The sequence below is a fragment of the Streptomyces tagetis genome (assembly GCF_018069565.1).
Classification (GTDB): Bacteria; Actinomycetota; Actinomycetes; order Streptomycetales; family Streptomycetaceae; genus Streptomyces; species Streptomyces tagetis.
In genome coordinates, this window is record NZ_JAGPNL010000001.1 from 1651765 (window position 1) to 1763025 (window position 111261).

Consider the following 111261-nt stretch of genomic DNA (forward strand, 5'->3'; position numbering starts at 1 on the left):
TGGAGCCTGAGGTCCCGCGGCATCACGGTGAGCCGTTCCGTCACGCTCAGTTGGTAGCCCTCCTCGGGCCGCAGCTCGTAGCGGCGCAGCAGCAGCCCGAGGACGAGGGTGGCCTCGTGCAGCGCGAACTGCCGCCCGATGCACGCCCGCGAGCCCGTCCCGAACGGCTTGAAGACGTGGGCCGGCCGGGACCGTACGGCCTTCGGCTCGAAGCGGTCCGGGTCGAACCGCTCGGCGTCCGGCCCCCACACCCCCGGGTCCCGGTGCAGCATCGGGGTGAGCACCAGGGTCCAGGCCCCGCGCCGCATGGGGTGGGTGCCGGCCAGCACCGTGTCGGCGCGGGCCTCCCGGGCGAAGGCGGGCGCGGTCGGCCACAGGCGCAGGGACTCGTCCAGCACCCGGCGCACGTAGCGCAGCTTGGCCACCTGCTCGTAGCCCGGGGTCGCGGTGGGGCCCCACACGCGGTCCACCTCGGCGCGGGCGCGGGCCGCCACCCCGGGGTGCCGGGAGAGGTAGTGCAGGGCGAAGGAGAGCGCGCCCGAGGTGGTCTCGTGACCGGCCACCAGGAAGGTGATGACCTGCCGGCGCACGTTCCGCGCCGACAGCCGCTCCCCGGTCTCCGGGTGGGCGGTCTCCAGCATCCGGCCGAGCAGGTCGGCCGGACCTTTGCCGGGGGCCTCGCGGCGGGCGCGGACCAGGTCGTCGACGGTGCGGTTGAGGTGGGCGATGTCGGCGGCGTTGCGGCGGCTCGCCCCGCGCAGCAGCCAGGGGGCGAGCGGCGCGGGCACGGTGTTCAGCCGCTGGGCGTGGGCGAGGGCGCCCACCATCGCCGTCACGAAGGGGTGCGGGCGGGCGCGCTCGAAGGAGCCGAAGTCGTGGCCGAACCCGGTGCGGGCGATGGTCTCCAGCGTCAGCCGGGTCATGTCGCCGGGCACGTCCACCGCCCGCCCCGCCGCCGCGGCCCGGTCCCAGCGGTCCGTCAGCCGCTCGGCCACGTCGAGCATCATCGGGTGGTAGCCGGCCATCGCGTCCCGGCCGAAGGCGGGCGCGAGCACGTCGTGCGCCGTCTGCCAGTTCGGCTCGTCGTTGTACGCCGTGAACAGCCCGTCCCCGGCGAGCGGCCGCAGGTTGGCCACCCCGAGCCCCACGTGTTTGGCGAAGCGCGCCTCGTCGGCCAGGTCGGCGACGAGACCGGCCCCCCACACGAGCACGAACTCCTTGCCGAAGGCCCGCCGCCGGAAGATCGGCCCCAGCTTCCGGGCCAGGGCCAGCGAGTCCTGGAGCGGTGTGTGCCGGCTCGCCCCCACCACGTCCCCGAGCAGAGGCACCCGGTACGGCGGGCGGGGGATGCGGTGCAACTCCGGCCAGCCCTGTTCGGCTCCGCGGAACCCGCGGGGCAGGCTCGGCCCCGCCGGTCGGTCCGTCGTCTCCGTCATGACGTGATCTCCCTTGACGCGGCGGCGTGTTGGAGCATGTTGTACGTCGGTTCAACAACGCGTCCAGTCTCGCCCCGGTGCTGAACCGGCGTCAAGTAAGGTCCGGTGCATGACCGTGGACGAGCGCGGGCGCACACGGCGCCGGATGAGCACCGAGGAGCGCCGGGAGCAGTTGCTCTCGGTGGGCGCGCGGCTGTTCTCCGAGAGCCCCTACGACGAGGTGTGGATCGAGCGGGTCGCGGAGATCGCGGGTGTCTCGCGCGGGCTGCTGTACCACTACTTCCCGGGCAAGCGGGAGTTCTTCGCGGCCGTCGTCGAGCGCGAGAGCGAGCACATGCTGCGCCTGACGGCCGCGGTGCCCGGCCTCCCGGTGCGCGAGCAACTGACCTCCGTGCTCGACGCGTTCCTGGAGTACGTCCGCACGAACGCGGACGGCTTCGGCGCCTTCCACCGCGCCGAGGCGGCGGGGGACCAGGCCGTGCGCCGGGTCTACCGCGCGGCGCTGGCCGCACAGGAACGGCAGATCCTCGCCGTGCTCGCCGCCGACCCCGAGTTCGGTCCCGGCGTCGCGGCGCGGGCCGGTGTGCGGCTCGCGGTGCGCGGCTGGCTGGCCTTCACCACCGCGGTCTGCCTGGAGTGGCTGAGCGAGGGGGAGCCAGGCCGCGAGCAGGTGCGCGACCTGTGCGCCCGCGCCCTGCTGGGCGCCCTGACCCCCTGAGCGGGGACCGCCCCTCGTCCGCGCGCTTCCCCGTGGCCGCGGCCCCGGTCACGGGACGGGAGAAGTCCGCGTGAACGCGGACGACCCGCCCGGAAAGGTCTCGCAAAGATCACGCGTCCCGGTTGGCGCGCACCCCGATCTCCTATAGGTTAGGCAAGCCTTACCTAATGAACTGATGACGGAGGTTGGGGATGGGTGACAGCCACACCTGGACGGCCGCGCCTGCCGCGGCGGAGCAGGCCCGCTCCGTGCTCGCCGCCGCGTGGTCCTGCGCGGTGACCGCGGAAGGCGGACGCGAGGAGTACGTCGGCGCGCACACCGTGTCCGACGACGGCCGGGTGCGCCTGTGCGTGCCCGAGGACAGCGTCCTGTCCGCGGTGGTGGTCTGCGCGCCCCGCGGGGAGCCGTCCGGCGTGCTGGAGTTCGCCGACGTCGCCCCCGTCCCCGTACGGGGACGCGTCCGCGCCCGGCTCTGGCTCGCCGGCCGGTTCACCCCCGGGGAGGACCACCTCTTCTTCGAGCCGACGAGGGTGGTGCTGCGCAGGCCCTCCGGCGCCGTGGTGGTCGACCCCGACGAGTTCGCCGCCGCCCGCCCCGACCCGCTCGCCACCGCCGAGGCCCGGCTGCTGACCCACCTCGCCGACTGCCACGGCGACGCGGTGGAGCGCCTCACCCGCCTCGTCGACGCCGACAGCCTGCACGGCGCGGTCCGGGTCCGCCCGCTCGCCGTGGACCGGCACGGACTGACCCTGCGTATCGAACGCCTCCGCTCCCACGGTGACGTCCGGCTGCCCTTCCACACCCCCGCCGACGACCTCGCCCAGCTCACCGAGCGCATGCACGTCCTGCTGGCCCAGGCGAGCGCGGCTTCCTGCCCCCGCGCCCTACAGCGGCAGCGCACAGACCGCGACCGGTGAGGCGAACGGCGCACCGGCCGGACGCAGTCGGCCACCGGCGCGGTCGACGTGGAAGACGCTCACCGTGCCGGACCGCTGGTTCGCCGCGAACAGCAGCGCGCCGTCCGGGGAGAAGGCGATCTGGCGCGGGAACTCCCCGCCCGCCGGCACCTCGTCCACCAGCCTGAGCCGCGCGCCGCCGTCCTCCACCGCGTACCGCGTGAGGGTGTCCCGCCCCCGGTTGGCGAGGTAGGCGTGGGACTCGTCCGCGGTGACGAGGAGCTGCGCCGGATGATTGGTGCCCGTCGCCGCGCCCGCCGCCGCGTCCGCCGCCGTGCCCGTGGACTGCGGGGTGCCCGGGTCGAGTCGGCCGGTCTGTGGGTCGTAGCCGCAGACGGTGACCGTGTCGTCCAGTTCGCCGACGAGGTAGGCGTGCCGTCCCCCGGGGTGGAAGGCGAGGTGGCGCGGTCCGGTGCCGGGCCGTACCCGGGCCCGCGAGGTCTCCGTGAGCGTGCCGCGCTCGCCGTCGAGACGGTACGTGTACACGGTGTCCGTGCCCAGGTCCACGGCGAGCACATGGCCGCCGGGGCCGGTGACGACCTGGTGGGCGTGGGGCCCGGCCTGTCCCGGACCGGGCGGGGGAGAGGTGTGCCGGACCAGTGCGGCGCGCTCGCCGAGGGCGCCCGAGGCGTCGATGGGGTGCACGGCGACGCTGCCCGAACCGTAGTGCGCGCTCAGCAGCCAGCGCCCGTCGGGATGGACCGAGAGGTGGCACGGGGCCGACCCGCCCGCGCTCCGGCTGCCCAGCACCCGGGGACCGTCCGCCCGGAAGGCGGTCACCGTACCCTCCTCCCGCTCGCCGACGGCGTAGACCGTGCGCCCGTCGGGATGGACGGCCAGGAACGAGGGGTCGGCGACGCCGGTGAGGGTCCCGGTGGCGGTGATCTCGCCCGTGGCGGGGTCGTACGCGGCCAGGCCGACCCCCTCGCCGCCGTCCTGTGCCGAGGTGTAGGTGCCGAGGAAGAGCGGGCGCGGACCGGAGGGCGCCGCGTCCCGGCCCGCCGCCCCGCCGCTCGCCCGGGGCGCCGGAGTGCCGGACCCGGACGCCTCGGGGTCCCGGGCCTCGCCGCAGCCCGCCGCCGGGAGCACCGCCGCCACGGCGGCCGTCCGCCACGCCAGCCCCACGAACCGGCGCCTGCTCCAGCCCTCACCGCTCATGCCCCGCGCGCTCCCGTCGCCCACCGCTCTCCGTCCGCCCCGTGTCTACCAGTCCGCCGCCGTACGCGCCGCCCGTACCCGCCACCCGGTGACGCCTGGCCGGCCGACGGCGGCGCCCCTCACCGCCGGCCGCGCTCGCGCAGCCGGCGGGGGCGCTTCGGCAGGTGCGGCCAGATCCGGTCCCGCAGCCCGGTCAGCCGGGGCCGGCGTTCGCGCTGCTCGCGCGTGTGCCGGTCCAGCTCCTCCAGCAGCCGGCGCGAACGGTGCTCGGTGTCCAGCTCGTCGAGGATGCGGTCCACCTCGGTCAGCACCGCGCCCTGCAACTGCCACTGCCGGGGGTCCCGCCGTACGTCCTCCAGCAGCAGTTCGGCCAGTCGGTCCCGGGTGAGCGCGGCCTGCCGCAGCTCGGCGGTGAGCCGTTCCTCCGCGGACTCGGCGTTCTCGCTGGCGCTCGTGGTGACCAGCACCGAGAAGCTGACCACCGCGTCCGCCACCTCCGACAGCAGCCGCTCCAGCGCCTCCCCGGACCGGGCGGGGAAGAGCGGGTCCGGCTCGCGTACCTTCGCCAGGTCGGTGAGGCTGCGGGCGAGCACGCGCAGCACCACCGTGCTGATCTCCAGGGTGTCCAGCCCGGTGCGCAGCACCACCCGGTGCAGCAGCCCCTCGCGCACCCGCGGGTTCAGCCGCAGGCTGTCCTCGGCCTGCCGCAGGTCCTCGTCGACCGCGGCGATGTCGTGGTCCAGTTGCCGGGCCTCGTGCAGCCGGGCCGCCGCCTCGTGGTACCGGGTGTGCCCGGCCGCCTGCTCACCCAGGCGCAGCAGGAGCTGCCGCACGCGGCGGGCCAGGCCCTCGATCGACTCGCCGGCCTGCTCCACCCAGACCGGAGGGGCCAGCACCAGGTTGAAGGTGAGCCCGACGACGGCGCCGATGAGGGTCTCCACCACCCGCGCCCAGGCCAGCGTCTCGTGCGAGGTGACGCCGAGGACGAGCATGGCGCTGATCGCCACCTCGGCCACGAACTCCTCGGCCCGCACCAGATGCCCGACGCCCAGCGCCGCCACGATCACCAGGGCCAGGCTCCACCAGGACAGGCCGACCAACTGGCTGAAGGCGATGGCGACCAGCACGCCCGCGACCACCGCGTTGACCCGGCGGAAGCTCATCTTGAGCGTCGCGTACAGGGTGACCTGGACGACCAGCAGCGCGGTCAGGGGAGCGGTGAGCGGGGCCGCCTCGGGGCTCAGCCGCAGGGCGATGACATAGGCGATCGACGCCGCGGCAGCCGAGCGCAGCGCCTGCACCACCATGGGGTCCCGGTGCCACTTCGCCAGGCGTGCCATCCACGCCGCGGTCTCCCGTACATCCAGCATCCTCGGTCCGTTCCCCTTCCCCGGGGCCTCGAACGTGTCCGGACAGGACGGTAACCGGACACGGGCGGACCACACGTCTGCACGCGCCGCACACCGCCGGACGGGTCCGGCACCACCCGCCGGGAAGCCGGGGGCGCGGAGACGGGCGGTGAGAAGGAGGGGGCGGGCGCAGGGGGAGGGGCGGGAGAAGGGGAAGGCGCGGTCCGTCAGGCCGTCAGGCCGTCAGTTTGGCGAGGAAGGCGGCGAGGTGGTCCGTCGTCCGGGCTATCTGCTGCTCCAGGGTCAGGCTCTCCTCGAACCGGGCCCCGGACTGCGACACCCGCAGCCCGCGCAGGTAGAGGGAGCACGCCAGGTCGGCGCAGATGTACAGCCCCACCGAGTTGCCCTCGCGGCCGGCCGGGCCCGCCTTGCGCGCGGTCATCAGCGCGACGCCGCCCCGCGGGTGGGTGGTCAGACACAGCGAGCACATGCTGCGGTGCAGGAACCCGCGCCGGGCGGGCGGCACCCGCAGGGCCACGCCGACCAGGCGCCCGCCGTGCTCGGTGACCAGATGGGCCCGCTCGGGCGCCCCCGGATCGCGCCAGCCCAGGAAGTCGAGCGACTCCCAGGGGTGTTCGGCGAGGTCGCGGGGGAGCGACAGCCGCTTCGTCTCACCCTTGGAGCAGTTGACGAAGGACGCGCGGATGTCGGGCTCGGTGAGTGGTCTCATGGTGGGGTGTCTCCGGATGCGACGGCGCCCGGGGTCCCGGGGCGGTCGCCCAGCCTAAGGAGGCGGCGGAGGGCCGGGCGACCGGTTTTCCGCCCGGCGATCAGGGCACCGGGAGTTTCAGAGCATGAATTAAGGGCGGAGGAAAGTCGCGGCCGGTCCGGGGGCAGAGGTATGTTGCCAGCCGGACCCGGTTCGGGAGGAGCCATATGGCGGGGCGCAACGGACGTACGGTACGCGACCTCAGGAGGGCCAACCGCACGGCCGTACTCCAGCGGCTCTACTTCGAAGGACCGCTCAGCCGCTTCGAACTGGGCCCGGCGACCGGGCTGAGTTCCGGCTCGGTCAGCAACGTCGTCGCCGACCTGGTCGCCGACGGCCTGGTCCAGGAGGCCGGCAGCGTCGACTCCGACGGCGGGCGGCCCCGCACCCTGCTCAAGGTGGTGCCCGGCAGCGGCCACATGATCGGCGTCGACGTCGGCGAGACCCGGGTGCGCATCGAGCTGTTCGACCTCACCCTCACCGAACTCGCCCGCGCGGAACGCCCGCTGACCCGGCGCGGCCACGAGGTCGAGGCCATCGTCGGCCACATCCGCGACGGCGTGGCCGAGGTGCTCGCCGCCGCCGGACTCGCCCCCGAGCGGCTGCTCGGCGTCGGGATCGGCGTCCCCGGCATCGTCGAGCACACCCCCGAGGACGGGGCCGTCGTGCACGGCCAGACCATCGGCTGGGACGCGGTGCCGCTGGAGCGGCTGCTGCGCGCCGGCTCCCCGCTGCCCGAGACCGTCCCCTGCTTCATCGACAACGGCGCCCGCACCCTCGGCCAGGCCGAGATGTGGTTCGGCGCCGGCCGCGGAGCCGACAACGCGGTCGTGGTCCTCTTCGGCTCCGGCGTCGGCGCCAGCCTGGTCACCCCCGAGGTCGAGCAGGGCCGGGCGGTCGAGTGGGGACACCTGACCGTACGGGTCCGCGGACGCCGCTGCCGCTGCGGGGCGCTCGGCTGCCTGGAGGCGTACGCGGGCGCGGAATCGCTGCTGGCCCGCTGGCGCGAGGCGGGCGGCGTGGTGCCGCGGGACACCGACGAGGAGACCGCGCTGACCGGGATGCTCGCCGCCGCCTATCCGCCCGAGGGGACCGCCGCCGACCCGGTCGCGCTCTCCGTGCTGGAGGAGACCGCCGAGTACCTGGGCGCCGGGCTCTCCGACCTGATCAACCTCTTCCAGCCCGAGCGCATCCTCATCGGCGGCTGGGCCGGACTCCAGCTCGGCACCCGCTTCCTGCCCGCCGTCCGCCGCCACGCCGTCTCCTACGCCCTGCGCCACCCCGCCGAGAAGGTCACCGTCGACCTCGGGCGGCTCGGCCCCGACGCGGTCACCGTCGGCGCCGCGATCCTGCCGCTGGCCGACTTCTTCGCCCGGGGCGGCCGGCGTCCCGACCCGGAGCCGAGGAACCCGCCCCCGGCCTGGAGCACAGCCCTGAAGGAACGGGCCCCGCGCTGATGTTTGGCCGGACCGGGTCCCGGTTACCCGGTACCGCTGGACCAACGCGGGGATGCCGACGGAAGGGAGACCGCCGTGACCGATCACCGCCTCGAAGGACCCGGCGAGAACGGCTCCCCCGTCCCCCGGGACATGCAGGACCAGCAGGCCGGCAGCGGCGAGGACCCGTGGGAGGCCGCCCCGAAGCGCGCGGCGCCCACCCGGCGCGCGCGGACGGAGGAGAGCGAGCCGCACCCCGACGAGCAGGGCGAACGGGAGGAGCGGGGCGAGCCCGGTGAGCCCGGTGTGACGGACGAGTCCGAGGGGGCGGACGAGTCCCCTACGGCCGGTGGACCCGGTGATCCCGATCCCGATCCCGGGAGCGATACCGGTCCCGGTCCTGCTCCTGGTCCCCCTGTTCCCGATGGGCCGGATGTCCCCGACACGGACGAGGCGGGGACCGGCCGCCAGGGCGCCCCGCACTCCGGCGCCGTACACCCCGAACACCCGGTGCCGGACGAGTCCCCGGGCTGACGGCCCCCGCGGCCTCCGGCACCCGCCTGCGGCCCGGCTTCCGAGCACCGCCCGCGGCCCGGCGGAGTACCCCTCCGGCCGGGTCGCGGGCGTGCCGCTCGTGCCGCTCGGCTCAGCTCGCCCTGCGGCCCCGCAGCGGCGCCGTCTCCGCGCCCGCGCCCCGGCGCAGTCCCTCCAGGAACTCCTCCAGCACCTGCGGGGCCGTACGCTCCGACCGCCAGCCCAGTTCCTCCCGCGCCCGGGTGCAGTCCAGCAGCGGCAGCCGCAGCACCGCGTCGAACAGGTGCGGGGAGGCGGGCAGCAGCCGCAGCCCCCACGCGGCGGCCATCGCCGTACGGGCCGCCGCGCGCGGCAGCCGCACCGGCCGCCCGCCGGTCATCGCGGCCAGCGTCCCCGCGTCCACCGGCGGCTCCGTCGCCAGGTTGAACGGACCCCGCGCGTTCGCCGAGCGCACCGCGAGCCGGTACGCGTGGGCCGCGTCGTCGGTGTGCAGCACCTGCACCCGCAGCCCCGGCACGTCCGGCAGGACGGGGAGCAGGTCGGGGCGGGCCATCGGGCCCGGCAGGAACCGGCCGGCGAAGATCCGGCGCTGCTCGCTCGCCGACTCCCGCTTGAAGAGGAAGGCCGGCCGCATCCGCACCACGCGCATGCCGGGATGGTCGTGCTCGTAGGTGTCCAGGACGCGTTCCAGGTACGCCTTCTCCCGGCAGTAGGCCGCGTCCGGCCAGCCGTGCGTCGGCCACGACTCGTCCACGGCGTGGTCCTTCGGGCCCGGTGAGTACGCGCCGACCGAGGAGGCGTGCACGAGCGCCGTCACCCCGGCCGAGGCCGCCGCCTCGAAGACGCGCAGCGAGCCGAGCACGTTGGTCCGCCACGTCGTGGCCGGATCGTGCGTCGGCTGGAAGGCCCAGGCGAGGTGGATCACCGCGTCGGCGCCCGCGAAGTGCCCGGCGAGGTCGTCGTGCTCGGCGGCCAGGTCGACCGAGGCCCACTCCGTCCTCGGCGGCGCCCGGTCCGGCAGCCGCCGGGCCAGCCCCAGCACCGATGCCACCTCGGGGTCCTCCGCCAGCAGCCGCACCACGCTGGTGCCGACGTTGCCGGTGGCGCCCGTGACCACGATCCGTCCGCCCGTCGTGCCGCTCACCGTGCGCTCCTCTCGCCGGGTGCTCCTCGCGGGCCACCGGGTACCCCGTCCGGCTCCGGGCAAAGAAGAGCCCCGACCGGATGGGGGGATCACGGCCGGGGCGGTCCGGGGTGGATACGGATGGCGGTCGCCTCCCGGCGAAGGGCTCCACGGGGCTTCAGCCGGACGATCGTCCCCGTGGGCGGAAAGGTGAGGCCCGAGGACACTGCTCCATCCGCACCCACATCCCTTTCAACGGACCGGCGGCCGTGGGTGTTCCCTGTCTGCGGGGATCTGCGGTGATCCGTCTCACTCGCACACCGATTGCCGGGTTTCCCGTCCCTTGCGCCGTCCTCAGGGCGCCGTCACTCCGGGCGGTGTGCGTCCCTCCCGGGTCCAGGCCAGCAGGTCGGGCAGCGGCCAGGTCGTCACCACCCGCTCCGGGGGCACCCCGCACTCCTCCGCCCGCGCACAGCCGTGGATCTGCCAGTCGAGCTGGCCCGGGGCGTGCGCGTCGGTGTCGACGGAGAACAGCACCCCCGCCGACACCGCCCGGCGCAGCAGCCGGCGCGGCGGGTCCAGCCGCTCCGGGCGGCTGTTGATCTCCAGGGCGGTGCCGGACTCCGCGCAGGCCGCGAAGACCTCGTCCGCGTCGAACTCCGACGGGGGCCTGCCCCTCCCGGTCAGCAGCCGCCCCGTGCAGTGCCCGAGCACGTCGGCACGGGGATGGCGGACGGCGGCCACCATCCGCCGGGTCATCGCACGGGCGTCCATGCGCAGCTTGGAGTGGACCGAGACCACGACCACGTCGAGCCGGTCCAGCAGTTCCGGCTCCTGGTCGAGGGAGCCGTCCTCCAGGATGTCGCACTCGATGCCGGTCAGCAGGCGGAACGGGGCCCACGTCTCGTTGAGCCGGGCCACCACGTCCAGTTGCTCGCGCAGCCGGGCCGGGGAGAGCCCGCGCGCCACCGTGAGCCGGGGCGAATGGTCGGTCAGCGCCGCCCACTCGTGCCCGAGCGCCGCCGCGGTCCGGCCCATCTCCTCGATCGGGCTGCCGCCGTCGGACCACTCCGAGTGCAGGTGGCAGTCGCCGCGCAGCAGGGACCGCAGCCGCTCCCCGCCCCGGGCGAGCGGGGCGGTCGCCTCGCCCTCCAGCCGCTCCAGATAGCCGGGCACCCGCCCGTCCAGCGCCTCCCGCACCACTTGGGCCGTCTTCGGGCCGACGCCCTTGAGGGTCTCCAGCGCCCCGGTGCGCGCCCGCTCGGCCACCTCGCCGTCGGGCAGCGCGCCCAGCACCCGGGCCGCGGTGCGGAAGGCCCGGACGCGGTAGGTGGGCTCCTGGGAGCGCTCCAGCAGGAAGGCGATCCGCTCCAGCGCCTCGACGGGGTCCATCGCCACCTCCTCGCTCGGCACCTCCAGCGTTGCCCAGCACCCGGCGGACCGCACGACGACCGGACCGCCACCGCCGGGGACCCGCCACCGTCCGGGGACCCGCCACCGCCGGGGACCCGCCACCGTCCGGGGACCGCCACCGCCGAGGACCCGCCACCGTCCGGGGACCCGCCACCGTTCGGGGACCCGGTGCGCCCCGAGGGCCCGCGGCCTCGTGGACATGCCGAGGGGCCGGAGCGTGCGTCCCGGCCCCTGGTTCGAACTGTTCGAATGCGGGGGTGCCGTTCCCCGCCGCCGGACCGCTCACGAGGCCGTCGCGGCCGGTTGCGGCCTACCCTCTAGGCATGACCGAAATCGCGAGCCCGCACATCGGCAGTCCGCGGATTCTCGTGCTCGGGGTGCAGCCCGGCACGCCGCCGTTCCGGATCATGGAGATCGACGGACAGGTGGTCGGCGAGGCGCGGACCGTCGTCGACGTACTGGAGACCGCCGCCGCCTTCGGCATCGTGGTCCACGACCTCGACGACCCGGACGTGGTGCGCTGGGTGGGCGGGGACAAGTTCACCTGGACCCCGCGCTAGGCGAGGCCGGTCCGGGCCCCGGTCACCACCCAGCGCTGGGCGGCCGACCCGTTGCAGTCCCACAACTGGACCGGGGTGCCGTCGGCCGTGCCGCCGCTCGCCACGTCCAGGCACTTGCCGAGCGCCCGGATCGTGCCGTCCGAACCCACCGCCCACTGCTGGGCCGCGGTGCCGTTGCAGTCGTAGAGCTGGACGGGCGTGCCGTTCGCGGAGTTCGCGGCGGCCACGTCCACGCACTTGCCCGCCAGGCCCCGGATCGCCCCGCCGGCGGGCGAGTCGCCCGTCGTCACGGAGACGTGGTCCACGACCAGGGTCTGCGGGAAGGAGGTGGAGCCGTCCGGGTCGCCGGGCCAGTAGCCGCCGACCGCCAGGTTGAGGATGAGGAAGAACGGCTTGTTGAACGCCCACTGCCGGCCGCCCAGGTCGGCGGGGGTGCGGCGCTGGTAGACGTTCCCGTCCACCGACCACGTGATCGAGTCCGGCGCCCAGTCGACGGCGAAGGTGTGGAAGCCGTCCGCGAACGCCTGACCGCCCGGCAGGGTGTAGCCCGCGCCGATCCCGTCCGCGCCGGAGTACCCCGGGCCGTGGATCGTGCCGTGCACGGTGGACGGTTCGAAGCCGACGTTCTCCATCACGTCGATCTCACCGGAGTTCGGCCAGCCGACCTGGCCCAGGTCGTTGCCGAGCATCCAGAACGCCGGCCACATGCCCTGCCCGCGCGGCACCTTCATCCGGGCCTCCACGTGCCCGTACTGCGCGGTGAACTTGCCGGCCGTGTTCAGCCGGGCCGAGGTGTACTGGCAGGTGCCGTACCAGCACTGGTAGTTGGACGGGTTCTCGCGGCGGGCCGTGATGACCAGGTGGCCCTGGCCGTCCAGGGCGGCGTTCTTGTTGCCGGAGGTGTAGTACTGCCGCTCGTGGTTGTTGACGTTGTCGCCGGTCTCCAACTGCCACTTGGAGGAGTCCACGGCGGCACCGGCCGGACCGTCGAAGGTGTCGGAGAACGTCACCGCGGCGGGCGCGGCGGCGGCCTGGGTCTCCGGCCGGGTCTCCGCCTGGGCGGGACCGGTCACGACGGAGGCGGCCAGCCCGGCGGACAGGGCGGCGAGGAGACATCTGCGGAGCAGGCGTGGACGGGCCACGGCTCTCCCTTCCGTACGGCGCCCCGCTGTCCGGGGGCGCCGACCGAGGTGGGGGGTAAGGGTGACGCCCTTGATTTAAGAAGTGAGATAAGGGCCCGTCAATACCTTGGTCCATACCACCTGTCATTCCGTTACGTACGGCGCCGCCGCGCGTGCACCGCCCGGCTCATCCGCCGGCCCAGGAGCAGGTAACCGGCCAGCGCGCCCGTGCTGTTGAGGATGACGTCGTCGATGTCGAAGGCCCGCCCGGTGACCAGCGCGCCCTGCGCGAACTCCACCAGCAGCATCACGGCGGCCGTCAGCAGCAGTAGGCGCAGCGCGCCGCGCGCCCCCGGGGCGACCAGCGGGACCAGCACGCCGAAGGGCACCCCCAGCAGCAGGTTGCCGCCGACCTGCTTGGCCGCGTCGCGCAGCGCGGGCTGGTCCAGGTAGGCGCGCAGCGAACGGCCCGGCCGCAGGTTCGTGTGGACCAGCGCCTCCGAGGCGGGGGAGGGGTGCAGGGTCAGCCGGGCCAGGACGACGGCGAACGCCACCATCACCACGAAGGCGCAGGCCGTCACCAGCAGCCGTAACGCGAGGGCGGCGGGCCGCCGTTCGGGCCGGACGGCCTCCTCGCCCGCGCGGGCGTCGCGGGAGCGGGAGAGGAGGCGCGGACGTGGAACGGTACGCATGGATCGGCCCTCCGGTCGTCGACTCCCCCGCGTGGTAAAGCGGTTACCCGGCGAAGCCGCGGGGATGCCGGCCCGGTACCGGCTCAGGAACCGTAGGTCACCCGTACCTCCTCGAAGCCGAGGGAACGCAGCAGTCCCTGGAGCATCGCCGTGGTGTTGCTCTCGGCGCGGGTCTTCAGCTCGCTCTCGGCCGCCGCCTCGGCGATGTGTCGTGCCGCGAGCTTCTGCACCGCCTGCTCGCCGTTGGGGTTGTCGGAGAACAGGTCGCCGAGCCGGTCCAGCAGTCCGCGCTGCTTGGAGACGGCGTAGGAGTGGTCGGGGTCGAGGGCGGGCTTGCCGAGTGTCGCGTGCGGCAGGCGGAGCGTGGCCGAGGTGCGCTCGGCGTCGACGCTCACGTCGTCCTCCCCGACCGCGCCGAGGTCGACGTAGGCGTCGACGGTGCCCGCCCCGACGTACAGGGTGCGGGTGCCGCGGAGCGCGTCGGGCAGGAACCGGGCGTCCTTCTCCAGGTCGACGACGACCTGGAAGGTGCCGGAGGCCGCCTCGTACCGGGAGATGTCCCGGACGGACTGGAGCAGCGCCGGGCCGGAGCGGTCGTGGCTCTCGCTGCCGAACAGGTCCTTCAGTCCCGGTACGACGCTGAGCCGGAGCCCCGCGAAGAGCACGGCGAGCACCAGCACGACGGCGCTGACCGCCTTGACCCAGCCGGGCACGCGGCGAGGGAGGCGCTTGATCGGAGACGTCATGGCGACGGCCCTCCTTCCTCCTGACCGAATGCCCGTCATCTCCCGTCCCAGGCAAGCCGGTTGAAGCCTCGGGGGGAGGAGCGGGGGCACGAGGGGGCGCGCGCGGGGGCGAGTCGGTCAGCGCTCCGTCCGGTCCGCCTGCGGCCGGCCGGGGCCGAGCGCCGTCTCCAGGTCCGGCCGCGGCGGCAGCACCGAGGACAGACCGGTGATCCGCAGCATCCGCAGCGTCAGCGGGTGGGCGCACACCAGGTGCACCTGCCCGCCGCCGGCGAGCACCCGTCTGCGGGCCCGGTGCAGCAGCCGCAGCCCTGAACAGTCGAAGAACTCGACACGGCCGAGGTCGAGCACGACCAGGGCGCCGGGCCGTCCCGTCTCCCGGTCCAGGAGCGGGCCGATCTCCGCGGCGGAGGCGATGTCGATCTCGCCGCGGAACTCCAGCACGGTGTGACCCCGGTCCTGGTGGACCCGCAGGTGTTGGGTGAGCGACACGGATTCCCGCCGCACGACGCCACCGCCTCCAGCATGCTCCACGGATGGGCTCCGTGGGGGCGGGACTGCCCCAACGGTCTTTGCTGTTCAGCAAGTTACCCTTGTTGAGGAAAATTTGAGCATGTTCGGCCGACATATGTCGCCGGATTTTCACATCGTGGGGAGTCCGTCAAGAACGGTCATCCCATGAGAACGGTCATCCCATGGGCACGGTCAGCACGGTCACTCCATGGCCACGGTCACTCCATGACGAGGACCAGCTTGCCCCGCGTCCGGCCGGTCTCGCCCCGCCGGTGAGCCTCGGCCGCCTCGGCGAGGGGGAAGGTCCCCGCGATCGTGGCCCGCAGCCGCCCCGACTCGACCAGGCCGGTGATCTCCCGCAGTCCGGCGCGGTCGGAGTCGACCAGCATCCGCACCGCCCGCACGCCGAGCCGGTCGGCCTCCTCCAGGAAGGCGTCCGGGCCGACGGGCAGGATCGACACCACGATCCCGCCGGGGCGCAGCACCCGCAGCGAGCGCATGCCGGTGTCGCCGCCGATGGTGTCCAGGACCACGTCGACGTCCTTCACCACCTCGGCGAAGTCGCTCTCGCGGTAGTCGAGCGGTTCGTCCACGCCGAGGGAGCGCAGGAAGTCGTGGTTGGCGGCGCTCGCCGTGCCGATCACGTGGGCGCCGCGCGCCTTCGCGATCTGCGCCGCCACGTGACCGACCCCGCCGGCCGCCGCGTGGATCAGCACCCGCTGCCCCGGCTCCAGCCCCGCCCGCTCGACCAGGGCCTGCCAGGCGGTGAGCGAGACCAGCGGCAGCGCGCCCGCCTGGACGTGGTCGATCCCCGCCGGCCTCGGCGCGAACACCCGCGCCGGCGCGGTCACGTACTCCGCGTGGGAGCCGTGGCCGTACGGGTAGGACAGCATGCCGAACACCTCGTCGCCCGGCCGGAAGGCGGCGACGCCGATCCCCACCGCCTCCACCGTGCCCGCGACGTCCCAGCCCAGCACGTAGGGCGGCTCGCCCAGGAAGCCCCCGGTCGCCCGGTGCTTCCAGTCGGTCGGGTTCACCCCGGCGGCGCGCACCCGCACCAGCACCTCGTTGGCGCGCGGTTCGGACCGTTCCAGCCGGATTTCCCGCAGCACCTCGGGTCCGCCGAGGGTGTCCTGACTGATGGCGCGCATCGTGTTCATCCAGGGCCTCCGAAACGCCCCCGGCCGCGGCCGGGGGGAAGGGGAACGCCTCCCGCGGGCAGGGGAGACGCCGGGAGCGCGACCCCGGCGCGAAGCGCCGGCGACGCACCGGCCGGGGTCGGCCCGGCCGGTCCCCAGAGCCTAGAACTCTCTCGCCCGGCGAGCGAACGAACGCTCCCGGTGGGCTGATGTAACCGACTTTCCGGTCTTGCGCCCCATGGCGGAGCGTGACGGAATCCTCACATCCCATGATCTGCGGAATTGATCTTTTCCGCTTCGCAACCGATAAGCTCCGGACCGGCGCCGCGAGTTGACACGTCGTATGACGGGTCGATCCGTGGTGCGTACTCATGAGTGCGGTGCCCTTGCCACAACCCCCTTGTTCGACTGGTTTGCTTCGAAGGACGCAGATGGAACTCGCCACTCCGCCACCGGCGGCGCGGGCCCCTGTCGCCTGGCACAGCTGGTGGCTCATGCCACTGGGTCTGGGCGGCGGAACGGTGGCCGCTACATTCATGAGCTCGGAGCGAATATCCACCGCCGTGGCCGGCGCGGTGGCGACGGCTGCCGGCACCGCGTGCGTACGGCTCCTGCTGCGCACCCGTGCCCAGCTCGGCCGGGCCGAGGCGGCCCACCGCGCCGCGCAGACCGAGCACTCCCAGCAGTGGCAGCAGCACGTGGCCGGCCTGGAACGGAAGTTCGCGGCCGAACGCGCCTCCCAGGAGGAGCTGCTCGCCGAGCGGACGCAGGGGTACGAGACCCAGCTCACCGAGGTCTCCCGGGCCTACGAGGCACGGCTGGCCGAACAGGCCGCCGCCTACGAGACCCGGGGCGCCGAGCAGGTCGAGGCGTGGCGGGAGCAGGTCGAGCGGCAGCTCGCCGCGGTCGCCCGGCTCGCCGACGAGCAGCTTCCCGGCGCGATGCGCCGGCTGCGGGCCGGCGACGCCATCGACGACATCCTGCCCGACATCGAGCGGGGTGCGGAGATCGGCGCCGAGCTCCAGACCGAACTGCGCAAAGTCCTGCGGACGGCGCTCATCGGCCTGGAGGCGGAGTTCGACCGCTCCACGTCGGCCGAGCAGGCGGTCATCAGCGTGGGCAACCGTATCCACGTTCTGACCAGCAAACTCCGCGGCCGGCTGCACGAGATGCAGGGCGAGCACGGGCGTCTGCCCGCGGTCGCCCGCGGCCTCATGGAGCTGGACCAGGCGATCGGCCCCGCCGACTGTCTCGCCGCCAGCATCGGCGTGCTCGGCGGCTCCGACCGCCCCGGCCGCCAGTGGCAGGAGCCGCAGCGCCTGCTCAGCGTGGTGCGCGGCGGCATCGGCCGGATCAAGGACTTCCACCGCGTCCAACTCAGCCACCTGCCCGAACTGGGCGTCGACGGCGGCCTGGTGGACCACCTCACGCTGATCTTCGCGCACCTGCTGGACAACGCGGCGCGCTACTCGCCGCCCACCGAACCCGTGGTGATCTCCGGCAAGGAGGTCCCCAACGGCGTCGGCATCGAGATCCAGGACTCCGGCAAGGGCCTCAACGAGGAGAAGAAGCGCGAGGCCGAGCACGCCCTCGCGGGCACCGCCCCCGGAGCGGGTCTCGGCGGCATCTCCGAGGACGCCAACATCGGCCTCCGGGTCGTCGGCACCCTCGCCCGCCGCTACGGCATCCGCGTCACCTTCGCCGACTCGCCCTGGCTGGGCACCTCGGTCGTGGTGGTCGTACCGCACAAGTACTTCAGCCCGCTGCCCACGGCGGCCACCCCGCCCGCCGCCCCCGCCGCGCCGAGCGCCCCCGCCGTCCCCGCGGCCCCGCCGGCCCCGGCCGGTCTCGGCGGCCTCGCCGACGCCGGTGCCTTCGGCGGCCCGGCGGACACCCCGCACCCCGACCCCGCCGAGGAGGCCGTCGACACGACGCCCGGGGGCCTGCCCCGCCGGCGCAGCCGGAGCGCACCGGCGCCCGGCGCGCGGCCGGAGCGCTCCGGGAGCCCCGACCGTACCGGCCGGACCGAGGGGACAGCCGTCTCCGCGGTGCCGCCGGACGCATCCTTCTCCGGTCTCGCCGCCTTCGCCACCGCCGGACGTGACTCCGGCGCGGCGGGCGGTACGTCCCCCACGCCCGAGACCGTGGAAGACCGCGAACCGAACCCCGGTGGCGCGTCCACCGAGCACCGCACTGAAGAGAGCGACTAGTCCCCATGACGCACCAGGGAACAGACGTGAGCTGGGCGCTCCGCGACCTTGTGGAGAGCATCCAGGAGATCCGCTTCGCGCTCGTGGCCTCCAGCGACGGCAAGGCCATCACCTCCTACGGCGCCGAAGACCCCGACGACGTGGACCGGTTCGCCGCCGTGGTGGCCGGCCTCCAGGCACTGGCCCAACCGGTCGCCGAGCAGTTCCCGCAGCACGCGGGGCAGCTCCGGCTGGCGATGATCGAGGTGGACGGCGGGCACCTCTTCGTGGTCCGCGCCGGTATGGAGACGTACCTCGGCGTCCTTGCCCGCGAGGGCCTCGACCAGGGGCTGCTCGGCCATCAGATGCGGGACCTGGCACGCCGGATGGGTGAACTCCTCGGCACCACGCCGCGTCTGGAGGAGCACTCTGGATGAGTGCTCCCCGCCGACCGTCCGATCCGTCCGGGCTCGAGCGCTACTACGTCCTCACTGGTGGGCGCAGCGGGCCGGGCGGATCGGCGTCGACCCTCGACGTGGCGACCCTCGTCGTCGCCCGTGCCGTTCCCTTACCGGGCATGCAGCACGAACACACGGAGATCCTCCGCCGCTGCCGTGACCCGCTGTCGGTGGCCGAGCTCGGCGCCCACCTCCACCTGCCCTTCAACATTCTCGCGGTGCTGCTGTCGGACCTCTTGCAGGCCGGCCGCGTCGAAGCCCGTGATCCCATCCCGGCACACGACGCCGGTCGCGGGCCCGACCTCGCGCTCCTTGAGGAGGTACTCAGTGGACTTCAAAGGCTTTGACCGATCCGGGCGGCCGGAGGCCGGGGACACCCGCTCGGTGAAAGTGATGATCGCCGGAGGGTTCGGTACGGGCAAGACCACCATGGTGCGCTCGGTCAGCGACATCAAGCCGCTGACCACCGAGGAGACGCTCACCCAGGCCAGCGCCGACGTCGACCACCTGATCGGGGTCGCCGACAAGACGCAGACCACGGTCAGCCTGGACTTCGGCAAGATCAGCCTCAACGACACACTGATGCTGTACCTGTTCGGAACGCCGGGCCAGGAACGCTTCTGGTTCCTGTGGAACGGCCTCTTCAAGGGCGCGCTCGGCGCGGTCGTCCTGGTGGACACCCGGCGGCTGGCCTCCAGCTTCCGGGCGATCGAGGAGATGGAACGGCAGAACGTGCCCTTCGTCATCGCCCTCAACGTCTTCCCGGACTCCGAGGAGTACCCGGTGGACGAGATCCGGGACGCCCTGGACATTCCCCCGCACACCCCGGTGGTCGCCTTCGACGCCCGTGACCGGTCGGCGAGCCGCGATGTGCTCGTCACCCTCATCCGGCACCTGAAGGACCGGTCGGCCGCCGCACTGGAGTCCCGATGAACGACCAGACCCCGCCCGAGCCCTCCGGCGGCCGGTGCCCCGTCGCCCACGGCGACGGAGCCACCCGGCTCTACGGCCCGGAGGCGTCGACCGACCCCCACGGCATCTACGCGCGGCTGCGCAAGGAGCACGGCACGGTCGCCCCCGTGCTGCTGGAGGGCGACGTCCCCGCCTGGCTGGTCCTCGGCTACCGGGAGAACCGGCGGGTGCTGGACAACCCGCTCCAGTTCAGCCGGGACTCGCGGATCTGGCGGGACTTCGCCGAAGGACGGGTGGAGCCGACGTCCCCGCTCATGCAGATGGTGGGCTGGCGGCCGGACTGCGTCTCGCAGGACGGCGAACCGCACCGCCGGCTGCGCGGGGCCGTCACCGACAACATCTACGCGGTCGCCGGGCGGGGCATCCGCCGCCACGCCACCCACTTCGCCAACAAGCTGATCGACGCGTTCGCCGTCTCCGGCCGCGCCGACCTGGTCGAGGACTTCGCCGAGTACCTGCCGATGCTGGTGCTCACCCGGGTCTTCGGCCTGGCCGAGCGGGAGGGCCGCAGCCTGGCCGAGTCCAGCAGCCTGGTCCTCAAGGGCGGGGCGGACGCCCTCACGCACAACGACCGCATCATGGCGATCCTCGGCGAACTCGCCGCCCGCAAGCGGGACGAGCCCGGTTCGGACTTCACCACCGGGCTCATCGAGCACCAGGCCGGGCTCGACGAGGACGAGATCGTCAACCACCTGCGGCTGGTGCTGATCACCGCCCACACCATGACCAGCAACGTGCTGGCGCGGGTGCTGCAAATGGTCCTCACCGACACCTCGTGGCTCTCCGGGCTGGTCAGCGGCCAGCTCACGCTGGCCAGCGTGGTCGAGGAGGTGATGTGGAACCAGCCGCCGCTCACCGTGCTGCCGGGGCGGTTCGCCACCGCCGACCTGGAGCTGGGCGGCTGCCCGGTCAAGGAGGGGGACCTGCTGGTGCTGGGCCTCGCGGCCGGCAACCACGACCCCGAGATCCGCCCGGACCCGGAGGTCTCGGTCCAGGGCAACGCCTCGCACCTGGCCTTCAGCGCGGGCCCGCACGAGTGCCCCGCGCAGAACATCGGCCAGGCCATCATCGAGACGGCGGTGGACGTCCTGATCCACCGTCTGCCGGGACTGCGGCTCGCCGTCCCGCCGGCCGAACTCACGTCCACCGCCTCCACCTGGGAGTCGAAGCTGGACCACCTTCCGGTCGAGTTCGCCGTCTGATACCGCCGCCCGGCCGGTCCCCCGGCCGGGCGGCGCGCGTCTCACACCGTCAGCAGGTCGTCCACCGACCCCCGCCCGGCCTGTTCGGCCGTGGCCACCGGGCCCTCCTTCGCCGCCGCGTACCGGCCGCTGGTCAGGGCCCATTCGTAGTTGCCGTTGATCCAGTGCCGGATGGCCTCCACGCCCATCCGCACCAGCTCCCGCTCCTCGGCGCCGAGCCCCAGCTCGTCGCACATCCGCGGGACCTCGGCCTCCCGCGCGAGGTACTCGTCCAGGGCCGTCCTGGTCATCCGGTACGCCTCGTCGGCCGCCTCCTCCCAGGAGCAGTCGCGCTCCCGGTGCAGCACGGCGATGAGGTTGTGGCCGTCGCCGCGGCGCCGCTCGCGCTCGAAGGAGTGGATGTCGTTCATGAAGCCGATGGTGTCGGCGGCCAGGTCCCGCATCCGCTCCATCAGGGGGTGGCCCATCACCGCGGGCGGCACCTCGAAGCGGCGGCTGCGCTCGCCCGCGTCGATGCTGTGGTGGATGCCGACCGTGCGGCGGCGGAAGACGGCGTACTCGTCGAGGCCGAGCTTGCCCTCCAGCCCCTGGGCGGCCAGGTCCACCTCCTCGCAGTGGGCCACGAGGAACCGGCCCCAGGAGGCCGCGAACCGGGTCTGCCAAGTCAGGGACATGCCATCCGAGAGCTGTTCCCAGACCTCAGCCCAGGCCAGGGTGATGGGGCAGACCACGCGGGGCGCGGTGCCCGCGGGGCGCAGCGGGGTCGCGATCAGCTCGCGGGCCACCTCGGCTATGCGCTCGGCGCGGTCCGGCCGGCTCGCGTCGAACTGGTCGTCGAAGAGGAAGGCGAGGGAGAACCAGTTCATCAGGACGACCATGTCGTCCGCCGAGGCGTGCGGATAGGTGCGGGCCGCCGCCTCGGAGAGGTCCCAGGATTGGTATTCCTCGAATCCGGCCCGGCTGCGTACCAGCCCTGTCTCGCGCACCCAGCGCAGATGGCGCTCGCGGGCGGTCGCCAGATGCGGGCTGACAGGGGTGTCGAAGGGCATGTCGAAGCGGACGTCCTGAGGCATGGGTTTCCTTTCGGGAGACGATTGGCGCAGAGTCCCCCCGCCCTGCGAGCGGGCGGCCCGGGGACCGCACGCACACTCGAACTGGGCTTCGCGGTCGATAAGTTGAACCGCGAAGCGGTAGCAGGCTGCCCCCACCGTAAATGATCTACACAACTCTCGGTGGTGATCTTCGTTACTGTGTGCTCCCGACGTGGCCGCTAGGCTTCGGGCCTTTTGCCCGACGGCCGGGCCGTTTCCGCCGGTTGGGGATGTCCGCACGGACGGCCGAGCCGGCCCCGCCCGGAGGACTCCCTCCTGGCCCACCCGGACGTCCGCGCGGAGCATCTCGACGCGGCGGAGCGTCAGGTGGTGGCGCCGGGCGGACGCCCGGCGGAGGCGGGGGACGCGTACGGCCCGCGGGAGGAGCGCGGTTCCAGCGGTCCGGCGGCCCGCTCCGTCGCGCTGCGCGCCGGGGCACCCCGCCGACGGCGCCCCGGCGGGGCCGAGCCGACGTCGGCGGGGGCGGGCTCACTGTGCCTTGACGGCGCCCTTCTCCTCGGCGGACTTCTTCTGGCTCACCGGCCAGGTGCCCGTGGAGCGGGCGATGGCCTTGGCGCCGGTCCGGTCCACGGCGCTGCGCACCACCGCGAAGATGGCGCCCTGCACCGCCGCGGCGAGCAGGATCTCGCCCCAGCTCCGGTCCGGGTCCAGGGGCTCGGGGGCGTCGTCCTCGTGCCGGATCAGCTTCCAGGTCCGCTGGAACGCCAGCCCGGCCAGGGCGCCGCCCACCCAGCCCAGCACCAGGCCGGCGGGCTGGTAGGCGAGGGGCAGCTTCTGCTTCTTCTTCTTGCCCACGTCGGTCTCCTTCGGTAGTGCCGGTGGTGCCGGTGGTGCCGCGGTGCGGTGGCCCGCCCGGGAGCGGCCGGGCCGGGGGCCGGGCGGCGCCCCGGGTCAGGGCCGGCCGGCGGCCGGCACCTCCTCGCCGGCCGGGACCGGCCCCGGCGGCGTCCCGTCGCCGAACGGACGGCCGCCCAGCTCCTCGCGGTGGTGCGGGGTGAGCCAGCCGCCCAGGTCCGGGCCGAGCGGCACGATGCCGCTCGGGTTGATGCCGGTGTGCACCTGGTAGTAGTGCCGTTTGATGTGGTCGAAGTCGACGGTGTCGCCGAAGCCCGGCGTCTGGAACAGGTCCCGGACGTACGCCCACAGCACCGGGTTCTCCGCCAGCTTCCAGCGGTTGCACTTGAAATGGCCGTGGTAGACGGCGTCGAAGCGGACCAGCGTGGTGAAGAGCCGGATGTCGGCCTCGGTGATCGTGTCGCCGACCAGGTAGCGCTGCCGCTCCAGCCGGGGCACCAGCAGCTCCAGACGCCGGAAGACGTCCGTGCAGGCGGCCTCGTACTCCTCCTGGCCGGTGGCGAAGCCCGCCCGGTACACCCCGTTGTTGACGTCCTGGTAGACGCCCGCCATCACCTCGTCGATCTCCTCGCGCCGCCGTGACGGGTACAGGTCGGGCGCCCCGGGCCGGTGCAGCGCGCTCCACTCGGTGGCGAGGTCGAGGGTGATCTGCTGGAAGTCGTTGGTGACCAGTCGCCCGCTGGGCACGTCCACCACCGCGGGGACGCTCACCCCGCCCGGGTAGCCGGTCTCCCGCCGGTCGTACGCCTCGCTGAGGTAGCGGATGCCGAGGACCGGGTCGCGCCCGCCCGGGTCCAGGGTGAAGCGCCAGCTCCGGTCGTCCTGGACCGGGTCGGCGACCGCCAGGGACAGCGCGTCCTCCAGCCCGAGCAGCCGCCGTGAGACCAGGGCCCGGCTCGCCCAGGGACAGGCCCGGCTCACCACCAGCCGGTAACGGCCGGCCTCCACGGGCCAGCCGTCCCGGCCGTCCGCCGTGATCCGGTCGGCGAAGTGGCTCCGGGACCGTTTGAAGGACTTCCTGCCGTACGCGCTGTTGCCGGGCGTGCCGCCGTCGCCGCTCATCGGTGCTGCCTCCCTGTGGTGGTGCCTGGTGGACACGTTCCCCTTTTTCGCCGCCCGGCACGGACGGACCGCGACCAGGGGAGAGAAGGGGGCGTCCCGAGGGGGGCGGGTGTGCCGGGGCGGGCGGAGGCGGCGGACGGCCCCGCCGCGACGGGGGAACGCGGCGGGGCCTGACCCACGTCTGCCCGCCCCGGCCCGGGTCCATTCCCGGCCCGTTCCCGCGAGGGGGCGCCCGCCGCCCCGCCGGGTCCGAGGGTCAGATCTGCCCGGCCGGCTCCAGGACGAAGACCGGGATCTCCCGCTCCGTCTTGCGCTGGTAGTCGGCGTACGACGGGAAGGCCGCGACCGCCCGCTCCCACCACTCGGCCTTCTCCGCGCCGGTGACCTCACGGGCCGTCATGTCCTGCCGGACGGGGCCGTCCCGCAGTTCCACGTGGGGATCGGCCTTCACGTTGAAGTACCAGACCGGGTGCTTCGGCGCCCCGCCCAGGGAGGCGACCACCGCGTACCGGCCGTCGTGCTCGACGCGCATCAGCGGCGTCTTGCGGAGCTTCCCGCTGCGGGCGCCCCGGGTGGTCAGCAGGATCACGGGCAGCCCCGTGTCCCGCAGAGTCGTCCCCCGCGTACCGCCGGAACTCTCGTACAGCTCGACCTGCTCGCGCACCCACTGCGTCGGGCTGGGCTCGTACTCGCCCTCAAGAGGCATGGCATCCGTCCCCTCGTCGTCTCCTACGGCTGACCGGCACCGCCGCCCCCGTCCCGCGGTGCCCGTTCCATCCCTACCGCACCCGTCCCGTCCGCGAACCCCACCGGCACCGGGAACCGCCGCAGGAGCACGGGGAACACGGGGGAGCGCCGCCCTCCGCCACCACGGCGGCGCGCGCCGGGGAGCCGCGCGCCCCGGCGAGATCCGGCGGAGCGGGGCCGCCGGCGGGCGAACCGATCAGGCCACGCCCCGCGCGGCCGGGAGCGCCGCCCCGTCCGCCGTACGGGCGAGGCGACCGCCGCGCCGACCGGCCCCCGCGTCGTACGGGCGCCCTGGGCCGCCGCCGGTGACGGCGATCCCCGGCCAGTTCGCTCCCGCAACGCATCTGGCCGAACTTCGCGTCGCCGCTTGGATGCCCAAGGCATCTAATGGCGGGCGTCACGACGCACCCTTCGTCTGCGAGGTCATCCATGACGGACACGGCGCAGCCCGTCGCCTTCCCCCAGGACCGGACCTGCCCCTACCAGCCGCCCCCCGGATACCGGCCCCTGCGCGAGGCCCGGCCGCTGGCCCGCGTCACCCTCTTCGACGGCAGCCCCGCCTGGCTGGTCAGCGGCCACGGCACCGCCCGGCGCCTGCTCGCCGACCGGCGGCTCTCCACCGACCGCACCCGCGACGGCTTCCCGGTCACCACCGCACGCCTGGCCGGCCTGGTCCGCCGCACCACCGCCCTGCTCGGTGTCGACGACCCCGAACACCGCGCCCAGCGCAAACTGGTCCTTCCCGAGTTCACCCTCAAACGCGCCGCCGCCCTGCGCCCGCGCATCCAGGAGATCGTCGACGCCCGGCTCGACGCCATGATCGCCGGCGGCTCGCCCGCCGAGCTGGTGAGCGCCTTCGCGCTGCCGGTGCCCTCCATGGTGATCTGCGCCCTGCTCGGCGTCCCCTACGCCGACCACGACTTCTTCGAGGAGCAGTCCCGCCGGCTGCTGCGCGGCCCCGACTCCGCCGACGTCGCCGATGCCCGGGACCGGCTGGAGGACTACCTCGGCGACCTCGTCGACCGCAAACGGGAACACCCCGGCCACGGCCTGCTCGACGACCTCGTCTGCCAGGGCGTCGACCGCGAGCAGACCGTCGCCCTCGCGGTCATCCTCCTGATCGCCGGCCACGAGACCACCGCCAACATGATCTCGCTCGGCACCTACACCCTGCTCTGCCACCCCGAGCGCCTGGCCGAACTCCGCGCGGACCCCTCGCTGCTGCCGGGCGCCGTCGAGGAACTGATGCGCGTCCTGTCCATCGCGGACGGACTGCTCCGGCTCGCCACCGAGGACATCGAGGTCGACGGCGAGACCATCCGGGCCGGCGAGGGCGTCGTCTTCGCCGGCTCCGTCATCAACCGCGACGAGAGCGTCTACCCCGACCCGGACGCCCTCGACTGGCACCGCCCGGCCCGCCACCACGTCTCCTTCGGCTTCGGCATCCACCAGTGCCTCGGCCAGAACCTGGCCCGCGCCGAACTGGAGATCGCCCTGCGCGCCCTCTTCACGCGGCTGCCCGGACTGCGCCTGGCCGTCCCGGCCGAGGAGATCCCCTTCAAGCCCGGCGACACGATCCAGGGGATGCTGGAACTCCCCGTGGCCTGGTAGGAGGGGCCCGACCATGCGGCACGACATCGGCATCGACCACGACCTGTGCATCGGCGCGGGCCAGTGCGCGCTGACCGCCCCCGCCGTCTTCACCCAGGACGACGACGGGGTCAGCGCCCTGGTGCCCGGCCGTGAGGACGGCGGCGGGAGCCCCCTGGTGCGGGAGGCGGCACGCGCCTGCCCGGTGGGCGCCATCACCGTCACGCCCCGCGCCGGCTGACCCCCACAGGGCTGCTCCCGCCCTCGCCGGAGGACCACGGCGTACCCTCCCTGGAAGTGATCCCGAGGGCAGGAGCAGCAACGTGGAGTATGTGAAGCTCGGTTCGACGGGCCTGGACGTGTCGCGTATCTGTCTGGGCTGCATGACCTACGGCGTCCCCGGCCGCGGCCCGCACGAGTGGACCCTCGACGAGGACGCCTCGCGCCCGCTGATCCGGCAGGCGCTGGAGGCGGGCGTCACCTTCTTCGACACGGCCAACGTCTACTCCGACGGCACCAGCGAGGAGATCGTCGGCCGGGCGCTGCGCGACTTCGCCCGCCGCGACGAGATCGTCCTCGCCACCAAGGTGCACGGCCGGATGCGCCCCGGACCCAACGGCGCGGGGCTCTCCCGCAAGGCGATCATGACCGAGATCGACCACAGCCTCCGGCGGCTGGGCACCGACTACGTCGACCTCTACCAGATCCACCGCTACGACCCGGACACCCCCGTCGAGGAGACGATGGAGGCCCTGCACGACGTGGTGAAGGCGGGCAAGGCCCGCTACATCGGGGCCAGTTCGATGTACGCCTGGCAGTTCTCCAAGGCCCAGTACACCGCCGAGCGGCACGGCTGGACCCGCTTCGTGTCCATGCAGAACCACTACAACCTGATCTACCGCGAGGAGGAGCGCGAGATGCTGCCGCTCTGCGCGGACCAGGGCGTCGGCGTCCTGCCCTGGAGCCCGCTGGCACGCGGACGCCTCACCCGGGACTGGGACACCGCCACCCCGCGCAGCGCCACCGACACCTTCGGGGAGACCCTCTACCAGGAGGGCGACCGCGCCGTCGTCGAGACCGTCGGCCGCATCGCCGCCCGGCGCGGTGTGCCGCGCGCCCAGGTGGCCCTGGCCTGGCTCCTGCACCAGGACGTGGTGACGGCACCCCTCGTCGGCGCCTCCCGGCCGGGGCACCTGGAGGACGCCGTGGCCGCGGTCGGCCTCGCCCTGGACGCCGAGGAGATCGGGGAACTGGAGCGGCCCTACCACCCGCACCCCGTCGCCGGTCACTGAACGGGCACGCCCCCGGGACGGCCCGCGCCGCCCCGGGGGCCCGAGGGTGCCCGGTCTCAGGGCCGTACGAGAACCGGCTCACGACCGCGCCTCAGGGTCCCGTGCCCGCCTCCAGCGGGCCCAGCCGCACCGCCGAGGCGTTGCCGCCCACCGGGACCTCACCGCCCGTCCACCGCACCGTGAGCGAGTCCCGCTCGTCCGGCGGGGTGACCAGCAGCGACGCCGGGATGGCCGTCCGGGCCCCGCTGATCCGCGGGCTGGAGAACGACAGCCCCGACCAGGCGCTCGCGCCCGGCGCCAGGGTCAGCGTCACCGGCGAGGCGGGCGTCCGCACCGGGTCCGGGCCGAGCTGCCTGCCGGAGGCGTCCACGAAGGCGGCGCCCGGGTAGCCGTGCACCGTGCAGGCGCGCTGCGAGACGTTGGTCAGCACGACCGGGAAGTTGCGCTGTCCGGCGCCCGGGTCGTCGCGGCCGACCGAGGCCCGCAACTGCGCCGTGTGACAGCGGTCGCCGGTCCGCCCGGAGGCGGAGGCCGACGCCGCGGTGTCACCGGGCACCGCACCGGCCGGCGGGGCGCTCCGGCCCGCTGAGGTACCGGCGGTGCCGGACGGGCGTCCGGCCGTACCGGACGGTGCCGCGCTCGCCGTGCCGCCGGCCGCGCCGCAGGCGGTCAGCGCGCCCAGCACGGCGACGGCGCTCGCGATCAACGCCGTCCGGCGGGCGGACGGGGACGTCTTCGCCATGGCTCCTCCACACTGTCGTGGGTCGGTCGGGTACGGTCCCGGCACCGGCGCTCCCCGGGCAGCCGCGCTCCCGGGTACCTGTGCGCAGGGCGTACACCCGTTCCCTTCGGGTGTCCCGCGACACGGCGGGGAAACGGCGGTCAGGTCTCGCCGAGCAGGTCCAGCTCCGCCCAGATGGTCTTGCCCTCCGGGGTGTGCCGGCTGCCCCAGCGCTGGGTGAGCTGGGCGACCAGCAGCAGACCGCGCCCGCCCTCGTCCCAGGTCCGGGCCCGGCGCAGGTGCGGGGCGGTGTGGCTGGCGTCGGAGACCTCGCAGATCAGCGTGACCGCGTCGTGGATCAGCCGCAGCCTGATCGGCGGAGAGCCGTACCGGATGGCGTTGGTGACCAGTTCGCTCACCACCAGCTCCGCGGTGAACGACGTCTCCACCAGCGCCCAGGCGGCAAGCTGCTCGACGACCTGCTTGCGGATCGGGGCCACCAGCGCCGGATCGGCCGGGACGTCCCAGGTCGCCACCTGGGACGCGGTCAGCCCGCGGGTGCGGGCCAGCAGCAGGGCCACGTCGTCCTCGATGCCGCCCGGCGGCAGCAGCGTGTCCAGCACCCGGTCGCAGGCGGCCTCCAGCGAGCCGCCGGGCCGCGCCAGCGCCTCGCGCAGCCGCGTCAGGCCGTCCGACGCGCCGGTGCCGCCGGCGGGCAGTCCGGCGTAGCCGCTCTCGCCGCCGCCTGTCAGCCCGTCGGTGTAGAAGGCGAGCACACTGCCCTCGCGCAGCTCCAGCTCGGCCGACTCGTACGGTAGCCCGCCCACGCCCAGCGGCGGTCCCGAGGCCATCTCGACCAGCTCGGGCGGGCCGTCCGGCGGCACCAGGACCGGCGGCGGATGTCCGGCCCGCGCCAGCGCGCAGCGCCGCGACACCGGGTCGTAGACCGCGTACAGACAGGTGGCGCCGGTCTCGCCCGCGCCGTCGTCGCCGCTCTCCTCGGAGAGCCGGACCACCAGATCGTCGAGGTGGGTGAGCAACTCGTCGGGAGTGAGGTCGATGTCGGCGAGGGTACGGACGGCGGTGCGCAGCCGGCCCATGGTCGCGGATGCCTGGATGCCGTGGCCGACGACGTCCCCGACGACCATGGCGACCCGCATCCCGGAGAGCGGGATGACGTCGAACCAGTCGCCGCCGACCCCGGAGCGGGCCGCCGGCAGGTAGCGGGAGGCGGTCTCGACGGCGGGGCTGGCGGGCAGCGTCCGGGGGAGCAGGCTGCGCTGGAGGGTCAGCGTCGTCTCCCGCTCGCGGGAGTAGCGGCGGGCGTTGTCGATGCAGACGGCGGCGCGGGCGGTGACCTCCTCGGCCAGCAGGGCGTCGTCGTGGGTGAAGGCGCAGGGGTGGCGGTAGCGGGCGAAGACGGCGATGCCGAGGGTGGTGCCGCGGGCCTGGAGCGGTACGGACATCGTCGAGTGGATGCCGTACTCCTCGATGCGGGAGACCCGGATCGGGTCCCAGGCCCGCCACCGGTCGAGGTCGCCGGAGGGCACCGCGGAGACGACGGTACGGCCGGTGAGCAGCGACTCGGCCTGCGGGGAGCCGGCCGGATAGTGGTCCAGGCGGCCCGGCCGCGCCACCGCCTCGGGACAGCCCGGGGTGATGGACCGGTGGGCGGCGCGGCGCAGCGGGACCGGCGGTCCGGGCAGCCCGGCCGACTCGCCGTGCTCCAGGGCGTCGAGGAGGTCGACGCTGACGAAGTCGGCGAGCGTGGGCACGCAGACGTCGGCCAGCTCCTGTGCCGTGCGGGTGACGTCGAGGGTGCTGCCGATGCGCACGCTGGCCTGGTTGACCAGTTGCAGCCGCTCGCGGGCGAGGTGCTGCTCGGTGAAGTCGTGGGCGCTCACGCAGACCCCGCGCACCCGGCCGGCGGAGTCGGTGAGCGGGGAGATCTGGGCCTGCCAGGCGTGGGCGCGGGTCTCGCCGGGCGCCTGGTAGTACGTCTGGAGGTCGGCCGCGCGGCCGGAGGCGAGGACCTCCCGCATCCGCTTCTCCAGCTCGGCGTTCTGCGGCCGGCCGCCGATGTCGGTGGGGCGCAGCCCGCGCAGGCGGTCCGGCGGCAGCTCGGTCAGCCGGGCCATCGCGTCGTTGATGCCGCGCAGCCGCAGCGACTCGTCGAAGATCATGGTGGCGCAGGGCGACTGCGTCAGCGCCGCCCGCACGAGCGGGTCGTCGGGCTGTTGGGGGCCGTGGTCCAGCGGGGAGACGACGAGCCAGTCGCCCGCCTCGCCCTGCTCGGCCGGTCTGCGGTGGGCCAGCACCCACACCGGCACCCGGTGTCCGTCGCGGTGGCGCAGCTCCAGCGTGCCGCTCCAGCGGTCCTCGCCGGGGGGCGGGGGAGCGGCGGCGGGTCCGTCGGCCAGCAGGGCGGCGGCGGGGCCCGCGACGACCTCGGCGGCGGTGTGGCCCAGCAGCAGCCGGGCGCCCTCGTTCCACGCGCGCAGGGTGCCGGAGGCGTCGACGACGGCACGGGCCGCGGTGGCATCGTCGAACGGGTTGACCGGGCTCATCCTCGCCACTCCATTGCGCACACTCACAGTGAACAGGCGCGTCACTTGGGTTTCCAGACTAGTGTCTCCGGGCCTCGCGCGGGCCCGGACCGGCCCCCGCGAAAGGCCCCCGGAAGCCGTCGACCGGGCCCCGTACAGGGCGGAAACCGGCCGCCACGGGAGGGTGACAAGTCCGGTCCGCACCGTTGACGCGGTGTCATGTCTGCTACAAGCATGGGGCTCCCCCTGTCTTTGGGAGCGCTCCCATGGAGCCCTGTGGAGTTCCGTGACGTCCCGTGGAGTTCCGTGAGGTCCCCTGGAGTGCCGCCCGCCCCTCCACCCGAGGAGCCCGGACGTGAAACGACGCAGAACCGCGCTCGTCTGCCTGACGGCCCTGCTGGCCGCGGCCGTCACCGCGCTGCCCGCCGCCCCGGCCGGCGCCGACGAGACCGAGCAGATCAGGAACGGCACCTTCGACGGCGGCACGGACCCCTGGTGGTCCACGCCCAACGTCACCGCGGGCCCGGACGGCGGCCGGCTCTGCGCCGACGTCCCCGGCGGCACCGGCCAGCGCTGGGACGCCGCCGTCGGCCAGAACGACCTCACCCTCGTCGCGGGGGAGTCCTACCGCCTCTCCTTCACCGCCGACGGCACCCCCGCAGGCCACGTGGTGCGCGCCGTCGTGGGGCTGTCCGTGGAGCCGTACGACACCTACCACGAGGTCAGCCCGCAGCTCAGCGTCTCCGGCGACACCTACGCCTACACCTTCACCGCGCCCGTGGACACCACCCGCGGCCAGGTCGCCTTCCAGCTCGGCGGCAGCGCCGAGCCCTGGCGGTTCTGCCTCGACGACGTCTCCCTGCTGGGCGGGGTGGCCCCCGAGCCCTACGTCCCCGACACCGGCCCCCGGGTCCGCGTCAACCAGGTCGGCTACCTGCCCACCGGACCGAAGAACGCCACCCTGGTCACCGACGCCACCGGCCCGCTGCGCTGGCGGCTGCGGGACGCCCGGGGGCGGTCGGTCGCCGAGGGCCGCAGCGTGCCGCGCGGCATGGACGCCTCCTCCGGACAGAAGGTGCACTCCATCGACTTCGGCTCCTTCACCCGCCGCGGCGAGGGGTACACCCTGGTCGCCGACGGGGAGACCAGCCACCCCTTCGCCATCGGCACCGCCGCCTACGAGCGGCTGCGCCTCGACGCGGCGAAGTACTACTACACGCAGCGCAGCGGCACCGCCATCCGCGACGACCTGCGGCCCGGCTACGGCCGCCCCGCCGGCCACGTCGGCGTCGCCCCCAACCAGGGCGACACCAAGGTGCCCTGCCGGCCCGGCGAGTGCGCCTACACCCTCGACGTCTCCGGCGGCTGGTACGACGCCGGCGACCACGGCAAGTACGTCGTCAACGGCGGCATCTCCACCTGGGAGCTGCTGAGCACCTACGAGCGCGCGCTGCACGCCCGCACCGGCCGCCCGGCGAAGCTCGGCGACGGCACCCTCGCCATCCCCGAGAGCGGCAACAAGGTGCCCGACCTCCTCGACGAGGCCCGCTGGGAGCTGGAGTTCCTGCTGAAGATGCAGGTTCCCGCCGGACAGCCGCTGGCCGGCATGGCCCACCACAAGATCCACGACGAGCAGTGGACCGGACTGCCGCTGCTGCCCAGCGCCGACCCGCAGCGCAGGCAGCTCCACCCGCCGACCACCGCCGCCACCCTCAACCTGGCCGCCACCGCGGCCCAGGCGGCCCGCCTCTACCGCCCCCACGACCGGGCCTTCGCCGCGAAGGCCCTGGCGGCGGCCCGCACCGCCTGGTCGGCCGCGCTCGCCCACCCGGACCTGCTCGCCGACGAGAGCGACGGCATCGGCGGCGGCGCCTACCCCGACGACCGGGTCGAGGACGAGTTCTACTGGGCCGCGGCCGAGCTGTACCTGACCACCGGCGAGAAGAGCTTCGAGACGTACCTCCTGCGCTCCCCGGTGCACACGGCGGACATCTTCGGCCCGCTCGGCTTCGACTGGGCCCGCACCGCCGCCGCCGGACGCCTGGACCTCGCCACCGTGCCCAGCGCCCTGCCCGGCCGGGACGCCGTGCGCCGCTCCGTCGTCCAGGGCGCCGACCGCTACCTGGCCACCCTGAAGGCCCACCCCTACGGCCTGCCCTACGCACCCGACCGCAACGTCTACGACTGGGGCTCCAGCGCGCAGGTCCTCAACAACGCGGTCGTCCTCGCCACCGCCCACGACCTCACCGGCAAGACCGCCTACCGCGACGGCGCACTCCAGACCATGGACTACATCCTCGGCCGCAACGCGCTGAACATCTCCTACGTCACCGGCTACGGAGAGGTGAACGCCCACAACCAGCACAGCCGCTGGTACGCCCACCAGCTCGACCCCTCCCTGCCCGCCCCGCCCGACGGCACCCTCGCCGGCGGACCCAACTCGAGCATCCAGGACCCGGTGGCGCAGAGCCTCCTGCAAGGCTGCGTCGGCCAGTTCTGCTACATCGACGACATCGAGTCCTGGGCGACCAACGAACACACCGTCAACTGGAACGCCGCGCTGACCCGCCTGGCCTCCTTCGTGGCGGACCAGGGCTGATCGCGAACGCCCCCGCGGTACCGTCGTACCAGCGCTGTGATCTGCGCGTATTTACGGTCCAGTACCCAGGCGGTACCGTGGGGGCATGCCAGCCCTGAACGTGGAGTTCAGCGACCGCGAACTCGAAGACCTGCGGCAGATCGCCAAGGAGCGGGGTACGTCCATGAAGGCCCTGGTGCGGGAGGCCGCCGCCGCCGACATAGCCCGCCACCGGGCGCTCCAGGAGGGCGCGGAGGAGTTCCGCCGGTTCTTCTCCGCGCACGCCGAGGAGTTCGCCGCCGCCTTCCCCGACGACGAACCTCCCCCCGCCCGGGGCGAGGGACGGGCCGCCTGACCCATGCCGCCCGACCTCCACATCGACGTCCCCTGGCTGCTCCAGCGGCACGAGGAGGTGCTGCCGGAGCAGCCGGCGATCAACGACTTCTCGGCGCTGGTCGCCGCCGTCGCCCGGCACCGCGTCGACCCGCCCCGGCTCGGCGTCGACTCCGACCCGGCCTGGCGGGCCGCCGCCCTGCTGCACACCCTCGCCCTGCTGCGGCCCCTGCCCGCGGCCAACGCCCGCTTCGCCTGCGCCACGGCCGTCGCCTACATGTACGCCAGCGGCGTCGGTATCGACCCGCCCTACGGCGCCCTGGTCGACCTCGCGCGGGATCTGATGGCGGCCGACGCCGACGTGTACGCGGCGGCCGACCGGCTGCGCTCCTGGCAGATCTGACCCCGCGCCGGTCCCGCGCACCCCTGCTCACGCGGCGCCCCGGGCCAACTCCCGCGCGGCGCCCGCGCGCAGCGCCCGCACGGCACGGACCGCCCGGCGCGGCGTCACATCGGCTCCCTTGTCCGGACACGGATTCTGACCTTCTTTCAAAGCCTGGGCCGGGCCACCTGGTCACCTTGTTGACCAGGAGTGGTTTGTGCGAGAGTGAAGCTCTCGTGCGGGGGGGATGAAGAACGGGTCTCGCACGGGCCCCCATGGACCGGGTCCGGTGCCGCCGCGGCGCACGCGCCCTCCCCTCACCACGCCAGAACGTGAAACCGATCCGGACGCCCCGCGTGGCGCACCGGACTCTCCGTGCCCCCGCGCGTGGGAAGGAAATCGCTCAGTGCCCACCCCTCAGCCCCCTCGTCCCGCCGGACCGCCCCCGGGCGTGCTCCCCGGCGAATCCGACGAGTTCCTGGCCGCCCTGCTCCGGGACGGTCCGGAGAGCGAGGCCGCCCGTGCCGCCGCGCTGCTGATGGCGCGGCACTGGCAGCCGGCCCACGACTACGCCGCCGTCTGCCTCGCCACCTCCGGGCGCGTCACCGCCATGGTCACCGCCGCCGCCTGGCACGGCGTCCTGGACACCCTCGCCCGCGACGAGACGGCCACCGCGCTGCGCCCGCGGCTGCTGGTGGCGGTGCGGGACACGGTCCGTCAGTGGGCCGCCGACGACCGGACCACCGCGGTCCTGCCGCAGGTGCTCAAGCCCGCCGGGGGGCGCGGCATGCGCGCGGCCACCACCCTCACCCCGGACAACCGCCTGCTCGCCGCCCGCGCCTTCGCCGCCCTGCCCGGCGCCGCCCGCACCCTGCTCTGGCACACCGAGGTCGAGGGCGAACCCCTCGGCGTCCCGGCCCAACTGCTCGGCACGGACGCCGACACGGCGGCGGCCACCCTGGAGCAGGCGCGGGAGAAGTTCCGCGAGGCGTGCGTCCAGGCCCATCTGCACCACGCGCCCACCCGCGACTGCCGCTACCACAACCGCCTCCTCGACGTCTCCATCCGCCGCGGCGGCACCCTCCTGCCCGAGGTGCGCGAACACCTCGCGGAGTGCCCCCACTGCCGCCACGCCGCCGACCAGCTCGGCCACTTCGACGGCCGGCTGGGCACGCTGATCGCCGAGTCGGTGCTCGGCTGGGGCGCCCGCCGCTACCTCGACTCCCGCCCCGGCCGGACGGGCCAGTCCACCGCCAAGGGCGGCGGACGCTCCCGGGGCCGCCGCGCCGGTCTGCTGGCCCGCGTCCCCCTGCCGCTGTCGCGCGTCGCGTCGGGACCGCGCTCCGTGCGGTCGGCGCTGCGCGGGGTCGGCGCCGCCTCGGCCGGGGTGCTGGCGATCGTGCTCGTGGTCACCGTCTGGTCGTACGACGGCGGCGCCGCCGACCCGGCCGCCTCCACCAGCGCCGTCGGCGGCAGCGGCACCACCTCGGCGACGAGCCGGCCCAAGCCGCCCGGCGCCGCCAAGCTGCCCGCCGCCGCCGACCGCAGCCGCCTGCGCAACGTCGCCGCCGGCCTCTGCCTCGACCTGCGGGGCGAGCCCGAGGCCGGTGCGGGCGCCCGGCTGGCCCCCTGCTCCGAGGCGTGGACCCAGCAGTGGACGTACGAGGAGGACGGGCTGCTGCGCAGCGTCGCCGACCCCGGACTCTGCCTCGACTCGAAGGCCGACGCCGGGGTCGTCATCCTCGGCGCCTGCGTCGAGCCGGGCGGCGAACGCGGCGACGACGTGCGCTACGACGTCTCCGCCCAGGGCGAGTTCGTGCCGCGCCGCCGGAGCGGACTGGCCCTCGCCGCGAGCGCGCCGACCGCGGAGGCGGACGTCGTCGTCGGCGTCCGGGACGGCGGCGACGGACAGCTCTGGCGGATCGAGCCCGCGCCGGCGGGGGAGGGGCCGCTCTCCTTCTCCGAGCACGTCGTCCCGGCCGGCCGCTCCGCCGACCAGCCGGTCGCCTGACACCCGGCCCTCCGGGGGCGGGCCGCTCCGCCAGGTGCTCCGGGCCGAGGCCGTGGCCGTCGTCCCGGCCGAGCGCCACCGCTCCGCGCCGGGCGCGGGCGCCCTGGTGACGTCGTCCCCGGGCGTCCCCGGTACGCGCCCCGCCGTCGAACGGCACCGTGAGCCGCTCCCGCCGCCACGGCCTCCGGCGGCGCGTCGGCCCGGTGACCGCGCCCGGCCACCCGGCGCCCGCCGTGGCACGGCCCCCGATCGCGGGGTGTTTCCGGTCGATCGGCGAACGCGCCGATCACGCCATCCGGCCGCCCCGCGTGATCAAGAACCCCACCGTTGCGGTCCCGGGGCGGCCACTGTTGGTGACTTCACGCCACTGATTCAATACGCAAGGTTACCGAAACCCGTGGGGTCGGGATGAGTTCCGGCGGCGGACTCGGCAGACTCGCGCTCGCCGCCCCGGCACCCGACCGGGCCGGGCCGGCACACCCCTGTGACGAGCGGAAGGAAGCACACCATGCGGAAGACCGCGCGCTGGGCAGCGACTCTGGGCCTGACGGCCACCGCCGTCTGCGGGCCCCTCGCCGGGGCGGCACCCGCCTCCCCGGACCCCGCCCCCGCGTCGCTCCACGCCCCCTCGGCCCTCGTACTGACCGTCGGGCACGGAGAGAGCGCTGCCACCACCGCCCCGGTCCGCGCGGTCACCCTGGCCTGCGCCCCGGGGCCCTCCGGAAACCACCCGGACGCCGCCCGCGCCTGTGCCGAACTGCGGGGCGCGGGCGGCGACGTCGACGCCCTCGGGGACGGCGGCGCCGCCTTCTGCACCCAGCAGTACGCACCCGTCGTCGTCACCCTCGACGGCGTCTGGGAGGGGCGCCGCGTCTCCGTCGAGCGGACCTTCCCCAACGACTGCGTCAAGGACGCCCGCGGCGCGGGAGTCCTCGCCTTCTAGCGGCACGAGCACCCCCGCCGGGCGCGCGCGGTCGCGCCCCGCCACGGACCGGGACCGTACGCACCGCGCCGCACGACCGGCCGCTCGCCGCTGGGGAGGGCGAGCGCAGCGGCGCGTGGGCGCGGTCCCGCACCGGGGGCGGCGGACGGAGTGGGGCCGTCCGCCGCCCCCGGAACCCCGCCGGGCCCCCGGCGCTCAGTCCCTGGGCTCCCGGGGGCCCGGTCCGTGCCCGGTCCGGGCGCGGTGGCTGGTGTCGCACCACGGGAAGCGGCGGCTGCGCCGGCAGGTGCACAGCGCGACCCGGAAGCGGTCGGAGGAGACGGTCGTCCCGTCCTCCAGCTCGACCTCCACCGGGCCCTCCACCAGCAGGGGGCCCCGGCGCTGGACGGTGACGCGGCGCGGCGGGCCGTCAGACGGGGAGTTCGGCACGGACCACCACCAGCTCTTCCTCGTTCTCGCCCAGGGGCAGCAGACCCCGCTGCCGCAGCCAGTGCGCCCGGCCGTTGACCACGGGCCCGAACGCGATCCGGCGCCGCCGGGTCACCGCCGCCTTCAGCCCCGCCTCGCGCAGGTGATCCACGGTCCGCCCGGGATGGCTCAGCCCCGACTGCACCAGCAGCAGCACGCCCCCGGGGAGCAGCAGCTCCGGCGCCTGCCGGCAGATCCGGTCCAGGACCAGCCGGCCGTCGTGCCCGGCGTCCCAGGCCCGCGCGGCGCCGCGCGGCGGGCGGGCGCCGCCCGGGGCGGGGACGTAGGGCGGGTTGGTGAGGACGAGGTCGAAGCGCTCGCCGCGCACCGGGGTGAAGAGGTTGCCGTGGCGGACCCGGACGCGGTGCCCGGAGCGGGCCGCGTTGAGCCGCGTCACGCACACCGCGCGCCAGGACACGTCCACCGCCGTCACCCGGGCGCCGCGCCGCGCGGCGGCCAGCGCGAGGGCGCCGGAGCCGGTGCCCACGTCGAGGACGGCCGCGCCGGGCGGCAGCGGTTCGTCGGACAGGGCCCGTTCCAGCAGGGCGGTGTCGTCCTGGGGGGCGTAGACGCCCCAAGCCGTCGTGAAGTGCACGGGGCACCAAGTACCCACGTCGCCGCGTCTCATGGGAGCCGATGTAAGGAGGCTCACGGGACGGCGCGCTCCGGGGCGGGCGGCAGCGGGGTCCGCAGGGAGGAGCGGCCGGCCCGCCAGTCGGCCAGCGTCCGGGCGGAGAAGAGGTCCTCGACGTGGCCGGTGGCGTCGACACCGAAGGCCACGTCGGCCGCGAGCCACGGTTCCTCCTCCAGCAGCCCGCCGATCACCTCGTGCCGCACGATCTGCTCGTGGACCGCGTCGGCCTCCACGTGCTCGTCGTAGAAGTGCTCGGCGGCCGGGCCCGCGCCGGTGCGGCGCATCGCCTCGGCGAGCCGCCGCGAACCGGGCGAGGAGGTGATCTCGACCGCCGCGAAATGGCCCACCAGGGCGCCGCGCAGGGCCCGGTGCAGGCCGAACAGGGACATCAGGTTCACCGTGGCCAGGCACTGTGCCGAGGCGGCGTCCAGGTGGCGTCCGTACGCGGTGTCCAGGCCCAGGTCCGCCATCAGGCCGGCGAACAGGCGCGCGTGCACCCGGTCGGCCCGGCCGCCGCCGTACTCGTCGAACTCCACCGCCGCCATCGCCGCCTTCGCCCGCCCCCACAGCCGGGGCAGCACCCAGGCGTGGGGGTCCGCCTCCTTGAGGTGGTACAGGGACCGCTGGGCCGCGTACTCGCGCAGGTGCCACAGCTCGCCCTCGTCCCGCAGGAAGTGGCTCACGCCCCGGCCGTCCACGGGCTCCACGAGGAGTTCCCCGACGGCCCCGGCCACGTCGTCGCGGGCCGGGACACCGGCGCGCAGCGCGGCCAGGAAACGCCGCTCCAGCCCCGCGCGGGCGCGCAGCAGCTCCGGGTCCCACTCGCGCTCGGCGGGGACCCCGGCGAACCCCCGGTAGTGCGGCTCGTAGCAGAGGTACAGGGCGAGCTGGAGGTCGTCGCCGTACGGATCGGCGGCGTCGGCGGCGCCGGGCGGGGGCGGCGGGCCGGTCCCGCGCAGGCGGGAGGCGACGGCCGCGGAGAGCGGTCCCCGGGCCGGGGGCAGGTGCGGTCCTGCGCGCTCGTGGTCCATGGGACCGCGAGTACCCGGCCCCCGCGGCGGGTACCCCCCGGCCCCCGCGGCCGGTACCCCCGCGCGCCGCTCAGGCGAGCTGGCGCCGCACCAGTTCGCGCAGGCGGCCACCGGCCTCCGCGAGCAGGCGGTCCGGCGGGCCCTGCTGGACGATCCGGCCCTCCTCCAGCACGATGACCCGGTCGGCGTCCGTCACGGTCGACAGCCGGTGCGCGATGACGATCCGGGTGGCGTCGAGCGCCTTCGTCGACTCGATCACCGTGCGCTGCGTCGCGTTGTCCAGGGCGCTGGTCGCCTCGTCGAAGAAGAGCACCCGGGGCCTGCGGATCAGCGCCTGCGCGATCATCAGCCGCTGCCGCTGGCCCCCGGAGACCGCCCCGCCGCCCGAGACGATGGTGTGCAGCCCCATCGGCATCCGCGCGATGTCCTCCGCGAGCCCCGCCATCTCGGCCGCCGCCATCACCTCCTCCGGCGTGTACGGCTCGGTGCCGCGGATGACGTCCAGGATCGAGCCGGTGAACGGCTGGGCGTGCTGGAGCACCACCCCGCACTGCCGGCGCACCGCCGAGGCGTCGAGCGCGGCCAGGTCCTGGCCGTCGTACAGGACGCTGCCCGACAGCGGCCGGTCGAAGCCGATCAGCAGCCGCAGCAGCGTCGACTTGCCGCAGCCGCTCGGCCCGACCACGGCGACGAACTCGCCGGGCCGCACCGTGAACGACACGTCGTCCAGGACCAGCGGCCCGTCGTCGGTGTACCGGAACGACAGCCGCCGCGCCTCGACGGCGCCCGACAGCGGCCCCGGCGGGGTGCTCCCCGCCCGTACCTCCGGCGTGGCGTCCAGCACCGGGCGGATCTCCTCCAGCAGCGGCAGCGCCGCCACCGCCGACACGAACGCGCCGGTCACCTGTGTCACGGAGGTGAGCAGCATCGTCACCGAGGTGTTGAACGCGAGGAACGCCGGCGCCGACATCGTGCCGCGCGCCGGACCGGCCAGCAGCATGAACATCAGCAGCGTGCACAGCGGCAGGTAGACCGCGCCCAGTACCGCGTTGAGGTTCTTCACCCGGCCCACCCGCTGCTGGAGCGAGCGGCTGTGCGCGAACCGCTCCGCCCAGGCCGCGTACGCGTAGTTCTCGGCGGCGGCGACCCGCAGCTTGGGCAGCCCGCGCAGGGTCTGGAACGCCTGGTTGTTCAGCTTGTTGGTGAGCTTCACCAGCCGGCGCTGCCGGCGCACCTGCCACAGGCCCAGCGCGAGGAACACCCCCGCGACCACCCCGAGCATCGCCAGGGCCGCCAGCGCCATCGGCACGCTCAACCAGAGCAGCAGCCCCAGGTTCACCCCGGCCACCGTCACCGACTGCGCCACCGTCGGGCCGACGCCGGCCAGCAGCCGCCGGATCGCGCTGACGCCCATCGCCGCGCTCGCCAGCTCGCCGGTGGAGCGCTCGGTGAAGAACCGTGTCGGCAGCCGCAGCAGCCGGTCCCACACCGCCGGCTGGAGGGCCGCCTCGATCCGGCCCTCCAGCCGCAGGACGGAGAGGTTCTGCAAGAGCGTGAAGGCCGCCGCGACCACACCGCTCACCATGACCGCCAGGCACACCCGGGCGATCGGCCCGGTCTCGGCCCGCGGCACGAACTCGCCCAGCACCCGGCCGGTCGCCAGCGGCACCAGCGCGCCGACCGCCACCGTCACCAGGCCGCTGAGCAACAGCCGGGTCAGGTCCGGGCGGGTGCCCCGCAGACAGAACCGCAGCAGCCCCAGCGGACCGAGCCCCCGCTCGGGCAGCGGACGGTAGAACATCACCCCGCGCGGCGCGAACTCCCCGGCGTTCGCCTTCCCCACCGGCGTCTCCCGGCCGGTCGCCGGATGCACGGCCACGTAGCCGCCGCGCCGCCACAGCAGTGCCACCGGCGCCCCCGACCGGGCCCGGTGCCCGACCAGCGGCCCGACGTCCTCCCGCCACCAGCGGCCCTCCAGCCGCACCGTGCGGGTCCGCACCCGGGCGGCCAGGGCGACGCGCTCCACCGCATCGAGCCGCCCGCCCTCCGGGCCCCGCCGGGCCGGCTCCGCCGGCGCGATCCCGGCCGCGCGGGCCACCAGCGCACAGGCCGCGTGGGTGGCGTCGGCGTCGGCCGCCGTCGCCCCCCGGCCCGGACGCCGCCCGATGGACGCCAGCAGCGCCCGGTCGGCCCGTACGCGCACCGCCTCCCCGGCCTCGATACCGGCCGCGGTCCGCGTCTCGTGGGCGCGCTCCAGGTGCTCGATCCACCGGTCCAGCGTGGTCAGCAGCCGGTACTGCTGGTCGACCAGGCTCCGCCACAGCTCGGGGTCCATCAGCAGGCCGGCCGCCGCCTCCTCGCCGTACGGCGCCCCGTACCCGACGCTGCCGGGCGGGACCCGCATCCAGAACACGTCGTCGTCGGCCGGCGCCCCGGCCCGTTCCCCGGCCGTAGGCGCCTGGACCAGCACGGAGAGCCCGCGGCCGACGCCCAGCGCGAGCGCGTACTCCAGCGCGCCGGTCTCCGGCGGCAGGTAGCGCGGGGTGCCGTGCTCGTCGTACGACCACGTCGTGTTCCCCGGCCGGTGCAGCTCGCCCAGCCCGATCCGGCGCACCACCGCGTCCCGCAGCGGCCGGGCGAGAAGCGTGTGGCGGGGGCCGGAGACCGGCCCGAGCAGCGCCGCGCCCGCCTCCAGCCGGCCCAGATGGTGCCAGAGCCCCCGCTCGGCGGCGTCGACCGCGAAGAGGTCCACCGCGCCGGAGACCACCAGCCACAGCACCTGCGGCCCCTCCAGCTCCAATGGCCCGGACCCGGTGCCCGCGACCCGCGAGCCCAGCGCGGCGAGCGCCCCGAGGACGAGGTCGCCCTGCCCTTCGCGCACGTCGGCCGTCATCTCACCCCTCCCCGACCAGCGCCGCGTAGGCTCCGCCGCGCGCCACCAGTTCCTCGTGCCGTCCCCGCTCCACGACCGTGCCGTGCCGCAGGACGACGATCTCGTCGCTGTCGCGCACGGTGCTCAGCCGGTGCGCGATCACCACGCAGGCACAGCCGCGCCGGCGCAGGTTGTCCATCACCACCTGCTCGGTCTCCGCGTCCAGGGCACTGGTGACCTCGTCGAGGACGAGGACGCTCGGCCGGCGCACCAGGGCCCGCGCGATCTCCAGCCGCTGGCGCTGCCCGCCGGAGAAGTTGCGGCCGTCCTGCTCGACCCGGCCGTGGATGCCGCCCGGCCGGCGCGTCACCACGTCGTGCAGCGCCGCGTCCCGCAGCGCCTCCACCACGGCCTCGTCCGGGATCGAGGGGTCCCACAGCGCCACGTTGTCGCGGACGGTGCCCTCGAAGAGGAAGACGTCCTGGTCGACGAAGGAGACGGAGGCCGCCAGCGCCCCGCGCGGGATGTCCTCCAGCCGCCGCCCGTCGATGCGGATCACGCCCTCCCATGGCGTGTACAGCCCGGCGATCAGCCGTGACACCGTGGACTTGCCGCTGCCCGACCCGCCCACCAGCGCCACCTGCCGGCCCGGCCCGACGGTCAGGTCGAAGCCGGTCAGCAGCGGCCGGTCGAGCGGGCTGTAGCCGAAGGAGACGTCCTCCAGCTCGACGTGGCCGCGCAGACGGCGGGTGGAGTCGCCCTCGCGCCGGTCGTAGAGCGGGTCCGCGCGGAAGCTCTCCACGTCCTTGAGCCGGGCCACGTCCGCCGCGAAGTCCTGGATGCGTCCCGCGACGCCGTTCAGCCGGGTCAGCGGGGCGGTGAAGCGGGTCACCAGCGCCTGGAAGGCGACCAGCAGCCCCACCGACAGATGCCCCTCGATCGCGCGCAGGCCGCCGATCCACAGGATGAGCGCGCTGTTGACGGTGGCGAGCGCCGGGGCGACCACGCCGAGCCAGGCGCCCGGCACCCCGAGCCGCTGCTGCTCCTCCAGCGTGGTGGCGTGCTGCCCGGCCCAGGTGCGGAAGTAGCCGTCCTCGCCGCCGGTCGCCTTCAGCGTCTCGATCGACTGGAGGCCCGTGTACGCCGTGTTGGTCAGCCGGGCGGTGTCCGCGCGCAGCTTCGCCGTGCGGGTCGCCCGCAGCCGGATCACCACCCGCACCGCCACGATGTTCAGCAGCGCCACGCCGACACCGACGAAGGTGAGCTGGGGGTCGTACGTGTACAGCAGCACCGCGTACACCACGACGACCACCGCGTCGACCCCCGCGGCGGCGAGGTCGCGGGCGAGGGTCTCGGCGACGGCGTCGTTGGACTGGAGCCGCTGCACCAGATCGGCCGGGCCGCGCTGGGAGAAGAAGGTCACCGGCAGCCGCAGCAGGTGGCGCAGGAAGCGGGCGCTGGAGAGGGTGGAGGAGATGATCCGCCCGTGCAGCAGGTTGGCCTGCTGGAGCCAGGTCAGCACCAGCGTCAGCAGGACGCACGCCGCCATCGCCGCGAACACCACGCCGAGCAGCGAACTCTGGCCGCCGATCAGGAAGGTGTCGATGTAGGCGCGGCTGAGCGCGGGCACCGCCGCGCCGACCGCCACCAGCAGCAGGCTCGCCAGCACCGCCGCGGGCAGCGCGCCCGCGGTGCCGCGCAGCCGGGCCGGCATCGCCCCGAGCACGCCGGGCCGGCGCCCGCCCCGGGTGAAGTCCTCGCCGGGTTCCATGGTGAGCACGACCCCGGTGAAGCTGCCGTCGAACTCCTCCAGGGAGACGAAACGGCGCCCCTTGCCGGGGTCGTTGACGAAGACGCCGCGGCGGCCGAAACGGCGGCCCATGCCGTCGTAGACGACGTAGTGGTTGAACTCCCAGAACAGGATGGCCGGCGCCCGTACCCCGGCGAGGGCGGCCAGGTCCATCTGCATGCCCTTGGCGGTCAGCCCGTGACCGCGCGCCGCCTTCAGCAGGTTGCTCGCGCGCGACCCGTCGCGGGAGACGCCGCAGGCGATGCGCAGTTCCTCCAGCGGGACGTGCCGCCCGTGGTGGCCGAGGACCATGGCGAGGGAGGCGGCACCGCACTCCACGGCCTCCATCTGGAGCACGGTGGGGGAGCGGACCGCCTTCACCCGGCCCGCCTTCATCCGGCCCGCCTTCACCCGGCTCGCGGGCCCTCGGCGCCGGGGCGGGGTGGCCCGGCGCCTGCCGCGTTCGCCGCTCACGGCAGCAGCCAGTCGACGGGGCGCCGGTCGGCCAGCCGGATCGATCCGGTGGCCTGCGTCATCGAGGTCAGCGCGAACGGGGGCCCGGCCGCGGACGACCACGCGTAGCCGCTCGCGGTGGCGGAGGAGGTCTCCAGTCGGACGGTCACGGCGACCGGACGGCCCCCGGCGGTGTACTGCTCGCCGAGCCGGGCGTCCCCGAGGAAGGCGGCGATGGATTCGGCCGACTGGGCCGCGCGGTCCACCGAGGTCACCCGGCCGCGCAGCACGCCGTACTCCTGGGCGGGCACCGACTGGACGGTGAGGTCGACGGCGGCCCGCGCGGGGATGCCGGCGGCGCTCTCGGCGGGCACGTACACGGTGGCGTGCAGCGGATCGCCGGGGTGCGCGACCTTCTCGACCGAGGCGACGTCGGCCCCGGTCCGCACGATCTGGCCGACGGTGGCGCCGAGCGCGCCGACCCGGCCCGCGTCGATGGCGCGGACCACCGACTCGCCCTCGGCGGTACGGACCCGCAGCACCGGGGCGCCCGCCTCCAGCCGTTCGCCCTGCCGGGCGAGGACCGCGGTGACCTGGCCGGAGACGGGGCTCTGGAGGAGGTAACCGCCCTGCCCGTGGGTGAGGATGGCGGGCGCCCGGACCGTCGGCGTCACCCGGCCGGCCACCGCCCACACGGACGCGGCGGCCATGGCGAGGACGGTCACGGACAGCACCAGCCGGCCCCGGGGGCGGGCGAGGCGCACCGGGAGGTCGAGATCCTCGGGCGACTGGAGTTTGGTGAGGGCCTGTCGGCGGAACTGCACGGCGGACGATCCCGGAGTCTTCCTGGAAGCGGAGGCCGAAGAGCCCCGGAGCCGGTGGGGCGGCTCCGGGACCCGTCGGCACGAGGACGTGGTCAGAGACCGGCGACGAGGCCGGTCACCGGGGCGGTGTTCAGACCGGTCACGCCCTCGACGGTGCCGACGGCGGTGCCGGCCAGACCCGAGACCGGGGCGACACCGTCCACCAGGCCGGTGACGGTGCCGACGGCGTTCACGTTCAGGCCGCCGGAGACGTTGTCCAGCTCGGCGTCGGAGATCTCGGCGGTCTCGACCCGGGGGGTGGGGTTCATGGGGGGACTTCCCTTCATAGAGCTACTTCACAAGGGGGGAACGGCCGCCCCGCGGACAGGGCAAGGCCGCCGACGCGGACCCGGCGAACCCGGTTCAGGGGTTCGCCGCGGGCCCCGCGACGCGATGGATCAAAGCACGCACCGCATCCGCCGCTCCACTCAAACCCCGCCCCTACCTGGGCACTTACGAAGGCCAGGCAACCAACCGTGCAGGTCCGGCCACCGCATCGCGGCGACTTCTTCACACCCCGCTCGCGCGGGGCACGCACCGTCCCCCGCCCCCGCCGAGGCGGATCGGGCACACCCGTACCAAAGGCGTGTACGCCGCTTCGGACTTGTGTGAATCCTCCAACGGCCGTGACCGGCCTGGGCGCGGGATGTGCAGATTCACCGAAGCGGCGATTCCCCTCGCGGCGGTGACGGAAGGTCCCCGGGCGGACGCGGAGCGTGCCCTTGCCCGCGGAATTGAACGGTCCGTCAGGCCGGTGCGTACCAACAGCCGTCCAGGCGCCCCGAGAAGCTGCCGACCGGCGGCACGGACCCCGTCCCCAGGAGGTCGAGAAGGTTGAGTCACAAGCGAATGCCGAAGCGCAAGGCCGCGATCGCGGCGGGAGGTGTGGCCGCGCTCGGCGCGGCGGCGCTCCTGCTGCCGAACGCCAACGCCTCGCAGGACGCCGCTCCCGCGGACGAGGCGGCGGCGCCGCGGACCCTGAAGGCGGCGGACGCGCCGGACCTCGCCGGCCGGGTCGCCGGAATGCTCGGCGAGTCCTTCGCGGGCTCCTACTACGACGCGGGCAAGCAGCAGCTCGTCGTCAACGTCGCGCCGGGCGGCGACCGCGGCGCCGCCGACCGGGCCCGGCAGGCGGGCGCGGCCGTCCGCGAGGTCGGCAACAGCATCGCCGAACTGAAGGGCGGGGCACGGACGCTGACCTCCGAGGCGAGCATCCCGGGCACCGCCTGGGCCATCGACCCGCGCACCAACAAGATCCTCGTCACCGCCGACAGCACCGTCACCGGCGACCGCTGGGACCGGCTGGAGTCCACCGTCGAACGGCTCGGCTCCGGCATGGCCACCCTGAAGAAGTCGGCCGGCACCTTCAAGACCTTCGCCTCCGGCGGCGACGCGATATTCGGCGGCGGTGCCCGCTGCTCGCTCGGCTTCAACGTCACTGCGGGCGACGGCGCCCCCGCCTTCCTGACGGCCGGTCACTGCGGCGTCGGCGCCGCCCGGTGGTCGGACGCCCAGGGCGGCCGGCCGATCGGCACCGTCGACCAGGCCGTCTTCCCCGGCGCGGGCGACTTCGCGCTCGTCACCTACGACGACCCGGCGACCGTCGCGCCCAGCGAGGTCAACCTCGGCAACCAGACCCTGGCGATCAGCCGCGCCGCCGAGGCCACCGTCGGCCAGGAGGTCTTTCGGATGGGCAGCACCACGGGGCTCTCCGACGGCCGCGTGCTCGGCCTCGACGCCACCGTGAACTACCCCGAGGGCAGGGTCAGCGGCCTCATCCAGACCGACGTCTGCGCCGAGCCCGGCGACAGCGGCGGCTCCCTCTTCACCCGCGACGGCCTCGCGGTCGGGCTGACCTCGGGCGGCAGCGGCGACTGCACGGTCGGCGGCCAGACCTTCTTTCAGCCCGTCACCACCGCCCTGGAGGCGGTCGGCGCCACGCTCGGCGCGGACGGCGCGGCCTTGGGCACCGGAGCCGACGGCACCGGCACCGGCAACGCCCGCCAGGGCGGCGGACGGCACGGCGTCCCCGCCAACGGCCACTGACACCGAGGTGAGCCGCCCGGGGAGCGCCCGCGCGCTTCCCGGGCACGCTCCGGGCGAGGAGGCGGCCGAGGCGGCCGGTCAGCCGGTGGTGCGCAGGAGCAGCAGGGCGATGTCGTCGCTGCGCTCGTCCGCGTCCGCGTACTCCTGGACGAGCCGGTCGGCGACCTCGTCCAGCGGCAGGTGCCCGACCTCGCCGAGCCGGCGCCCCAGGTCGGCCAGCGCGTCCTCCAGATCGACGCCCGGCGACTCCACCAGGCCGTCGGTGTAGAGGGCCAGCAGGCAACCGGGGGCCAGCTCCACCTCCGTACGGGGGTACGTGGCCGACGCGGTGACGCCGAGCAGCGGGCCGCCCGCCAGGTCGAGCACCCGCACCCGCCCGTCCGGGTCGCGCAGCAGCGGCGGCGGATGCCCCGCGCGGGCCATCACGGCCCGGCCCCGGGCCGGATCGAGCCGCAGGTAGAGACAGCTCGCGAAGAGTTCGGTGCCCAGGTCGATCAGCAGCCGGTTGGAGCTGCGCATCACCTCCTCGGGCGCCTGGCCGACCGCCGTGTAGGCGCGTACGGCGGTACGGATCTGCCCCATCAGCCCGGCCGCCGTCACGTTGTGGCCCTGGACGTCCCCGATCACCGCGACCGACATGTCCCCGGCCGGCGCCAGGTCGTAGAAGTCGCCGCCGATCTGCATGCCCCGGGTCGCGGGCAGGTACCGCGCGGCGGTCTCCACGCCCGGCACCGACGGCAGCGAACGCGGCAGCAGCGCCTGCTGGAGCCCGTGCGCCAGCCGGTGCTTGGCGTCGTAGACCAGGGCGCGGTCCAGTGCCTGCGCGATCAGGCCGGCCAGGCTGGTCAGCACCGCCCGCTCCTCCGTGGTGAAGGTGTGCGGCCGGGAGTAGGCGAGCACACAGGTGCCCACCGGCCGCCCGGACGCGATCAGCGGCAGGAACGCCCAGGCCGCGTAGCCGTCGCTCACCTCTCCGTGGATCGGGTAGAGGCGGCGCAACTCCTCGAAGGACTCGAAGAAGGCCGGCACCCCGGTCCGCAGCACCTGCGTGCCCGGCAGCGGCGTGGACAGCGGGACCCCGTTGAACAGTTCCACGATCTCCGGGTTGTCGTACCCGTGGTGCCCGAGCACGTCCAGCCGCCCGGCCCGCGAGGCGAGGACGACCAGCGCCTGGCTGCCCATGGTCGGCGCGATCTCGTCCGCGATGAGCTGGATGACGTCCTGCACGCCGACGGCCTCGGACAGCGCGCCGGTCAGGCTCGCCACCTGGGAGATGGTGACCAGCCGGGACGGCGTCTCCTCCGGCACCGTCGTTCCCCCGCCGGTGCCCTCGCCCCGCCCCGCCACCTCCCGGGCCCGGCTGATGCGCACGCTGAGCCCGCTGGTGCCCGGGTAGAGCCGGAAGGACAGCCAGTCGCCCGGCGGGCGCAGCGCCACGAAGGAGGTGGTGTGCTGGCTGATCAGCGCGCCCCGGTAGCGGTCCTCGTAGACGGGGTCGTCGAGCCAGGGCGCCGCGCGCCAGAGCGGGGTGCCGACCAGCTCGGCCGCCGGGATGCCCAGCAGCTCGGCCGCGGCCGGGTTGGCGAAGCCGACCCGCCCGTGCAGATCGAGCGAGCACAGCCCGTACGGCAGCCGGGAGAGCATCCGCACCGCCTCGGCCGCGCCGAGCGTGCCCGGGGCGCCGCCGCCCCGCGGACCGGCGAGCAGGTCGGGTTCCGGACCCAGCGGCACGCTCGCCCGTACCGCCCGCTCCAGCTCGCCGGCGAGCCGGGCGCAGGCGGCCATGAGCCGGTCGCGCTCCGGCTGGGCCAGATCCGGGGAGCCGGTTCCGGGCCAGGACAGGAAGACCGCCCCGTAGGTGGCGTTCTCGGTGACCAGGGGCATGGCGAGCAGGGCGAACGGATAGGGGAGCACGACCGCGATCCGCGGGTAGCGCCGTGCCATCTCCTGCCCGTCACGGACCCAGACCGGGCGCCGCTCGCGCACCGCGTCGGCCACCGGGACCCGCGCGTGCGGCGAGATCCGCTCCCAGGGCGCCGCGAAGGTCCGCGGCAGCCCCGCCATCACCGCCATCTCCAGCGCGGGCGGGTCGGAGCCCATCAGGTAGACCGCTCCGGACTGGGCGTGCGCCTCGTCCATCATCGCGGTGAGCGCGGGCGACAGGACCCGGCCGCCGGGCGGCTGCCCGGTGGTGGGGCCGGTCTCGGGGGCCGACAGATCCTCGGACACCACCGACCACCTCCTCTCCCGGCCGCACGCGTCGTCCCCTGTTCCCAATCTCCCCCTTTGTTCCCAATCTCCCCCCTGACGGCCACCCGCGCACGGTGGACCCGCCCCCCGCCACGCCCGGCGACAGGGCGCACGCGGTGCGTTTCACGGCGGCGTCCCCGGGGACCCGGGTGGCCACGGATCATCCCCATGCTCGGCAGGAAGAAGATGATGCCCCGTGACCATGGACCTTCCCGAGGAATCCGCCGCCCGCCGCGCGCAGCCCGTCGTCCGCCCTCCGGAGACGGGCTGGTCACAGGCGCGCGGCCGGCTCGGCGGCGGAGCGCCGCGTATCTGGCTGCCGGCCGTCGAGGACGGCACCTGGACACCGGCCGCCGACGACGACCGGCTCCGCGTGACGCTCCCCGGCGCCGAATCGCACATCGTCCGCGGCGAGGACTGACCCGTGCGCGGCGGAGCCGTCAGCCCGTGGTCTCCTCCTCGTCCCAGACCTGGATCATGGTCTGTTCGGCGATCTTCCCGTCCCGCAGCGACAGCATCGACTCCGCGAGGACCCGGACGCCGTCGGGGTACGTGCACGCCTCGCTGAAGGCGGCCCGGTCGCCCTGCACGACGCACTCCTCCACCGTGTGGGTCATGTCGCGGCTGTACACGTCGTCGAGCATCGCGGCGATCTCGTCCCGGCCGTACAGCACCTTGGGGGTACTGGGCTGGGTGTGGCGGTCCACGATGCGGATGCGCGCGTCGTCGGCGTAGAGCGACACGATGGTCTGCGGGGTGCCTTCCTCGATACCCCGGCGCAGCGCCTCGGTGTCGAAGCCGGGGGTTGTGGCGGTGCCCATGATGACCTCCTCCGAGAGCCGGGGCCTCGGCCCGAGGGGGACACGGGCCGACGGGCCCTCTCTTTCGAGACTGCTCCACCGGCGCGCGGTGGGCAAGGCGATCGGGCGACTGCTCCTGACGGGTGAGGCGCGCGGCCCGGCCGTGTCCGCCGGCGGGCCCGCCGCGTTGGCGGATACATGATCTCAACTCGACGTATCGCCGCCGCCGTCGGTCTCGCCGTCGGTGTCGCCGGTCTCGCCGCGCCCGTGGCCGGCGCGGCCGAAGCGGGCCCGCGGAACTCCGGCGGGCTCAGCCCGGTCTCCGCGCTCGACTCGCTCGCCGTGGGCGAGGTGCCCACCGAGCACCGGGCCGGACTGCCCCGGCCGTCCGAACAGATCGGCAAGCTCAACGACCTCAACCAGCTCGGACAGGTCACCGGCCTGGTCTCCCCGGTCTTCGGCGCCATCCCCGCCATCCAGACCTGACGGGCCCGCCGTCCCCCGCCCGCGGCGGGCCGCGCCGGGAGCGGGCGCGGCCCGCTCGCGCGTCGTGCGGCGGGGGCCGGGCGGCGCGGGTGTCCGGGAGGCGGACCGGCGCCGCGCCGCGCGCCCGGACCGGCGGACCACCGTGGGCGCGAACCGGCCGCCGGGGACCGGAACCCGCCCGCCACCTTGCCCTTTGCCGATCGGTTCAGCGTAGGGTCGGGGTGAACCACGATGGTCGTGAAGAAGGGGCCAGCACCATGGCGCAGGAAGTACGCGGCGTGATCGCACCGGGCAAGGACGAGCCGGTGCGGATCGAGACGATCGTCGTGCCCGATCCCGGACCCGGCGAGGCCGTGGTGCGAGTGCAGGCGTGCGGGGTCTGCCACACCGACCTGCACTACAAGCAGGGCGGCATCAGCGACGACTTCCCCTTCCTGCTCGGCCACGAGGCCGCGGGTGTCGTGGAGTCGGTCGGCGCCGGGGTCACCGACGTCGCCCCCGGTGACTTCGTGATCCTCAACTGGCGCGCGGTGTGCGGGAAGTGCCGTGCGTGTCTGCGCGGACGCCCCTGGTACTGCTTCGACACCCACAACGCCGAGCAGAAGATGACGCTCGCCTCCACCGGGCAGGAGCTCTCCCCGGCGCTCGGCATCGGCGCCTTCGCCGAGAAGACGCTCGTCGCCGCCGGGCAGTGCACCAAGGTCGACCCGGCCGTCGCCCCCGAGGTGGCCGGACTCCTCGGCTGCGGCGTGATGGCCGGCATCGGCGCCGCCATCAACACCGGGAACGTGGGCCGCGGCGACACGGTCGCCGTCATCGGCTGCGGCGGCGTCGGCGACGCGGCCATCGCCGGCTCCCACCTGGCGGGCGCGGCGAAGGTCATCGCCGTGGACATCGACGACCGCAAGCTGGAGACCGCCCGCGGCATGGGCGCCACCCACACCGTCAACTCCCGCGAGAACGACCCCGTCGAGGCGATCCGCGAGCTGACCGGCGGCTTCGGCGCCGACGTCGTCATCGAGGCGGTCGGCCGCCCGGAGACCTACCGGCAGGCGTTCTACGCCCGCGACCTGGCCGGCACCGTCGTCCTGGTCGGCGTCCCGACCCCGGAGATGAAGCTGGAACTGCCGCTGCTGGACGTCTTCGGACGCGGCGGCTCGCTCAAGTCGTCCTGGTACGGGGACTGCCTGCCCTCGCGGGACTTCCCGATGCTGGTCGACCTGCACCTCCAGGGCCGCCTGGACCTCTCCAAGTTCGTCACGGAGACCATCCGGCTCGACGAGGTGGAGAAGGCGTTCGAGCGGATGCACTCCGGCGACGTGCTGCGCTCGGTGGTGGTGCTCTGATGGCCGCCCGCATCGAACGCCTCGTCACCTCCGGCCAGTTCAGCCTGGACGGCGGCACCTGGGACGTCGACAACAACGTCTGGATCGTCGGCGACGACCACGAGGTGATCGTCATCGACGCCGCGCACGACGCGGACGCCATCGCCGAGGCCGTCGGCGACCGCAGGCTCGCCGCGATCGTCTGCACCCACGCGCACAACGACCACGTGAACGCCGCCCCCGCGCTCGCCGAGCGCACCGGCGCCGTCATCTGGCTGCACCGCGACGACCTGCCCCTGTGGCGGATGACCCACCCGGAGCGGGAGCCCGACGCCTGGCTCACCGACGGCCAGGTCATCGAGGCCGCCGGCGCCGACCTGACGGTCCTGCACACGCCGGGCCACGCCCCGGGCGCCGTCTGCCTGCACGACCCCGGGCTGGGCGCCGTGTTCACCGGGGACACCCTCTTCCAGGGCGGCCCCGGCGCCACCGGACGCTCGTACTCCAGCTTCCCGACGATCATCGACTCGATCCGGGACCGGCTGCTCACGCTCCCGGCCGAGACGAGGGTCCTCACCGGTCACGGCGACGAGACCACGATCGGGGCCGAGGCCCCGAACCTGGAGGAATGGGTCAAGCGCGGGCACTGATCCCGCACGGTCCCGCCTCGCGGAGAAAAGGCGACAGAGGATGTCCGGTTTCCCGGGCACTCTCGACCACGAGGACACCACGTGGTCGAGAGGAACGGGAGACCGGACATGCGCGAGGCACCGCGGCGGACGGGGATGACGGGGACGACAGGGGCGCCGGGGGCGCTGACGGGGAAGGTCGCGCTGGTCGCCGGGGCGACCCGGGGCGCCGGACGCGGCATCGCCGTCGAACTCGGCGCGGCCGGTGCCACCGTCTACGTCACCGGCCGCAGCACCCGCGCCCGCCGCTCGGAGTACGACCGGCCCGAGACGATCGAGGACACCGCCGACCTCGTCACCGCCGCCGGCGGCCACGGCATCGCCGTCGCCGCCGACCACCTCGACCCGGACCGGGTGCGCGCGGTGGTCGACCGCATCGCCCGCGAACAGGACCGGCTCGACCTGCTCGTCAACGACATCTGGGGCGGCGAGCACCTCTTCTCCTGGGACCGCCCCCTGTGGGAGCACGACCTCGACGACGGGCTGCGGCTCCTGAGGCTGGCCGTCGACACCCACGCCATCACCAGTCACCACGCCCTGCCGCTGCTGCTGCGCCGCCCCGGCGGACTGGTGGTCGAGATGACCGACGGCACCGCCGAGTACAACCGCGACCACTACCGGGTCTCCTTCTTCTACGACCTCGCCAAGACGTCCGTCCTGCGCATGGCCTTCGCCCTCGGCCGGGAACTCGGCCCGCGCGGAGCCACCGCGCTCGCGCTGACGCCCGGCTGGATGCGCTCGGAGATCATGCTCGACCACTTCGGCGTGACCGAGGCCACCTGGCGCGACGCCCTGGCCGGTGAACCGCACTTCGCCATCTCCGAGACGCCCTGCTACACCGGCCGCGCCGTCGCCGCGCTCGCCGCCGACCCCGAGGTGGCCCGCTTCAACGGGCGGTCGCTCTCCAGCGGCGCCCTGGCCCGCGAGTACGGCTTCACCGACCTGGACGGCAGCCGCCCCGACGCCTGGCGCTACCTGACCGAGGTCCAGGAGGCGGGCCGGCCCGCGGACACCACCGGCTACCGGTGACGTACGGCCCCTGCCCGGACGGACGCGGCGGCGGTACGGTCGGTGCCCATGACGGAGACAGGGCGTTTCACGGACCACGGGGTGCTCGTCACGGGAGCGGCGCGCGGCATCGGCGCCGCCACCGTCCGCAGGCTCGCCGCCGAGGGGGCCCGCGTGCTGCTCACCGACGCCGACCTGCCCGCCGCGCGCCGCACGGCGGCGGACCTGCGCGCCGAGGGGCTCGCCGTCGAGGCGTACGGCTGTGACGTCGCCGACCGGGACTCCGTGGCGGCGGCCGTCGCCCACGCCGTGGACGCCCTCGGCACCCTGGACGTGCTGGTCAACAACGCCTGCTCCTGCGCGCCCGACGCCCCGCTCGTTGAGGAGGAGGCGGAGGAGACCTGGGCGCGGGACCTGGACGTCACCCTGACCGGCGCCTACCGGTGCAGCCGCGCCGCCCTGCCCCACCTGGCGGCCTCCGGACGCGGCGCGATCGTGAGCATCGGCTCGGTCAACGGCATCCAGGACTTCGGCAACCACGCCTACAGCGCCGCCAAGGCCGGTCTCGCCTCCCTGACCCGCACCCTCGCCGGGCACGGCGCCCCGCGCGGGGTGCGGGCCAACCTCGTGGCACCGGGGACGGTGCGCACCACGGCCTGGGAGGGGCGGGAGGCGGCACTGGAGGCGGTACGGCCGCTGTATCCGCTGGGACGGGTGGGGGAGCCCGGGGACATCGCGGCGGCCGTCGCCTTCCTCGCCTCGCGCGACGCGTCCTGGATCACCGGTACGACCCTGGTCGTCGACGGCGGGCTCACCGCGGTGCACGCCGGGTTCCGTGCCGCGGTGCGGGCGGTGGACGACGGGGCCGACGGCGGCTGACGGGGCGCGGGGTGCGCCCGGGTGGGTACGGGGCGTGTTCGCCGAGAGCGTGGGGCGAACTTGCTGCCAGATCTTGACAGATGGGGAGATGGACGTGATCAGTAACACGGTCGGAAATGTCTGTTTGGCGCGTGATTACTCACCTGGTCTTCACGTCCGGACCCGTATGCTTCACACCATGTCCACCACTGTTGAACCGTCTTCCGAGCGATCGGCTGCCGAGGTCAACGAGGAGATCCGCGCTCTGTGGCTCCGATCGGGCGGGACACTGAGCGTCGAGCAGCGCGAGGAGTACCAGCGGCTGGTCCTGGAGTGGGCCTCCGCGGCCCCCGAGCGGGCGACGGCCGCCTGACCGGCCCCTTCCCGGCTCTCCCGGGCCGGCCCGCGTCCGCCGGGCCGGCCCCCCCTCCGGCGCCGGGGCGCTCAGCCCCACAGTGCCGAGTACTGCCTCTGGTACGCCTTGCGGTCCTGCTCCGCGCGCAGCCACCGGGTGGCCACCAGCATCGCCAGGCTCCCCCCGATGACCAGCAGACCCGGGCCCACGGTCCGCCGGTCGGCCAGGCGCGACAGCAGTGCCGGCCCCGCGACCCCGCCCGGCGCGGCCGACGCCCCCGGCGAGGTGTCCGCCGCGGCGGCGCCCCGCGCGGCGGCCGAGGGCGAGGGCGCCGCCTCCTGCCGGGACCCGTCCGGCGCCGCGACGATCATGTTGACGCCGAGCGAGGTCAGCGCCTCCGTGACCGGCTGGAAGAACGTCGTCCCGCCCCGGGAGCAGTCGCCGCTGCCGCCCGAGGTGACCCCGAGGGCGATCCCCTCGGAGAACATCGGGCCCCCGCTGTCCCCGGGCTCGGCGCACACGTCCGTCTCGATCAGCCCGGACACCGTGCCCTCCGGGTAGTTCACCGTCGCGTCCAGCGCCGTCACCCGGCCGTCGCGCAGCCCGCTGGTGCTGCCGCTGCGGAACACCCGCTGCCCGACCGCCGCGTCCCCCGCCCCGGTGATGCGCACGCCCTTGCCGTCGCCGACCGCGACCACGTCGGCGCCGTCGCCCGCCTTGCCGTCGGCGTACTCCACCAGCGAGAAGTCGTCGCCCGGGAAGCTCCCCGCGATGGTCCGGCCGACCTGCTCGCCGCTCCCGTCGCCGCCGAACCACACCGACCCGGTGGGCCCGCAGTGCCCGGCGGTCAGGATGAAGTCGCTCCGCCCGTCGGACACGTTGAACCCCGCCGAGCAGCGGCCCGCCGTGGACAGGATCGGCCGCGCGCCGTTGAGGCGGGTGGTGAAGGTGCCCTCGGTACGCTCCATCCGGACGAAGCCGCCGATCTTCCGCGCGACGTCCGTGAGCCGGGACCAGTCGGCGCCCGAGACGGTGCTGTCGCCGCGCACCACCACCTCGTTGGCCGCGTAGTCGAACGCCCACGAGGTGCCGGCGACCCGGGGCGCCGCCCGCAACGCCGTGGCCGCCGACCGCAGTTCGTCCAGACCGTGCCGGACCGTCCTGGCCTCGGCGCCCGCGCCGCGCACCTCCTTCGCCGTCTCCTCGTCGGTGACCGCGACGACCGTACGTCCCTCGGAGTCCACCCAGTGCCCTCCCGTACGGGAGGTGCCCAGCCGCTCCACCAGGGCGGCGCCGGCGGCGGACACGGGCGCCGCCGAGGGGGCCGGGGCGGCCTCCGCGCCGGGGGGCTCGCTCGCCACCGCCCGGGTGACCATCGTCCCCCCGAGCAGGAGTCCGCCGACGGCCGCCAGCCGTGCCACTCGCCGGACGATCCGTCGTCGTGCGTGCCTCATGCCTGCGCTCCCGAACCCGACACGCGGCGCCACCGCCGCGAAGGCGCCTCGGTCGTCGGCACCCCCGCCTCCATACGGAGCCGGGCGCCGCGCCGTTCACCCACCGGTGTGATCCGGCCGCGATCCGGCCGGGAAGAGCCCGGAAGGCGCCCTCGTCGCACGGCGTGAGCGGGCCTACACTCCCGGAGCATGGACGAGGACGCGACCCTGGCCCGGCTCGGCGCCGGCTCCTATCTGCTGCTCACGACCTTCCGCAAGAACGGCACCCCGGTCGCCACCCCGGTCTGGGTCGTGCGGGAGGGGGACGCGCTCGGGGTCTGGACGGCGGCGGCCTCCGGGAAGGTGCGCCGGGTGCGCGGCCGGCCCGACGTCCTGGTCGGCCCCTGCGACGTGCGCGGCCATCCGACCGGCGACCAGATCCCGGCGACCGCGCGGATCGCCGACGCGGAGACCGTCGCCCGCTACCGGCGGCTCATCGCCCGCAAGTACGGCGTCGTCGGACGGCTCACCCTGCTGGGCAGCCGGCTGCGCCGGGGCACGGCCGGCACGGTGGGCATCACCGTCACGCTGGGGGCAGACGGACCCTGACCGGTCCTCAGGTCCAGGCCCGGTACGGCTCGTCGACCAACTGGAAGACCGGTTCGCCGCGGACCGGGTCCTTCGCCGTGGACAGCCGTACCCGGTCCCCGCCGTGAATGCCGATCAGCGGGCCCACCACCCGGCCGCGCAGCACGAAGCCCTCGGCCATCTCGATCAGGGACACATTGCGCGCCGCGGGGGTGTTGCGGTGCACCACCGTGGCGTGGCGCACCGTGCCCAGCCCCGCGCTGCGCTCGGTACGCAGATCGCTGCCGCGGCAGACGGGACAGATCAGGCGGTGGTACATCGCGGTGCGGCACCAGGCGCACCGCTGGAAGACGAGGGTCTCGGACTCCGGGGCCGTGGAGTCGAGCAGGCCCGTCACCGAGCCGGCGGCCTGTCGGGCGGCACTTCCTGAGGGGTGGTACACGCTGGTCAACTCCCTGCACTCGGGCCGGACATCCCCGGCGCGGTCGGCCGGGACACGCGGGTGCGCGGCAGGCGCCACCGTGCGGCACTCCGTCAGGGTATGGCACGCAGTGTCACCCGTAAAGGCACTCCGTATCCCCTTCGTGCGGGGCAGCGGCTCCTGACGGCCCCTCCGGCAGGGGGGCCGGGCCGCGGAACCGCGCCCCCCTCCCGGTGCGGCACCCACGTCACGTACGATCCCCTCCCGCACGTACCCAGGAGCCGCCATGCCCGCCGCCCGCCCCCGCGTCCTCTACGTCACCGACCTGGCCTACCCGGCGCGGGGACGGCGCTACTGCGACGAGGACATCTTCCTCACCTCCCGGCTGCGCGCCCACGCCGACATCGCCCTGTGCCACCCGCGGGACGCGGCGGCCCTCCTGGACGCCTTCGACGCCGTCGTGGTCCGCAACTCCGGGCCCGTCCTCGGCTACCCCGAGGCGTACGAGGAGTTCCGCGCGCGGGCGCTCGCCACCGGCGCCCGCGTCTACAACCAGCTCACCGGCCGCGGGGACATGGCCGGCAAGCAGTACCTCCTCGACCTCACCGCGGCCGGGTACCCGGTCATACCGACCGTCGACCGGGCGGCGGACCTCGGCAGGCTGCCCGAGGCGGCCGAGTACGCCGTCAAGCCGAAGCTGGGCGCCGACTCCGAGGGCCTGCGCTTCGTCCCCGCCGACGCGCTGGAGCGGGAACTGTCCGGCGCCGCCGGGGACCTCCTCGTCCAGCCGCGCGTCGACTTCGCCTACGAGGTCTCCTTCTACTTCGTCGACCACGACTTCCAGTACGCCCTCCACGCGCCCGACCCGGACCGGCGCTGGGAGCTGAAGACCTACGAGCCCACCGGCGAGGACCTCGCCTTCGCCCGCCGGTTCGTCGAGTGGAACGCCCTCGACCACGGCATCCAGCGCGTCGACGCCTGCCGCGCGCCCGACGGCGCACTGCTCCTGGTCGAACTGGAGGACCTCAACCCCTACCTGTCGCTGGACGCCCTCACCGAGGAGCGGCGGGACGCCTTCGTCGACGCCCTGACGGCGGCCCTGCACCGCCTGCTAGCGGCGTGAGCCGGCCCGGCCGCCCGGCGTGAGCCCCGCGCCGGGCCCGGCCGTCCGGCGGGGCGGCGCCTAGCATGGCCGGCATGGACGCCTTCCTGCACCGCCTCGACCCCGACATGGTCGTCGTCACGGCCACCGGGGACGGGGAGCGGGCGGGGTGCCTGGTCGGCTTCTCCTCCCAGTGCTCCATCGAGCCGGTGCGGTTCGTGGTGTGGCTCTCCGAGGTGAACCGGACCTACCGGGTGGCCCGGGGCGCCGGTCTCCTCGCCGTCCACCTGCTCGGTCGCCACCAACTCGCCCTCGCCGAGATCTTCGGCGGCGAGACGGGCGACGAGGTGGACAAGTTCCGCCGGGTGCGCTGGCGCCCGGGGCACAGCGGCGCCGCCGTGCTGGAGGACGCCGAGGCGTGGTTCGTCGGGCGGATCACCGGGCGGGTGCCCGGCGGCGACCACGTGGGGTTCGTCCTCGACCCGGTGGAGTGGGGCGGGCGCGAGCCGTCCGGGACGCCGCTGCTGCGGCTCGGCGACGCCCGCGCCATCCGGCCCGGCCACCCGGTGGAACCACCGGGTGACTGACCGGGCGGGCCCACCGTCCCCGCCGGGTCAGCGCACCGCCGTGCGCTGGGCGGCCAGCGCCTCGGTGACCGCCCGCACACTGCGCGCGATGTGCTGCAACTGCCGTATCTCCGCCGCGTAGAGCTTGATCGTGTGCTCGATGACCGCCTCGGTCAGCCCCATCCGGGGCAGGTCGGCCCGCGCGGTCTGGAGCGCGGTGCGCGCCACCCTGATCTCCTGCTGTACCTGGAGCTGGGCGTGACGGGCGAGCAGTACGGGGTGGCGCATCAGCGCCGGATAGCCGCCGTAGCGGGCGGGCACCAGATCACGCAGCCATCTGATCGCCGAGCGCTCCCAGTCGTAGCTGCCGGGGGCCTTGACCTGACACGGCCAGTCCGGGCCGATGCGGGTGGACATCACGGGCATGTTCATCGCCTTCGGGTGTGCGGCGTCGTCGGGGGTGGTGCGACGGGTGAGGCGGCCCCGGCCCAGGGGACGGCCGGGACCACCACGGGCGCTCGCGCAGGCGATGCCCGACCCGAACAGCCCAGGTACGCCGGATCGGGTGGGAATCGGCGGCCGGGGATGTTCGCGCAGGTGCGGGCGCGATCCGGTAGGCAGGGATGCGACCCGTGAGCAGTATTTATATATGCGTTGCGGTTGGCAAGACGGATGAAAACATTCATCCCTGCCGGGTCCGGGGTCAAATGACCGATACGTTCCGGCCAATCCCGCTCTCCTCCCCCCGGGACAGGGGTCCGGCTCAGTCGCGCAGGAAGAACTGGTGCCGGTCGGCGGCCCGCTCGTAGTCCTCCAGCCGGGCCTGGGTCCGCTCCGGATCGGCGTCGGTCATCGCCTGGAGCAGGGCCGCGCACATGACGCCGGGGGCCGCGTAGGAGTCGAAGACCAGCCGGGAGCCGGTGCCGGTGGCGAAGGTGACGTCGGCCTCGTCGACCACCGGGCCGAGCGCGAGGTCGGTGATGAGGGCGACCTTCAGCCCGGCGTCGCGTGCCATCCGCACCGCCTCCAGGGTCTCGTGGGCGTGGCGCGGCATGGAGAACGCCAGCACCCAGGTGCCGCCGGCCTCCCGGGACTGGAGCAGCGCGTCGTAGGCGACGCTGCCGCCCCGGGTCACCAGCCGCACATCGGGGTGGACCCGGCGGGCGGCGTACGCGAAGTACTCGGCGAGCGAGACGGAGATGCGCAGGCCGAGCACGGTGAGCGGGGTGGACGCGGCGAGTTCGCGGCCGACGCCGATGACCCGGTCGGGATCGGCGAAGTCGCGGCGCAGCTCCTCCAGGTTGGTGATCTCGGCGTCGATGGCGGCCTGGAGTTCGTTGCCGCGGTGCTCCTCGGGGCCGGCGGCGGCCCGGCCGCCCAGGGCCATCGCCTGGAGCCGCTCCCGCAGCGCCGGGTATCCCGTGAAGCCGACGGCCGAGGCGAACCGGGTCACCGACGGCTGGCTCACCCCGACCCGGTCGGCGAGGTCGGTGATCGACAGGAACGCCGCCTCGGTCAGGTGCTCGATCAGGTACTGCGCGATGCGCCGCTGGCCGGGGGAGAGGCGGGGCCGGTCGAACAGGGCCCTGAGCTGGGACGTGGCGGAGGGCTCCGCCTCCGGAGCCCGTCCCGAGGTGATCGCCGACGCCTGGGCGCGGGCCCGCTGCGACGACGGCACCGACGCGCCTCCTCTGTCTCCCACGCGGGTCAACATAACTCACCGCCCCTGCACATTCCGTCGCCCGCACGGAACCGGCCGGCGCCCGCGGGCCCGGTCCGCGCCGCCCGCGGGGGATAGCCCGGCGCGGTGCGGGAACCCGCCGCCCCGTGGGAGCACCCACGACGCGACCGGCACGAGGAGCATCCGACATGACCGTCCCGGAAGAGAACCGGCCGAAGACCGAGACCACCGACGAGGTGCTCGGACAGCGCGAGGAGAACGCCTCCCGCCCGCCGGGCGGCACCGGCCGGACCCTGCGCGAGGCACTGGAGGAGGCACGGGTCACCCCGGACGACTTCGAGGAGAAGTGACCCGGCCCACCCCGCGCCCCGGCGGCGGACGCCGCCGCGCCCCGGCCGCACACCCCGCGTGAGACACCGGCCCGCGTGACCACAGCGCACGCCCCGGCCGCCCGGCCCGCGCCGCGCCCCCCACGGGCACCCCGCCCTTACGGGCACCCCGCCCCGAGAACCCGTACCCCCGACGCCCCCCCGCACCCCCGACCCCCCCGCCCCCCGACCCTCCGGCAGGTGATGACGCATGGGCGCTCTCAGCGCTCTGGAGAAGGCGCTCGAAGACCGATGGGAAGCGCTGTGGGCGCGGCTGCGCGGCCGGCACCCCGTCGAACTGCTCGACGCGCTGCGCCGCGAGTGCGACGGCAACGCCGTCGTCGCCCCCGGCGGCCGGGTCCTGGTCCCCAACGCCTACGACGTCGCGCTCGCCCGGGAGGTCCACGAGGAGCTGGGCCGCCGCGCCGGCCGGGTGGGCCAGACGCTCACCGACAGCCTCGCGCGCCACGCCGAGCGGCACGGCTACGAGTGGGCGGGCCCCCTCACCGTGCACGTCGGCATCTGCGACGAGCCGCCGAACGGCCGCTACCGGGTGGCGAGCCGGGTGATGCCGCACGTGAGCGCCGACGCCTTCCCGCACGCGGCGCCCCCGCCCGGTCCCGCCGGGCTCACCCCGTGACCACGACCAGGTCGGCGCGGTCCTCGGTGGCCGCGACCAGGGCCGCGTTGCGCTGGTCGGTGCCGAGCGCCCAGGCGACGGCGTCCGCGTGCGCCTTGCCGAACTCCTCGTGCCGCGCCACCAGGCGGCGCAGCCGCTCCCCCTCGTCGAGCCGGCAGAACCACACCTCGTCGAGGTGGTCCCGGACCCGCGCCCAGGCACCGGTGCCCAGCAGCAGGTAGTTGCCCTCGGTCACGACCAGCCGGGCCTGTGGCGGCACCGGCACGGCACCGGCGAGGGGCTGCTCCAGCTCCCGTTCGAAACCGGGCGCGTACACGGTCTCCCCGTCGCCCTCCTCGCGCAGCCGGCGCAGCAGGGCCGCGTACCCGGCGGCGTCGAAGGTGTCGGGCGCCCCCTTGCGCCCGCGCCGGCCCAGCCGGTCCAGCTCCACGTCGGCGAGGTGGAAGCCGTCCATGGGCACGTGCGCCGCCCAGGTGCCGCCGGCCCCGTTCAGCTCCCGCACCAGGCGGGCGGCGAGGGTCGACTTGCCCGAGCCGGGGGAGCCGGCGATGCCGAGGACGGCGCGGCGGCCCCCTCGGGGCAGGCGGCGGGCGCGGGCGAGGAGGTCGTCGAAGGGCACGGGCACACCGCAGAGTCTGCCACCCGCCGCACGGCGCCCGGGACGCCGCGGAGGCGGGGCGGAACCCGGGCGAACCCCGTGATTCCGTCGATTCCGTGACCGATGCCGACGATGGGAAACGCTCCGGCGGGGAACTGGTTCGGGTATGACGACGCAGCTCGGCCTTCCCGACGACATCCAGGCGTGCCTCTTCGACCTCGACGGGGTCGTCACCAGGACCGCCGTGGTCCACGCCGCCGCCTGGAAGGAGACCTTCGACGCCTTCCTGCGCGAGCGCGACGGCGCCGGTTTCCGCCCCTTCACCGACGCCGACTACGACGAGTACGTCGACGGCCGCCCCCGCGCCGACGGCGTGCGCTCCTTCCTCCACTCGCGCGGCGTCGACCTGCCCGAGGGCGACCCCGACGACCCCCCGGGCGCCCCCACCGTCAACGGCGTCGGCAACCGGAAGAACGTGCTGCTGCTGGAGAAGATCCACACCGACGGCGTGGAGGCGTACGAGGGCACGCTGCGCTACATCGACGCCGTCCGCGCCGCCGGACTGCGCACCGCCATCGTCTCCTCCAGCGCCAACACCGCCGACGTCCTGCGCTCCATCGACGCCGAGCGGCTCTTCGACGTGCGGATCGACGGGGTGGTGGCCCGGGAGCGGAACCTGCCGGGCAAACCGCGCCCGGACACCTTCCTCGCCGCCGCCCGCGACCTCGGTGTCCCGGCGTCCCGGGCCGCCGTCTTCGAGGACGCCCTCGCCGGCATGGACGCCGGCCGCCTGGGCGGCTTCGGCTACGTCGTCGGCGTCGACCGCGTCGGCCAGACGGACGCCCTCTACGCCCACGGCGCCGACCGCGTGGTCGAGGACCTCGCCGAACTCGGAGGACACGCGTGATCACCAACCGGACGTACGCCGTCGAGCCCTGGTCCGTGCGCGAGACCGCGCTCAGCCTCGACCTGCTCGCCCAGAGCGAGTCCGTCTTCGCCCTGTCCAACGGCCACGTCGGCTGGCGCGGCAACCTCGACGAGGGCGAACCCCACGGACTGCCGGGCAGCTACCTCAACGGCGTCCACGAACTCCACCCGCTGCCCTACGCCGAGGCCGGCTACGGCAACCCCGAGTCCGGGCAGACCGTCATCAACGTCACCAACGGCAAGCTGCTGCGGCTCCTCGTCGACGACGAGCCCTTCGACCTGCGCTACGGACGCCTGCACAGCCACGAACGGGTCCTGGACCTGCGCCGCGGGGTGCTGGAGCGGAGCTGCGAGTGGACCTCCCCGGCCGGCACGACCATCCGGGTGCGCTCCACCCGCCTGGTCTCCCTCACCCAGCGGGCCATCGCCGCCGTCGAGTACCGGATCGAGCCCGTCGACAGCCGTACCCGGGTCGTCATCCAGTCGGAGCTGGTCGCCAACGAGAGCCTGCCCGACCCCGACGGCGACCCCCGCGCCGCCAAGGCCCTCCAGTCCCCGCTGGAACCGGAGGAGCACGCCGCGCGCGGGCTGCGGCTGCGCCTGGTCCACTGCACCCGGCGCAGCGGCCTCAGGGTCGCGGTCGCCGCCGACCACGTCGTCGACGGACCCGAGCACACCACGACCGCCGCCGAGAGCGACGCGGACGTGGCCCGGCTGACGATCACCTCCGTACTCGCCCCCGGACAGTCGCTGCGGGTGCAGAAGACGGTCGCCCACGGCTGGTCCGGCGCCCGTTCCCGGCCCGCCATGAGCGATCAGGTCGAGGCCGCGCTCGCCGCCGCCGCGCACGGCGGCTGGGAGGGACTCGTCGACGAACAGCGGGCCTACCTCGACGACTTCTGGGCCCGCGCCGACGTCGAGGTGCACGGCGACGAGGAGATCCAGCAGGCCGTCCGCTTCGCCCTGTTCCACGTGCTCCAGGCCGGCGCCCGCGCCGAACAGCGGGCACTGCCCGCCAAGGGCCTGACCGGCTCCGGCTACGACGGACACGCCTTCTGGGACACCGAGATGTTCGTGCTGCCCGTCCTGACCTACACCGAGCCGACGGCCGTCGCCGAGGCGCTGCGCTGGCGCCAGGACACCCTTCCCGCCGCCCGCGACCGCGCCGCCCAGCTCGGCCTCGAAGGCGCCGCGTTCCCCTGGCGGACCATCGACGGCTCGGAGGGCTCCGCGTACTGGCCCGCCGGCACCGCCGCCTTCCACGTCGGCGCCGACATCGCGCACGCCGTCGTCCGCTACACCGCCGCCACCGGCGACACCGGCTTCGAACGCGACACCGGCCTGGAACTCCTGGTGGAGACCGCCCGGCTGTGGCGCTCCCTGGGCCACCACGACCACCACGGCGTCTTCCACATCGACGGTGTCACCGGACCGGACGAGTACAGCGCCGTCGTCGACGACAACACGTACACCAACCTCATGGCGCGGGCGAACCTGCTCGCCGCCGCCGACGTCTGCGAACGCCACCCCGACCGGGCCGAACTGCTCGGCGTCGACGACGAGGAGGCCGCCGCCTGGCGGGACGCCGCCGAGTCCGTGCACATCCCCTACGACGAGGAGGCCGGCGTCCACGAACAGCACTCCGGCTTCACCCGCCACCAGCGCTGGGACTTCGCCGGCACCCGCGCCGACCAGTACCCGCTGCTGCTGCACTTCCCCTACTTCGACCTGTACCGCAAGCAGGTCGTCAAACAGGCCGACCTGGTCCTCGCCATGTACACCTGCGGACGCTGGTTCGACGACACCTGCGACGAGGAGCAGCTCGCCCGCAACTTCGCCTACTACGAGCCGCTGACCGTACGGGACTCCTCCCTCTCCGCCTGCTGCCAGGCCGTCGTCGCCGCCCAGACCGGCCACCTGCGCCTCGCCTACGACTACGCCGCCGAGGCCGCCCTCATGGACCTGGCCGACCTGGAGCACAACACCCGCGACGGGCTGCACATCGCCTCGCTGGCCGGCACCTGGATGGCGCTGGTCGCCGGCTTCGGCGGCACCCGCCGCGAGGGCGAGAGCCTCTCCTTCGCCCCCCGCCTGCCGGAGAAGTTCAGCCGGCTCGCCTTCCGGCTCCAGTTCCGCGGCCGGTGCGTACGGGTGGAGGTCGCCGCCGACAAGGCGACGTACACGCTGCTCGACGGCGAACCGCTCACCATCCGGCACCACGGCGTCCCGGTCCCGCTCGACGACGCCACCCCCGTGACCCTCGCCGTACCGGAGCCGAAGCGCCGCCCCACCCCCGAACAGCCGCCGCACCGCGTCCCCAACAGCAGCCGCTGAAGCCCCGGCGTGGCGGGCCCCGCCGGGTGCGGGCGGCCGGAACAAGGCTCTGCGTCCGCTCGCGTCGCGGGTTAGCTTGGCCGTGATCCGCCCACCGCCCGCCGACCGCGGGCGGGCACGACCGAACGGCCCCGGACCGGCGGGGCGAGGGGTGACCATGGCCGACGGCGCACACGCGATGCTCGCCGGCCGCCGCCGCGCCCCGGCGACCGGCGCCGGCCGCCGTTGGTACGGGCGGGTCGAGGCGCCGCTCGCCGCGGTGGCCGCCGTCTTCACCCTGGCCCAGCTCCTCCTGGTCGGCCCCGCGCTCGGCCTCGGCTGGGACGAGACGGTCTACGTCAGCCAGGTCACCACCCACCACCCCGCCGCCTTCTTCAGCGCGCCCCGCTCGCGCGGCGTCTCCCTGCTGGTGGCACCGATCGCCTCCTGGTCCACCTCCACCGTCCTGCTCCGCGTCTACCTGGCCGTCCTGTCCGGACTCGCCCTCTACCTGGCGCTGCGCACCTGGCGGGGCCTTTTCCCGCCAAGGGTGCGGGCCACGGCCGCCGCCTTCTTCGCCACCCTGTGGGTGACCCTCTTCTACGGCCCCCAGGCGATGCCCAACTACTGGGTGGCGATCGGCGCCCTCATCACCACCGGCTGCTTCACCCGCCTCCACCTGCGCCGCGACGCCGGCCGCGCCTGCGTCCGGGGCGTGGTCGCCGGGGCCGCGCTGATGGCGTGGATGCGGCCCACCGACGCCGTCTGGGTGAGCGTGCCGCTCCTCGTCCTCGCCCTGGTCCGCCGCCGAGGCCCCCTGCTCCTCGCCCTGGCCGGAGGGCTCGTGGCCGGGGCGGCGGAGTGGGTGGTGGAGGCGTACGTCTGGTACGGCGGCCTCGCGGAGCGGCTCGCGGAGGCATCCCGCGTCCAGGGCGGCCTGGGCCGGCACCTCGCCGTCGCCGACCAGCTCCGCAGCCTCGGCGGACGCGCCCTGTGCCGCCCGTGCACCGGGCCGATGCCGCACCCCGTCATCACCCTGTGGTGGTACCTCTTGCCCCTCGTCGCCGCCCTCGGCCTGGTCCTCGCCGTCCGGGCCCGGCGCACCGCCCGCACCCTGATCCCGCTGGCCTGCGCGGTGACGGCGGCGGTGCCGTACCTCTTCCTCATCGGCTACGCGGCGCCCCGCTTCCTCCAGCCCGCCTACGCGCTGCTCGCCCTCCCGGTCGCCGACGCGCTGTGGTACCTCGCCCGGTCGCCGCGCGGCCGGTGGCGGCCGGTGGGCGCCCCGCTGGTCGCGCTCGCCCTCACGGGGCATCTGGCCGTGCAGTTCGCCGTCCTCGCGCACACCGTCGGCAACACCACCGAGTCCCGCCGTGCCTGGGCCCGCACGGCCGGGGAACTGCACGGCATCGGGGTCCGCCCGCCCTGCCTGCTCACCGGGTACGAGTCCATCCCGATCGGCTACTACACCGGCTGCTCCTCCGGGGCCACCAGCGGCAACAACGAGAACACCACCCCCGAGGAGATCACCGGCACCGCCCGGGAACGGCCCGTCGCCGTCCTGCTCGGCCCGGGGGAGGCCGCGCCCGGCTACGCCCGCGACTGGACCCCGTACCGGGTCGGCGAGCTGACCGCCCGCGTCGCGCCCCCGCCGACCGGGCACGGGCGGGCCACCGCGCCGTAGAGCGCCGGGGCGTGCCACCGGGGCCCGGCCCGTCCGGCCGCGGCGGGTGCGCGCGGCACGGCGGAGCATGCGGCACGGCGGAGGTTAGGGAGCGCGGATCGGGAAACGCGACAGCGGTGATCGTAGGGACCGAGCCGGCCGGGCCGGCCCGGCCGCCGCAGCGAGAGGGAGGCAGCGATGGGCACGGACCCGATGGCCGACGACGCCTACCAGCCCACCGGGGGCAACGAGGAGCAGCAGGACGCCGCGCCCCTCGACCTGGAGGACGCCGTCGACGAGCGCGACTACGACGAGACCCTGGACGAGGGCTACTCCCCGCCGGAGAAGCCCCTCGGCGTCACCCGGCACGGCACGACCGCCGCGGAGCAGCACGACGGCGAGAGCCTGGACGAACGCCTGGAGCAGGAGGTGCCCGACGTCGCCGCCCCCGACGGCGACGGGGTGGGCGACGCCCCGGGCGGCGAGGGCGAGCCGGTCGACCCCGAGGCGGGCGACGCGCGCTCCGGCCGCCTGGTCGCCCCCGACGAGGGGGTCCGCTCCGACACCACCGAGGAGACCGTCGCGGACGACGTGGGCGTCGACGCGGGCGCCGCGGGCGCCGAGGAGGCCGCCGTGCACGTCGTGGACGACAACCCTGAGCGGCCCTGAGCGGCCCTGAGGGCCCCGCGGCGCGACCGCACGCCGCCCCGGCCGCTCCCGTGGAGGAGGGGCCGGGGCGGCGTACGGGGTCAGGGCAGCAGCTTGTCGAGGGCGGCGGGGCCCTCGTCGGCCAGCTTGCGCCGGGCCCATTCCAGGTTGCCGGGGGTGACGTCCCGGCCGGCCGCGAGGACCAGGTCCTCGGGGGAGACGTCGGTGCCGTTGCGGGCGTGGAGCCGGTCGTCCGGGGTGGCGCGGTCCTCGCTCGCGCGGGCGTCGGAGGGCTGGGAGGCGTCGGGCTGTGACGTCGACATGATGACTGCTCCTCTGCTGCCGGATCGCCGCTCGGGCCGGTGCGGTGGTCGCTGTTCATGCTCGTACGGGTCGGTTCGTGGCTATCGCTCCCGAATATCCCGAAACACCCTTCCATAACACTATTCCGCTCCGGGGGGAGGTGTGCCAGGGGACGGTGCCAGGGGGCGGCGCGCGCGGGGCTCACCCCCGCGCCGGGGACGAGGGCGTGAGCACCAGCAGGCTGACGTCGTCGCGCACCGTCGGGCCGAAGGCCCGCAGATCGGCCCAGACCCGCTGGACGAGCGTGTCCGGATCGCCGTCACCGCCCGCCAGGGCGGCCACCCGGCCGGCCAGCGGATAGAACTCCCCCGAGCGGTCGCGGGCCTCCATCACGCCGTCGGAGGCCAGCAGCAGCCGGTCGCCGGGGAGCAGCGGCACCGTACGCGTCTCGATGGCGGCGGGGTCCGCGAGGCCCACCCCGAGCGGTGTCCACGGAGGCGCCTCCAGGCCGGTGACGGCCGCCCCGCGCAGCAGCAGCGGCGGCGGACTGCCGCAGAGCACGACCCGCACCTGCCGGGCGTCCGCGGAGAACTCCAGCAGCGCGGCCGTGGCGAACAGCTCGTCCAGCCGGGCGTCCGCCGCGTCCACCAGCAGCCGCCGGTCGAGCCGGGCGGCGACCGAGGCGAGGTCCCGTTCGTCGAGCACCGCCTCCCGGAAGGCCCCGAGCAGCGAGGCGACGGTGGCCACCGCCGCCAGGCCGTGCCCCTGGACGTCGCCCATCACCACGCGCACCCCGAAGGGCCCCTCGCGCACGTCGAAGAAGTCGCCGCCGACCAGGGTGCCGCGCTGCGCCGCCCGGTACAGGCCCGCGCAGCGCACCGGCCCGACCCGCTCGGGCAGCGGGGAGAGCACGGCGAGCTGCGCGGCCTCGGCGACCGTGCTGGCCAGAGTGAGCTGTGCGTCGCGGCGGCTGCGGACGAAGGAGACGAAGACGCTGAGCAGGGCGACGAAGGAGACGGTCAGCAGATCGGTGTTGCCCGGCCGGTCCAGCCGCAGGTCCGGGATGTTCAGCAGGGCGATGGCGGTGGCGCCGAGGGCCGCGGTCGCCAGCGGGCTGTACGACAGCACGGCCATCGGCGGGATGGCCCCGAGCAGGAAACCGATGTCGAGCGGATCGGGGCTGAGCAGCGTCGCCACGCAGATCGCGGCGACCATGGCGAGCGGCAGGACCCGGACCCAGCGGGGCGGCGGTGCCCCCCGCAGCCACCCGCGCCGGTCCTCGTCCCGGCGTGGCGGTACGACGGACACCTTCGGCAGCACATCCCCACGCTCCTACGGTGCCGCGCCGCCCGCACGCCGGGCCGCCGCTCAGAGGGGGGAGAGGGTCAGCCGGAAGCCGGTGGGGGCCGTGTCCTGGATGTAGGAGGCGAAGTCGGCCACGTCGTCGAAGGCGAAGCCGTAGGCCCGGCCGTCCTCGGTGGCCGTGTGCACCGCCTTGGCGTAGTGGTTGGTCAGGGCGGTGCCGTAGAAGGCGGCGGGGTCGGTCGTCGGCTGCCGGTCCGAGGAGAGCAGCGTGGAGCGGTTGAAACCGGCGCCGAGGATCGCCGCGACCGGTCCGGTGGTGCCGTCGTTGGGCGCGGCGAGGTTCCCGTCGCAGAAGAGCACGTCCCGGGTGGACGGCTTGGCGAAGGAGACCTGGGCGGGGCCGTCGAAGGTGAGCCGGTCGCCGCGGACCCGGCCGGTGAAGGTGCCGGCGTTGGTGGTGACGGTGAGGTCCCTGCCGGTGTAGGTGCTCCAGACCTCGTCGATGTACGGGGCGAGGTAGTCCTTCGGGAACAGGCCCGCGTCCAGTCCGTGGCCGGGGGCGATGACGCGGGTGTCGTCCACGATCAGCGGCGCGAACTCCTCGATCTCCCGCAGCGCGGCGAAGACCGCGGCCCGGCCGCCGGGGCGCACGGTGCCCGTGGTCTGGTCCTGCGAGCCGGTCAGCCGGATGCTCAGCGGCACGCTGAACATGTCGACCATGGTGGTGTTGCAGAACATGCCGTCGGCGTTGTAGGTGAACTCGGCGCTGTCGTGCAGCACCCCGTAGCTCGGGTCGGAGGTGACCCACCCCGCCGGGTACTGGAGCGCGGCGTCGCCGTTGCCGTCGGTGACCGCCTTGAACCTCAGCTTCTCGCCGAGCGCCACGTAGATGCGGCCGGACATGTGGGGGAGGGAGAGCCGGGTCTCGGTGCCGGTGAGGCCGATGGCGTAGTCGGTGAAGCCGTCGGCGCCGTTGTCGGAGAGGGCGATGGGGGCGAGGGTGCCCTCGGGGGTGAGCCGGACCTGCCGGCCGCCCTCGTTGCCGACGACGTAGACGTGGATGTCGCCGTTGCCGAAGGAGCCGGTGTTGTTGACGATGGTCACGGGCAGGGCGCCGCCCGCCTTGGCCGAGTCGCCGGTGCCGGTGCCGGGGCTGGTCTCCGCGAGCGCGTGGGGGGCGAGGGCGGCGATGGCGGGGGCGGCGACGGCCGCGCCGCCGAGGGCGAAGAGGAGCTTGCGGCGGCCGAGGTTCCGCTGGTGACGAGGAGTCATGTGGGGGGCCTCCTGTGTGAACGAGACATGACAGCCTGAGAGCGCTCTCAAGCCGTGGGCCGATGGTACGCAGAACGGGTGGCGCGGCCAACCGTCCCGGCCCCCTCCCCACCCCTCGCACCCGCCTGTCCTCGGCGAACCGGAACGGGACCCGGGCAGCCTTAACCGGCGTTTAAGGTCCGCTTAAGCCGCCTTCCGGCCCCGCCGCCGGACCCTGGACGCGACCGGCGCACGCCCGCCCGGCAGGTCCGCGCCGGCACCGGACGCGGCGTCAGATCCCGTCCCCGAAAAGGCCGTTGGGATCTTGTTACCCGGGGCCCCTGGTTCTGCTGAGGACCTGATCCCTACGATGTACTCTCAGTCAGGCCAGACCAGTTGGCGCGATACGGAGCTGGGGGAATGATGCAAGCCGAAAAGCAGCTGTCCACGGAGATCGACGCCAACGTGCCGACCGCCGCGCGTATGTACGACTTCTACCTGGGCGGCAAGGACAATTACGCGGCGGACCGGGCGGCGGTCGGGGAACTGGACAAGGTCGTCCCCAGCACCCGGCGGCTGGCGCTCAACAACCGCCGCTTCCTCCAGCGCGTGGTCCGCACCCTCGTCGAGGACTACGGGATACGCCAGTTCCTCGACCACGGCTCCGGCCTGCCCACGCAGGACAACGTGCACCAGGTCGCCCAGCGCGTCGCCCCCGACTCGCGCGTGATCTACGTCGACAACGACCCGATGGTGCTGGTGCACGGCCGGGCGCTGCTCGACCAGAACGACCGCACGGCCGTGATACACGCCGACATGCGCTCCACCGAGGAGATCTTCTCCCATCCGGACACCCAGCGCCTGATCGACTTCTCGCAGCCGGTGGCCGTGCTCTTCAACTCGGTCTTCCACTGCATCCCCGACAGCGACACCGACGGCCCCGAGGCCGTCGTGCGCCGGGTCACCGAGCGGATAGCCCCCGGCAGTTACGCCGTCATGTGCCAGCTCGTCAGCGAGGACGCCGAGGTGCGCCGGTCGGTGACGGAGTTCATGGACCAGGCGACGCGGGGCCACTGGGGCCGCGTGCGCGAACCCCGGGACGTCGAGGTGTGGTTCGAGGGCATGGACATCCTGGAGCCGGGACTGGTGGAGGTCTCCACCTGGCGCCCGGACAGCGAGGTGGCGCCGCGTCAGCTCACCCAGGAGTGGATCGAGTTCGGCGGCGTCGGCCGCCTGCGCTGACGGAGAACGGCCTCGGGCCGCGCACCGGCACACGCCGGGCGCGGCCCGAGGCCGTCCACCGCGCGGTCGTAGCCGTGGACCCTGCTTCCCCGGGACCGCGTGCTCAGCCGGCGGGGTAGCGTCGCGCCATCGTCTCGCGCAGTATCCGCACGGACTCCCGCGGCGTCAGCGCCTCGTCGGCCAGCCGGTCCAGCGCGACCCGGTACTCCTCGGTCTCGTCCTGGTCCTCCAGGAAGTTGGCGCTCCTGATGTGCTCCAGGTAGACCACGTCGGGCAGGTCCACGCCGCCGAAACGCAGGTAGGTGATGGGGATCGCGGGCGCCGACGCGTTCGTCACGTCCAGCGGCACGACCTGGAGCGTCACATGGGGCTGCTCCGCCATCGCCACCAGGTGCTCCAACTGCTCGCGCATGACCTCGCGGCTGCCCAGCACGCGCAGCAGCACCGACTCGTCGATGATCGCCCACAGTTGCGGGGCGTCCGTCCGGCGCAGCAGCTCGGCACGGCGCATCCGCAGCTCGACGCGGCGTTCCACCTCACAGGCGGGCGCGTTGGGCAGACCCCGCTCGACCACGGCACGGGTGTACGCGGCGGTCTGGAGCAGGCCCGGCACGTACTGGATCTCGAAGGTACGGATGGTCGCCGCGGCCTCCTGGAGGCCGACCAGGCGCTCGAACCACTCCGGCATCAGGCGCTTGTCGTACCGCTGCCACCAGCCGGGCTCACCGGCCCGGCCCAGCAGCTTGAGCAGCACCGACGCCTCGTAGACGTCCGTGCCGTAGAGCTTGAGGAGGGCGCGGACGTCCTTCTCGGTCGGGGGCCTGCGGCCCTTGCCCGACTCGATGCGGGAGAGCTTGGCCCCGCTGAAGCCCAGCTTGCGCGCCGCCTGGTCCTGCGAGAGGCCGGCGTCCTCGCGGAAACCCGCCAACTGCACACCGACGAGCATCTTCAGCAGAGTGGGAGCCGGCTCGACCCGGTCGAGGTAGGGTTCGAGACGGGAGATGCGAGGCGATGTGGTGGACATCCGTTGCTCCCAGCAGACCGGCAGACTTGAGAATCACACTATCTCACTCCACCGGTCCGCAGCGCATCAGCCCGTAGGAACAGGCTAGTTGGGCTCCGCTTGCCTCGGCGGCAACCCGGGTGGCGCCAGTGCGGCGTGGGACTACAGCAGGTGGTCGAACTCCCCGTCCTTGGCCCCGGCGACGAAGGCGGCGACCTCCGCGGAGGTGTAGACGAGGGCGGGGCCGTCGGGATCGCGGGAGTTGCGCAGGGCTATCCCCCCGTCGACGAGGGCGACCTCGACACAGTTGCCCTCCGCGTTGCTGTGCCGACTCTTCATCCAGCAGGCGTCCAGCGAACTGGCCTGCACTCCGTTGCGCACTGGTGGCACCGCAGTTCTCCTTGCCGTTCGGGGGAGCGGGCCGTACCGCGCCGGCCCTCGCACGCTCCCAGCCGATTTTTTCGCGCAATTTCTCGTGCAATTGCACGCGAGCGCTGTCAGCGTGGATAATAGCCGTGGCGTCAACCCCTGGTTCGGCGCCCCGTCCTGACGTCGTATCAGGGAGTTGTCGTGTCGTCATCTGCGCACCGAACGCTCCGGTCACCCGGCGACCCCGCTTCGGGGACAGGTGTGGCGAGCCGGTTCGGTGGCCCTCCGCACGCGGTGCGGCCGGGCGCGTGGCCGTCCCCCGATCACCGTGCCAAGCACCATCCGCCCGCCGCCCGGCCCACCTCGGCGGCGCTCCGCATCACCTGCACCAGGGAGGGATTCGCCCGCGCCAGGGCCTTCACCCGGGACACGTTGCGCGCCTGGTCGCTGGAGCACCGCGGCGACGACGCCGTCCTGGTCCTCACCGAACTCGCCACCAACGCCGTCGCGCACGCCGTCCCCCCGGCGGGGGCGTCCGGGTCCCCCGAGGTCCGGCTCGGCCTCGTCCTCGACCCCGGCTACCTGACGCTGACCGTCTCGGACCCCGGGGAGGACGCGCCCGTGTTCCTCCCGTCCGACGAGTCGGCCCTGCGGGAGCACGGACGCGGGCTGGGCATCGTCGACGCGCTGTCGGAGGTGTGGGGCTGGACCCCGAGGTCTCCGGCCGGCAAGACCGTCTGGGCCAAGCTGCCCACTCGTCCCCTGACTTGACCCGACTGCCGCGGAAGGGCCCCACACCATGCGCAGCGCTCAGACACCACGGCCGAGCACCGAGCGCACCGGCCGCACCACAGCACCGACCGGACCGGCCCGGACCGCACCCCTGACGGGGCTGGACCGGGTCCCCTGGAACGAGATCAAGGACTCCAGCGGTTCCGCCGCCGCCATCCCGCGCCTCCTGCAAAAGGTGGCCGGAGGCGACCCGGAGACCGCCGGCGCCGCCCTCCGCGATCTGCGGAAGCGTATCTGCCAGTACGGTTTCGTCGTCGAGCAGGCGACCGCCGCGACCGTGCCCTTCCTGTGGGAGCTGGCACAGCGGCCCCAGGTGAGTTGCCGGGCGCAGATCATCCGGCTCCTGAAGAACATCGCCGACGCCCGGCAGTGGGAGACCACCGCCAGCGCCTATCCCAAGCTCCTCAACCACCGGGACAACCCGGTGGCCTGGGAGCGTGCGGCGCGGCAGGCGGTCCGCGCCCGGCGCGAGGCCCTGCCGCGGCTCCTGGCGGAGGGCGACAGCGAGATCAGCCGTGCCACGTCGGAGCTGGCCCGCACGATCGGAGACTGACCCGCGCCCTCCACGGGGGAGAAGGCGCGGGTCTCCCGCCCGCCCGTCCCGGACGGCCGGGCGAAGGGGGGGAGCGGTCCGGCGGGGACGGCGGCGCGGGTGCGCCCGCCCGTCCCCGCCGGAACGCGCGGCCGTGTCCGCGCGCCGTTTCTCTGTCCTTATATATAGGGGACGCTGCGCGGCCTCACCGTCCGGAACACCCGCGGTATGTCCGTCCGTTGATCGCACTCTGAGATTCCGCCCTTTTTCCGCCAGTTCGCCAGGTGATTTCGCTGTCGTCTGGTCAAAAGGCAGCGGGTTTTGGTCAATTGTGTGCAGTGGCGTGCATGGTGTGAATGTTTCTGCCGGGTTCGGGCATACGCAGCGCAAATCGAGAGAGGGGCGCTTCGTGCTCGAACCGGACCCAAAGGTCGTCAGGGAGTTGCTGACGCGGTACGCGTCACTGCGCATCGCTCAGGCGGAGAGGGAGCGGCCGGCCGCGGCCCGCGAACTGGCGGACGTCAGCTACACGCTCTGCGTGATGATGGCGACGACCGGCATCCACGACGCGGTGGCCAAGGCGGACGAGCTGCTGGCCAAGGGACGCCCGCCGACCGCCGCCCACGCGGCGGACGCGGGCGGGGAGAGCGACCTGTCACTGGCGGTCTGAGACCGCCGCACCGGATCGACGGGGGGAGACGCGCGCGGCGCGGCTCCCCCCACCGCCGTCCGGGCCGCCCGCGCCCCGGAAACCCGGTGGCGCCCCCGGGCGCCGGGCCGTCAGCATGGCACGCATGAGCGACCGACCCGAACGATGGACCGAGGCCACCGTCCACCCCGACATGTGGACCGACCCGGACAAGGACCCCCGTGACAACGAGGGCCCCGGCCCCGACGGCGAACTCGCCACCCTCCTGGAGTGCCTGACCAACTACCGCCTGACCCTGCGGATGAAGTGCGAGGGCCTGGACGCCGGCCAACTGGCCCGCCGCTCGGTCCCGCCGTCGACCATGTCCCTCCTCGGCCTCCTGCGCCACCTCGCCGAGGCAGAACGCGACTGGCGCAACTGGATCAGCGACGGCGACCCCCTGCCCAAGCTGTACGGAGCGCGGGACGCCGACTTCCACGGAGCCGTCGCCGACCAGGCCCTCGTCGACGCCGCCCACGCCGACCTGGAGCGCGAGCAGGCCGCCACCGACGCCGCGCTGGCCGCCCACGCGGACCTGGGCACACGGCTCGGCGAGCAGGGCATCGCCGTCCGCGAGCTGCACGTGCACCGCATCGACGAGTACGCCCGCCACTGCGGCCACGCCGACCTGCTGCGCGAGTGCGTCGACGGACGCGTCGGCCAGTGACGCGCCCCGGCGCGGCCCCGGCCCGCGCGGGGGCGGCGCGCGGCGCCACGGGGGCCGCGGACGCGCCGGCGGCGGCCCTGGCACGATTCCGGCGGAAGCTGTCGTTTCCGCCTCTGGGACGGACACGGGACGTTTCCTAGCCTGGCTCCGGCGACATCGGGCGCCCCTTCCCACGGGGCGCCGCGCTCGCCCGCCGACCCGCCCCGCCGTGCCTGCCGCACCGCCCGATCCGTTCCGGAGCCCCACCCCCGATGACCAAGCTCCTGCTGTCCCTCCACGTCCTGGCCGCCATCGTGGCCATCGGCCCCGTCACCGTCGCGGCCAGCATGTTCCCGCCCGCCGCCCGCCGGGCGGCCCTGCCCGACGGCGCCGGGACGGACCCGGACGGGACCGGCACCGTACGCCTGCTGCACCGCATCTGCCGCGTCTACGCCGCCCTCGGCGTGAGCGTCCCCGTCCTCGGCCTCGCCACCGGCGCCGCCATGGGCGTCCTCGGGGACGGCTGGCTCATCACCTCCATCGCCCTCACCACGGCCGCCGCCGGCCTCCTGATCGCCTTCGTCCTGCCCCGCCAGGAGGAACTGCTGGAGCAACTGGCCGGCGGACAGGCCGTCGAACGCGCCCGCACCGCCCGGCTCGCCCTGTTCACCGGGCTGTTCAACCTGCTCTGGGCCACCGTCACCGTGCTCATGGTCGTCCGCCCCGGCTCCACGACCGGCGCCTGAACCGCCCCCGCACCTCGGCGGAATGGGCGCGACCGCCCAGCGGGACGCCTAGACTGCTCAGTCGCGCCTCCGAGCGGGGGCGAACGACACGAAAGGCGCGTTGACGGGTGTTCCAGGATTCCCCCATCTACGACCGACTCGTCGCCGAATGCGGCGATGTGCCCACGCAGGTGCGCCGGGAGGCCGAGCGCGTGACCCGGGAACTGGAGGTCGTCCTGCGATCACCGCACGCCCCCGGTCACCTGCCCGGCACCGACCGCCCTCCCTCCCCGGGCGCCGGCTGGCAGCGCACCGCCCTGCTGCCCGGCCCGCGTCCCGCCTGACCGGCCCCGGACGGCGGCGCCGCCCGGGGCCCGGCGCCCCGGATCAGCACGCCGTCGTCCGGGTACGGGGAGCGGCCACCGGCTGCTCCGCACCCGGACGGGACAGCCACTCGGCGATCGAGCGGGCGATCGGCTGGCCCGTGTCCACCTCCACGAAACCGAACTGGCCCGACTGGTTGCACTCCAGGAACCACCAGGTGCCCTCGCCGTCCTCGGCGAAGTCGAAGGCCCCGTAGGCCAGTCGCGCCTCGCGCAGGTAGGCGCGGACCCCGTCGGCCACGTACCGCGGCACCGCGGTACGCCGCCACGGCTCGCGCGACGCGGCGAACCGGACGTCCACCTCCTCCGGATCGCCCGGCGACAGCACCGCCTTGCGGGCCGCGAGCAGCCGCTTGCCGACGGCGGTCAGCCGGATGTCCGCCCGCTTGACGACCCGGCGTTGCAGCAGCGTCGGACCGTGGGCGACGGCGGAGAAGTCCGCCCCCGGCGGCACCCTGCTCGTCGGCACCGCCCTCGGCGGGTCCTGCGGATGCGCCCCCGAGACCGGCTTGACCACCAGATCCGGATAACGGCCGGCGAACTCCCGCGCCGCCCCCGGGAACGTCGTGATCAGCGTGGGCGGCACCGGCAGCCCGCACCGCTGGGCCAGCCGCAACTGCCAGGGCTTGTGACGGGCCCGGTGCGCCGCGTCCGGATCGTTCATCCACCGGGCCCCGCTGCCCCGGAGCATCCCGTACAGTGCCTGCGAGGACTCCTCCGCCAGCCACGGGGACGGATGGACGGCCCCGCTCGCCGCCCCGCCCGGCCGTCGCACCCACACCGAGCGCAGCGCGGCGAGGTTCACCAGCCGCCCGCCCGCGGCGAGATGGCCCCGGAAGGAGCCGTGCGCGAACTCGCCGGAGAGCCCGGCCGACACCGTCAGATCGGCCGGATCGAGCCGCACCACCGGCATGCCCGACGCGTTCAGATGAACCACCACCATGTCGGCGGTGACGTCCTCTTCACAGGTGAGGATCAACACGGTCATCGTGCGCGGTCCGTGGTCAGTCGTCGAAGTGGGTCTTCGACCCCGCGGTGGAGACCGTGGTCCCCAACTCCCGCAACAGCGAGTGGTCGCGGGCGGCGACCCGGCCGTCACGGAGCACGTTCAACTGCAGCCCGCAGTCGTAGACATACGGAGTGGTGGCGTCCGACTCCACCGCCGGTCGTGCGTAGTTGAGCGCGAACGGTTGCATCGTCTCTCCCTTGTCGGTGCCGCGCCGAGCAAGCGATGGTCCCTGGTGCGCCGTCGCCCGGTTCGCCGACTTGCTTCGGCTCCCAGAGACTTATACGAGTCGAACGGGTGAATGGTTTCCTCACGGAGCGTAGTCGTGGGGCGGTTCCGCGCCCGTCTCCTTGCCGCCGCCCCGCCGCCCGGCCGTGAGCCCGCCCCGTTCGCCGAGGGAACCGCGCATCGAGCGCAGGGCGAGGAGCAGCACGCCGATGTCGTCCAGATAGACCGGATCGGGCATCAGGTCGGTGGGGAGGACCAGATAGAGGACGGCACCCCAGAACACCCAGCGGGGGCCGGTGGGCAGCCCGGCCCGCAGGAGGTCGCGCCGGGTGCGGACCAGCCGTACCAGCACGGCCACAGCCGCCGCCAGGGCCGCCACGGCGAGCACCACCGCGACCGCGATCACCACTGTGGTCGTATCCACCCCACCCCTCCTCACGGTGCCCGGCACACGCGTCATCCGGCGCATTCCCGGTCCGGCCCGCGTCATGGGTGCTTTTCGAGTCTCTCATCCGCCCGGCCCCTCCCGGCTGGCGCGCGGCGCCGGACACGCCCGTAATGGGCCACGCAAGGCGTGTCGCGCATCGGGGACGCAGGAAGCGGCCGCAGGTTCCCATCCCACGGAGAGCACATGACCACCGGCTCGACAGCCCCCCGCACCACCGGATGCCTCATGGCGCAGGACGGTCCGCCGTCCGGGGCCACCACCTCGGGCACCGGCACCCACCCGCTGCCGGCCCCCGGACCCGACCCCGACGCGGAGGCCGGACCACGGGATACCGCCGGACCGCGGGATACCGCCGGACCACGGGGGGCCGCCCGGACGCTGCCCGCAACGGACGGCGCGCGCCAGGCGGTCCGGGCCGTGACGGCCCTCGCCGCGTGCGGAGTGGCCCATTTCCCGCTGCACCGGCACGGCATGTCCGTGCGCGCCTTCGCCGTCGTGCTGGCGCTGTCGGCGCTCAGCCTGGCCCTCGCGCTGCTGCTGACCGTCCGCCCCTCCGGCCCGGTGCTCCTGCTGGCGGCCCTGCTCCCCGCGGCGCCGGCCGCGGCCGGCCTGTACGGGAACGTCCACCCCTCGGGGTCCGTGTCCCGGGCGCTGGAGCTGACGCTCGCGCCCGCCTGGGCGGCCTCCGCGCTCGCCGCCGCTGCCTCGCTGACCGCGCTCACCGCCCTGTGGGCCCGCACGGTCCGCCCCGCCGGCTGACCGACCCGCGCCGGGCCCTCTCACCCGAGGCGGCCCGGCGCCGGCGCGCGCTCACACGCCCAGCGTGCCCGGGGGATGCGCGTGGTCGAGCAGGCCGGTGAGGACCCGGTCCGGGGTGAGCGGCAGTTCCCGGAAGCGGACGCCGGTGGCGTGGTGGACGGCGTTGCCGACGGCCGCCGCGGAGCCCACGATGCCGATCTCGCCGATCCCCTTGCTGCCCATCGGGTTGAGGTGCGGATCGTCCTCCTCGACCCAGTACGCCTCCACCGACGCCACGTCCGCGTGCGCCGGCACGTGGTACGAGGCCAGGTCCGATTCGACGAAGTCGCCGAAGGCCGGGTCCATCGTGCTGCCCTCGGTCAGCGCCATCCCGAGCCCCATCGTCATCCCGCCGACCAACTGCGAGCGCGCCGTACGGGGGTTGAGGATGCGGCCGGCGGCGAACACCCCCAGCAGGCGTGTCACCCGCACCTCCCCGGTCACCGTGTCGACCGCCACCTCGGCGAAGTGCGCGCCGAACGCGTGCCGGGACCACGGGCTCTTCGCGCCCGCCGCGTCCGAGGTGTCGGCGCCCGCCGCGAGCCCCTCCTCCGGCAGGCCGCCGGTGTGCCCGGCGAGCTTCCGGGTGAGCCGGACGCACGCCTCGTGCACCGCCCAGCCCCAGGACGCGGTGCCCGCCGACCCCCCGGCCATCGGGGCGAATCCGATGCGGCTGTCGCCGATCTCGATCCGCACCCGCTCCGGCGGCACGCCGAGGGCGTCGGCCGCGACCTGCGCGCAGACCGTCCGGGCCCCCGTACCGATGTCGGTGGCGTTGACCCGTACCAGGAAGCTCCCGTCGGGCAGCGCCCGCGCCGACGCCACGCACGGCGACACCAGCACCGGGTACGTCGCCGCGGCCACACCGGTGCCCACCAGCAGCGGCCCGGCGGCACCCGAGCGCGGGCGCGGATCGCGGCCGGCCCACCCGAACCGGCGGGCCCCCTCGCGCAGGCACTCCACCAGGTGCCGGCTGCTGAACGGCCTCCCGCTGTCCGGCTCGGTCTCCGGCTCGTTGCGCACGCGCAGCTCCACCGGGTCCACGCCCGTCGCACAGGCCAGTTCGTCGAGGGCCGACTCCAGCGCGAACATGCCGGGCGCCTCACCCGGCGCGCGCATCCAGGACGGCGTGGGCACGTCCAGCCGCACCAGCCGGTGCCGGGTCAGGCTGTCCGGCGCCGCGTACATCACGCGGGCGGGCACCGCCGCCTGCTCCACGAACTCCCTCACCCGCGAGCTGTACGTCGTCACCTCGTGCGTCAGCGCGGAGATCCGGCCCTCCGCGTCGGCCCCCAGGCGCAGTTGGTGCAGGGTCGTCGCCCGGTGCCCGACCACGGCGGGCAGGGCGCGGCGCGGCAGCGCGAGCGTCACCGGCCGTCCGGTGTGCCGGGCCGCCATCGCCGCCAGCACCACGTCGCACCGGGGCGTGCCCTTGGAGCCGAAGCCGCCGCCCACGTGCTCGGCCAGGACCGTGACCCGGTCCTCGGGCAGCCCGAACAGCCGGACCAGTTCGGCGCGGACGGCACTGGTGCCCTGGCTGGAGGTGTGCACGGTCAGAAGGCCGTCGTCCCAGCGGGCGGTGGTGGTGTGCGGCTCCATCGGATGGTTGTGCAACGGCGGCACCCGGTACGCGCACTCCAGCCGGACCGGCGCCGCGGCGAACGCGCCGTCCGGGTCGCCGTGCTCGGTGACGGCCGGATACCCGCCGTTCGCCGTCTCGGGGACGTACGCCTCCGGGTCGGCGGCGGACAGCGTCACGTGGTGCTCCTCCGCCTCGTAGAGCACCCGCACCGCGGCGGCGCCGTCCCGCGCCGCCTCCAGGGTCTCGGCGACCACCAGCGCCACGAACCAGCCCCGGTGCGGCACCCGCGGGTCCTGGAGAACGGAGAGCGCGGGGTCGTCCGGCTCGCCGAGCCGTGGCGCGTTCTCGTGGGTGAGCACCGCGAGCACGCCCGGCAGCTCCAGGGCGGGCCGGGCGTCGACGCCGGTCACGCGTCCGCGGGCGACCGTCGCCGGCACCGGCCACGCCAGGGCGCGGCCCGGATGGTCGTACTCGGCGGCGTAGCGGGCGGCGCCGGTGACCTTCTCCCGCCCCTCCCGGCGCTCGGCGGGTGCGCCCAGCACCGTGTCGGTACCGGTCATGGGGTCCTCCTCGGGGACGCCGGTTCAGTACGTGGCGGGCCGGGCCAGCCGGCCCAGGACGTCCAGGGCGAGCCGCCGGGCCAGCGGCACCTTGTAGGCGTTGTCCCGCAGCGGTTCCGCGTCCGCCAGCTCCAGTTCGAGGGCGTGCTCGAACGCGGCCCGGGTGGGAGCGGCGCCCAGCAGCGCGGCCTCCGCCCGCCGGGCCCGCCAGGGCCGGTGCGCGAGCGCCCCGAAGGCGAGGCCCACCCGCTCCACCACCCCGTCGGACAGGTGCAGCACGGCGGCGACGGAGGCCAGCGCGAAGGCGTACGACGCCCGGTCGCGCGCCTTGCGGTACGCCGAGGGCAGCCCCGCCGTCGCGGCCGGCAGCAGCACGCCCGTGATCAGCTCGCCGGGGCGGATCTCCGTGTCCCACTCCGGATGGTTGCCGGGCAGCCGGTGGAACTCCGTGGCGGGCAGGGTACGGGCGCCCCGGTCGCCGTACAGCTCCACGCGGGCGTCGAGGGCGGCCAGCGCGACCGCCAGGTCGGAGGGGTTGGTGGCGATACAGCTCCCCGAGTAGCCGAGGACGGCGTGGTCGCGGTGGACGCCCTCCAGCGCGCCGCAGCCGCTGCCGGGCACCCGCTTGTTGCACGGCTTGGACGGGTCCTGGAAGTACGGGCACCGGGTGCGCTGGAGCAGGTTCCCGCCGGTGGTGGCCGCGTTGCGCAACTGCCCCGAGGCGCCCGCCAGCAGCGCCTGGGAGAGCACCGGGTAGCGGTCGCGGACGGCGGGGTGGGCGGCGAGGTCGCTGTTGCGGACCATCGCCCCGACGCGCAGCGCCCCGTCGGGCAGCTCCTCCACCGACTCCAGCGGGAGCCGGCCGACGTCGACGAGCGCGGCGGGCGTCTCCACGCCGAGCTTCATCAGGTCCACGAGGTTGGTGCCGCCGCCGAGGTAGCGGGCGCCGGGGTGGGCGGCGTACGCGTCGGTGGCCTCCTCGACGCTGCCCGCGCGTACGTAGGCGAAGGGCTTCACGGGATCACGTCCTCGATGGCGTCGGCGATGCGCGGATAGGCGCCGCACCGGCACAGGTTGCCGCTCATCCGCTCCCGGATCTCGGCGCGGTCCAGCGGTACGGGCTCGCCGGAGGGCGCCGCCGGGTCCGTGACGTGCGAGGGGTGCCCGGACGCGGCCTCGGCGAGCGCGCCGACGGCGGAACAGATCTGGCCGGGGGTGCAGTAGCCGCACTGGAAGGCGTCCCGCTCCAGGAACGACCGCTGGAGCGGGTGCAGTTCCTCGCCGTCCGTACCGAGCCCCTCGACGGTGGTGATCTCGCTGCCGTCCAGGGCCACGGCGAGCTGGAGGCAACTGTTGACCCGGCGGCCGTCGACCAGGACCGTGCAGGCGCCGCACTGGCCGTGGTCGCAGCCCTTCTTGGCGCCGACCAGCCCCAGATCCTCACGCAGGAGGTCCAGCAGGACCCGTCGGTGGTCGACGGTGAGCGTGTGGGGCTTGCCGTCGACCCGGAGGGTCGTCTCCGAGTGCGGGGCGGCCTCGGCGGGGCGGGATGCGGGGGCGGCGCTGGGGTGCTGGCTGTCCATGGCGTCGGTGACCTTCCGGGACGGGCCGTGCGGCTGTCCCGTCCGCGTATCCACCGAGCCCCGGCTGACACGTGAGGGTGCCCTCAGCGGGCGCGGCCGGGGGGCGCTGAGGGGAGGCTGTGGAGTGGCCGTGGGGTTGCCTTGGGGTGGCTCCCGGCTGGGCCGGAGCCCAGGGGCCGGTGCCGCGGGCGCCCTCGGGGCTTGCCGGGCAGGGCGCCCAGGCCCTCGCCGACCCGTCCCGGCGGCCCGCGCCGTGCCGGGGCGGACCGTACGGCAGGGGAGCGTCAGCCGGCCGTAGCGTCCGGCTCGCCCCGGCCGTCCCGGTCCCCGCCCTCGGCCCGGGATGGGAACCCGCCTGGTCCGCCTGGTCCGTACGGCTCGTCGGGGGCGGCCGGGAGCCGCCCGGGGGCGGAGCGGCCCGCCTTGCCGGGGAGGCGGAACCGCTCCAGGGCGCGGCCGAGCTGCTTGAACGGGGACCCGGCCGGCAGCGCCGGGGTCCGGGCCGCGCCGGGGGCGGCCCCGGCGGACTCCCGGTAGGCGGCCAGGGCCTCGCCCGCGCGCTCGGCCGCCTCCCGGTACAGGTCCCGGGACTGCGTCATCGCCTCCAGCGCCTCCGCGTACATGGCCACCAGCTTGCGCTCGCGGACCAGTTCCTCCTCCAGCGTCAGCAGCCGCCAGTCCTCCCGGAGCCCGGTGAGGGCCACCCGCACGTCCTCGGTCAGCGGCCGGGGCAGCGCGGCGAACGCCGTCACCGCCGCGATCAGCTCGGTGGGCTCGCTGCCGTCCAGGAAGACGCTGCGCACCCGGAAGTCCGGGGCCGCGTACCCCTCGGGCACGGGGGAGCCGGGCAGGACGGCCGCACCGCCGCGCGGCACCTCGACGCCGCGGTCCTCCAGCGCCCAGTTGACCACCCGCAACTGCTGCGGGGCGGCGCGGTGCTCGACCACGCGGTGGCGCAGGCTCGCCGGCAGCCGGCCGGCCAGCGGCACCCGGCCCCGGTGGTCGGGGGTCATCGCCTCGTGCACGACGACGTGGATGTTCCACGGGCTGCGCGCGGCGTCCTTGAGCAGCCGCCGGGCGGTCTTGTCGTCCTCGGGGAGGCTGTTGATCCCGCGCAGCCGCAGCCCCGTCGCGATGTCCCGGTCCCAGGTGACGTCCGGGTCGTCCGGCCAGAACATCGTCGCGGGCGAGGGCCACTCGGGGTCCCAGGGCTCCTCGGCCTCCGCCAGCAGCGTCCACTCCTGACCGCCCGCGGACGCCGGTTCCAGCACGAGCCGGGCCCGTACGGTGACGGCGCCGGGGGCCCGCCAGCGCGCCTCGAAGACGCGGGGGCCGGGGCCGCCGTCCTCCCGGGGCTCCTCGGGCAGCTCCTTGAAGTCGTCGAGCGCGTGGCTTTCCCCGAGGCGCTCCAGGGTGTGCCGGACGGTGTCCTCCGCGGCCGATCCGACATGGCGGCCACGAGCCGTCCACAGCGTCGGCGGAGTCGTGGGGCGGGCAGTACGAGAGGTGGGCATGAGTCCAAGGGGAGGCAGGGGCAGGGTGAATGTCCAGTATCGTCGCCCGTGATCAGCGTCCCCCACGCGGGGGGCCGCCATCCGGGCGTGTCGCGGTCCAGGGCCCCCGGCCGTCATCGCGCCCGCCCACCCCGGTGACCTGCGCGGGCCGGACCCGCCCGGCCCCCGGGCCACCGGACCGCCACCACGCGCGGCGTCCGCGCGCCTCCCCCGGACGGGCGAACGCCCCGCCCGGCCCGGCGCTCAGCGGCCCCCGCCCCGCCGGGGGGAGGGGCGGTCCGGACGGCCGCCGACGATGTCCGTGACACCGGACTCGTCGGCCGTGTCCTCGCCCGCCCGGGGCGTACTGCCGCCGCCGGGCTGTCCACCGCCGGTGGAGCCGTAGCCGCCGGGGACACCCGGCACCCGGTCCGCGTCGGCCCGCGCCCGGCTCACCCGGCGTGTGGCCCGCACGTTGGCGCGGCGTTCCGGATACCGGTACGTGAAGGGGCGGGACTCCGCGCGCTCCCGCTCGCGGCGTTCCATGGGCGAGCCGTCGCGCCGGTCGTCCCGGTCGTTCCGGTTCTCTTGCGGTTCGGGGGTGTTGCCAGTCATGACCGCCGAGTACCCCTGCCCGTACGGCCCATGTGGCACCCGGCGCCATCGGGACTCCGCCACCGGCCCCCCACGAAGTACCGGCGCCCGCGCCGTCGCTCGCTTCGGGGGTGCGCCCTCCGCGCACGGGGGGCGTTCCGCGCCCCCGGGGTGTGCGGCGGCCACCCGAGGACGTTCCCGTCCACCCGTGGCGGGCCCGTCCGGCCGCCCGCCACCATGGTCCGCGCGGACAGGCCCCGTCCGTCATCCGCCCAGGGACGGGGCCTGTCCGCACCCCGCCTCCGCGATCCGTGGTGAACCGGCCGATACACGGCCGAAACCCGTCAGTATGCCGCATCGCACGCACGTTCCTCTGGAAAATGCCAAAGGACTCACCTCGCACGGGCACTTTCCGTAGTCTCGCTGTCACGTTCGCGGTACAGCCGTGACAGGGGAGGGGGAATCCGGCGTGCCCGGAATCGACGAGAGTCTGCTGGAAGCCATGCGACTGCCCGGCGCGCGGGGCGCATCCCTGGTGGACTGGATCAGCGGTCTCGCCCTCGGTGCCGTGGGCGAGGCACCGGGCGGCGATCCGGAGGCCACGGCCGCCGAGACCGCCGAACTCGCACGCCACGTCGCCGAAAGCGGTTCGCTGGCCGTCGGCGGCGACGGTGCCGTGCCCGAGAAGGAACCTCCGGTGGAGGACCTGATCGTCACCACACCGGACGCCTACCACCTGCTCAGATACGTGAGCACGCCCTTCGACAGCACCGTCTTCCTCCATCTGTGGCTGGACCGCAACGACGGGAACCTGGCCCTGGCCCGCATCCGGCTGGCCGAGCTGGCGGACCGTCTGGTGCTCGGATGACCGGGGTGACCACGGCCTGGACCGCGCACGAGACCACCTCGGACGCCCTCGGCGCGCTGGCCAGGGAGGGCGCGACCGGTGCCCTCTCCGGCGAGCGGGGCATCGTCTACCTCGCCTCCGGCCGGGTCGTGCACGTCGAGTCGGCCTTCACCCCGGGCCTCGGCGCGCTGCTCACCCAGAGCGGCGCCCTCGCGCCGGACGGCTGGTGGGAGGCGGTCGACGGCGGCGGGACCCGGCACCGGGTCGGCGACCGCCTGGTGGACAGCGGCCGGCTCGCCGCCGGTGCCCTGGAGGTCTGCCACCTGGGGGCGCTGTTCGACGCCGCGTACTTCGTCCTCGCCCGCGACAGCCGCGCGCACCGCTTCCGGTCCGGAGCGGTGCACTGGCTCGGCGCGGTCCGCTCCGTGCCGGTCGACAGCGTCGTACGGGAATCCCGGCGCCGCCGCGACCTGCTGGAACGCATCTGGCCGGACCCGGCCCTGGACACCGTGCCGCTCACCCGGGTCCCCGACGCCGACCCCGCCGACCTCCCGGCCCGGCGCGGGCGGACCCTGACCCAGGTGGACGGCGTCCGGACCGCCGCGGACATCGCCGCCGCGCTCGGCTGCCACACGTACCACACGCTCGTCGAATTGCGTCGACTCGCCGCCGCGGGACTCGTCACCGCCGCTCCGCCGCCTCCCGCGCCGGCCCCACCGGGCCCCGGTGCGCCGCCCGTCGCGTGGGACGACCCGGACGCGGCCCTGCTGCGACGGCTACGAGACGCCTTGGAGGCCCTGTGATCCGCGCGCGTCGCCAGCGTGCCGAAAGGAGACTGCTCATCATGGCCGTCGAGAGCGACGTCCTGGAGGAACTGCACCGACTGCGCAGCCGCGTGCCCCAGCTCACCGGCTCGCTCGCCGCCACCGTCGACGGGCTCGTGGTGGCCGCCGACGCGCCCGGCACCGAACCGGAGGGGCTCGCCGCGCTCACCGCCGCCGCGCTCGGCGTCTCCCACCGCATGGCCGAGGCCACCGCGCGCGGCGGGTTCCGCGAACTGCTGCTGCGCGGCGCCGACGGCTACGTCGCCACCTACGCCGCCGGTCCGGCCGCCGTGCTCACCCTGCTCGCCGAAGGCCGGGTCAACGTGGGCCGCCTCCACCTGGAGGGCCGGCGCAGCGGCGCCCGTATCGGCGAACTCGTCGCGGCCCGCCTCGCCCCCGAACGCGGCGCGGCCCTCGAACGCCGGTCACCGCAGCCGCACGCCAACGGCACGCCCCTGCCCCCGGACCCCGCCCGGCCCATCGGCACCCTGCCGGTGCGCACCCCGGCGCACCCCGCCCACCAGCCCCTTCCCCAGGCCGACGGTCACCGCCGGCCGACCTGAGCCATCCCACCGCCGCGCGTTCGCGGGCGGGGTTCAGCACGCGTTCCACCGATCACGCACCGTCATGTACTGATCACGTAGGAAAGGAAGACCACGCATGGCCAACCTGGAGACCTCGCTCAAGGAATGCCTCAGCTCCATCGACGGAGCCACCGCCGCCGCCCTGGTCGACTACACCAGCGGCATGGCGCTCGGCACCCTCGGCGGCGGCAAGGAATTCAACCTGGAGGTCGCCGCCGCCGGCAACACCGACGTCGTGCGCTCCAAGCTGCGCACCATGGAGCACCTCGGCCTGAAGGAGGAGATCGAGGACATCCTCATCACCCTGAGCAACCAGTACCACCTGATCCGCCTGCTCAAGGGCCGCGGCGGCAACGGGCTCTTCCTGTACCTGGTGCTCGACTCCAACCGCGCCAACCTGGCGATGGCCCGCCACCAGATGCGCCGCATCGAGAGCGAGCTGGAGGTCTGAGCCGGAACCCCGACGGCCGGGGGCCCGGCGGGATCTCTCCCGCCGGGCCCCCGGCCGTCGCCGTCGGAGCGAGCCGGTGCCTCAGGCGCCGCTCTCCCGCAGCATGTCCTCACGCTCGACGAGCTTGACGCGGGCGCGGCCCTGCGGCTCGCCGAGGGCCTTCTCCGCGGCGTCCAGCCGGTACCAGCCGTCCCACGTGGTGTAGCGGACCTTGCGCTCGGCCAGGAAGGCGTCCACCGCCTCCGGGGCGGGCGAGGCCGGGGTCAGCAGCCGCTCGTTGGCGTAGTCGTCCAGCAGACTGGCGACCGTCTCGTTGGCGTCGCCCTTGGTGTGCCCGATCAGGCCCACCGGACCGCGCCTGATCCAGCCGGTGACGTACGTCGACCGCAGGTGCTCGCCGGTCTCCTCGATGACGCGCCCGCCCTCGTCCGGGACGGTGCCCGAGTCGAGGTCCCACGGCAGCTTGGGCAGCGGGTCGGAGAGGTAGCCGACGGCGCGGTAGACGGCGCTGACGTCCCAGTCCTTGAAGGTGCCGGTGCCCCGGACGTTGCCCGTGCCGTCCAGCTCCGTGCGCTCGGTGCGCAGGCCCACGACCTTCCCGTCCTCGCCGAGGATCTCGGTCGGCGACTCGAAGAAGTGCAGGTACAGCTTGTGCGGCCGGTCGCCGACGTCGCGGATCGCCCAGTTCTCCAGGGTCTTGGCGACCATGTCGGCCTGCTTGTTGCCGCGCCGGGTCGCGATCGAGCCCTCGTCGTAGTCGATGTCCTCGGGGTCGACGATCACCTCGATGCTGGGGGAGTGGTCCAGCTCCCGCAGCTCCATCGGGCTGAACTTCGCCTGCGCCGGACCGCGCCGGCCGAAGACGTGGATCTCCCGCGCCCGGTTCGCCTTGAGGCCCTCGTACACATTGCCCGGGATCTCGGTGGGCAGCAGCTCGTCGGCCGTCTTGGCGAGCACGCGGGCCACGTCCAGGGCCACGTTGCCGACGCCGAGCACGGCGACCTTCTCCGCCTCCAGCGGCCAGGTGCGCGGCACGTCCGGGTGGCCGTCGTACCAGGACACGAAGTCGGCCGCGCCGTACGAACCGTCCAGGTCGATGCCCGGGACGGACATCGCGCGGTCGTCCATGGCGCCGGTGGCGAAGATCACACCGTCGTAGAAGGCCCTGAGGTCGTCCAGGCTGATGTCGGTCGGATAGTCCACATTGCCGAAGAGGCGGATCTGCGGCTTGTCGAGCACCTGGTGCAGGGCGGTGATGATGCCCTTGATCCGGGGGTGGTCGGGGGCGACGCCGTAGCGGATGAGCCCGAACGGGGCGGGCATGCGCTCGAAGATGTCGATGGAAACACCAGGTGCGGCGGCCACCTCGGACTTGAGCAGGGCGTCGGCGGCGTAGATCCCGGCCGGGCCGGAGCCCACGATGGCTACCCGCAGAGGGCGGGGCATGGTCAGGTTCCCTTCGAGCGATGACAATGCGATCGATGACAGAGCGATCTCGGAGGAAATCTTAAACTAAGGCAAGCCTAAGTCGGTACGCGGGTCCGGTCTATGGCCCCATAAGGCCAGCTTATGGGTTCTCTCCGTTCGCGTTTGACGTTTGAAGCGGCGGCCCCGGGTGACGCAGGCGTGAGGCGCGGTGGCCGCGCCGGCGGCGGCGAAGGGAGTCCTCGTGGACCTCGGCACCCGGGCGGGCGGAGGCGGGCGCGGTCAGGCGCCGCAAGGGGAGGGCCCCGATCCCCACCGCTGGCGGGCCCTGTGGGTGACCCTGGTCGCCGGGTTCATGATCCTCCTCGACGTCACCATCGTCGCCGTCGCCCTGCCGTCCATGCAACGCGAACTGCACGCCTCGGCCGCCGCCGTCCAGTGGGTCGTCTCCGGCTACGCCCTGGCTTTCGCCCTGATCCTGGTCACCGCCGGCCGGATCGGCGACACCTTCGGCAGACGCCGGGTCTTCCTGCTCTCCCTCGCCGCCTTCGTGGTGTGCAGCGCCGGCGCGGGCGCCGCCCCCACCATCGAACTCCTCGTCGTCGCCCGCCTCACCCAGGGCGTGGCCGCCGGCTGCCTCGCCCCGCAGAACTCCGCCCTGATCCAGCAGCTCTTCCGGGGCGAGGAGCGCGGCCGGGCCTTCGGGCTCTTCGGCGCCACCGTCGGCGTCTCCAGCGCAGTCGGCCCGGTCGTCGGCGGCCTCATCCTCGCCCTGGCCCACGGAGCCCACGGCTGGCGGTGGATCTTCTACGTCAACGTCCCCATCGGCGTCGTCGCGCTCCTGCTCGGCAGCCGCCTCCTGCCCCGCGTCGCCCCCGGCGGCCGGGGACGCCTGGACCCCGTCGGCGTCTGCCTGCTCGGCGCCGGCATCCTCGCGCTGATGCTGCCGCTGGTCCTCGCCGACGCGGGCGGGGTGCGGCGCCTGTGGTGGCTGTTCCCCGTCGGGCTGCTCGTCCTGCTCCTCTTCGCCGGCTGGGAGCGGCGGACCGTACGGCGCGGCGGGGCGCCCCTGCTGGACCCCGGGCTGCTGACCGAGACCCGCGGTTACGCGACCGGCGCGGGACTCGGCTCCCTCTACTTCGTCGGCTTCAGCGGCGTGTGGCTGGTCTTCGCCCTGTTCTTCCAGAACGGGCTGGGTTTCTCGCCGCTCATGTCGGGCCTCGCGGTGACCCCCTTCGCCGTCGGGTCCGCCGTCGCCGCGGCCGTCGCGGGGCGGCTCGTCGAACGCTTCGGGCGGCTCCTCACCGTCTGGGGGCTCGTCGCCGTCATGGCCGGGCTCGGCTCCACCGCCGTGGTGCTCTGGCTCGCCCCCGCGGACCGGGCCGCCTGGTACGCCGCCCCGGCCCTGCTCGTCGGCGGCCTCGGCAGCGGCTTCGTGATCTCCCCGAACGTCACCATGACACTGCGCGACGTGCCGGTACGCATGGCGGGCGCGGCGGGCGGCGCCCTCCAGACCGGGCAGCGGCTCGGCGGCGCCGTGGGGACGGCGGCCCTGCCGGGGCTCTTCTACCTGACCCTGAGCGCCACCCGCGACGACTACCACGACGCCGTGGCACTGGCCATCGGCTGCGGGCTGGCGGCCATGGTGTGCGCCTTCGCCGTCGCCGTCCTCGACTGGCGCCGGGACCGTACCGCCGACCACCGCCACTGCCCGCCCGAGACCTCCCACAGCCACACCCACGCCAGTCACGGCTAGACGGGAACAGGCCATGTTTGAGGTGGCCGGGACGGGTGACTCGCCATCCGTCAAGCGAAGCCAACACCGAGAGGTGAGCGACTGTGGCGGGCAACGAGAAGTCCAAGTCCCGGATGGAGCAGGTCAAGGGCAAGGCCAAGGAAGCCGCCGGCCGTGTCGTCGGCAACGAGCGCATGACGGCCGAGGGCCGCGCCGAGCAGGCGAAGGGCGACGCCCGCCAGGCGAAGGAGAAGGGCAAGGACACGTTCCGGCACTGACCCCTCCCCGGGAGGGGCCCACGGAACACCACGCGGGCCGCGGGACCGGCGTACGACCGGTCCCGCGGCCCGCGACGTGTCCGCGCCCGCGCCGCTCCCACCCGGCGTGCCGCCCGTCCGATGGTCCACCCCGGCAGCTCAGCCGATGCGGTACCGGTCCCCGTAGACCCGCCACTCCAGCGGTGGATCGAGGTCCAGGTTGCCCTCGCGCAGGAAGACCCGCTGGGCCGTGTCGACCCGGCTGGTGTCGTGGTGCCCCCGCTCCCGCCGCATCGCCCACACCCGCGCGTCCAGGAAGGCGTCCAGGTACGCGGTCTCGTCACCGCCCCGGGCCGGCGTGCCCGCCCGCTCCAGCGCCCGTTCCCGGATGGCGCGGAAACCGGTGGCGCCGCCCGCGCCGTGCATGACCAAGGCGTCGAAGTAGGCGAACCGCCCCAGCGCCCGCAGCCCGTCCTCGCGGCCCTGCCGGACGGCGGGGTCGAAGTAGACGCGGTCCCGCTCGTCGTCCTGCGCCGTGCGGAAGGCCGCGTCGCGCGCGGCCCGCCGCCAGTCGTCCGGGAACCCCGGGTCCAGCCCCTCGTGCGAGTCCGAGCCGACCAGCTCGCGCAGCGCGGGCAGGTACGGGGCGAGCACGTTGCCGGGACGGCGCCGCGCGTACAGCTCGACCAGGCGGAGCATGTCCCCGGTGCCGGAGCAGAAGCCGACGACACCGGCGGTGTAGCCGCGGCCGTCGTCGATGTCCTCCACGTACCCGTACTGCGCCGCCCAGTCCAGCGAGGAGTTCTCCGCGCTGGACACCAGCCGCAGCGCGATCTCCTTCTGCGACAACGCCGCCTGCCCCGTCCTCCCGTCCGCCGAGGCTCTCGGCGCCCTCACGAACGGGAACGCGGCCAGCGAGGCGCAGACCAGGGTGAGCAGAGCGCGGCGCGGACCGCCCGCGGGGTGTGCCGGATCGGGGGACGGGTGGTGCACGGGAACTCCAAGGTGCGGACGGGCGAGGTGCCACGGGGACGGACGCGGGGGCCGCCCCCGTCGGGAAGGGATACCCGCCCGTACCGCCGGCAATCCGGACGCGGCCGGACACGTACGGACATCGGCTGTCCCACCGCGGGCCTGGATGCGTACGCGCACCGGAAGCCCCGCCCCCGTCCGGCCGCCGCCCCGCGCGCACCGCTCAGGGCAGCGGCTGCTCCGCCCAGATGACCTTGCCGGCCGGTGTGTAGCGGGTGCCCCAGCGTTCGGCGAGCTGGGCGACCAGGAACAGCCCGCGCCCGCCCTCGTCGGTCATCGCCGCGTACCGCAGGTGCGGTGAGGTGCTGCTGCTGTCGAAGACCTCGCAGATCAGGCTCGTGTCCCGCACCACCCGGACGTGCACGGTCTCCCCGCCGTACCGGATCGCGTTGGTGACCAGCTCGCTCAGGATCAGCTCCGTGGCGAACGCCAGCTCGTCCAGCCCCCACTCCGTCAGCCGCCGGGTCACCCGGGAACGCACCTCGGCGACCGCCGCGGGGTCGGACGGCACCCCCCACTCGGCGACCCGGTCGGCGCCGAGCACCCGGGTCCGGGCGACCAGCAGGGCGATGTCGTCGGTCGGCCGCTTCGGCAGTTGCGCGTCGAGGATGGCCCGGCAGGTCTCCTCGGGCGAGTCGCCCGACTCCTCCAGCGCCCGGCGCACCCGCGCCAGGCCCGCGTCGATGTCGTGCTCCCGGTCCTCCAGCAGGCCGTCCGTGTAGAGCACCAGCCGGCTGCCCGCGGCGAGCCGCAGCTCGGCCGTCTCGAACGGCAGGCCGCCCACGCCCAGCGGCACGCCGGCGGGCACCTCGGGGAAGTCCACGACGCCGTCGGGCCCGACCACCACCGGCGGCGGATGCCCGGCCCGCGCCACCTCGCAGGTCCCGGCGACCGGATCGTAGACGGCGTACAGACAGGTCGCCCCGGTGACCGGGGCGCCGGCGGGGTCGCCGTTCTCCTGCTGGTCGATGCGGGCGACCAGCTCGTCCAGGAGGCCGAGCAGCTCGTCGGGCGGCAGGTCCAGCGCGGAGAAGTTGTGCACCGCGGTCCGCAGCCGCCCCATGGTGGCCGCGGCGTGCAGCCCGTGCCCGACCACGTCGCCGACGACCAGGGCGACCCGCGCGCCGGACAGCGGCAGCACGTCGAACCAGTCGCCGCCGACGCCCGCCTGCGCGGGCAGGTAGCGGTAGGCGATGTCCAGCGCGTTCTGCTCGGGCAGGCTGCGCGGCAGCAGACTGCGCTGGAGGGCGACCGCCATGCTGTGCTCGCGGGTGTAGCGGCGCGCGTTGTCGATGGAGACGGCGGCCCGCGCCACCAGCTCCTCGGCGAGGGCCAGGTCGTCGGTGTCGAACGGCTCGGGGTTGCGCGACCGCCAGAAGCTCACCACCCCGAGCATCAGGGAGCCCGCCCGCAGCGGCACGGTGATCAGCGAGTGGACGCCGTACTCCACCACCCGCGCCGCCCGCTCCGCGTCCTGCTCGTGCCAGCCCGGGGCCAGGTCGAGGCGGGGTTCGAGGACGGCCCGGCCGGTGCGCAGCGACTCGCCCTGCGGGGAGACGTCCACGAAGCGGATCTGCCGTCCCACCGGGTAGAGGGGCACGTCCCCGCCCGAGTCGGTCACGCCGCTGCGCGCGGTGCGGCGCAGCGGCGTGACCGACTCGGGCCGGCCGCCCTCCAGGACGGAGTCGTAGAGGTCGACGGTGCTGTAGTCCGCGAACCGGGGGACGGCGAGCCGGGCCAGCTCCTCGGCGGTGCGGGTCACGTCGAGACTGGTGCCGATGCCCACGCCCGCGTCGTACAGCATGTCCAGCCGTTCCCGGGCGGTCTCGGCCCGGCCGGAGAGGGCGCGCAGCTCCGTGGAGTCGCGCAGGGTGGCGACGCTGCCGGGCGGTCCGCCGCGGGCGCCGGTGGAGCGCTGGCTGACGGCGAGCAGCCGTTCCCGCACGAGGTGCACCTCGTCGGTGGCGGCCCGCCCGGACTCCAGCAGACCGGCGATGTCCCCCGGGAGACCGAGCCCGCGCACGTGGCGGCCCTCGGCGTCGTCGGGCAGGTCCAGCAGGCGCCGCGCCTCGTCGTTGGCGAGCAGCAGGCGGCCCTCGCCGCCGACGATGAGGACGCCCTCGCGGACGGCGTGCAGCACCGCGTCGTGGTGTTCGTACATCCGGGTCATCTCGTTCGGCCCGAGGCCGTGTGTCTGGCGGAGCAGGCGCCGGCTGACCAGGGCGGTTCCGGCGGTCGCCAGGACGAGGCCGACGCCGGCGGCGATCAGCACCAGGGGCAGTTGCCGCTCGGTGGCGCCGCCCACGTTCTTCGTGGTGATGCCGGCGGACACCATGCCGACCACCCTGCCGTCGGGCGCCTCGACGGGCGCGATGGCCTGCACGAGCCGTCCCAGGGTCCCGTTGACCTCCTCGGTGACGGTCCGTCCCGCGAGCGCCGGCGCGATGTCGCCCACGAAGTGCTTGCCGATGCGGTCGGGCTTGGGGTGGGTGTAGCGGATGCCCTCGGGGTTGAGGACGACGACGAAGTCCACGCCGGTGGCCTTGCGCACCGCCTCGGCCCGTGGCTGGAGCACCGCCGTGGGATCGGGGGCGCTCAGGGACTCGCGCACGCCGGGGGAGTTGGCGAAGGACGAGGCGACGGCGAGGGAGCGGTGGCGGGCGTCGGCGGTGCTGTCGCGGCGCACCTGGAGCAGGAGCGAGACGGCCGCCGCGGCGACGAGCAGCACCACGATGGCGATGTTGAGCACGAAGACCTGACCGGCCACGCTGCGTCCGCTCAGCACCTGGCGCAGTGCGGCGGCACGCCCCGGCCGCCCCGCGGCCCCAGTCCGCCGTGGCCGGTCCTCGTCCCACCGCCCCCGAGCGCGCCAACCGCTGGGACGACGGGACGACCGATCTCCCGATCGACCCCTCAGTCGGACCATGAGCCCATGTCTACACCGCCGCGCCGCGTGAGGCGAGAGGCGCCCACGGGAAGCGGGTGGTCCGGGGAACCCCTGGTGGGTGTGGTCGGGGCGAGCCGTGCCGGGCCGGGACGCGCGGTCCCGCCGGGCGGACGGCGGGTGATTCTCCCGCCGGCGTACGGCCGTCCGGGTGGAGGGCGGTGGATGGCGCGGTTGTCCCGGCGGCCCTCGTGTCCCGTGCCGCCTGCCCGGCGCCCGGCTCGAAAGTTTCGCTGCCGCTCCCCGTGACCTTGCCTCCGTCGTCGCCACCGTCGTCCGTCGGACGGGCATTATCGGCCACGCTGTCACGGCCGTTGACCTCCGGGGTGCGAGTCCGTAACCTCCTCCGCGACATTCCGAAACCGCGCCGAAAGTTTCGCGTTTCCTGCCCTCCCGTACCACCCCGTGGAGCACACCGAGGAAAGGACTGACATGGGCATGACTGAACTGGTCCGGAGGCGGCTGGCGAGAGCCGTCACGGCCGGCTTCGTCGCCGCGACCGCGCTGACGGCCGCCGCGCACGGTGCCGCCGCCGCCGACACGCTCGGCTCGGCGGCGGCCGGCAAGGGGCTCTACTTCGGCACCGCCGTCGCCGCGAACCACCTGGGCGAGTCCGCGTACACGGCCACCCTGGACCGCGAGTTCTCCTCCGTGACGCCGGAGAACGAGATGAAGTGGGACGCGATCGAGCCGAGCCGGAACACCTTCACCTTCGGCTCCGCCGACCAGATCGTCACCCACGCACAGGGCAAGGGCATGGACGTACGCGGCCACACCCTCGTCTGGCACTCCCAACTGCCCTCCTGGGTGGGCGGCCTGGGCGCCTCCGACCTGCGCTCGGCGATGAACAACCACATCACCCGGCTCATGGACCACTACAAGGGCAAGATCCACAGTTGGGACGTCGTCAACGAGGCGTTCCAGGACGGCGGGAGCGGTGCCCGCCGCAGCTCGCCCTTCCAGGACAAGCTGGGCAACGGCTTCATCGAGGAGGCGTTCCGCACCGCCCGCACCGCCGACCCGGCCGCCAAGCTCTGCTACAACGACTACAACACCGACGGCGTCAACGCGAAGAGCAATGCCGTCTACGCCATGGTCAAGGACTTCAAGGCCCGCGGCGTGCCCATCGACTGCGTGGGCTTCCAGTCCCACTTCAACCCCGCCTCCCCGGTCCCCTCGGACTACCAGGCCAACCTCCAGCGCTTCGCCGACCTCGGCGTCGACGTGCAGATCACCGAGCTGGACATCGAGGGCTCCGGCAGCGCCCAGGCCACCAACTACGCCAACGTCGTCAAGGCGTGCATGGCCGTCAGCCGCTGCACCGGCCTGACCGTGTGGGGCGTCACCGACAAGTACTCCTGGCGCAGCGGCGGCACCCCGCTCCTCTTCGACGGCAACTACACCAAGAAGCCCGCCTACGACGCCGTCATCGCCGCCCTCGGCGGCACCCCCGGCGGCGGTGACGGCGGCACCCCGGGCGGCGGTACGGCCACCTGCAAGGCCACGTACACCCGCACCGCGGACTGGGACGGCGGCTACAACGGCGAGGTCACCATCACCGCCGGGGACCGGGCGATCAGCTCCTGGCAGACCACCGTCACCCTGACCCCGCCGCAGAAGACCCAGTCCGTCTGGAACGGCTCGCCCACCTGGGACGCCGCCGGCAACGTGATGACGGTCCGGCCGACCTGGAACGGCTCCCTGGCCGCCGGGGCCTCGACCAGCTTCGGGTTCACCGTCGGCAAGAACGGCAGCAACGCCGCCCCCGTCGTCGGGGCCTGCACCGCCTCCTGACCCACCCGCGCGCGCGACTCCCGGCCCCGCGTCCGTCCGCCCCCAAGGCACGGGCACGGGGCCGGGTCCCACGGCCTCCGCTCCCGCGCGCCGTCCGGTGCCGCGGTGGGAGGGGCCGAAAGGGACGGGGTCCGGCGGAAGTTGGGGCAAGCGAAGGGCGCGGGCCGCCGCGGTGCGTATGGTGAGGTGCCGTGGGGCAGCGCTTCCACTCCTGGCCCCGGACCGGACGGTGAGGCTCTGTATGACTCCGGCGCACGGACCCGACGCCGCGGACACCACCGTGACCACGGTGGTGGAGTTCAGAGGCGGGACGGCGATGATCCCGGCCTCCCGGGACGTCGTCCAGGGCTTCGTCGCCCGGCTCGGCGAGGCGGGCGTGGCCGCGACCGACGCCTTCCTCGACGCCGCGCGGCTCATCGTCAGCGAGCTGGTCACCAACGCGCTGCGGCACGCGCCCGGCCCGTGCCGGCTGGAGCTGACCCTCCTCGACGAGGACGTGCAGATCGCCGTGTCGGACACCGGGGAGGGCTTCCCCACCTTCCTGCCCCGCGACCCGCGGCGGGTCGGCCGGCACGGACTGGAGATCGTGACCCGGCTCTGCGACGAACTGATCACCCGCCCGCACGCCACCGGCAAGACGGTCTACGCCCGCCTGCCGCTGCGCTGACCGGGCCGCCTCAGCCGGCCAGGGCCTCGTCGACGCTCGGGTAGCAGGCGATGAGCGCGTCCACGCCCACCAGCGCGAGGACGCGCCGCACCGGCTTGCGGGGCGCGGCCAGCCGCAGCCAGACGCCGCGCTCCGTCGCGGCCCGGTGGGCGGATATCAGCACGTTGATCCCGCTGGAGTCGAGGAAGGCCACCTCGCCCAAGTCGACCACCGTGCCCGGCGCCGACCCCACCGAGGAGAGCAGGACGTCCCGGAGCTGCCGGCAGCCGTCGAGGTCGACCTCCCCGGCGAGAGTGACCAGGCAGACGCCGCCGCCCGTCGTACTGCGGGTGATCAGCAGCCGCTCCGGCAACGCCGCCCGCTCGAAGTGGTCCGCCACGCTTCCCCCGCCCCTCCCGACCGCCCGGCCCTCGCACCGGTGGGTCGACATCGTACGGCCCTTCGGGCCCGCCGGTGCCCCCTGTGGACAAGGCGCCGGGAAGGTCCCGGACGGCTCGACGCGCGCGATCGCGGAGTGCTGGCTAACCTCGTTTTGTGTGGCACACACATTCGAGGAACTCGTGCACAAGCGTCGCGCGGCGGACCAGGCGTACCACCGGGTCGAGGAACTGCGCGACTCCTACGGGCCCCCTACCCAGCAGCAGTGGACCGCACGGCAGTCGCACACGTACGAGACCGCGCTGCGGGCCTGGCGCGATCTGGACCGGGACGTGCGGACGGCGATGACCGAGTACGTGAAGGAAGAGGAGGACGGCGCCCGCCAGAGCATCGAGTCGATCGAGGAGGAGGTCGGCAGGGCCGCCGGCCGCACCGGACCGGGCGCCTGACCGGGCGGGACGGTGCCCTGACGGCGAGTCCGGCGGCGGGGTTCCGGCCCGGACGGCGGGCCCCGGCCTCGGTGGCGGGCGCTGGGGCGCCTGGACGGCTTGGACGGCTTGGACGGCCTGGACGGCGGGGCCCCGGTTCCGGCCCCGCCCCGGTTCCGGTCCGCACCGGTTCCGGCCCGCCCGGGTCCCCGGCCCCCGCACCCGTACCTCACGCCCCCCGGCAGTCCGGGGCCCCGGCCAGCAGCGCGCGGACGGCGTCCAGCGCGGCGGCCCGGTCCTCGGGCACCAGCCCGATCCGGGTCCGCCGGTCCAGCAGGTCGGCCTCGTCCAGCGCCCCTTCGTGGCGCAGCGCCCACAGCACCTCCGCCCCGGTCACCGGGTGGCCCGGCAGAACCGGCTCGGCGAGCCGGGGGTCGCGTGCCGCCTGCGCGTACACGGCCGGTGCCTCGGTGCCGTAGCGGCCCACCAGCCGGCGCGGGGCCCGCAGCGCGGCCAGCGCGCGCGGACCGGCGGCCCCGACCAGCGGCAGCGCGGCGGTGGGGGAGGGCCCGGCCGGCAGGCCGCGGGCGGCGATCGCGGCGTCCACGGCGTCCTCGGCCATCCGCCGGTACGTGGTGAGCTTGCCGCCGACCACCGTGACCACGCCCTGGGACGAGGTGAGCACGGCGTGCCGCCGGGAGACGTCCGCCGTGCGCGGCGCGGCGCCCGCGCCCCGGCCCCCGCCGGCGTCCAGCAGGGGGCGCAGCCCGGCGAAGGCCCCCACCACGTCCTCCCGGCGCGGCGGCACGTCCAGCACCGAGCCGAGGACGTCGAGGAGGAAGCCGATGTCCGCCTCGGGAGCCTCGGGCACGTCCGGGACCTCGTCCACCGGCTCGTCGGTCAGCCCCACGTAGACCCGGCCGTCGCCCTGGGGGAGCACCAGGACGAAGCGGTTGGTCTCCCCGGGGACCGGCACGTGCAGTCCCGCGGGCAGCGGGCCGAGGCGCTCGGAGCGCAGCACCAGGTGGGTGCCGCGGGAGGGCCGGACCCGGATGCCGTCCACCAGCCCGCCCGCCCACACCCCGGAGGCGTTGATCACCGCGCGGGCCCGGATCTCGCCCTCCTCGCCGGTCAGCTCGTCCCGCACCCGCGCGCCGGACCCGGTCAGCTCCAGCGCCCGCACCCGGGTCAGCACCCGCGCCCCGTGCCCGGCGGCGGTACGGGCCAGCGCGGTCACCAGGCGGGCGTCGTCGGTGAGCCGCCCGTCCCAGGAGAGCAGCCCGCCGCGCAGCCGCTGCGGGCGCAGCGCCGGGGCGAGGTGGCGGGTCTCCACCGCGGAGAGCCGGCGCGGCGCCGGCAGCGTGCCCCGGGGCGTGCGCGCCGTGAGCCGCAGCGCGTCCCCGGCCCGGAACCCGGCCCAGGCCAGCGCGGCCTGCCCCCGCGAGACCAGCGGCGTCAGCGGCAGGACGAAGGGCTGGGCGCGCACCAGGTGCGGCGCGGTGCGCTCCATCAGCACCCCGCGCTCCACCGCGCTCTCGTGGGCGACGTCGAACTGGGCGGAGGCCAGGTAGCGCAGCCCGCCGTGGACCAGCTTGGAGCTCCAGCGCGAGGTGCCGAAGGCGAGGTCGTGGGCGTCCACGGCGACGACGTCCAGTCCACGCGCGGCGGCGTCCAGGGCGGCGCCCGCGCCGGTCGCGCCGAGGCCGACCACCAGGACGTCCACGGCCCGGCCGCCGACGGTCCGGGACAGCTCGCGCGAGCGCCGGGCGGCGCTGAGGGAGAAGCGGTCGGGGGCGGCGGAGGCGGGGCTCATGGGGTGAGGGTCCTCTCCAGGATGGTCCGCAGCTCCCCGAGGAGGGCCGCGGAGGTCAGGTCGGTGTCGTCCTCGTCGGTCATGGTCCGCAGCGACAGGGCGAAGGACTGGACGACCAGCAGCACGGACCGTGCCTGCCGCCCGGGGTGCGCGGCGCGCACCGACCCGTCGGCGTGGCCCTCCCGCAGGATGTCGGCCAGCAGCGCCAGCATCGCGTCCTGGCTCGCCCCGCGCCGGTCGAGCACGTAGGGCAGGAGCAGTTCGGGGTCGACGTCGACGATCTTCCGGAAGAGCGGGTGCGCGCGGAACGCCTCCACGCCCCTGGCCAGCCCCTCGACGATCCGCGACCGGGTGTCGGTGCCCGGCCGGGGAGCGGGGACGGCCCCGGTGGCCACGGCGATCCACTCCCGGGTCATCAGGTCCCCGACCAGCGACCGCACGTCCGGCCGGCGCCGGTAGAGCGTCATGCGCGAGACGCCCGCGCGGCGGGCCACGTCGGTCATGGTGGTGCGGCGGACGCCGACGGCGAGGACGCAGTCGCGTACCGCGTCGAGCACGGCGTCGTCGTCCGCGGGCCCGGGTCGGCCACTGTGGTTGTGACGGTTAGGCGTCATGTGTAACAGTGTAACGCCCCGTGAGGCCGTGCAGACGGCATCGCCCGCGACGACCGATGAGGACGACAGGCCATGGACATGCTGTGGAACGGCTGGGGCGACCCGGACCGGGCGGCACCGCTGCCCGGCACGGTGACCGCGCTCCTGCGCGACCTGCTCGGCGTCACCCCCCGCGAGACCCCCTCCGTCCGCCCGGACGAGGTCGCCCTGCCCGCCGGCCCGCTCACCGCGGAGGCCCTGCGCGCGCTGCGCGCCGCCGTCGGCGACCGCGCCGGCCGCGTGCGCACCGACGCGGAGGCCCGGCTGCGCCACACCCGGGGCAAGTCCACCCCCGACCTGCTGCGCATGCGCGCCGGTGACGCGGCCGACGCCCCGGCCGCCGTCGTCCTGCCGGAGAGCCACGACGAGGTCCTCGCCGTCCTGCGCGCCTGCGCCACCCACGGCGTGGCCCTCGTGCCCTTCGGCGGCGGCACCTCCGTCGTCGGCGGACTCGCCCCCGAAGGCCGCCGCCCCTTCGCCGCCCTGGACCTGCGGCACATGAACCGCCTGCTGGCGCTCGACCGGGTCTCCCGCACCGCCACCCTGCAAGCGGGCCTGCGCGCCCCCGAGGCCGAGGCGCTGCTCGCCGCCGAGGGGTACACGCTCGGCCACTTCCCGCAGTCCTACGAATGGGCCACCCTCGGCGGCTTCGCCGCGACCCGCTCCAGCGGACAGGCGTCCGCCGGGTACGGCCGCTTCGACGAGATGGTCCTCGGCCTCACCCTCGCCACCCCCGAGGGCACCCTCGACACCGGCCGGGCGCCCCGCTCCGCCGCCGGACCCGACCTGCGCCAGCTCCTGCTGGGCTCGGAGGGCGCCTTCGGCGTCATCACCTCCGTCACCGTCCGCGTCCGCCCGCGCCCCCGCGCGCGCCGCCACGAGGGGTGGCGCTTCGACTCCTTCGAGGCGGGCGCCACCGCGCTGCGCCGGCTCGCCCAGGACGGACCCCGGCCGACCGTGCTGCGGCTCTCCGACGAGACCGAGACGCTGATCGGCCTCGCCCAGCCCGACGCCATCGGCGCCTCCCCGGACCGGCCCGCCGCCGGCTGCCTGGCCGTCGTCGGCTTCGAGGGCACCGAGGAGGGCATCGCCCGGCGCCGCGAGGAGGCCGCCGCCGTGCTCCGCGACGCGGGCGGCACCTTCGCCGGGGACGAACCGGGCGAGCGCTGGGCGCGGGGCCGCTTCGACGCGCCCTACCTGCGGGACGCGCTGCTCGACGCCGGGGCGCTCGCCGAGACCCTGGAGACCGCCGCCTACTGGTCCCGGTTGCCCGGCCTGTACGCCGCCGTCCGCGACGCGCTCACCGGCACGCTCACCGAGGCGGGCACCCCGCCGCTGGTCATGTGCCACATCTCGCACGTCTACGAGAACGGCGCCTCCCTGTACTTCACCGTCGTCAGCGCCCAGGGCGAGGACGCCGTCGCCCACTGGACCCGGGCCAAGCACGCCGCCAACGAGGCGATCCTCACGGCCGGCGGCACCATCACCCACCACCACGCCGTCGGCACCGACCACCGCGACTGGTACGTCCGCGAGGCCGGCGCCCTCGCCATCGACGCCCTGCGCGCCGTCAAACGGCGCCTCGACCCGGCCGGCCTCCTCAACCCGGGCGTCCTGCTGCCCGGTGCCTCGTCCGGCGGGCCGTCGGCGGCCGGGACCCCGGTGGCCGCCCCCGCCGCCGGGGAGCAATCCGGCTCCGGCGACCACGCCGACCGGTGTCCCCCCGCCCCGTGAGACCCCAGCCCGGCACCGCCCGCCAGCCCGGAGGCACCCCGATGCGACAGTTCACCGCCGTCGTCAACCCCACCGCGGGCGGCGCCACCGCTGCCGCCGCCCTGCTCCGCGTGGCCCGGCCGCTCCGCGAGGCCGGCGCCGGACTGGAGACCGAGTACAGCCGCAGCCTCGACCACGCCCGGGACCTCGCCCGGCGGGCCGGCGAGCGCGGCCGGGTCGTGCTCGCCGTCGGCGGGGACGGCATGGCCGGCGGGATCGGCGGCGCCCTCAGCGGCACCGGCACCCCGCTCGGCCTCGTCCCCGCCGGCCGCGGCAACGACTTCGCCCGCGCCCTCGGACTCCCCGCCGAACCCGCCGCCCTCGCAGCGATCCTGCTGCGGGCCGAGCCGCGCCCCGTCGACACCATCGAGGTCACCTCGGCCGTCCACGACCGCGCCGTCGTCCTCGGCAGCGTCTACGCCGGGGTCGACGCGCTCGCCAACCACCACGCCAACCGGTCCCGGCTGCTGCGCGGCACCGCCTCCTACTACGCGGGCGCGCTGCGCGCGGTCACCACCTGGCGCACCACCCGCTACCGGGTCACCGTCGACGGGCAGGAGCACGCCTTCGCCGGCTACACCGTCGTGGCCGCCAACTCCGGTTACTACGGCTCCGACCGCCACATCGCCCCCGCCGCCCGGGTCGACGACGGGCTGCTGGAGGTCGTGATGATCCACCACGCCCCGCGCCGGCTGTTCTTCGCCCTGATGAACGAGCTGGGCACCGGCGCCCACGTCCACCGGCCCCAGGTACGGGTGGTGCGCGGACGGCAGGTGCGGATCGAGGCCGACCGGCCGGTACCGTACGGCGCCGACGGCGAGGTCGAGGCCGCCGTCCCCGTCACCGCGCGGGTCCTGCCGGGGGCGCTGCGCGTCCTGTACTGACCGCCGCGCCGCTCCCCGGCACGACGGGGCCCGGACACGCCGCCGGACCGGACGCCGTGGGGCGGCGTCCGGTCCGGCGGGCGCCGGGATCAGGGCGTGAACCGCTCCCAGACCCGGTGCACGCTCAACAGCTCCGCGACCCGGCTCAGCGCGTCGGTGCCCGAGCCGGCGACGACCACGCCGGGGGCGTCGGCGGGGACGCCCGCCCCGGCGAGGGCCGCCTCGCCGCCCGCCCAGACGCCGATCGCCTTCCCGTGCCGGAACGCCTCCGACACCAGCAGCCCCACCCGCGGGTCCACGGCCGCCGAACCGGTCGGCCTCGGCGTCGACTTGGCGTCCCGCGCGGTGTAGGCGTCGGCGCCCGGACCCGGCGTACCGGCCAGCAGGACCGCGTCGAACTCGACGGACCGCGCGGTGGCGTAGGTCCGCTGCACCGTCAGCGCCTCCGGGCCCGAGCCCAGGGCGCCGCCGACGGGGGCGACGACCAGCGGGACCATGCCCGCGTTCAGCACCGCCTCCCGCACCGCCCGCACCCCGTCCAGGTCGCCGTCGGCGCCGGTGACGATGGCGACCACCCGCCCGTCGGCGGGCCAGGAGCGGCCCAGTTGGGACAGGGCCGGGCTCGGCGTGACCTCGGCGAGCGGCTCGGTCGGCCGCGGCGCGGGCAGGCCCAGCCCCTCGGCGACGGCCGCGCACAGCTCGGCGTCGATGTTGGCCAGCACCCGCAGCCCGCGTTCCCTGACCGCTTGTTCGTAGCACTTGCCCAGCTCGAAGGTGTACGCGCCGATGATGTGCTCGCGCTCCACCCGGGTCATGCTCAGCCAGAACCGGCGCGGCTGGCTGAAGTGGTCCGCGAACGACTCCGGCGCCTCACGGACCTTGGCCGCCTCCGGCACCCGCACCGGCGTCTCGACGTACGCCCCGGCGTCCGCGCCCGCCACGAACGGGCAGCCCCCGTCCAGCGAGTTGGGGCGGTACGGGGCGACGCCGCGGTGCACGGCCGTCTGGTGCATGCCGTCGCGCAGCATGTCGTTGACCGGAGCGTGCGGCCGGTTGATGGGCAGTTGCGGGAAGTTGGGCCCGCCCAGCCGCGTGATCTGGGTGTCCAGGTAGGAGAAGAGCCGCCCGGCGAGCAGCGGGTCGTCGGTGATGTCGACGCCCGGCACCAGATGACCGGCGTGGAAGGCGACCTGCTCGGTCTCGGCGAAGTAGTTCGACGGGTTCCGGTTCAGCGTCAGCAGGCCGACCGGCTGCACCGGCGCCAGTTCCTCGGGCACGATGTTGGTCGGGTCCAGCAGGTCGATGCCCTCGAAGGTCTGCTCCGGGGTGTCGGGGAAGGTCTGGATGCCCAGCTCCCACTGCGGGTAGGCGCCCGCCTCGATGGCGTCGGCGAGGTCCCGGCGGTGGAAGTCGGGGTCGACGCCGTTGATGATCTGCGCCTCCTCCCAGACCAGCGAGTGCACGCCCAGCCGGGGCTTCCAGTGGAACTTGACCAGCGTCGTCGCGCCCTCCGCGTCGACCAGCCGGAAGGTGTGGACGCCGAAGCCCTCCATCATCCGGTAGGAGCGCGGGATGCCCCGGCCGGACATGGTCCACAGGGTGTGGTGGGTCGCCTCCGTGTGCAGCGTCACGAAGTCCCAGAAGGTGTCGTGGGCGCTCTGCGCCTGCGGGATCTCCCGGTCCGGATGCGGCTTCCCGGCGTGGATGACGTCCGGGAACTTGATCGCGTCCTGGATGAAGAAGACCGGGATGTTGTTGCCCACCAGGTCGAAGACGCCCTCGCTGGTGTAGAACTTGGTGGCGAAACCGCGGGTGTCGCGCACCGCGTCCGCGGAGCCGCGCGAACCCAGCACCGTGGAGAACCGCACGAAGACCGGCGTCTCCTCGTCCTCCGCGAGGAAGGCCGCCTTGGTCACCGAGGCCGCCGTGCCGTAGCTGCGGAACACCCCGTGCGCCGCCGCGCCGCGCGCGTGGACGACGCGCTCGGGGATGCGCTCGTGGTCGAAGTGCATGACCTTCTCGCGCAGATGGTGGTCCTGGAGCAGCACCGGCCCGCGCGGCCCGGCCTTCAGCGAGTGGTCGGTGTCGTACAGCCGGACGCCCTGCGCGGTCGTCAGGTAGTTCCCGGACTGGGCCACCCGGGCCTGCTCGGCCCCGGTCGGCTGCCCGGTCGGCGACACGGTGGCCGGACCGCTCTGGTCGGGCTTCGGGGGCAGCGGCTCCCGGGGGTCGGTGGGCTCGGCGAGCGGCGGGGACTCGGGGGAGGGCTTGCCGGGGATGCCGTCCGCCGGTCCGGTGTCACCGCCTCGCAGTTCCTCGGCGACCCGGCGGGCCGCCCGCTTGAGGGGATTGTCCTCGCTCATTTGCCTTGTCTCCGTTCTGCGCGGGCCGCTGCGCGCGGCCGGATGGACTCGGGTACCGGCTGCCGTCGTCGGGGCCGTGTCCGCGTACCCGGGTGCCGGACGGCAAGGCATGCGTGAGCGTGTCGGCGTCGGCGGGGCGGGGGGGCAGCCGGGAAGTGAGGGGCGGGTGTGACGGGGGAGTCTCCGTTCGCACGACCGTCCCCCCGTCGCGGGCCGGTTCCGTGAGGGTGCCTTCGGGGCGGGCGGGACCGGCCGGTGCCGCGGCGCGCGGCGGCTGGGGCATGACCGGGCTCCTTCTCACGGGTGCGGAACCAGCCTCACCGGCCCGGGTACGAGCCGCCACCGGAGACGGGCGCACGGGGGAGGAGCGCCCCTCCCCGCCGCCGAGCCCGCCCGGACACCCGGGCAAGGGGCCCTAAGCGTGTTCCTGGGTCACCCGTACCGGAGCGAAGCGGACCCGGGTGCGCGGGCCGTCCGCCCAGCGCACCGTCACCCCGCGACCGTGCTCCGGGTCCGCCGTGACCTCCGCGACGGCGGACGGCCCCGGCGGCACCGGTCCCGCGGCGGCGGCGAGCACGGCCAGGCAGACGTGGAGCGAGACGCCCTCCGACTCCCCGGTCAGCCGCGGCACCTCGGCCCAGCGGGTGAAGGCGGTGCCCGCCGGGGCGCGCACCGGCTCGGGCCCGCCCGGCCAGTTGTACAGCGGGTGCAGGGCGGAGACCAGCGGCTCGTCGGGGCCGGTGGCCCAGCCGGTGTGCGTGACCCGCGTCCCCGGCGGCGCCCCGGTCACCCGGTGCACCCGCAGCTCGTACGGGCCGCGCGCCACCGTCACGCTCTCCACCCGCAGCCCCGGCACCATCGGCGGACCGGTGGCGAAGACCGGCCGGTGCCACGAGGCGGCCCAGCCCCACCCGTCGCCGTGCCCCGCGCCGAGCGGCCGGATGCGGCGCCGCACGCCGGGCCGGCCGTCCACCTCGACGCCGAGGTGGTTGTCCGCCACGTTGCCGGGCGCCGTCGGCCCGGTCCGCGTCGAGTAGGCCAGCCGCCCGTAGTGCGGATCGTCCCCGGCCGCCGACTCGCCCTCGTGCGGCCGGACGTGGTCGCTGCCGTGGTTGTGCACCCGGACGATGCCGTCGCCGCACGTGGAGTGCACCAGCAGTCCGGGCACCGGCAGCGCCAGCACCCGGTCGCCCTCCTCGACCGGCGCGGGCTCCTCCCGGTCGGTCCACAGCGGATGCCCGGCGGGCGCCAGCAGCGCGACGAACGCCTTCGACGCCCAGTACGGCGACGCCGGGCCCGAGTACGACTGGAGCGTCGGCTCGTGCGGGCCGTGCCACCCCCCGCTCAGCAGCCCGTCCCCGGTCAGCGCCCCGCGCTCCAGGAAGTGGCGCAGACTGCCGCCGGCCAGCCGCCGCGAGGCCCCCGGCGTCAGCGGCGTCCACCCCGTCACCGCGCCCAGGCCCACCGCCGAGACGGCGGCGAAACGGTAGGTCAGCGACCGGCCGAAGTGCGGCGGCGCCCCGTCCGCCCCGAACATCGCCGCGAACCCCTCCAGATGGCGGCGCAACCGCTCCCCGTACCGCCTCCCCGCCACCTCGTCACCGCCGAGGTGGGCGTCGAGCAGCGGGTACAGGTGCAGGGCCCAGCTGTTGTAGTGGTCGAAGGCGCGGCCGTCCCCGTCGGAGTACCAGCCCTCGCCCCGGTACCACCCCTCCAGCAGCTCCGCCGCCCGGCGCCGGGCGGCGGCCGTCTCCGCGTCGCCCCGCCCCACCGACTCCAGGAACCCGGCGACCGTGTACGGGAACAGGTACCAGTTGTTCGGCGCCGGCACGTGCCGCAGCGCCCCGCGCAGCCACGCCTCCGCCCGGTCCCGCACGTCGGCGTCCAGCCGGTCCCAGAGCCAGGGCGCGGTCAGCCGCAGCCCGAGCGCGACGGACGCCGACTCGACCATCGGCTGGCCCAGCGCGTCGTGCCCGAGGACCGGCGGCCACGACTCGGCGTCCTCGCGGCCCGGCGTGCGCGTCCCGGCGGCGAGCCCCCGCGCGTACCGCTCCAGCCAGCCCCGCGGGTCCGCGCCCCGGGCCCCGGCGACGCGGAAGGCCGCCGCGAGGAAGGTGCGCGCGTAGCCCTCCAGCCCGTCCGAGCGCACCCCCGAACGCGAGGGCCGGCCGGGCAGGTCCAGCAGCGCCCCGCCAGGCGTGCTCCACCGCCAGGCCGCGCCGAGCAGGCCGTCCGCCACCGCCTCCCAGTGCGCGCGGGTCCACCCGGTGTACGGACTCACCGCGCGGTCCTCGGCGGGCAGGGCGAACGGCAGGGGCGGGCGCGGGCCGCTCATGCGGCCGGCCTGTCGCGTCGTACCGGAGGGACCGGGGCGCGTCGTCGTGCGTCGGTCACGGCGGTCCCTTCGCCGGGCGGGCTCCGGTGGCACCGGCATCGTTCCACCGCCGGGAGGCCCCGGCAAGGGTGCCCCTCCCGCCGGGCGGGGGCGGGCGGAGGCGGGCCGGGGCGGGCGGAACAGGACCCCGCGACGCCGCTCCCGTGCCCGGGGCCTGAGTGAACGATGAGAATTCGTACGCCTGTTGAACACACCGGCCGCCGCGTCCGTATGAAGCCGGGGGCATTCCATGCCCCGAGTCCGTCACGACGTAGGAGCACGCCTTGGGACACAACAGGCGCAGACGCCCGACCGGGGCGCGGCGCGCGACCTTCGGAGCGTTCGCACTGATCTTGGGAGGCGGCGGCCTGGTCGCCGTGAACGTCATCGCCTCCGCGACCGAGTCCTCGAACGCGGCCGTGCCCCTGGGCAGTTCCGGCATCGCCGCCACCGTCGACTGCCCCGACCTGAGCGAGCGGCTGACGACGGTGCCCGACGGGGCCAGGGCCGACGTCGACACCGAACTCGCCCGCATGGACGAGCAGATCGCCACCGCCTACCGCCAGCTCCAGGAAGCCGCCCGCACCGCGGACGACGGCACCCTCGACGAGGCCGCCCTGCTCGGCCCGTTGAACAAGGAGCGGGCCGCCGGCATCGAGCGCATCACCGCCGCCATGGAGGGGGCCGGCGAGCGCCCCGAGGGACTGGAGGCGCTGGCCCAGTGCGCCCTGCTGCGCACCGAGGTCACCCCGGCGGCGAGCGAGGGCGCGGACGGCGGCCAGGACGGCGCCGGCGCGGGCGAGAACGCGCCGCAGGAGCCCGGCAACGGCGGCCAGGCGGGCAACGGCCCGGTCGCCGCCGACTTCGCCGACATCATGTCCGTCGAGCCCGCCGCCGAGCCGGCCCAGGGCAAGAAGGCTTCGCGCGGCACCTTCAGCAGCAGTTGCGGCGTCAACGCCGAGGGGCTCTACAACTCGGACAACATCATCGTCGCCCCCGGCGTCGGCAACGGCGCCCACCACTTCCACGACTACATCGGCAACCAGGCCAACAACGCCTTCGCCAGCGACGACGACCTGGCCGCCGCCGCCACGAGCTGCGCCGACCAGGGCGACAAGTCCTCGTACTACTGGCCCGTGCTGCGGCTCCAGAACGGCACCACCGAGAAGGACGCCGAATCGCCCGGCGGCGGCATCGAGGGCAACGCCGGTCAGATCCTCACCGCCAAGGAGGTCACCCTGACCTTCGTCGGCAACGAGCGCGGCAAGGTCACCGAGATGCCGAAGCTGCTGCGCATCATCACCGGTGACGCCAAGGCGTTTGTCAACGGCGTCGCCAACGCCAACGCCTCCTGGAGCTGCACCGGCCTGGAGGACCGCCAGCTCAAGGACAAGTACCCGCTCTGCCCGCAGGGCAGCGACGTGGTGCGCACCTTCACGTTCCAGAGCTGCTGGGACGGCCGGAACATCGACAGCGCCAACCACCGCACCCACGTGGCCTTCCCCGGCGCCGACGGCACCTGCCCCGACGGCTTCCAGCCCATCCCGCGCCTCGTGCAGCGCATCGTCTACGACGTCGACGCGCCGAGCCTGGCCGACGGGGGCAAGACCACGCCGCTGTTCGCGGTGGACTCCTTCCCCGAGCAGCTCCACAAGCCGGTCACCGACCACGGCGACTTCATCAACCTCTTCGACGAGGGCCTGATGCGGGAGGTGGCCGACTGCATCAACACCGGCCGCACCTGTGGCGCCGACGCCCCGCCCGCCGAGGAGCCGGGCCAGGGCGAGGAGCCCAAGGAGCAGCCCAAGGAGCAGCCCGGCGCCACCCAGCCCCCGGCCGACGGCGGCAAGGACGGCGGCGGTAAGGACGGCGGCAAGGACGGCAAGGACGCCGACGGCAAGGACGGCGGCAAGGACCAGGGCGGCAAGGACGACGCCGGCAAGGACGGCAAGGACCAGGGCGGCGACGCCACCGCCGCGCCCTCCGACGCCGCCTCCGCCCCCGCCGGGCAGGACGGGAACGGCAAGGACGGGGACGGCAAGGAGGCCGCACCCGCCGACCGTGACGGTGCCGCCGCCTCCCCGGACGCCGAGCCCCGCGCCGCCACGACCGCGCCGGACACCACCGGCGACGTCGGCAGCGCCGTCGCCACGCCCGAGGCCGGTCAGACCACGCCGGGCGGCATCGCCGGCGCGGCGCCCCAGGCGCAGGGTGTGCAGGGCGACCTCGCCGAGACCGGCGCGGGCCTCGGACTGTGGCCCGCGGTGGCCGGTGGCGTCCTGTTCGCCGCCGGATGCGTGCTGCTGATCCGCACCAGGCGCCAGACCGCCTGACGCCGGCCCACGGCCCGGCACCGGCATGACGACGGGCGGGCGGGAACCCTCTGGTTCCCGCCCGCCCGTCCGCGTGCCGGCCGTACCGCTCAGACGTTGACGCCGAAGTCGGCGGCGATCCCGGCGAGACCGGAGGCGTACCCCTGGCCGACCGCGCGGAACTTCCACTCGGCGCCGTGCCGGTACAGCTCGCCGAAGATCATGGCGGTCTCGGTCGCCGCGTCCTCGGAGAGGTCGTAGCGGGCGATCTCCTGGTTGTCCGCCTGGTTCACGACCCGGATGAAGGCGTTGCGGACCTGGCCGAAGCTCTGGCCCCGGTTCTCCGCGTCGTGGATCGAGACCGGGAAGACGATCTTGTCGATGTCGGCGGGCACCCCGGCCAGGTTCACCTTGATCGACTCGTCGTCGCCCTCGCCCTCGCCGGTGAGGTTGTCACCGGTGTGGTGGACCGAGCCGTCCGGGCTGGTGAGGTTGTTGTAGAAGACGAAGTGCCCGTCGCCGGGCACCTTTCCGGTGGCGTTCAGGAGCAGCGCGGAGGCGTCCAGGTCGTAGTCGGTGCCGGTGGTGGTGCGCACGTCCCAGCCGAGGCCGATCAGCACCGCGGTCAGACCGGGCGCCGCCTTGCTGAGCGAGACGTTGCCGC

General features: G+C 74.8%; 108 protein-coding genes (2 of these 108 cut by a window edge). 55 read left to right on the top strand and 53 right to left on the bottom strand.

Translation table 11 applies throughout. From position 1 onward, the window contains the following. Positions 1 to 1436 carry the 5' portion of a cytochrome P450 gene (locus J5Y05_RS06980; protein ID WP_210869120.1) on the bottom strand. The gene continues 103 nt to the left of window position 1, outside the view, so 1436 of the gene's 1539 nt are visible here — the first part of the coding sequence; its start codon is at positions 1434 to 1436; its stop codon lies beyond the left edge, outside the window. A 109-nt stretch (positions 1437 to 1545) separates the two neighbouring features. Here J5Y05_RS06980 and J5Y05_RS06985 point away from each other — a divergent pair, with 109 nt between their 5' ends. Both J5Y05_RS06985 and J5Y05_RS06990 read left to right on the top strand, forming a co-directional pair. Beyond that, positions 1546 to 2154: a TetR/AcrR family transcriptional regulator gene (locus J5Y05_RS06985; RefSeq protein ID WP_210869122.1), complete on the top strand. Its 609-nt coding sequence runs from the start codon at positions 1546 to 1548 to the stop codon at positions 2152 to 2154. 191 nt (positions 2155 to 2345) lie between these two features. Beyond that, positions 2346 to 3071, top strand: coding sequence for a DUF2470 domain-containing protein (locus tag J5Y05_RS06990; protein WP_210869125.1), 726 nt, complete (start codon positions 2346 to 2348; stop codon positions 3069 to 3071). On the opposite strand, the gene J5Y05_RS06995 is transcribed toward J5Y05_RS06990, so the two are convergent. The 3 genes from J5Y05_RS06995 to J5Y05_RS07005 all read right to left on the bottom strand — a co-directional run bounded on the left by J5Y05_RS06995 (position 3039) and on the right by J5Y05_RS07005 (position 6347). Continuing rightward, entirely contained in the window at positions 3039 to 4268 is a 1230-nt protein-coding gene (locus J5Y05_RS06995) for a lactonase family protein (RefSeq protein ID WP_210869127.1), read from the bottom strand. The genes J5Y05_RS06990 and J5Y05_RS06995 overlap by 33 nt on opposite strands. A 119-nt stretch (positions 4269 to 4387) precedes the next feature. Continuing rightward, complete coding sequence (locus J5Y05_RS07000) at positions 4388 to 5638, bottom strand: FUSC family protein (protein ID WP_210869130.1); 1251 nt, start codon at positions 5636 to 5638, stop codon at positions 4388 to 4390. Between the two features lie 214 nt (positions 5639 to 5852). Continuing rightward, positions 5853 to 6347: an FBP domain-containing protein gene (locus tag J5Y05_RS07005; protein ID WP_210869132.1), complete on the bottom strand. Its 495-nt coding sequence runs from the start codon at positions 6345 to 6347 to the stop codon at positions 5853 to 5855. Positions 6348 to 6553: 206 nt separating this feature from the next. Here J5Y05_RS07005 and J5Y05_RS07010 point away from each other — a divergent pair, with 206 nt between their 5' ends. Together J5Y05_RS07010 and J5Y05_RS07015 are read left to right on the top strand one after the other, a co-directional pair. Further along, a complete protein-coding gene (locus J5Y05_RS07010; RefSeq protein WP_210869134.1) occupies positions 6554 to 7843 on the top strand; it encodes an ROK family transcriptional regulator in 1290 nt (429 codons plus the stop codon). Between the two features lie 75 nt (positions 7844 to 7918). Next, positions 7919 to 8356 (top strand): hypothetical protein, encoded by a 438-nt coding sequence (locus tag J5Y05_RS07015; RefSeq protein ID WP_210869136.1) that lies wholly within the window; start codon positions 7919 to 7921, stop codon positions 8354 to 8356. Between the two features lie 112 nt (positions 8357 to 8468). Here the strand turns inward: J5Y05_RS07015 and J5Y05_RS07020 are convergent, their stop codons facing one another. Both J5Y05_RS07020 and J5Y05_RS07025 read right to left on the bottom strand, forming a co-directional pair. After that, on the bottom strand, positions 8469 to 9500 hold the full coding sequence (locus J5Y05_RS07020; protein WP_210869138.1) for an SDR family oxidoreductase: 1032 nt from the start codon (positions 9498 to 9500) through the stop codon (positions 8469 to 8471). Between the two features lie 333 nt (positions 9501 to 9833). Then, positions 9834 to 10871 (bottom strand): PHP domain-containing protein, encoded by a 1038-nt coding sequence (locus J5Y05_RS07025; protein ID WP_210869139.1) that lies wholly within the window; start codon positions 10869 to 10871, stop codon positions 9834 to 9836. Between the two features lie 344 nt (positions 10872 to 11215). Here J5Y05_RS07025 and J5Y05_RS07030 point away from each other — a divergent pair, with 344 nt between their 5' ends. Continuing rightward, the gene (locus J5Y05_RS07030; RefSeq protein WP_210869141.1) at positions 11216 to 11452 is read left to right on the top strand and encodes a hypothetical protein; all 237 of its coding nucleotides are present in this window, start codon (positions 11216 to 11218) and stop codon (positions 11450 to 11452) included. Here the strand turns inward: J5Y05_RS07030 and J5Y05_RS07035 are convergent. From J5Y05_RS07035 to J5Y05_RS07055, 5 genes are all read right to left on the bottom strand, one after another. Beyond that, a complete protein-coding gene (locus J5Y05_RS07035; protein WP_307853746.1) occupies positions 11449 to 12594 on the bottom strand; it encodes a family 16 glycosylhydrolase in 1146 nt (381 codons plus the stop codon). The two genes, J5Y05_RS07030 and J5Y05_RS07035, sit on opposite strands and share 4 nt — an antisense overlap. A gap of 131 nt (positions 12595 to 12725) precedes the next feature. Continuing rightward, positions 12726 to 13265, bottom strand: coding sequence for a VanZ family protein (locus tag J5Y05_RS07040; protein ID WP_210869143.1), 540 nt, complete (start codon positions 13263 to 13265; stop codon positions 12726 to 12728). 83 nt (positions 13266 to 13348) lie between these two features. Continuing rightward, entirely contained in the window at positions 13349 to 14011 is a 663-nt protein-coding gene (locus J5Y05_RS07045; RefSeq protein ID WP_210869145.1) for a DUF4230 domain-containing protein, read from the bottom strand. Between the two features lie 117 nt (positions 14012 to 14128). Beyond that, positions 14129 to 14515, bottom strand: a complete 387-nt coding sequence (locus tag J5Y05_RS07050) for an anti-sigma factor antagonist (protein ID WP_210869791.1) — start codon at positions 14513 to 14515, stop codon at positions 14129 to 14131. A gap of 224 nt (positions 14516 to 14739) precedes the next feature. Then, complete coding sequence (locus J5Y05_RS07055) at positions 14740 to 15681, bottom strand: NADP-dependent oxidoreductase (protein ID WP_210869147.1); 942 nt, start codon at positions 15679 to 15681, stop codon at positions 14740 to 14742. A 410-nt stretch (positions 15682 to 16091) separates the two neighbouring features. Here J5Y05_RS07055 and J5Y05_RS07060 point away from each other — a divergent pair, with 410 nt between their 5' ends. From J5Y05_RS07060 to J5Y05_RS07080, 5 genes are read left to right on the top strand one after another with little or no spacing between them, the layout of a single operon-like run. Further along, the gene (locus J5Y05_RS07060; RefSeq protein ID WP_210869149.1) at positions 16092 to 17870 is read left to right on the top strand and encodes a sensor histidine kinase; all 1779 of its coding nucleotides are present in this window, start codon (positions 16092 to 16094) and stop codon (positions 17868 to 17870) included. Positions 17871 to 17875: 5 nt separating this feature from the next. Beyond that, positions 17876 to 18286, top strand: a complete 411-nt coding sequence (locus tag J5Y05_RS07065; protein WP_030420414.1) for a roadblock/LC7 domain-containing protein — start codon at positions 17876 to 17878, stop codon at positions 18284 to 18286. Then, positions 18283 to 18654 carry a DUF742 domain-containing protein gene (locus tag J5Y05_RS07070; protein WP_030420415.1) on the top strand — a complete coding sequence of 124 codons (372 nt, stop codon included), beginning with the start codon at positions 18283 to 18285 and terminating at the stop codon, positions 18652 to 18654. The genes J5Y05_RS07065 and J5Y05_RS07070 overlap by 4 nt, the downstream gene beginning before the upstream one ends. Further along, positions 18635 to 19240 (top strand): GTP-binding protein, encoded by a 606-nt coding sequence (locus J5Y05_RS07075; RefSeq protein ID WP_210869151.1) that lies wholly within the window; start codon positions 18635 to 18637, stop codon positions 19238 to 19240. The genes J5Y05_RS07070 and J5Y05_RS07075 overlap by 20 nt, the downstream gene beginning before the upstream one ends. Further along, the gene (locus J5Y05_RS07080; protein ID WP_210869153.1) at positions 19237 to 20481 is read left to right on the top strand and encodes a cytochrome P450; all 1245 of its coding nucleotides are present in this window, start codon (positions 19237 to 19239) and stop codon (positions 20479 to 20481) included. Before J5Y05_RS07075 ends, J5Y05_RS07080 begins: the two co-directional genes overlap by 4 nt. Positions 20482 to 20522: 41 nt before the next feature. On the opposite strand, the gene J5Y05_RS07085 is transcribed toward J5Y05_RS07080, so the two are convergent. The 4 genes from J5Y05_RS07085 to J5Y05_RS07100 form a co-directional block, all read right to left on the bottom strand. Then, positions 20523 to 21554: a 7-epi-alpha-eudesmol synthase gene (locus tag J5Y05_RS07085; RefSeq protein ID WP_210869155.1), complete on the bottom strand. Its 1032-nt coding sequence runs from the start codon at positions 21552 to 21554 to the stop codon at positions 20523 to 20525. Between the two features lie 507 nt (positions 21555 to 22061). Then, positions 22062 to 22388 (bottom strand): DUF4235 domain-containing protein, encoded by a 327-nt coding sequence (locus J5Y05_RS07090; RefSeq protein WP_210869156.1) that lies wholly within the window; start codon positions 22386 to 22388, stop codon positions 22062 to 22064. Positions 22389 to 22484: 96 nt separating this feature from the next. Next, the gene (locus J5Y05_RS07095; RefSeq protein ID WP_210869158.1) at positions 22485 to 23510 is read right to left on the bottom strand and encodes a glutathione S-transferase family protein; all 1026 of its coding nucleotides are present in this window, start codon (positions 23508 to 23510) and stop codon (positions 22485 to 22487) included. A gap of 256 nt (positions 23511 to 23766) precedes the next feature. Beyond that, positions 23767 to 24216, bottom strand: a complete 450-nt coding sequence (locus J5Y05_RS07100) for a nitroreductase family deazaflavin-dependent oxidoreductase (RefSeq protein WP_210869160.1) — start codon at positions 24214 to 24216, stop codon at positions 23767 to 23769. A gap of 470 nt (positions 24217 to 24686) precedes the next feature. Between J5Y05_RS07100 and J5Y05_RS07105 the strand changes: the two genes are divergently transcribed. The 3 genes from J5Y05_RS07105 (at position 24687) to J5Y05_RS07115 (ending at position 27139) form a co-directional block, all read left to right on the top strand. Beyond that, on the top strand, positions 24687 to 25868 hold the full coding sequence (locus J5Y05_RS07105) for a cytochrome P450 (RefSeq protein WP_210869162.1): 1182 nt from the start codon (positions 24687 to 24689) through the stop codon (positions 25866 to 25868). A 13-nt stretch (positions 25869 to 25881) separates the two neighbouring features. Then, positions 25882 to 26088 carry a ferredoxin gene (locus J5Y05_RS07110; protein ID WP_210869164.1) on the top strand — a complete coding sequence of 69 codons (207 nt, stop codon included), beginning with the start codon at positions 25882 to 25884 and terminating at the stop codon, positions 26086 to 26088. Positions 26089 to 26170: 82 nt separating this feature from the next. After that, a complete protein-coding gene (locus tag J5Y05_RS07115; protein WP_210869166.1) occupies positions 26171 to 27139 on the top strand; it encodes an aldo/keto reductase in 969 nt (322 codons plus the stop codon). A gap of 91 nt (positions 27140 to 27230) precedes the next feature. Here the strand turns inward: J5Y05_RS07115 and J5Y05_RS07120 are convergent, their stop codons facing one another. Together J5Y05_RS07120 and J5Y05_RS07125 are read right to left on the bottom strand one after the other, a co-directional pair. Beyond that, positions 27231 to 27881: a DUF4232 domain-containing protein gene (locus tag J5Y05_RS07120; RefSeq protein WP_210869167.1), complete on the bottom strand. Its 651-nt coding sequence runs from the start codon at positions 27879 to 27881 to the stop codon at positions 27231 to 27233. A gap of 140 nt (positions 27882 to 28021) precedes the next feature. Then, entirely contained in the window at positions 28022 to 30427 is a 2406-nt protein-coding gene (locus tag J5Y05_RS07125; RefSeq protein WP_210869169.1) for a SpoIIE family protein phosphatase, read from the bottom strand. A 334-nt stretch (positions 30428 to 30761) separates the two neighbouring features. On the opposite strand from J5Y05_RS07125, the gene J5Y05_RS07130 reads away from it, so the two are divergent. The 5 genes from J5Y05_RS07130 (at position 30762) to J5Y05_RS07150 (ending at position 36653) form a co-directional block, all read left to right on the top strand. After that, positions 30762 to 33005, top strand: coding sequence for a glycoside hydrolase family 9 protein (locus J5Y05_RS07130; protein ID WP_210869171.1), 2244 nt, complete (start codon positions 30762 to 30764; stop codon positions 33003 to 33005). 85 nt (positions 33006 to 33090) lie between these two features. Beyond that, complete coding sequence (locus J5Y05_RS07135; RefSeq protein ID WP_030420429.1) at positions 33091 to 33339, top strand: hypothetical protein; 249 nt, start codon at positions 33091 to 33093, stop codon at positions 33337 to 33339. Positions 33340 to 33342: 3 nt separating this feature from the next. Next, complete coding sequence (locus J5Y05_RS07140) at positions 33343 to 33720, top strand: toxin Doc (protein WP_210869173.1); 378 nt, start codon at positions 33343 to 33345, stop codon at positions 33718 to 33720. A gap of 385 nt (positions 33721 to 34105) precedes the next feature. Beyond that, positions 34106 to 35710 carry an RICIN domain-containing protein gene (locus J5Y05_RS07145; RefSeq protein WP_210869175.1) on the top strand — a complete coding sequence of 535 codons (1605 nt, stop codon included), beginning with the start codon at positions 34106 to 34108 and terminating at the stop codon, positions 35708 to 35710. 508 nt (positions 35711 to 36218) lie between these two features. Next, positions 36219 to 36653, top strand: coding sequence for a subtilase-type protease inhibitor (locus J5Y05_RS07150; RefSeq protein ID WP_210869177.1), 435 nt, complete (start codon positions 36219 to 36221; stop codon positions 36651 to 36653). A gap of 195 nt (positions 36654 to 36848) precedes the next feature. Here J5Y05_RS07150 and J5Y05_RS07155 read toward each other — a convergent pair whose 3' ends face one another. The 7 genes from J5Y05_RS07155 to J5Y05_RS07185 all read right to left on the bottom strand — a co-directional run bounded on the left by J5Y05_RS07155 (position 36849) and on the right by J5Y05_RS07185 (position 45032). Beyond that, entirely contained in the window at positions 36849 to 37082 is a 234-nt protein-coding gene (locus tag J5Y05_RS07155; RefSeq protein WP_210869179.1) for a CDGSH iron-sulfur domain-containing protein, read from the bottom strand. Then, complete coding sequence (locus tag J5Y05_RS07160) at positions 37063 to 37749, bottom strand: HemK2/MTQ2 family protein methyltransferase (RefSeq protein WP_210869181.1); 687 nt, start codon at positions 37747 to 37749, stop codon at positions 37063 to 37065. The genes J5Y05_RS07155 and J5Y05_RS07160 overlap by 20 nt, the downstream gene beginning before the upstream one ends. 20 nt (positions 37750 to 37769) lie before the next feature. Then, on the bottom strand, positions 37770 to 38786 hold the full coding sequence (locus J5Y05_RS07165; RefSeq protein ID WP_210869182.1) for an iron-containing redox enzyme family protein: 1017 nt from the start codon (positions 38784 to 38786) through the stop codon (positions 37770 to 37772). Between the two features lie 70 nt (positions 38787 to 38856). Next, positions 38857 to 41679 carry an NHLP bacteriocin export ABC transporter permease/ATPase subunit gene (locus J5Y05_RS07170; RefSeq protein ID WP_210869184.1) on the bottom strand — a complete coding sequence of 941 codons (2823 nt, stop codon included), beginning with the start codon at positions 41677 to 41679 and terminating at the stop codon, positions 38857 to 38859. Position 41680: 1 nt separating this feature from the next. Further along, positions 41681 to 43843, bottom strand: coding sequence for an NHLP family bacteriocin export ABC transporter peptidase/permease/ATPase subunit (locus tag J5Y05_RS07175; RefSeq protein WP_210869793.1), 2163 nt, complete (start codon positions 43841 to 43843; stop codon positions 41681 to 41683). 74 nt (positions 43844 to 43917) lie between these two features. After that, positions 43918 to 44724 (bottom strand): HlyD family efflux transporter periplasmic adaptor subunit, encoded by an 807-nt coding sequence (locus J5Y05_RS07180; protein WP_210869187.1) that lies wholly within the window; start codon positions 44722 to 44724, stop codon positions 43918 to 43920. A 92-nt stretch (positions 44725 to 44816) separates the two neighbouring features. Then, positions 44817 to 45032, bottom strand: a complete 216-nt coding sequence (locus J5Y05_RS07185; protein ID WP_210869189.1) for a type A2 lantipeptide — start codon at positions 45030 to 45032, stop codon at positions 44817 to 44819. Positions 45033 to 45597: 565 nt separating this feature from the next. On the opposite strand from J5Y05_RS07185, the gene J5Y05_RS07190 reads away from it, so the two are divergent. After that, a complete protein-coding gene (locus tag J5Y05_RS07190) occupies positions 45598 to 46809 on the top strand; it encodes a S1 family peptidase (RefSeq protein ID WP_210869191.1) in 1212 nt (403 codons plus the stop codon). A gap of 78 nt (positions 46810 to 46887) precedes the next feature. Here J5Y05_RS07190 and J5Y05_RS07195 read toward each other — a convergent pair whose 3' ends face one another. Beyond that, complete coding sequence (locus J5Y05_RS07195; protein ID WP_372450463.1) at positions 46888 to 49038, bottom strand: SpoIIE family protein phosphatase; 2151 nt, start codon at positions 49036 to 49038, stop codon at positions 46888 to 46890. A gap of 223 nt (positions 49039 to 49261) precedes the next feature. Between J5Y05_RS07195 and J5Y05_RS07200 the strand changes: the two genes are divergently transcribed. Further along, positions 49262 to 49480, top strand: coding sequence for a hypothetical protein (locus J5Y05_RS07200; RefSeq protein ID WP_210869797.1), 219 nt, complete (start codon positions 49262 to 49264; stop codon positions 49478 to 49480). 19 nt (positions 49481 to 49499) lie between these two features. Here the strand turns inward: J5Y05_RS07200 and J5Y05_RS07205 are convergent, their stop codons facing one another. Then, positions 49500 to 49880, bottom strand: coding sequence for a nuclear transport factor 2 family protein (locus tag J5Y05_RS07205; RefSeq protein ID WP_210869193.1), 381 nt, complete (start codon positions 49878 to 49880; stop codon positions 49500 to 49502). Between the two features lie 177 nt (positions 49881 to 50057). Between J5Y05_RS07205 and J5Y05_RS07210 the strand changes: the two genes are divergently transcribed. The 6 genes from J5Y05_RS07210 to J5Y05_RS07235 all read left to right on the top strand — a co-directional run bounded on the left by J5Y05_RS07210 (position 50058) and on the right by J5Y05_RS07235 (position 54598). Continuing rightward, positions 50058 to 50345 (top strand): hypothetical protein, encoded by a 288-nt coding sequence (locus J5Y05_RS07210; protein ID WP_210869195.1) that lies wholly within the window; start codon positions 50058 to 50060, stop codon positions 50343 to 50345. A gap of 257 nt (positions 50346 to 50602) precedes the next feature. Continuing rightward, on the top strand, positions 50603 to 51691 hold the full coding sequence (locus tag J5Y05_RS07215) for an S-(hydroxymethyl)mycothiol dehydrogenase (protein WP_210869197.1): 1089 nt from the start codon (positions 50603 to 50605) through the stop codon (positions 51689 to 51691). Next, on the top strand, positions 51691 to 52320 hold the full coding sequence (locus tag J5Y05_RS07220) for an MBL fold metallo-hydrolase (RefSeq protein ID WP_210869199.1): 630 nt from the start codon (positions 51691 to 51693) through the stop codon (positions 52318 to 52320). Before J5Y05_RS07215 ends, J5Y05_RS07220 begins: the two co-directional genes overlap by 1 nt. Positions 52321 to 52428: 108 nt before the next feature. Further along, on the top strand, positions 52429 to 53388 hold the full coding sequence (locus J5Y05_RS07225; RefSeq protein WP_372450464.1) for an SDR family oxidoreductase: 960 nt from the start codon (positions 52429 to 52431) through the stop codon (positions 53386 to 53388). A gap of 48 nt (positions 53389 to 53436) precedes the next feature. Then, positions 53437 to 54246, top strand: coding sequence for an SDR family NAD(P)-dependent oxidoreductase (locus tag J5Y05_RS07230; RefSeq protein WP_210869201.1), 810 nt, complete (start codon positions 53437 to 53439; stop codon positions 54244 to 54246). A 166-nt stretch (positions 54247 to 54412) separates the two neighbouring features. Next, complete coding sequence (locus J5Y05_RS07235; protein ID WP_210869203.1) at positions 54413 to 54598, top strand: hypothetical protein; 186 nt, start codon at positions 54413 to 54415, stop codon at positions 54596 to 54598. Between the two features lie 71 nt (positions 54599 to 54669). Here the strand turns inward: J5Y05_RS07235 and J5Y05_RS07240 are convergent, their stop codons facing one another. Beyond that, the gene (locus J5Y05_RS07240) at positions 54670 to 56034 is read right to left on the bottom strand and encodes a S1 family peptidase (protein ID WP_210869205.1); all 1365 of its coding nucleotides are present in this window, start codon (positions 56032 to 56034) and stop codon (positions 54670 to 54672) included. 189 nt (positions 56035 to 56223) lie between these two features. Between J5Y05_RS07240 and J5Y05_RS07245 the strand changes: the two genes are divergently transcribed. Beyond that, the gene (locus J5Y05_RS07245; RefSeq protein ID WP_210869207.1) at positions 56224 to 56622 is read left to right on the top strand and encodes a PPOX class F420-dependent oxidoreductase; all 399 of its coding nucleotides are present in this window, start codon (positions 56224 to 56226) and stop codon (positions 56620 to 56622) included. A 7-nt stretch (positions 56623 to 56629) separates the two neighbouring features. On the opposite strand, the gene J5Y05_RS07250 is transcribed toward J5Y05_RS07245, so the two are convergent. Next, positions 56630 to 57043 carry a Zn-ribbon domain-containing OB-fold protein gene (locus J5Y05_RS07250; RefSeq protein WP_210869801.1) on the bottom strand — a complete coding sequence of 138 codons (414 nt, stop codon included), beginning with the start codon at positions 57041 to 57043 and terminating at the stop codon, positions 56630 to 56632. 265 nt (positions 57044 to 57308) lie between these two features. Between J5Y05_RS07250 and J5Y05_RS07255 the strand changes: the two genes are divergently transcribed. Then, the gene (locus J5Y05_RS07255) at positions 57309 to 58145 is read left to right on the top strand and encodes a hypothetical protein (protein WP_210869209.1); all 837 of its coding nucleotides are present in this window, start codon (positions 57309 to 57311) and stop codon (positions 58143 to 58145) included. Positions 58146 to 58210: 65 nt separating this feature from the next. Further along, positions 58211 to 58711: a flavin reductase family protein gene (locus J5Y05_RS07260; protein ID WP_210869211.1), complete on the top strand. Its 501-nt coding sequence runs from the start codon at positions 58211 to 58213 to the stop codon at positions 58709 to 58711. Between the two features lie 27 nt (positions 58712 to 58738). Here J5Y05_RS07260 and J5Y05_RS07265 read toward each other — a convergent pair whose 3' ends face one another. Further along, a complete protein-coding gene (locus tag J5Y05_RS07265) occupies positions 58739 to 59122 on the bottom strand; it encodes a hypothetical protein (protein ID WP_210869213.1) in 384 nt (127 codons plus the stop codon). A gap of 331 nt (positions 59123 to 59453) precedes the next feature. Next, positions 59454 to 60392: a MurR/RpiR family transcriptional regulator gene (locus J5Y05_RS07270; RefSeq protein WP_307853748.1), complete on the bottom strand. Its 939-nt coding sequence runs from the start codon at positions 60390 to 60392 to the stop codon at positions 59454 to 59456. A gap of 167 nt (positions 60393 to 60559) precedes the next feature. On the opposite strand from J5Y05_RS07270, the gene J5Y05_RS07275 reads away from it, so the two are divergent. Then, positions 60560 to 60721 carry a hypothetical protein gene (locus J5Y05_RS07275; RefSeq protein WP_210869214.1) on the top strand — a complete coding sequence of 54 codons (162 nt, stop codon included), beginning with the start codon at positions 60560 to 60562 and terminating at the stop codon, positions 60719 to 60721. A 229-nt stretch (positions 60722 to 60950) separates the two neighbouring features. Then, positions 60951 to 61379, top strand: coding sequence for a DUF3662 domain-containing protein (locus J5Y05_RS07280; protein WP_210869216.1), 429 nt, complete (start codon positions 60951 to 60953; stop codon positions 61377 to 61379). Here the strand turns inward: J5Y05_RS07280 and J5Y05_RS07285 are convergent. Next, positions 61369 to 62004, bottom strand: coding sequence for a nucleoside/nucleotide kinase family protein (locus J5Y05_RS07285; RefSeq protein WP_210869218.1), 636 nt, complete (start codon positions 62002 to 62004; stop codon positions 61369 to 61371). The two genes, J5Y05_RS07280 and J5Y05_RS07285, sit on opposite strands and share 11 nt — an antisense overlap. A 139-nt stretch (positions 62005 to 62143) precedes the next feature. Here J5Y05_RS07285 and J5Y05_RS07290 point away from each other — a divergent pair, with 139 nt between their 5' ends. From J5Y05_RS07290 to J5Y05_RS07305, 4 genes are all read left to right on the top strand, one after another. Further along, the gene (locus J5Y05_RS07290) at positions 62144 to 62884 is read left to right on the top strand and encodes an HAD family hydrolase (protein WP_210869220.1); all 741 of its coding nucleotides are present in this window, start codon (positions 62144 to 62146) and stop codon (positions 62882 to 62884) included. Beyond that, complete coding sequence (locus tag J5Y05_RS07295) at positions 62881 to 65238, top strand: glycoside hydrolase family 65 protein (protein WP_210869223.1); 2358 nt, start codon at positions 62881 to 62883, stop codon at positions 65236 to 65238. The genes J5Y05_RS07290 and J5Y05_RS07295 overlap by 4 nt, the downstream gene beginning before the upstream one ends. Positions 65239 to 65395: 157 nt before the next feature. Continuing rightward, positions 65396 to 66901: a hypothetical protein gene (locus tag J5Y05_RS07300; RefSeq protein WP_210869225.1), complete on the top strand. Its 1506-nt coding sequence runs from the start codon at positions 65396 to 65398 to the stop codon at positions 66899 to 66901. 177 nt (positions 66902 to 67078) lie between these two features. Continuing rightward, positions 67079 to 67549: a DUF5709 domain-containing protein gene (locus J5Y05_RS07305; protein WP_210869227.1), complete on the top strand. Its 471-nt coding sequence runs from the start codon at positions 67079 to 67081 to the stop codon at positions 67547 to 67549. Between the two features lie 80 nt (positions 67550 to 67629). Here the strand turns inward: J5Y05_RS07305 and J5Y05_RS07310 are convergent, their stop codons facing one another. The 3 genes from J5Y05_RS07310 to J5Y05_RS07320 form a co-directional block, all read right to left on the bottom strand. Continuing rightward, the gene (locus tag J5Y05_RS07310; protein WP_210869229.1) at positions 67630 to 67851 is read right to left on the bottom strand and encodes a hypothetical protein; all 222 of its coding nucleotides are present in this window, start codon (positions 67849 to 67851) and stop codon (positions 67630 to 67632) included. 181 nt (positions 67852 to 68032) lie between these two features. Continuing rightward, positions 68033 to 69148, bottom strand: a complete 1116-nt coding sequence (locus J5Y05_RS07315; protein WP_210869805.1) for a PP2C family protein-serine/threonine phosphatase — start codon at positions 69146 to 69148, stop codon at positions 68033 to 68035. Positions 69149 to 69199: 51 nt separating this feature from the next. Then, positions 69200 to 70408, bottom strand: coding sequence for a glycoside hydrolase family 64 protein (locus J5Y05_RS07320; protein WP_210869231.1), 1209 nt, complete (start codon positions 70406 to 70408; stop codon positions 69200 to 69202). Between the two features lie 402 nt (positions 70409 to 70810). Between J5Y05_RS07320 and J5Y05_RS07325 the strand changes: the two genes are divergently transcribed. Further along, complete coding sequence (locus tag J5Y05_RS07325; protein ID WP_210869808.1) at positions 70811 to 71629, top strand: SAM-dependent methyltransferase; 819 nt, start codon at positions 70811 to 70813, stop codon at positions 71627 to 71629. Positions 71630 to 71732: 103 nt separating this feature from the next. Here J5Y05_RS07325 and J5Y05_RS07330 read toward each other — a convergent pair whose 3' ends face one another. Together J5Y05_RS07330 and J5Y05_RS07335 are read right to left on the bottom strand one after the other, a co-directional pair. Further along, the gene (locus tag J5Y05_RS07330; RefSeq protein ID WP_210869232.1) at positions 71733 to 72653 is read right to left on the bottom strand and encodes a helix-turn-helix domain-containing protein; all 921 of its coding nucleotides are present in this window, start codon (positions 72651 to 72653) and stop codon (positions 71733 to 71735) included. Between the two features lie 141 nt (positions 72654 to 72794). After that, the gene (locus tag J5Y05_RS07335; RefSeq protein ID WP_210869234.1) at positions 72795 to 73022 is read right to left on the bottom strand and encodes a DUF397 domain-containing protein; all 228 of its coding nucleotides are present in this window, start codon (positions 73020 to 73022) and stop codon (positions 72795 to 72797) included. A 240-nt stretch (positions 73023 to 73262) separates the two neighbouring features. Between J5Y05_RS07335 and J5Y05_RS07340 the strand changes: the two genes are divergently transcribed. The 6 genes from J5Y05_RS07340 to J5Y05_RS07365 all read left to right on the top strand — a co-directional run bounded on the left by J5Y05_RS07340 (position 73263) and on the right by J5Y05_RS07365 (position 76728). Beyond that, a complete protein-coding gene (locus J5Y05_RS07340) occupies positions 73263 to 73772 on the top strand; it encodes an ATP-binding protein (protein ID WP_307853749.1) in 510 nt (169 codons plus the stop codon). Between the two features lie 28 nt (positions 73773 to 73800). Next, positions 73801 to 74346: a hypothetical protein gene (locus J5Y05_RS07345; protein ID WP_210869238.1), complete on the top strand. Its 546-nt coding sequence runs from the start codon at positions 73801 to 73803 to the stop codon at positions 74344 to 74346. A 388-nt stretch (positions 74347 to 74734) separates the two neighbouring features. Then, positions 74735 to 74995, top strand: coding sequence for a DUF5133 domain-containing protein (locus tag J5Y05_RS07350; RefSeq protein ID WP_210869241.1), 261 nt, complete (start codon positions 74735 to 74737; stop codon positions 74993 to 74995). 115 nt (positions 74996 to 75110) lie between these two features. Next, positions 75111 to 75680, top strand: coding sequence for a mycothiol transferase (locus J5Y05_RS07355; RefSeq protein WP_210869243.1), 570 nt, complete (start codon positions 75111 to 75113; stop codon positions 75678 to 75680). 251 nt (positions 75681 to 75931) lie between these two features. After that, on the top strand, positions 75932 to 76405 hold the full coding sequence (locus J5Y05_RS07360; RefSeq protein WP_210869245.1) for a hypothetical protein: 474 nt from the start codon (positions 75932 to 75934) through the stop codon (positions 76403 to 76405). 107 nt (positions 76406 to 76512) lie between these two features. Further along, positions 76513 to 76728: a hypothetical protein gene (locus J5Y05_RS07365; protein ID WP_210869247.1), complete on the top strand. Its 216-nt coding sequence runs from the start codon at positions 76513 to 76515 to the stop codon at positions 76726 to 76728. 43 nt (positions 76729 to 76771) lie between these two features. On the opposite strand, the gene tgmB is transcribed toward J5Y05_RS07365, so the two are convergent. The 3 genes from tgmB to J5Y05_RS07380 form a co-directional block, all read right to left on the bottom strand. Then, positions 76772 to 77755, bottom strand: a complete 984-nt coding sequence (gene tgmB / locus J5Y05_RS07370) for an ATP-grasp ribosomal peptide maturase (RefSeq protein WP_210869248.1) — start codon at positions 77753 to 77755, stop codon at positions 76772 to 76774. Positions 77756 to 77771: 16 nt separating this feature from the next. Further along, positions 77772 to 77963, bottom strand: coding sequence for a putative ATP-grasp-modified RiPP (tgmA, locus tag J5Y05_RS07375; RefSeq protein WP_210869250.1), 192 nt, complete (start codon positions 77961 to 77963; stop codon positions 77772 to 77774). 120 nt (positions 77964 to 78083) lie between these two features. Next, positions 78084 to 78425 (bottom strand): YkvA family protein, encoded by a 342-nt coding sequence (locus J5Y05_RS07380; RefSeq protein WP_210869252.1) that lies wholly within the window; start codon positions 78423 to 78425, stop codon positions 78084 to 78086. A 441-nt stretch (positions 78426 to 78866) separates the two neighbouring features. Here J5Y05_RS07380 and J5Y05_RS07385 point away from each other — a divergent pair, with 441 nt between their 5' ends. Then, a complete protein-coding gene (locus J5Y05_RS07385; RefSeq protein WP_210869254.1) occupies positions 78867 to 79208 on the top strand; it encodes a hypothetical protein in 342 nt (113 codons plus the stop codon). Positions 79209 to 79259: 51 nt separating this feature from the next. Here J5Y05_RS07385 and J5Y05_RS07390 read toward each other — a convergent pair whose 3' ends face one another. The 5 genes from J5Y05_RS07390 to J5Y05_RS07410 form a co-directional block, all read right to left on the bottom strand. Then, positions 79260 to 81389: a xanthine dehydrogenase family protein molybdopterin-binding subunit gene (locus J5Y05_RS07390; protein ID WP_210869256.1), complete on the bottom strand. Its 2130-nt coding sequence runs from the start codon at positions 81387 to 81389 to the stop codon at positions 79260 to 79262. Positions 81390 to 81413: 24 nt separating this feature from the next. Then, positions 81414 to 82406 carry an FAD binding domain-containing protein gene (locus J5Y05_RS07395; RefSeq protein ID WP_210869258.1) on the bottom strand — a complete coding sequence of 331 codons (993 nt, stop codon included), beginning with the start codon at positions 82404 to 82406 and terminating at the stop codon, positions 81414 to 81416. Continuing rightward, complete coding sequence (locus tag J5Y05_RS07400) at positions 82403 to 82972, bottom strand: (2Fe-2S)-binding protein (protein WP_210869259.1); 570 nt, start codon at positions 82970 to 82972, stop codon at positions 82403 to 82405. The genes J5Y05_RS07395 and J5Y05_RS07400 overlap by 4 nt, the downstream gene beginning before the upstream one ends. Before the next feature lie 284 nt (positions 82973 to 83256). Beyond that, positions 83257 to 84486 (bottom strand): hypothetical protein, encoded by a 1230-nt coding sequence (locus tag J5Y05_RS07405; protein WP_247614067.1) that lies wholly within the window; start codon positions 84484 to 84486, stop codon positions 83257 to 83259. 243 nt (positions 84487 to 84729) lie between these two features. Next, complete coding sequence (locus tag J5Y05_RS07410) at positions 84730 to 85080, bottom strand: hypothetical protein (protein ID WP_210869261.1); 351 nt, start codon at positions 85078 to 85080, stop codon at positions 84730 to 84732. Positions 85081 to 85528: 448 nt separating this feature from the next. Between J5Y05_RS07410 and J5Y05_RS07415 the strand changes: the two genes are divergently transcribed. The 4 genes from J5Y05_RS07415 to J5Y05_RS07430 all read left to right on the top strand — a co-directional run bounded on the left by J5Y05_RS07415 (position 85529) and on the right by J5Y05_RS07430 (position 87765). Beyond that, positions 85529 to 85927: a hypothetical protein gene (locus J5Y05_RS07415; protein ID WP_210869263.1), complete on the top strand. Its 399-nt coding sequence runs from the start codon at positions 85529 to 85531 to the stop codon at positions 85925 to 85927. Continuing rightward, positions 85924 to 86709, top strand: coding sequence for a hypothetical protein (locus J5Y05_RS07420; RefSeq protein ID WP_210869265.1), 786 nt, complete (start codon positions 85924 to 85926; stop codon positions 86707 to 86709). Before J5Y05_RS07415 ends, J5Y05_RS07420 begins: the two co-directional genes overlap by 4 nt. A 41-nt stretch (positions 86710 to 86750) precedes the next feature. Next, complete coding sequence (locus J5Y05_RS07425) at positions 86751 to 87293, top strand: roadblock/LC7 domain-containing protein (RefSeq protein ID WP_210869267.1); 543 nt, start codon at positions 86751 to 86753, stop codon at positions 87291 to 87293. Between the two features lie 97 nt (positions 87294 to 87390). Further along, positions 87391 to 87765: a roadblock/LC7 domain-containing protein gene (locus tag J5Y05_RS07430; protein WP_210869269.1), complete on the top strand. Its 375-nt coding sequence runs from the start codon at positions 87391 to 87393 to the stop codon at positions 87763 to 87765. A gap of 81 nt (positions 87766 to 87846) precedes the next feature. Here the strand turns inward: J5Y05_RS07430 and J5Y05_RS07435 are convergent, their stop codons facing one another. Beyond that, complete coding sequence (locus tag J5Y05_RS07435; protein ID WP_210869271.1) at positions 87847 to 89211, bottom strand: FAD-dependent oxidoreductase; 1365 nt, start codon at positions 89209 to 89211, stop codon at positions 87847 to 87849. A gap of 223 nt (positions 89212 to 89434) precedes the next feature. On the opposite strand from J5Y05_RS07435, the gene J5Y05_RS07440 reads away from it, so the two are divergent. Beyond that, positions 89435 to 90946, top strand: a complete 1512-nt coding sequence (locus J5Y05_RS07440; protein WP_307853751.1) for an MFS transporter — start codon at positions 89435 to 89437, stop codon at positions 90944 to 90946. A gap of 83 nt (positions 90947 to 91029) precedes the next feature. After that, positions 91030 to 91203: a CsbD family protein gene (locus J5Y05_RS07445; RefSeq protein ID WP_210869274.1), complete on the top strand. Its 174-nt coding sequence runs from the start codon at positions 91030 to 91032 to the stop codon at positions 91201 to 91203. A gap of 138 nt (positions 91204 to 91341) precedes the next feature. On the opposite strand, the gene J5Y05_RS07450 is transcribed toward J5Y05_RS07445, so the two are convergent. Together J5Y05_RS07450 and J5Y05_RS07455 are read right to left on the bottom strand one after the other, a co-directional pair. Then, complete coding sequence (locus tag J5Y05_RS07450) at positions 91342 to 92175, bottom strand: chitosanase (protein WP_210869276.1); 834 nt, start codon at positions 92173 to 92175, stop codon at positions 91342 to 91344. Positions 92176 to 92377: 202 nt separating this feature from the next. Then, a complete protein-coding gene (locus J5Y05_RS07455) occupies positions 92378 to 95140 on the bottom strand; it encodes a SpoIIE family protein phosphatase (protein WP_210869278.1) in 2763 nt (920 codons plus the stop codon). A gap of 450 nt (positions 95141 to 95590) precedes the next feature. Between J5Y05_RS07455 and J5Y05_RS07460 the strand changes: the two genes are divergently transcribed. Both J5Y05_RS07460 and J5Y05_RS07465 read left to right on the top strand, forming a co-directional pair. Further along, a complete protein-coding gene (locus J5Y05_RS07460; protein WP_372450465.1) occupies positions 95591 to 96952 on the top strand; it encodes a glycoside hydrolase family 10 protein in 1362 nt (453 codons plus the stop codon). Between the two features lie 241 nt (positions 96953 to 97193). Beyond that, positions 97194 to 97619, top strand: coding sequence for an ATP-binding protein (locus J5Y05_RS07465; RefSeq protein WP_210869282.1), 426 nt, complete (start codon positions 97194 to 97196; stop codon positions 97617 to 97619). 10 nt (positions 97620 to 97629) lie between these two features. Here J5Y05_RS07465 and J5Y05_RS07470 read toward each other — a convergent pair whose 3' ends face one another. Continuing rightward, positions 97630 to 97998, bottom strand: a complete 369-nt coding sequence (locus J5Y05_RS07470; RefSeq protein ID WP_307853752.1) for an STAS domain-containing protein — start codon at positions 97996 to 97998, stop codon at positions 97630 to 97632. 157 nt (positions 97999 to 98155) lie between these two features. Here J5Y05_RS07470 and J5Y05_RS07475 point away from each other — a divergent pair, with 157 nt between their 5' ends. Next, positions 98156 to 98446 carry a hypothetical protein gene (locus J5Y05_RS07475; protein WP_307853753.1) on the top strand — a complete coding sequence of 97 codons (291 nt, stop codon included), beginning with the start codon at positions 98156 to 98158 and terminating at the stop codon, positions 98444 to 98446. Positions 98447 to 98654: 208 nt separating this feature from the next. On the opposite strand, the gene J5Y05_RS07480 is transcribed toward J5Y05_RS07475, so the two are convergent. Then, positions 98655 to 100238, bottom strand: a complete 1584-nt coding sequence (locus J5Y05_RS07480; protein ID WP_210869286.1) for a glycerol-3-phosphate dehydrogenase/oxidase — start codon at positions 100236 to 100238, stop codon at positions 98655 to 98657. Next, positions 100235 to 100852, bottom strand: coding sequence for a TetR/AcrR family transcriptional regulator (locus J5Y05_RS07485; protein ID WP_210869287.1), 618 nt, complete (start codon positions 100850 to 100852; stop codon positions 100235 to 100237). The genes J5Y05_RS07480 and J5Y05_RS07485 overlap by 4 nt, the downstream gene beginning before the upstream one ends. Positions 100853 to 100924: 72 nt before the next feature. Here J5Y05_RS07485 and J5Y05_RS07490 point away from each other — a divergent pair, with 72 nt between their 5' ends. Both J5Y05_RS07490 and J5Y05_RS07495 read left to right on the top strand, forming a co-directional pair. Further along, positions 100925 to 102625 (top strand): FAD-binding oxidoreductase, encoded by a 1701-nt coding sequence (locus J5Y05_RS07490; RefSeq protein WP_210869290.1) that lies wholly within the window; start codon positions 100925 to 100927, stop codon positions 102623 to 102625. A gap of 41 nt (positions 102626 to 102666) precedes the next feature. Next, positions 102667 to 103548, top strand: coding sequence for a diacylglycerol kinase family protein (locus tag J5Y05_RS07495; RefSeq protein WP_210869292.1), 882 nt, complete (start codon positions 102667 to 102669; stop codon positions 103546 to 103548). Between the two features lie 89 nt (positions 103549 to 103637). Here the strand turns inward: J5Y05_RS07495 and J5Y05_RS07500 are convergent, their stop codons facing one another. Together J5Y05_RS07500 and J5Y05_RS07505 are read right to left on the bottom strand one after the other, a co-directional pair. Further along, complete coding sequence (locus J5Y05_RS07500) at positions 103638 to 105911, bottom strand: catalase (protein ID WP_210869294.1); 2274 nt, start codon at positions 105909 to 105911, stop codon at positions 103638 to 103640. Positions 105912 to 106326: 415 nt separating this feature from the next. After that, the gene (locus J5Y05_RS07505) at positions 106327 to 108246 is read right to left on the bottom strand and encodes a DUF2264 domain-containing protein (protein WP_210869296.1); all 1920 of its coding nucleotides are present in this window, start codon (positions 108244 to 108246) and stop codon (positions 106327 to 106329) included. Between the two features lie 323 nt (positions 108247 to 108569). Here J5Y05_RS07505 and J5Y05_RS07510 point away from each other — a divergent pair, with 323 nt between their 5' ends. Further along, positions 108570 to 110618, top strand: a complete 2049-nt coding sequence (locus tag J5Y05_RS07510; RefSeq protein ID WP_210869298.1) for a DUF1996 domain-containing protein — start codon at positions 108570 to 108572, stop codon at positions 110616 to 110618. Between the two features lie 89 nt (positions 110619 to 110707). Here the strand turns inward: J5Y05_RS07510 and J5Y05_RS07515 are convergent, their stop codons facing one another. After that, positions 110708 to 111261: the 3' portion of a TerD family protein gene (locus tag J5Y05_RS07515; protein ID WP_210869300.1), read on the bottom strand. 22 nt of this gene lie beyond the right edge of the window; 554 of the gene's 576 nt are visible here — the last part of the coding sequence; the start codon falls outside the window, past its right edge; the stop codon is at positions 110708 to 110710.

Excerpts from the sequence above, each read along its gene's own strand:
- J5Y05_RS07240 (WP_210869205.1), bottom strand. The coding sequence starts at position 56,034 with ATGAGGCACGCACGACGACGGATCGTCCGGCGAGTGGCACGGCTGGCG.
- J5Y05_RS07265 (WP_210869213.1), bottom strand. The coding sequence starts at position 59,122 with ATGAACATGCCCGTGATGTCCACCCGCATCGGCCCGGACTGGCCGTGT.
- J5Y05_RS07345 (WP_210869238.1), top strand. The coding sequence starts at position 73,801 with ATGCGCAGCGCTCAGACACCACGGCCGAGCACCGAGCGCACCGGCCGC.
- J5Y05_RS07255 (WP_210869209.1), top strand. The coding sequence starts at position 57,309 with ATGCCCGCCGCCCGCCCCCGCGTCCTCTACGTCACCGACCTGGCCTAC.
- J5Y05_RS07325 (WP_210869808.1), top strand. The coding sequence starts at position 70,811 with ATGCAAGCCGAAAAGCAGCTGTCCACGGAGATCGACGCCAACGTGCCG.
- J5Y05_RS07405 (WP_247614067.1), bottom strand. The coding sequence starts at position 84,486 with ATGCCCACCTCTCGTACTGCCCGCCCCACGACTCCGCCGACGCTGTGG.
- J5Y05_RS07000 (WP_210869130.1), bottom strand. The coding sequence starts at position 5,638 with ATGCTGGATGTACGGGAGACCGCGGCGTGGATGGCACGCCTGGCGAAG.
- J5Y05_RS07260 (WP_210869211.1), top strand. The coding sequence starts at position 58,211 with ATGGCCGGCATGGACGCCTTCCTGCACCGCCTCGACCCCGACATGGTC.
- J5Y05_RS07110 (WP_210869164.1), top strand. The coding sequence starts at position 25,882 with ATGCGGCACGACATCGGCATCGACCACGACCTGTGCATCGGCGCGGGC.
- J5Y05_RS07025 (WP_210869139.1), bottom strand. The coding sequence starts at position 10,871 with ATGGACCCCGTCGAGGCGCTGGAGCGGATCGCCTTCCTGCTGGAGCGC.
- J5Y05_RS07235 (WP_210869203.1), top strand. The coding sequence starts at position 54,413 with ATGCTTCACACCATGTCCACCACTGTTGAACCGTCTTCCGAGCGATCG.
- J5Y05_RS07420 (WP_210869265.1), top strand. The coding sequence starts at position 85,924 with ATGACCGGGGTGACCACGGCCTGGACCGCGCACGAGACCACCTCGGAC.
- J5Y05_RS07480 (WP_210869286.1), bottom strand. The coding sequence starts at position 100,238 with ATGAGCCCCGCCTCCGCCGCCCCCGACCGCTTCTCCCTCAGCGCCGCC.
- J5Y05_RS06990 (WP_210869125.1), top strand. The coding sequence starts at position 2,346 with ATGGGTGACAGCCACACCTGGACGGCCGCGCCTGCCGCGGCGGAGCAG.
- J5Y05_RS07040 (WP_210869143.1), bottom strand. The coding sequence starts at position 13,265 with ATGCGTACCGTTCCACGTCCGCGCCTCCTCTCCCGCTCCCGCGACGCC.
- tgmB (WP_210869248.1), bottom strand. The coding sequence starts at position 77,755 with ATGACCGTGTTGATCCTCACCTGTGAAGAGGACGTCACCGCCGACATG.
- J5Y05_RS07505 (WP_210869296.1), bottom strand. The coding sequence starts at position 108,246 with ATGAGCGGCCCGCGCCCGCCCCTGCCGTTCGCCCTGCCCGCCGAGGAC.
- J5Y05_RS07310 (WP_210869229.1), bottom strand. The coding sequence starts at position 67,851 with ATGTCGACGTCACAGCCCGACGCCTCCCAGCCCTCCGACGCCCGCGCG.
- J5Y05_RS07055 (WP_210869147.1), bottom strand. The coding sequence starts at position 15,681 with ATGAACACGATGCGCGCCATCAGTCAGGACACCCTCGGCGGACCCGAG.
- J5Y05_RS06985 (WP_210869122.1), top strand. The coding sequence starts at position 1,546 with ATGACCGTGGACGAGCGCGGGCGCACACGGCGCCGGATGAGCACCGAG.
- J5Y05_RS07390 (WP_210869256.1), bottom strand. The coding sequence starts at position 81,389 with ATGACCGGTACCGACACGGTGCTGGGCGCACCCGCCGAGCGCCGGGAG.
- J5Y05_RS07095 (WP_210869158.1), bottom strand. The coding sequence starts at position 23,510 with ATGAGCGGCGACGGCGGCACGCCCGGCAACAGCGCGTACGGCAGGAAG.
- J5Y05_RS07200 (WP_210869797.1), top strand. The coding sequence starts at position 49,262 with ATGGACCTTCCCGAGGAATCCGCCGCCCGCCGCGCGCAGCCCGTCGTC.
- J5Y05_RS07170 (WP_210869184.1), bottom strand. The coding sequence starts at position 41,679 with ATGACGGCCGACGTGCGCGAAGGGCAGGGCGACCTCGTCCTCGGGGCG.
- J5Y05_RS07245 (WP_210869207.1), top strand. The coding sequence starts at position 56,224 with ATGGACGAGGACGCGACCCTGGCCCGGCTCGGCGCCGGCTCCTATCTG.
- J5Y05_RS07215 (WP_210869197.1), top strand. The coding sequence starts at position 50,603 with ATGGCGCAGGAAGTACGCGGCGTGATCGCACCGGGCAAGGACGAGCCG.
- J5Y05_RS07100 (WP_210869160.1), bottom strand. The coding sequence starts at position 24,216 with ATGCCTCTTGAGGGCGAGTACGAGCCCAGCCCGACGCAGTGGGTGCGC.
- J5Y05_RS07160 (WP_210869181.1), bottom strand. The coding sequence starts at position 37,749 with ATGAGACGCGGCGACGTGGGTACTTGGTGCCCCGTGCACTTCACGACG.
- J5Y05_RS07455 (WP_210869278.1), bottom strand. The coding sequence starts at position 95,140 with ATGGTCCGACTGAGGGGTCGATCGGGAGATCGGTCGTCCCGTCGTCCC.
- J5Y05_RS07490 (WP_210869290.1), top strand. The coding sequence starts at position 100,925 with ATGGACATGCTGTGGAACGGCTGGGGCGACCCGGACCGGGCGGCACCG.
- J5Y05_RS07460 (WP_372450465.1), top strand. The coding sequence starts at position 95,591 with ATGGGCATGACTGAACTGGTCCGGAGGCGGCTGGCGAGAGCCGTCACG.
- J5Y05_RS07135 (WP_030420429.1), top strand. The coding sequence starts at position 33,091 with ATGCCAGCCCTGAACGTGGAGTTCAGCGACCGCGAACTCGAAGACCTG.
- J5Y05_RS07290 (WP_210869220.1), top strand. The coding sequence starts at position 62,144 with ATGACGACGCAGCTCGGCCTTCCCGACGACATCCAGGCGTGCCTCTTC.
- J5Y05_RS06995 (WP_210869127.1), bottom strand. The coding sequence starts at position 4,268 with ATGAGCGGTGAGGGCTGGAGCAGGCGCCGGTTCGTGGGGCTGGCGTGG.
- J5Y05_RS07400 (WP_210869259.1), bottom strand. The coding sequence starts at position 82,972 with ATGGACAGCCAGCACCCCAGCGCCGCCCCCGCATCCCGCCCCGCCGAG.
- J5Y05_RS07205 (WP_210869193.1), bottom strand. The coding sequence starts at position 49,880 with ATGGGCACCGCCACAACCCCCGGCTTCGACACCGAGGCGCTGCGCCGG.
- J5Y05_RS07125 (WP_210869169.1), bottom strand. The coding sequence starts at position 30,427 with ATGAGCCCGGTCAACCCGTTCGACGATGCCACCGCGGCCCGTGCCGTC.
- J5Y05_RS07355 (WP_210869243.1), top strand. The coding sequence starts at position 75,111 with ATGGCACGCATGAGCGACCGACCCGAACGATGGACCGAGGCCACCGTC.
- J5Y05_RS07430 (WP_210869269.1), top strand. The coding sequence starts at position 87,391 with ATGGCCAACCTGGAGACCTCGCTCAAGGAATGCCTCAGCTCCATCGAC.
- J5Y05_RS07320 (WP_210869231.1), bottom strand. The coding sequence starts at position 70,408 with ATGACTCCTCGTCACCAGCGGAACCTCGGCCGCCGCAAGCTCCTCTTC.
- J5Y05_RS07080 (WP_210869153.1), top strand. The coding sequence starts at position 19,237 with ATGAACGACCAGACCCCGCCCGAGCCCTCCGGCGGCCGGTGCCCCGTC.
- J5Y05_RS07305 (WP_210869227.1), top strand. The coding sequence starts at position 67,079 with ATGGGCACGGACCCGATGGCCGACGACGCCTACCAGCCCACCGGGGGC.
- J5Y05_RS07150 (WP_210869177.1), top strand. The coding sequence starts at position 36,219 with ATGCGGAAGACCGCGCGCTGGGCAGCGACTCTGGGCCTGACGGCCACC.
- J5Y05_RS07300 (WP_210869225.1), top strand. The coding sequence starts at position 65,396 with ATGGCCGACGGCGCACACGCGATGCTCGCCGGCCGCCGCCGCGCCCCG.
- J5Y05_RS07175 (WP_210869793.1), bottom strand. The coding sequence starts at position 43,843 with ATGAAGGCGGGCCGGGTGAAGGCGGTCCGCTCCCCCACCGTGCTCCAG.
- J5Y05_RS07165 (WP_210869182.1), bottom strand. The coding sequence starts at position 38,786 with ATGGACCACGAGCGCGCAGGACCGCACCTGCCCCCGGCCCGGGGACCG.
- J5Y05_RS07210 (WP_210869195.1), top strand. The coding sequence starts at position 50,058 with ATGATCTCAACTCGACGTATCGCCGCCGCCGTCGGTCTCGCCGTCGGT.
- J5Y05_RS07280 (WP_210869216.1), top strand. The coding sequence starts at position 60,951 with ATGGGCGCTCTCAGCGCTCTGGAGAAGGCGCTCGAAGACCGATGGGAA.
- J5Y05_RS07220 (WP_210869199.1), top strand. The coding sequence starts at position 51,691 with ATGGCCGCCCGCATCGAACGCCTCGTCACCTCCGGCCAGTTCAGCCTG.
- J5Y05_RS07140 (WP_210869173.1), top strand. The coding sequence starts at position 33,343 with ATGCCGCCCGACCTCCACATCGACGTCCCCTGGCTGCTCCAGCGGCAC.
- J5Y05_RS07105 (WP_210869162.1), top strand. The coding sequence starts at position 24,687 with ATGACGGACACGGCGCAGCCCGTCGCCTTCCCCCAGGACCGGACCTGC.
- J5Y05_RS07330 (WP_210869232.1), bottom strand. The coding sequence starts at position 72,653 with ATGTCCACCACATCGCCTCGCATCTCCCGTCTCGAACCCTACCTCGAC.
- tgmA (WP_210869250.1), bottom strand. The coding sequence starts at position 77,963 with ATGCAACCGTTCGCGCTCAACTACGCACGACCGGCGGTGGAGTCGGAC.
- J5Y05_RS07425 (WP_210869267.1), top strand. The coding sequence starts at position 86,751 with ATGGCCGTCGAGAGCGACGTCCTGGAGGAACTGCACCGACTGCGCAGC.
- J5Y05_RS07005 (WP_210869132.1), bottom strand. The coding sequence starts at position 6,347 with ATGAGACCACTCACCGAGCCCGACATCCGCGCGTCCTTCGTCAACTGC.
- J5Y05_RS07275 (WP_210869214.1), top strand. The coding sequence starts at position 60,560 with ATGACCGTCCCGGAAGAGAACCGGCCGAAGACCGAGACCACCGACGAG.
- J5Y05_RS07495 (WP_210869292.1), top strand. The coding sequence starts at position 102,667 with ATGCGACAGTTCACCGCCGTCGTCAACCCCACCGCGGGCGGCGCCACC.
- J5Y05_RS07465 (WP_210869282.1), top strand. The coding sequence starts at position 97,194 with ATGACTCCGGCGCACGGACCCGACGCCGCGGACACCACCGTGACCACG.
- J5Y05_RS07010 (WP_210869134.1), top strand. The coding sequence starts at position 6,554 with ATGGCGGGGCGCAACGGACGTACGGTACGCGACCTCAGGAGGGCCAAC.
- J5Y05_RS07120 (WP_210869167.1), bottom strand. The coding sequence starts at position 27,881 with ATGGCGAAGACGTCCCCGTCCGCCCGCCGGACGGCGTTGATCGCGAGC.
- J5Y05_RS07225 (WP_372450464.1), top strand. The coding sequence starts at position 52,429 with ATGCGCGAGGCACCGCGGCGGACGGGGATGACGGGGACGACAGGGGCG.
- J5Y05_RS07410 (WP_210869261.1), bottom strand. The coding sequence starts at position 85,080 with ATGACTGGCAACACCCCCGAACCGCAAGAGAACCGGAACGACCGGGAC.
- J5Y05_RS07360 (WP_210869245.1), top strand. The coding sequence starts at position 75,932 with ATGACCAAGCTCCTGCTGTCCCTCCACGTCCTGGCCGCCATCGTGGCC.
- J5Y05_RS07045 (WP_210869145.1), bottom strand. The coding sequence starts at position 14,011 with ATGACGTCTCCGATCAAGCGCCTCCCTCGCCGCGTGCCCGGCTGGGTC.
- J5Y05_RS07065 (WP_030420414.1), top strand. The coding sequence starts at position 17,876 with ATGACGCACCAGGGAACAGACGTGAGCTGGGCGCTCCGCGACCTTGTG.
- J5Y05_RS07185 (WP_210869189.1), bottom strand. The coding sequence starts at position 45,032 with ATGAACCCCACCCCCCGGGTCGAGACCGCCGAGATCTCCGACGCCGAG.
- J5Y05_RS07060 (WP_210869149.1), top strand. The coding sequence starts at position 16,092 with ATGGAACTCGCCACTCCGCCACCGGCGGCGCGGGCCCCTGTCGCCTGG.
- J5Y05_RS07500 (WP_210869294.1), bottom strand. The coding sequence starts at position 105,911 with ATGAGCGAGGACAATCCCCTCAAGCGGGCGGCCCGCCGGGTCGCCGAG.
- J5Y05_RS07030 (WP_210869141.1), top strand. The coding sequence starts at position 11,216 with ATGACCGAAATCGCGAGCCCGCACATCGGCAGTCCGCGGATTCTCGTG.
- J5Y05_RS07435 (WP_210869271.1), bottom strand. The coding sequence starts at position 89,211 with ATGCCCCGCCCTCTGCGGGTAGCCATCGTGGGCTCCGGCCCGGCCGGG.
- J5Y05_RS07485 (WP_210869287.1), bottom strand. The coding sequence starts at position 100,852 with ATGACGCCTAACCGTCACAACCACAGTGGCCGACCCGGGCCCGCGGAC.
- J5Y05_RS07085 (WP_210869155.1), bottom strand. The coding sequence starts at position 21,554 with ATGCCTCAGGACGTCCGCTTCGACATGCCCTTCGACACCCCTGTCAGC.
- J5Y05_RS07230 (WP_210869201.1), top strand. The coding sequence starts at position 53,437 with ATGACGGAGACAGGGCGTTTCACGGACCACGGGGTGCTCGTCACGGGA.
- J5Y05_RS07070 (WP_030420415.1), top strand. The coding sequence starts at position 18,283 with ATGAGTGCTCCCCGCCGACCGTCCGATCCGTCCGGGCTCGAGCGCTAC.